Annotated in this window: 104 protein-coding genes and 2 tRNA genes (2 of these 106 running past the window's edge); 54 read left to right on the forward strand and 52 right to left on the reverse strand. The window is 71.1% G+C overall.

The annotated features are described in order from the left end of the window. From AC3ANR_RS09010 to AC3ANR_RS09025, 4 genes are all read left to right on the forward strand, one after another. Positions 1–1,183, forward strand: the 3' portion of a protein-coding gene (locus AC3ANR_RS09010; protein WP_488291536.1) for an efflux transporter outer membrane subunit. Its footprint begins 269 nt before the window's first position; the window shows 1,183 of its 1,452 coding nt (coding positions 270–1,452); its start codon lies beyond the left edge, outside the window; its stop codon occupies positions 1,181–1,183. A gap of 14 nt (positions 1,184–1,197) precedes the next feature. Then, positions 1,198–2,502, forward strand: a complete 1,305-nt coding sequence (locus tag AC3ANR_RS09015) for an EmrA/EmrK family multidrug efflux transporter periplasmic adaptor subunit (protein ID WP_488291537.1) — start codon at positions 1,198–1,200, stop codon at positions 2,500–2,502. Further along, positions 2,502–4,067 carry a DHA2 family efflux MFS transporter permease subunit gene (locus tag AC3ANR_RS09020; RefSeq protein ID WP_488291538.1) on the forward strand — a complete coding sequence of 522 codons (1,566 nt, stop codon included), beginning with the start codon at positions 2,502–2,504 and terminating at the stop codon, positions 4,065–4,067. Before AC3ANR_RS09015 ends, AC3ANR_RS09020 begins: the two co-directional genes overlap by 1 nt. 87 nt (positions 4,068–4,154) lie before the next feature. After that, positions 4,155–4,712 carry a hypothetical protein gene (locus AC3ANR_RS09025; RefSeq protein ID WP_488291539.1) on the forward strand — a complete coding sequence of 186 codons (558 nt, stop codon included), beginning with the start codon at positions 4,155–4,157 and terminating at the stop codon, positions 4,710–4,712. Positions 4,713–4,725: 13 nt separating this feature from the next. Here the strand turns inward: AC3ANR_RS09025 and AC3ANR_RS09030 are convergent, their stop codons facing one another. Both AC3ANR_RS09030 and AC3ANR_RS09035 read right to left on the reverse strand, forming a co-directional pair. Beyond that, a complete protein-coding gene (locus tag AC3ANR_RS09030; RefSeq protein ID WP_488291540.1) occupies positions 4,726–5,778 on the reverse strand; it encodes a lipocalin-like domain-containing protein in 1,053 nt (350 codons plus the stop codon). Then, on the reverse strand, positions 5,775–8,300 hold the full coding sequence (locus tag AC3ANR_RS09035; protein WP_488291541.1) for an FtsX-like permease family protein: 2,526 nt from the start codon (positions 8,298–8,300) through the stop codon (positions 5,775–5,777). The genes AC3ANR_RS09030 and AC3ANR_RS09035 overlap by 4 nt, the downstream gene beginning before the upstream one ends. A gap of 47 nt (positions 8,301–8,347) precedes the next feature. On the opposite strand from AC3ANR_RS09035, the gene AC3ANR_RS09040 reads away from it, so the two are divergent. Then, on the forward strand, positions 8,348–9,088 hold the full coding sequence (locus tag AC3ANR_RS09040) for a GNAT family N-acetyltransferase (protein ID WP_488291542.1): 741 nt from the start codon (positions 8,348–8,350) through the stop codon (positions 9,086–9,088). Between the two features lie 16 nt (positions 9,089–9,104). Here AC3ANR_RS09040 and AC3ANR_RS09045 read toward each other — a convergent pair whose 3' ends face one another. After that, positions 9,105–9,593 carry a hemerythrin domain-containing protein gene (locus AC3ANR_RS09045; protein WP_488291543.1) on the reverse strand — a complete coding sequence of 163 codons (489 nt, stop codon included), beginning with the start codon at positions 9,591–9,593 and terminating at the stop codon, positions 9,105–9,107. Between the two features lie 100 nt (positions 9,594–9,693). Between AC3ANR_RS09045 and AC3ANR_RS09050 the strand changes: the two genes are divergently transcribed. Further along, positions 9,694–10,071 carry a ribbon-helix-helix protein, CopG family gene (locus AC3ANR_RS09050; protein WP_488291544.1) on the forward strand — a complete coding sequence of 126 codons (378 nt, stop codon included), beginning with the start codon at positions 9,694–9,696 and terminating at the stop codon, positions 10,069–10,071. Between the two features lie 120 nt (positions 10,072–10,191). Further along, on the forward strand, positions 10,192–10,377 hold the full coding sequence (locus AC3ANR_RS09055; protein ID WP_488291545.1) for a CopG family transcriptional regulator: 186 nt from the start codon (positions 10,192–10,194) through the stop codon (positions 10,375–10,377). A gap of 7 nt (positions 10,378–10,384) precedes the next feature. On the opposite strand, the gene AC3ANR_RS09060 is transcribed toward AC3ANR_RS09055, so the two are convergent. From AC3ANR_RS09060 to mutL, 4 genes are all read right to left on the reverse strand, one after another. After that, positions 10,385–11,053, reverse strand: coding sequence for an ABC transporter ATP-binding protein (locus AC3ANR_RS09060; RefSeq protein ID WP_488291546.1), 669 nt, complete (start codon positions 11,051–11,053; stop codon positions 10,385–10,387). Continuing rightward, entirely contained in the window at positions 11,050–11,964 is a 915-nt protein-coding gene (gene miaA / locus AC3ANR_RS09065; RefSeq protein WP_488291547.1) for a tRNA (adenosine(37)-N6)-dimethylallyltransferase MiaA, read from the reverse strand. Before miaA ends, AC3ANR_RS09060 begins: the two co-directional genes overlap by 4 nt. Before the next feature lie 74 nt (positions 11,965–12,038). After that, positions 12,039–12,884, reverse strand: a complete 846-nt coding sequence (locus tag AC3ANR_RS09070; protein WP_488291548.1) for an alpha/beta hydrolase — start codon at positions 12,882–12,884, stop codon at positions 12,039–12,041. Between the two features lie 32 nt (positions 12,885–12,916). After that, on the reverse strand, positions 12,917–14,851 hold the full coding sequence (gene mutL / locus AC3ANR_RS09075; RefSeq protein WP_488291549.1) for a DNA mismatch repair endonuclease MutL: 1,935 nt from the start codon (positions 14,849–14,851) through the stop codon (positions 12,917–12,919). Between the two features lie 28 nt (positions 14,852–14,879). Here mutL and AC3ANR_RS09080 point away from each other — a divergent pair, with 28 nt between their 5' ends. Further along, the gene (locus tag AC3ANR_RS09080) at positions 14,880–15,527 is read left to right on the forward strand and encodes a VTT domain-containing protein (protein WP_488291550.1); all 648 of its coding nucleotides are present in this window, start codon (positions 14,880–14,882) and stop codon (positions 15,525–15,527) included. A gap of 166 nt (positions 15,528–15,693) precedes the next feature. Here AC3ANR_RS09080 and AC3ANR_RS09085 read toward each other — a convergent pair whose 3' ends face one another. Next, positions 15,694–16,239, reverse strand: a complete 546-nt coding sequence (locus AC3ANR_RS09085; protein ID WP_488291551.1) for a LuxR C-terminal-related transcriptional regulator — start codon at positions 16,237–16,239, stop codon at positions 15,694–15,696. Positions 16,240–16,337: 98 nt separating this feature from the next. Here AC3ANR_RS09085 and AC3ANR_RS09090 point away from each other — a divergent pair, with 98 nt between their 5' ends. The 4 genes from AC3ANR_RS09090 to AC3ANR_RS09105 all read left to right on the forward strand — a co-directional run bounded on the left by AC3ANR_RS09090 (position 16,338) and on the right by AC3ANR_RS09105 (position 19,446). Then, entirely contained in the window at positions 16,338–17,042 is a 705-nt protein-coding gene (locus tag AC3ANR_RS09090) for a CoA transferase subunit A (RefSeq protein WP_488291552.1), read from the forward strand. Between the two features lie 10 nt (positions 17,043–17,052). Then, positions 17,053–17,694 carry a CoA transferase subunit B gene (locus tag AC3ANR_RS09095; RefSeq protein ID WP_488291553.1) on the forward strand — a complete coding sequence of 214 codons (642 nt, stop codon included), beginning with the start codon at positions 17,053–17,055 and terminating at the stop codon, positions 17,692–17,694. A 290-nt stretch (positions 17,695–17,984) separates the two neighbouring features. Further along, the gene (locus AC3ANR_RS09100; RefSeq protein ID WP_488291554.1) at positions 17,985–18,719 is read left to right on the forward strand and encodes a head GIN domain-containing protein; all 735 of its coding nucleotides are present in this window, start codon (positions 17,985–17,987) and stop codon (positions 18,717–18,719) included. A 187-nt stretch (positions 18,720–18,906) separates the two neighbouring features. Continuing rightward, entirely contained in the window at positions 18,907–19,446 is a 540-nt protein-coding gene (locus AC3ANR_RS09105) for a hypothetical protein (protein ID WP_488291555.1), read from the forward strand. 3 nt (positions 19,447–19,449) lie between these two features. Here the strand turns inward: AC3ANR_RS09105 and AC3ANR_RS09110 are convergent, their stop codons facing one another. Together AC3ANR_RS09110 and AC3ANR_RS09115 are read right to left on the reverse strand one after the other, a co-directional pair. Continuing rightward, positions 19,450–20,016, reverse strand: coding sequence for a DNA-3-methyladenine glycosylase (locus AC3ANR_RS09110; RefSeq protein ID WP_488291556.1), 567 nt, complete (start codon positions 20,014–20,016; stop codon positions 19,450–19,452). Continuing rightward, on the reverse strand, positions 20,009–21,859 hold the full coding sequence (locus tag AC3ANR_RS09115) for an ABC transporter ATP-binding protein (protein WP_488291557.1): 1,851 nt from the start codon (positions 21,857–21,859) through the stop codon (positions 20,009–20,011). Before AC3ANR_RS09115 ends, AC3ANR_RS09110 begins: the two co-directional genes overlap by 8 nt. Before the next feature lie 125 nt (positions 21,860–21,984). On the opposite strand from AC3ANR_RS09115, the gene imuA reads away from it, so the two are divergent. From imuA to AC3ANR_RS09140, 5 genes are all read left to right on the forward strand, one after another. Next, complete coding sequence (imuA, locus tag AC3ANR_RS09120) at positions 21,985–22,704, forward strand: translesion DNA synthesis-associated protein ImuA (protein ID WP_488291558.1); 720 nt, start codon at positions 21,985–21,987, stop codon at positions 22,702–22,704. Then, the gene (locus AC3ANR_RS09125) at positions 22,673–23,956 is read left to right on the forward strand and encodes a DNA polymerase Y subunit UmuC family protein (RefSeq protein ID WP_488291559.1); all 1,284 of its coding nucleotides are present in this window, start codon (positions 22,673–22,675) and stop codon (positions 23,954–23,956) included. The genes imuA and AC3ANR_RS09125 overlap by 32 nt, the downstream gene beginning before the upstream one ends. After that, entirely contained in the window at positions 23,949–27,239 is a 3,291-nt protein-coding gene (locus AC3ANR_RS09130; RefSeq protein ID WP_488291560.1) for an error-prone DNA polymerase, read from the forward strand. Before AC3ANR_RS09125 ends, AC3ANR_RS09130 begins: the two co-directional genes overlap by 8 nt. A 131-nt stretch (positions 27,240–27,370) precedes the next feature. After that, on the forward strand, positions 27,371–28,006 hold the full coding sequence (locus tag AC3ANR_RS09135) for a YbhB/YbcL family Raf kinase inhibitor-like protein (protein WP_488291561.1): 636 nt from the start codon (positions 27,371–27,373) through the stop codon (positions 28,004–28,006). Positions 28,007–28,145: 139 nt separating this feature from the next. Continuing rightward, entirely contained in the window at positions 28,146–29,900 is a 1,755-nt protein-coding gene (locus tag AC3ANR_RS09140; RefSeq protein WP_488291562.1) for a hybrid sensor histidine kinase/response regulator, read from the forward strand. An 82-nt stretch (positions 29,901–29,982) separates the two neighbouring features. On the opposite strand, the gene AC3ANR_RS09145 is transcribed toward AC3ANR_RS09140, so the two are convergent. Beyond that, complete coding sequence (locus tag AC3ANR_RS09145; RefSeq protein WP_488291563.1) at positions 29,983–30,687, reverse strand: succinate dehydrogenase iron-sulfur subunit; 705 nt, start codon at positions 30,685–30,687, stop codon at positions 29,983–29,985. Positions 30,688–30,988: 301 nt separating this feature from the next. Here AC3ANR_RS09145 and rbp (AC3ANR_RS09150) point away from each other — a divergent pair, with 301 nt between their 5' ends. From rbp (AC3ANR_RS09150) to rbp (AC3ANR_RS09160), 3 genes are all read left to right on the forward strand, one after another. Further along, complete coding sequence (gene rbp, locus AC3ANR_RS09150; protein ID WP_488291564.1) at positions 30,989–31,282, forward strand: RNA-binding regulator; 294 nt, start codon at positions 30,989–30,991, stop codon at positions 31,280–31,282. Between the two features lie 249 nt (positions 31,283–31,531). After that, a complete protein-coding gene (locus tag AC3ANR_RS09155; RefSeq protein ID WP_488291565.1) occupies positions 31,532–31,741 on the forward strand; it encodes a hypothetical protein in 210 nt (69 codons plus the stop codon). Between the two features lie 117 nt (positions 31,742–31,858). After that, entirely contained in the window at positions 31,859–32,209 is a 351-nt protein-coding gene (gene rbp / locus AC3ANR_RS09160; protein WP_488291566.1) for an RNA-binding regulator, read from the forward strand. Between the two features lie 159 nt (positions 32,210–32,368). Here the strand turns inward: rbp (AC3ANR_RS09160) and AC3ANR_RS09165 are convergent. From AC3ANR_RS09165 to AC3ANR_RS09180, 4 genes are all read right to left on the reverse strand, one after another. Further along, positions 32,369–32,442 (reverse strand) — tRNA-Gly (locus tag AC3ANR_RS09165). Between the two features lie 83 nt (positions 32,443–32,525). Continuing rightward, a complete protein-coding gene (locus AC3ANR_RS09170; protein WP_488291567.1) occupies positions 32,526–34,703 on the reverse strand; it encodes an amylo-alpha-1,6-glucosidase in 2,178 nt (725 codons plus the stop codon). A 15-nt stretch (positions 34,704–34,718) separates the two neighbouring features. Beyond that, a complete protein-coding gene (locus AC3ANR_RS09175) occupies positions 34,719–35,756 on the reverse strand; it encodes a glycosyltransferase family 4 protein (protein WP_488291568.1) in 1,038 nt (345 codons plus the stop codon). 169 nt (positions 35,757–35,925) lie between these two features. Beyond that, the gene (locus AC3ANR_RS09180) at positions 35,926–36,561 is read right to left on the reverse strand and encodes a helix-turn-helix transcriptional regulator (RefSeq protein WP_488291569.1); all 636 of its coding nucleotides are present in this window, start codon (positions 36,559–36,561) and stop codon (positions 35,926–35,928) included. A gap of 117 nt (positions 36,562–36,678) precedes the next feature. Here AC3ANR_RS09180 and AC3ANR_RS09185 point away from each other — a divergent pair, with 117 nt between their 5' ends. Together AC3ANR_RS09185 and AC3ANR_RS09190 are read left to right on the forward strand one after the other, a co-directional pair. Further along, entirely contained in the window at positions 36,679–37,737 is a 1,059-nt protein-coding gene (locus tag AC3ANR_RS09185; protein WP_488291570.1) for a class I SAM-dependent methyltransferase, read from the forward strand. A gap of 18 nt (positions 37,738–37,755) precedes the next feature. After that, positions 37,756–37,974, forward strand: coding sequence for a DUF1059 domain-containing protein (locus AC3ANR_RS09190; RefSeq protein WP_488291571.1), 219 nt, complete (start codon positions 37,756–37,758; stop codon positions 37,972–37,974). Between the two features lie 113 nt (positions 37,975–38,087). Here the strand turns inward: AC3ANR_RS09190 and AC3ANR_RS09195 are convergent, their stop codons facing one another. The 5 genes from AC3ANR_RS09195 to AC3ANR_RS09215 form a co-directional block, all read right to left on the reverse strand. Then, entirely contained in the window at positions 38,088–39,230 is a 1,143-nt protein-coding gene (locus AC3ANR_RS09195) for a mechanosensitive ion channel family protein (RefSeq protein ID WP_488291572.1), read from the reverse strand. A 366-nt stretch (positions 39,231–39,596) separates the two neighbouring features. After that, positions 39,597–40,574, reverse strand: a complete 978-nt coding sequence (locus AC3ANR_RS09200) for a transporter (protein WP_488291573.1) — start codon at positions 40,572–40,574, stop codon at positions 39,597–39,599. Between the two features lie 61 nt (positions 40,575–40,635). Beyond that, entirely contained in the window at positions 40,636–40,977 is a 342-nt protein-coding gene (locus AC3ANR_RS09205) for a hypothetical protein (protein ID WP_488291574.1), read from the reverse strand. Between the two features lie 64 nt (positions 40,978–41,041). Then, positions 41,042–42,004 carry a DUF2268 domain-containing putative Zn-dependent protease gene (locus AC3ANR_RS09210; RefSeq protein ID WP_488291575.1) on the reverse strand — a complete coding sequence of 321 codons (963 nt, stop codon included), beginning with the start codon at positions 42,002–42,004 and terminating at the stop codon, positions 41,042–41,044. Further along, positions 42,001–43,479 carry an NAD-dependent succinate-semialdehyde dehydrogenase gene (locus AC3ANR_RS09215; protein WP_488291576.1) on the reverse strand — a complete coding sequence of 493 codons (1,479 nt, stop codon included), beginning with the start codon at positions 43,477–43,479 and terminating at the stop codon, positions 42,001–42,003. The genes AC3ANR_RS09210 and AC3ANR_RS09215 overlap by 4 nt, the downstream gene beginning before the upstream one ends. Before the next feature lie 183 nt (positions 43,480–43,662). On the opposite strand from AC3ANR_RS09215, the gene alaS reads away from it, so the two are divergent. Beyond that, the gene (gene alaS, locus AC3ANR_RS09220) at positions 43,663–46,293 is read left to right on the forward strand and encodes an alanine--tRNA ligase (protein ID WP_488291577.1); all 2,631 of its coding nucleotides are present in this window, start codon (positions 43,663–43,665) and stop codon (positions 46,291–46,293) included. 103 nt (positions 46,294–46,396) lie between these two features. On the opposite strand, the gene trmB is transcribed toward alaS, so the two are convergent. Genes trmB through AC3ANR_RS09240 form a run of 4 tightly spaced genes read right to left on the reverse strand, consistent with a single transcriptional unit; the run spans position 46,397 to position 50,021 of the window. Continuing rightward, positions 46,397–47,164 (reverse strand): tRNA (guanosine(46)-N7)-methyltransferase TrmB, encoded by a 768-nt coding sequence (gene trmB, locus AC3ANR_RS09225; protein ID WP_488291578.1) that lies wholly within the window; start codon positions 47,162–47,164, stop codon positions 46,397–46,399. Continuing rightward, a complete protein-coding gene (gene gluQRS / locus AC3ANR_RS09230) occupies positions 47,106–47,993 on the reverse strand; it encodes a tRNA glutamyl-Q(34) synthetase GluQRS (protein WP_488291579.1) in 888 nt (295 codons plus the stop codon). The genes trmB and gluQRS overlap by 59 nt, the downstream gene beginning before the upstream one ends. Next, on the reverse strand, positions 47,990–49,060 hold the full coding sequence (locus AC3ANR_RS09235; protein WP_488291580.1) for an NAD(P)/FAD-dependent oxidoreductase: 1,071 nt from the start codon (positions 49,058–49,060) through the stop codon (positions 47,990–47,992). The genes gluQRS and AC3ANR_RS09235 overlap by 4 nt, the downstream gene beginning before the upstream one ends. 4 nt (positions 49,061–49,064) lie before the next feature. Beyond that, positions 49,065–50,021: a LysR family transcriptional regulator gene (locus AC3ANR_RS09240; RefSeq protein ID WP_488291581.1), complete on the reverse strand. Its 957-nt coding sequence runs from the start codon at positions 50,019–50,021 to the stop codon at positions 49,065–49,067. Between the two features lie 132 nt (positions 50,022–50,153). On the opposite strand from AC3ANR_RS09240, the gene AC3ANR_RS09245 reads away from it, so the two are divergent. From AC3ANR_RS09245 to AC3ANR_RS09260, 4 genes are read left to right on the forward strand one after another with little or no spacing between them, the layout of a single operon-like run. Further along, positions 50,154–50,855 (forward strand): pirin family protein, encoded by a 702-nt coding sequence (locus tag AC3ANR_RS09245; protein WP_488291582.1) that lies wholly within the window; start codon positions 50,154–50,156, stop codon positions 50,853–50,855. A gap of 40 nt (positions 50,856–50,895) precedes the next feature. Further along, the gene (locus tag AC3ANR_RS09250; RefSeq protein ID WP_488291583.1) at positions 50,896–51,354 is read left to right on the forward strand and encodes a DoxX family protein; all 459 of its coding nucleotides are present in this window, start codon (positions 50,896–50,898) and stop codon (positions 51,352–51,354) included. Between the two features lie 37 nt (positions 51,355–51,391). Beyond that, positions 51,392–51,946 carry a flavodoxin family protein gene (locus tag AC3ANR_RS09255; protein ID WP_488291584.1) on the forward strand — a complete coding sequence of 185 codons (555 nt, stop codon included), beginning with the start codon at positions 51,392–51,394 and terminating at the stop codon, positions 51,944–51,946. A 4-nt stretch (positions 51,947–51,950) separates the two neighbouring features. Further along, positions 51,951–52,844: a pirin family protein gene (locus AC3ANR_RS09260; protein WP_488291585.1), complete on the forward strand. Its 894-nt coding sequence runs from the start codon at positions 51,951–51,953 to the stop codon at positions 52,842–52,844. A gap of 517 nt (positions 52,845–53,361) precedes the next feature. Here AC3ANR_RS09260 and AC3ANR_RS09265 read toward each other — a convergent pair. Beyond that, positions 53,362–54,105, reverse strand: a complete 744-nt coding sequence (locus AC3ANR_RS09265) for a sulfurtransferase (protein WP_488291586.1) — start codon at positions 54,103–54,105, stop codon at positions 53,362–53,364. Between the two features lie 100 nt (positions 54,106–54,205). Here AC3ANR_RS09265 and dnaE point away from each other — a divergent pair, with 100 nt between their 5' ends. Further along, complete coding sequence (gene dnaE / locus AC3ANR_RS09270; protein ID WP_488291587.1) at positions 54,206–57,664, forward strand: DNA polymerase III subunit alpha; 3,459 nt, start codon at positions 54,206–54,208, stop codon at positions 57,662–57,664. A 361-nt stretch (positions 57,665–58,025) separates the two neighbouring features. On the opposite strand, the gene tolA is transcribed toward dnaE, so the two are convergent. Genes tolA through ribD form a run of 10 tightly spaced genes read right to left on the reverse strand, consistent with a single transcriptional unit; the run spans position 58,026 to position 65,555 of the window. Then, positions 58,026–58,934 carry a cell envelope integrity protein TolA gene (gene tolA / locus AC3ANR_RS09275; protein ID WP_488291588.1) on the reverse strand — a complete coding sequence of 303 codons (909 nt, stop codon included), beginning with the start codon at positions 58,932–58,934 and terminating at the stop codon, positions 58,026–58,028. 4 nt (positions 58,935–58,938) lie between these two features. Next, positions 58,939–59,364, reverse strand: coding sequence for a biopolymer transporter ExbD (locus AC3ANR_RS09280; RefSeq protein ID WP_488291589.1), 426 nt, complete (start codon positions 59,362–59,364; stop codon positions 58,939–58,941). Then, positions 59,364–60,068, reverse strand: coding sequence for a protein TolQ (gene tolQ / locus AC3ANR_RS09285; protein WP_488291590.1), 705 nt, complete (start codon positions 60,066–60,068; stop codon positions 59,364–59,366). The genes AC3ANR_RS09280 and tolQ overlap by 1 nt, the downstream gene beginning before the upstream one ends. After that, positions 60,065–60,466: a tol-pal system-associated acyl-CoA thioesterase gene (gene ybgC, locus AC3ANR_RS09290; RefSeq protein ID WP_488291591.1), complete on the reverse strand. Its 402-nt coding sequence runs from the start codon at positions 60,464–60,466 to the stop codon at positions 60,065–60,067. The genes tolQ and ybgC overlap by 4 nt, the downstream gene beginning before the upstream one ends. Beyond that, positions 60,466–61,650, reverse strand: coding sequence for a pyridoxal phosphate-dependent aminotransferase (locus tag AC3ANR_RS09295; protein ID WP_488291592.1), 1,185 nt, complete (start codon positions 61,648–61,650; stop codon positions 60,466–60,468). Before AC3ANR_RS09295 ends, ybgC begins: the two co-directional genes overlap by 1 nt. Then, positions 61,650–62,168, reverse strand: coding sequence for a transcription antitermination factor NusB (gene nusB, locus AC3ANR_RS09300; protein ID WP_488291593.1), 519 nt, complete (start codon positions 62,166–62,168; stop codon positions 61,650–61,652). The genes AC3ANR_RS09295 and nusB overlap by 1 nt, the downstream gene beginning before the upstream one ends. Continuing rightward, on the reverse strand, positions 62,165–62,629 hold the full coding sequence (ribH, locus tag AC3ANR_RS09305; protein WP_488291594.1) for a 6,7-dimethyl-8-ribityllumazine synthase: 465 nt from the start codon (positions 62,627–62,629) through the stop codon (positions 62,165–62,167). Before ribH ends, nusB begins: the two co-directional genes overlap by 4 nt. A gap of 15 nt (positions 62,630–62,644) precedes the next feature. Next, positions 62,645–63,772, reverse strand: a complete 1,128-nt coding sequence (gene ribBA, locus AC3ANR_RS09310; RefSeq protein WP_488291595.1) for a bifunctional 3,4-dihydroxy-2-butanone-4-phosphate synthase/GTP cyclohydrolase II — start codon at positions 63,770–63,772, stop codon at positions 62,645–62,647. Then, the gene (locus AC3ANR_RS09315; RefSeq protein WP_488291596.1) at positions 63,769–64,404 is read right to left on the reverse strand and encodes a riboflavin synthase; all 636 of its coding nucleotides are present in this window, start codon (positions 64,402–64,404) and stop codon (positions 63,769–63,771) included. The genes ribBA and AC3ANR_RS09315 overlap by 4 nt, the downstream gene beginning before the upstream one ends. A 32-nt stretch (positions 64,405–64,436) precedes the next feature. Further along, on the reverse strand, positions 64,437–65,555 hold the full coding sequence (gene ribD, locus AC3ANR_RS09320) for a bifunctional diaminohydroxyphosphoribosylaminopyrimidine deaminase/5-amino-6-(5-phosphoribosylamino)uracil reductase RibD (protein WP_488291597.1): 1,119 nt from the start codon (positions 65,553–65,555) through the stop codon (positions 64,437–64,439). 139 nt (positions 65,556–65,694) lie between these two features. Here ribD and AC3ANR_RS09325 point away from each other — a divergent pair, with 139 nt between their 5' ends. The 7 genes from AC3ANR_RS09325 (at position 65,695) to AC3ANR_RS09355 (ending at position 74,277) form a co-directional block, all read left to right on the forward strand. Beyond that, positions 65,695–66,129 carry a type IV pilin protein gene (locus tag AC3ANR_RS09325; protein ID WP_488291598.1) on the forward strand — a complete coding sequence of 145 codons (435 nt, stop codon included), beginning with the start codon at positions 65,695–65,697 and terminating at the stop codon, positions 66,127–66,129. A 5-nt stretch (positions 66,130–66,134) separates the two neighbouring features. Continuing rightward, the gene (locus tag AC3ANR_RS09330) at positions 66,135–66,605 is read left to right on the forward strand and encodes a GspH/FimT family pseudopilin (protein WP_488291599.1); all 471 of its coding nucleotides are present in this window, start codon (positions 66,135–66,137) and stop codon (positions 66,603–66,605) included. Next, entirely contained in the window at positions 66,602–67,183 is a 582-nt protein-coding gene (gene pilV / locus AC3ANR_RS09335; protein ID WP_488291600.1) for a type IV pilus modification protein PilV, read from the forward strand. The genes AC3ANR_RS09330 and pilV overlap by 4 nt, the downstream gene beginning before the upstream one ends. Positions 67,184–67,185: 2 nt before the next feature. After that, positions 67,186–68,259 (forward strand): PilW family protein, encoded by a 1,074-nt coding sequence (locus AC3ANR_RS09340; protein ID WP_488291601.1) that lies wholly within the window; start codon positions 67,186–67,188, stop codon positions 68,257–68,259. Next, a complete protein-coding gene (locus AC3ANR_RS09345) occupies positions 68,256–68,801 on the forward strand; it encodes a pilus assembly PilX family protein (RefSeq protein ID WP_488291602.1) in 546 nt (181 codons plus the stop codon). The genes AC3ANR_RS09340 and AC3ANR_RS09345 overlap by 4 nt, the downstream gene beginning before the upstream one ends. A gap of 18 nt (positions 68,802–68,819) precedes the next feature. Beyond that, complete coding sequence (locus tag AC3ANR_RS09350; RefSeq protein WP_488291603.1) at positions 68,820–73,538, forward strand: pilus assembly protein; 4,719 nt, start codon at positions 68,820–68,822, stop codon at positions 73,536–73,538. 151 nt (positions 73,539–73,689) lie between these two features. Further along, positions 73,690–74,277, forward strand: coding sequence for a GspH/FimT family pseudopilin (locus AC3ANR_RS09355; protein WP_488291604.1), 588 nt, complete (start codon positions 73,690–73,692; stop codon positions 74,275–74,277). Here AC3ANR_RS09355 and nrdR read toward each other — a convergent pair. From nrdR to AC3ANR_RS09370, 3 genes are all read right to left on the reverse strand, one after another. Beyond that, positions 74,274–74,723, reverse strand: a complete 450-nt coding sequence (nrdR, locus tag AC3ANR_RS09360; protein ID WP_488291605.1) for a transcriptional regulator NrdR — start codon at positions 74,721–74,723, stop codon at positions 74,274–74,276. The genes AC3ANR_RS09355 and nrdR overlap by 4 nt on opposite strands. 12 nt (positions 74,724–74,735) lie before the next feature. Beyond that, positions 74,736–75,980 carry a serine hydroxymethyltransferase gene (gene glyA / locus AC3ANR_RS09365; protein WP_488291606.1) on the reverse strand — a complete coding sequence of 415 codons (1,245 nt, stop codon included), beginning with the start codon at positions 75,978–75,980 and terminating at the stop codon, positions 74,736–74,738. Positions 75,981–76,179: 199 nt separating this feature from the next. Next, complete coding sequence (locus AC3ANR_RS09370; protein WP_488291607.1) at positions 76,180–77,010, reverse strand: lytic transglycosylase domain-containing protein; 831 nt, start codon at positions 77,008–77,010, stop codon at positions 76,180–76,182. Between the two features lie 762 nt (positions 77,011–77,772). On the opposite strand from AC3ANR_RS09370, the gene AC3ANR_RS09375 reads away from it, so the two are divergent. Continuing rightward, positions 77,773–80,550 carry a DUF349 domain-containing protein gene (locus AC3ANR_RS09375; protein WP_488291608.1) on the forward strand — a complete coding sequence of 926 codons (2,778 nt, stop codon included), beginning with the start codon at positions 77,773–77,775 and terminating at the stop codon, positions 80,548–80,550. 13 nt (positions 80,551–80,563) lie between these two features. Here the strand turns inward: AC3ANR_RS09375 and AC3ANR_RS09380 are convergent, their stop codons facing one another. The 6 genes from AC3ANR_RS09380 to AC3ANR_RS09405 are packed head-to-tail and all read right to left on the reverse strand — an operon-like array spanning position 80,564 to position 85,585. Beyond that, a complete protein-coding gene (locus AC3ANR_RS09380) occupies positions 80,564–81,307 on the reverse strand; it encodes a M90 family metallopeptidase (RefSeq protein ID WP_488291609.1) in 744 nt (247 codons plus the stop codon). Further along, complete coding sequence (locus AC3ANR_RS09385) at positions 81,307–82,071, reverse strand: UDP-2,3-diacylglucosamine diphosphatase (protein WP_488291610.1); 765 nt, start codon at positions 82,069–82,071, stop codon at positions 81,307–81,309. The genes AC3ANR_RS09380 and AC3ANR_RS09385 overlap by 1 nt, the downstream gene beginning before the upstream one ends. Before the next feature lie 8 nt (positions 82,072–82,079). After that, on the reverse strand, positions 82,080–82,586 hold the full coding sequence (locus AC3ANR_RS09390) for a peptidylprolyl isomerase (protein WP_488291611.1): 507 nt from the start codon (positions 82,584–82,586) through the stop codon (positions 82,080–82,082). 7 nt (positions 82,587–82,593) lie between these two features. After that, entirely contained in the window at positions 82,594–83,199 is a 606-nt protein-coding gene (locus AC3ANR_RS09395; protein ID WP_488291612.1) for a peptidylprolyl isomerase, read from the reverse strand. Next, the gene (locus AC3ANR_RS09400) at positions 83,166–84,434 is read right to left on the reverse strand and encodes a L,D-transpeptidase family protein (RefSeq protein WP_488291613.1); all 1,269 of its coding nucleotides are present in this window, start codon (positions 84,432–84,434) and stop codon (positions 83,166–83,168) included. Before AC3ANR_RS09400 ends, AC3ANR_RS09395 begins: the two co-directional genes overlap by 34 nt. Before the next feature lie 44 nt (positions 84,435–84,478). Further along, the gene (locus AC3ANR_RS09405; protein WP_488291614.1) at positions 84,479–85,585 is read right to left on the reverse strand and encodes a tetratricopeptide repeat protein; all 1,107 of its coding nucleotides are present in this window, start codon (positions 85,583–85,585) and stop codon (positions 84,479–84,481) included. 156 nt (positions 85,586–85,741) lie between these two features. Between AC3ANR_RS09405 and cysS the strand changes: the two genes are divergently transcribed. Genes cysS through AC3ANR_RS09420 form a run of 3 tightly spaced genes read left to right on the forward strand, consistent with a single transcriptional unit; the run spans position 85,742 to position 88,772 of the window. Beyond that, positions 85,742–87,118: a cysteine--tRNA ligase gene (gene cysS / locus AC3ANR_RS09410; RefSeq protein WP_488291615.1), complete on the forward strand. Its 1,377-nt coding sequence runs from the start codon at positions 85,742–85,744 to the stop codon at positions 87,116–87,118. After that, on the forward strand, positions 87,115–87,765 hold the full coding sequence (locus AC3ANR_RS09415) for a DNA-3-methyladenine glycosylase family protein (RefSeq protein WP_488291616.1): 651 nt from the start codon (positions 87,115–87,117) through the stop codon (positions 87,763–87,765). Before cysS ends, AC3ANR_RS09415 begins: the two co-directional genes overlap by 4 nt. A 29-nt stretch (positions 87,766–87,794) precedes the next feature. Further along, positions 87,795–88,772, forward strand: a complete 978-nt coding sequence (locus tag AC3ANR_RS09420) for an acetyl-CoA carboxylase carboxyltransferase subunit alpha (RefSeq protein WP_488291617.1) — start codon at positions 87,795–87,797, stop codon at positions 88,770–88,772. Between the two features lie 42 nt (positions 88,773–88,814). Here AC3ANR_RS09420 and AC3ANR_RS09425 read toward each other — a convergent pair whose 3' ends face one another. Beyond that, positions 88,815–89,330 carry a TonB family protein gene (locus AC3ANR_RS09425; RefSeq protein WP_488291618.1) on the reverse strand — a complete coding sequence of 172 codons (516 nt, stop codon included), beginning with the start codon at positions 89,328–89,330 and terminating at the stop codon, positions 88,815–88,817. Between the two features lie 274 nt (positions 89,331–89,604). Here AC3ANR_RS09425 and tilS point away from each other — a divergent pair, with 274 nt between their 5' ends. From tilS to AC3ANR_RS09440, 3 genes are all read left to right on the forward strand, one after another. Next, a complete protein-coding gene (gene tilS, locus AC3ANR_RS09430; RefSeq protein ID WP_488291619.1) occupies positions 89,605–90,546 on the forward strand; it encodes a tRNA lysidine(34) synthetase TilS in 942 nt (313 codons plus the stop codon). Positions 90,547–90,628: 82 nt separating this feature from the next. Continuing rightward, positions 90,629–91,900, forward strand: coding sequence for an aspartate kinase (locus tag AC3ANR_RS09435; RefSeq protein ID WP_488291620.1), 1,272 nt, complete (start codon positions 90,629–90,631; stop codon positions 91,898–91,900). 88 nt (positions 91,901–91,988) lie between these two features. After that, positions 91,989–92,081 (forward strand) — tRNA-Ser (locus tag AC3ANR_RS09440). A 100-nt stretch (positions 92,082–92,181) separates the two neighbouring features. Here AC3ANR_RS09440 and AC3ANR_RS09445 read toward each other — a convergent pair. The 4 genes from AC3ANR_RS09445 to AC3ANR_RS09460 all read right to left on the reverse strand — a co-directional run bounded on the left by AC3ANR_RS09445 (position 92,182) and on the right by AC3ANR_RS09460 (position 94,994). Further along, positions 92,182–92,361, reverse strand: a complete 180-nt coding sequence (locus tag AC3ANR_RS09445) for a hypothetical protein (protein ID WP_488291621.1) — start codon at positions 92,359–92,361, stop codon at positions 92,182–92,184. 138 nt (positions 92,362–92,499) lie between these two features. Beyond that, positions 92,500–92,919: an RNA-binding S4 domain-containing protein gene (locus tag AC3ANR_RS09450; protein ID WP_488291622.1), complete on the reverse strand. Its 420-nt coding sequence runs from the start codon at positions 92,917–92,919 to the stop codon at positions 92,500–92,502. Positions 92,920–92,925: 6 nt separating this feature from the next. Next, positions 92,926–94,323 (reverse strand): sensor histidine kinase, encoded by a 1,398-nt coding sequence (locus AC3ANR_RS09455; protein ID WP_488291623.1) that lies wholly within the window; start codon positions 94,321–94,323, stop codon positions 92,926–92,928. After that, on the reverse strand, positions 94,320–94,994 hold the full coding sequence (locus AC3ANR_RS09460; RefSeq protein ID WP_488291624.1) for a response regulator: 675 nt from the start codon (positions 94,992–94,994) through the stop codon (positions 94,320–94,322). Before AC3ANR_RS09460 ends, AC3ANR_RS09455 begins: the two co-directional genes overlap by 4 nt. A 132-nt stretch (positions 94,995–95,126) precedes the next feature. On the opposite strand from AC3ANR_RS09460, the gene AC3ANR_RS09465 reads away from it, so the two are divergent. From AC3ANR_RS09465 to AC3ANR_RS09515, 11 genes are all read left to right on the forward strand, one after another. After that, positions 95,127–96,080 (forward strand): Bug family tripartite tricarboxylate transporter substrate binding protein, encoded by a 954-nt coding sequence (locus AC3ANR_RS09465; RefSeq protein WP_488291625.1) that lies wholly within the window; start codon positions 95,127–95,129, stop codon positions 96,078–96,080. Between the two features lie 77 nt (positions 96,081–96,157). Beyond that, positions 96,158–96,676 carry a tripartite tricarboxylate transporter TctB family protein gene (locus tag AC3ANR_RS09470; protein ID WP_488291626.1) on the forward strand — a complete coding sequence of 173 codons (519 nt, stop codon included), beginning with the start codon at positions 96,158–96,160 and terminating at the stop codon, positions 96,674–96,676. Between the two features lies 1 nt (position 96,677). Then, the gene (locus tag AC3ANR_RS09475) at positions 96,678–98,186 is read left to right on the forward strand and encodes a tripartite tricarboxylate transporter permease (protein ID WP_488291627.1); all 1,509 of its coding nucleotides are present in this window, start codon (positions 96,678–96,680) and stop codon (positions 98,184–98,186) included. Positions 98,187–98,216: 30 nt separating this feature from the next. Then, complete coding sequence (locus AC3ANR_RS09480; protein WP_488291628.1) at positions 98,217–99,683, forward strand: sigma-54 interaction domain-containing protein; 1,467 nt, start codon at positions 98,217–98,219, stop codon at positions 99,681–99,683. Between the two features lie 162 nt (positions 99,684–99,845). Then, positions 99,846–101,039 carry a substrate-binding domain-containing protein gene (locus AC3ANR_RS09485; protein WP_488291629.1) on the forward strand — a complete coding sequence of 398 codons (1,194 nt, stop codon included), beginning with the start codon at positions 99,846–99,848 and terminating at the stop codon, positions 101,037–101,039. 160 nt (positions 101,040–101,199) lie between these two features. Further along, positions 101,200–101,970, forward strand: a complete 771-nt coding sequence (locus AC3ANR_RS09490) for an ABC transporter ATP-binding protein (protein ID WP_488291630.1) — start codon at positions 101,200–101,202, stop codon at positions 101,968–101,970. A 31-nt stretch (positions 101,971–102,001) separates the two neighbouring features. Continuing rightward, positions 102,002–102,727 carry an ABC transporter ATP-binding protein gene (locus AC3ANR_RS09495; protein WP_488291631.1) on the forward strand — a complete coding sequence of 242 codons (726 nt, stop codon included), beginning with the start codon at positions 102,002–102,004 and terminating at the stop codon, positions 102,725–102,727. Continuing rightward, complete coding sequence (locus tag AC3ANR_RS09500) at positions 102,724–103,701, forward strand: branched-chain amino acid ABC transporter permease (protein ID WP_488291632.1); 978 nt, start codon at positions 102,724–102,726, stop codon at positions 103,699–103,701. Before AC3ANR_RS09495 ends, AC3ANR_RS09500 begins: the two co-directional genes overlap by 4 nt. A 2-nt stretch (positions 103,702–103,703) precedes the next feature. Beyond that, the gene (locus AC3ANR_RS09505; protein WP_488291633.1) at positions 103,704–104,825 is read left to right on the forward strand and encodes a branched-chain amino acid ABC transporter permease; all 1,122 of its coding nucleotides are present in this window, start codon (positions 103,704–103,706) and stop codon (positions 104,823–104,825) included. Beyond that, entirely contained in the window at positions 104,822–105,964 is a 1,143-nt protein-coding gene (locus tag AC3ANR_RS09510; protein WP_488291634.1) for an ABC transporter substrate-binding protein, read from the forward strand. Before AC3ANR_RS09505 ends, AC3ANR_RS09510 begins: the two co-directional genes overlap by 4 nt. Before the next feature lie 25 nt (positions 105,965–105,989). After that, positions 105,990–106,868, forward strand: a complete 879-nt coding sequence (locus tag AC3ANR_RS09515; RefSeq protein WP_488291635.1) for an alpha/beta fold hydrolase — start codon at positions 105,990–105,992, stop codon at positions 106,866–106,868. On the opposite strand, the gene hemH is transcribed toward AC3ANR_RS09515, so the two are convergent. Next, complete coding sequence (gene hemH, locus AC3ANR_RS09520) at positions 106,865–107,971, reverse strand: ferrochelatase (RefSeq protein ID WP_488291636.1); 1,107 nt, start codon at positions 107,969–107,971, stop codon at positions 106,865–106,867. The two genes, AC3ANR_RS09515 and hemH, sit on opposite strands and share 4 nt — an antisense overlap. Positions 107,972–107,988: 17 nt before the next feature. Here hemH and AC3ANR_RS09525 point away from each other — a divergent pair, with 17 nt between their 5' ends. Beyond that, on the forward strand, positions 107,989–108,681 hold the full coding sequence (locus AC3ANR_RS09525; protein WP_488291637.1) for an HAD family hydrolase: 693 nt from the start codon (positions 107,989–107,991) through the stop codon (positions 108,679–108,681). On the opposite strand, the gene hpnE is transcribed toward AC3ANR_RS09525, so the two are convergent. Then, a complete protein-coding gene (hpnE, locus tag AC3ANR_RS09530; protein ID WP_488291638.1) occupies positions 108,644–109,939 on the reverse strand; it encodes a hydroxysqualene dehydroxylase HpnE in 1,296 nt (431 codons plus the stop codon). The genes AC3ANR_RS09525 and hpnE overlap by 38 nt on opposite strands. Positions 109,940–109,941: 2 nt before the next feature. Then, on the reverse strand, positions 109,942–110,615 hold the 3' portion of the coding sequence (hpnD, locus tag AC3ANR_RS09535; RefSeq protein ID WP_488291639.1) for a presqualene diphosphate synthase HpnD. It continues 166 nt past the right edge of the window; only the last 674 of its 840 coding nucleotides appear in the window; its start codon lies beyond the right edge, outside the window; it ends in the stop codon at positions 109,942–109,944.

Below are 110,615 nucleotides of genomic sequence, written 5' to 3' on the forward strand. Positions count from 1 at the left end.
GCGAGCGCAGTCGGTGATGGAGGTCGCCCGTTCGGCGACGCTGCCGCAGGTACAGGGCTCGCTGGAAGCCCAGCGCCAGCGCTTCACCGAGAACGGCCTGTACCCGCCGCCGATCGCCGGCTCGGTGCGCGAGACCGGCACGCTGCAGCTGGGCGGCAGCTGGGAGCTGGACTTCTTCGGCAAGCACCGCCAGGCGCTCGACGCCGCGCTGGGCGCCTCGCGCGCCGCGCAGGCCGACGTCGAGGCCGCCCGCACGCTGCTGGCTGCCAACGTGGCGCGCAGCTACTTCCAGCTCGCCCGGCTGCAGGACCAGCTGCAGGTGACGCAGCGCACGCTCGCGCAGCGCCAGGAGCAGCTGGGCCTGGTGCGCGAGCGCGTGCGCGCGGGCCTGGACACGACGCTGGAGGAACGCCAGAGCGAAGCGGGCCTGCCCGAGGCGCGCCAGCAGGTCGAGGCGCTGCAGGAGCAGGCGCAGCTCACGCGCAACGCGCTCGCCGCGCTGGTGGGCCAGCCCGACCTGAAGCTCGAGCCGCGCTCGCTCGCCAACGCCAGGCCGCTCGCGGTGCCGGGCGCGATCCCCGCCGACCTGCTGGGCCGCCGCGCGGACATCGCCGCCGCGCGCTGGCGGGTCGAGGCGGCCACGCACGACATGGCCGCCGCGAAGGCGCAGTTCTATCCCAACGTCAACCTCACGGCCTTCGTCGGGCTGTCCAGCTTCGGCCTGGGCCGCCTGCTGGACATCGGCAGCCAGCAGTGGGGCATCGGCCCGGCCGTGCACCTGCCGATCTTCGACGCCGGCCGCCTGCGCGCCAACCTGCGCGGCAAGGCGGCGGACCTGGACCTGGCGGTGGAAAGCTACAACGGCGCGCTGCTCGATGCGGTGCGCGACGTGGCCGACCAGCTGACGTCCTCGCAGTCCATCGGCCGCCAGCAGGCCGAGCAGCGCCAGGCCCAGGCCTCGGCCGAGGCCGCCTACGACATCGCCGTGCAACGCTACAAGGCCGGCCTCGGCACGTATTTGAACGTGCTGACCGCCGAGACGGCGGTGCTGAACCAGCGCCGCCTGGCCGTCGACCTGGCCGGCCGCGCCCTCGACACCCAGGTGCAACTCGCGCGCGCGCTCGGCGGCGGCTTCCAGGCCGACGCCGACACCCTGCGCCTCGCAGCCCAGAACTCCCGCTGAAGGAAACCAAGAACATGACCGACGCACAACAGACCCAGGCCGCGGCGCAGGCGAGCGCCGACCGCAAGGCCAAGCGCAGGAAGGGCCTGACGATCCTGGCGGCCACGGTGGCCGTCGGCGGCATCGCCTGGGGCGCCTACGAGTGGCTGGTGGCCAGCCACTACGAATCCACCGACAACGCCTACGTGCAGGGCAACGTGGTGCAGATCACGCCCCAGATCGGCGGCACGGTGCTGGCCATCTATGCCGACGACACCGACTTCGTGAAGGCGGGCCAGCCGCTGGTCAAGCTGGATCCGGCCGACGTCACCGTCGCCCTGCAGCAGGCCGAGGCGAACCTCGCGCAGGCCGTGCGCCAGGTGCGCACGCTGTTCGCCAACAACGGCTCGCTGGCCGCGCAGGTCGAACTGCGCCAGGCCGACGTGGCCAAGGCCGAGTCCGAGGTCCGGCGCGCCGCCGACGACCTGGCGCGTCGCCAGTCGCTCTCGGGCAACGGCGCCGTGTCGAAGGAAGAACTGAACCACGCGCAGTCGCAGCTGGCCAACGCCAGGAGCGCGCTGGCCGCGGCGCAAGCCGGCGTGTCGGCCGCGCGCGAGCAGCTCGCGAGCAACCAGGCGCAGACCGAGGGCACGTCGGTCGAGCAGCACCCGAGCGTGCTGGCCGCCGCGGCCAAGGTGCGCGAGGCGTGGCTGGCCACCCAGCGCGCCGCGCTGCCGGCGCCGGTGGACGGCTACGTCGCCAAGCGCACCGTGCAGCTCGGCCAGCGCGTGGCCGCCGGCGCGCCGCTGATGTCCATCGTGCCGCTGCAGCAGGTGTGGGTCGACGCGAACTTCAAGGAAGTGCAGCTGCGCAAGATCCGCATCGGCCAGCCGGTCACGCTGACCGCGGACCTGTACGGCAAGCGCGTCGAATACAGGGGCACGGTGCAGGGCCTGGGCGTGGGCACCGGCGCGGCGTTCGCGCTGCTGCCGGCGCAGAACGCCACCGGCAACTGGATCAAGGTGGTGCAGCGCGTGCCCGTGCGCGTCGCGCTCGACCCGCAGCAGGTCGCGCAGAACCCGCTGCGCGTGGGCCTGTCGATGGACGCGACGGTGGACGTGAGCCGCCAGGACGGCAAGATGCTGGCCGACGCGCCGCGTTCCGCGCCGCCCTCGCAGACGCCGGTGTTCGGCAGCCAGGATGCCGCGGCCGACGCCGAGGTGCGCCGCATCATCGTCGCCAACCTGGGCCGCCCGGCCACCGCGGTGGCCGGCGCCGGCCCCGCGGCGCGCACGACCCGCACCGCGTCCACCGCCAACGGCAACGTCGGAGCGCACTGATGGCGACGGCACCCGCGGCCGCGCCGCAGGCACACGCCCCGCTCGAGGGCTCCGCCCGCGTGTGGGGCACGATCGCGCTGTCGGCGGCCACGTTCATGAACGTGCTCGACACCTCGATCGCGAACGTGTCGCTGCCGGCCATCGCGGGGGACCTGGGCGTCAGCCCGAACCAGGGCACCTGGGTCATCACCAGCTTCGCCGTGGCCAACGCGATCGCCGTGCCGCTGACGGGCTGGCTCTCGCAGCGGTTCGGCCAGGTCAAGCTGTTCGTGGGCAGCGTGCTGCTGTTCGTGATCGCGTCCTGGCTGTGCGGGCTGGCGCCCAACATGACCATGCTGATCGCCTTCCGCGCGCTGCAGGGGTTCGTGGCCGGGCCGATGATCCCGCTGTCGCAGTCGCTGCTGCTGGCCAGCTATCCCAAGGCCCTGGCCGGGCTCGCCATGGCCATGTGGGCGATGACGACGCTGGTCGCGCCGGTGATGGGGCCGCTCCTGGGCGGCTGGATCACGGACAACATCAACTGGCCGTGGATCTTCTACATCAACATCCCGGTGGGCATCGTCGCGGCGATCGCGTCCTGGGGCCTGTACCACAAGCGCGAGAGCGCCACGCGCCAGCTGCCGATCGACAAGCTGGGGCTGGCGCTGCTGGTGGTGTGGATCGCCGCGCTGCAGATGATGCTGGACCTGGGCAAGGAGTACGACTGGTTCCACTCGCCGCTGATCGTCGCGCTGGCGGTCGTGGCCGTGGTGGGCTTCGCGTTCTTCCTGGTTTGGGAGCTCACCGACGAGCACCCGGTGGTGGACCTGCGCCTGTTCGCCCGGCGCAACTTCTGGGCCGGCACGCTCACCACCTCGGTCGCCTATGGCCTGTTCTTCGGCAACGTGGTGCTGCTGCCGCTGTGGCTGCAGCAGTTCATGGGCTACACCGCCACGGACGCGGGAATGATCATGGCGCCGGTGGGCGTGATGGCGATGCTGCTGTCGCCCGTGGTGGGCAAGACGGTCGGCCGCATCGACCCGCGCAAGTACGCCACGTTCGCGTTCGTGGTGTTCGGGCTGGTGCTGTGGATGCGATCGAATTTCAACACTTCGGCCGATTTCCGCACCATCATGGTTCCGACCATCATCCAGGGCGTGGCCATGGCGTTCTTCTTCATCCCGCTGATGACGATCACGCTGTCGGGGCTCACGCCGGATCGCATCCCCGCCGCCTCGGGCCTGACGAACTTCGTTCGCATCACCGCCGGCGCCATCGGCACCTCGGTGTCCACCACGCTGTGGGAAAGCCGGGCGGCGCTGCACCACGCGCAGCTGGCCGAAGCCGTCAACCCATCCAGCAGCGCGGCCCAGTCCACGCTGTCCGGGCTGGCCGCCGGCGGGCTGTCGCCGGAGCAGGCGCTGGCGCAGGTGAACCGCCTGGCCGACCAGCAGGCGTTCACGATGGCCGCCACCGACGTGTTCTGGCTGTCGGCGCTGCTGTTCCTGGCGCTGATCCCGCTGGTGTGGTTGAGCCATCCGCAGCGCCAGGGCGGCGGCGCCGATGCGGCGGCAGGCGCGCATTGAGGTCTTTACAAAGCTGACGTCATCGGGTTGCAGGGACATGGAACACTTCCTGCACCGGCGAACGCGGCACGGAAACGGGAGCTGACGATGTTTCGAACGATCTGGACTCCGGTGTTGGGATGGGTGGGCGCCATCGGCGCGGCGTTCGCGCTGGCGGTGGCCGCGCCCAACGAGAGCGGCCTGCTCGGCAAGCTGCCGAACATGGCCGCCAAGCGCCTGCACGACCGCGCCTCGGTCACGCTGCCGCAGGCGCTGCCGTCCGAGCGCACGCTCGCGGTGGTGCTGTTCAAGAACACGCAGCGCGAGGAAGCGCAGAGCTGGATCGAGGGGTTGCGCCTGCACCAGGATCCCAGCATCGCGTGGGTGCGCCTGCCGGTGTTCAAGGACACCATCGACGAGACGGCGCGCCGCAGCAAGGAAGCGCAGCTGCTGGCCCACTACCCGGCCGAGGCGGATCGCGCCCGGCTGGTGACGGTGTTCGCGGACAAGCAGGCCTTCGTGCGCGCGGCCGGCCTGGACAGCGCCGACCATGCGTCGGTGCTGGTGGTCGACCGCCAGGGCAACGTGCTCGCCAAGGCGCAGGGCCCGTTCGACGAAGGCAAGGCGCAGGCGTTGCGCCAGACCGTGCTCGCGCAGGGCGGCTGAGAGGTCCGGCGCCTCACAGGCGCAGGCGCTGCGAATAGCCGGTCATCTCCAGGTAGCCGCGGCCCACGCGGCGGCCATTGCCGTCCAGCAGGTCGGACAGCCCTTCCCAGTAGATGCCGCCCGTGGAGGCGCGGCTGTCCAGTTCCTGGTCGTCCAGGCGCGCGCGCACGGTGTAGATGTCGGCCGCCGTGCGCACCATCCACTCCACCGGATACGAGGCACCCGAGCGCGGGCTGGTCCAGCGGCGCCGCGCGCGGAACTCGGTCTCGCCCTGGCGTGCGATGTGGGTGGCGCCCGCGGCGCTGCGGAACGAGCCGCCGTCCCAGAGCGCGCTGCCGTCGCGCCGGCGCAGCTGGAAGGCGGTGAGCGCGCTGCCGTCGTCCAGGTTCATGCCGATCCAGTCCCAGCCCACCGCATCGGGATGCAGCAGCGCCTCGCTCCACTCGTGGTCCAGCCAGGCCTTGCCCGCGACCCGGAACGCGCGGCCCTGCAGCGACAGCGTGCCGGCGACCGCCAGCTGCGGCAGGCTGTAGTAGTAGCTCGCCTGCGCCGCCGCGGGCCCCTTGCGCGAGAGCCCCTGGTCGCCCTGCAGCAGCACCGGCTGCGTCGGCGTGAGGCGCAGGTCGAGGCCGAACTCCCGCGCGGGCAGCTGCGCGGCATAGGCGCCGTCGGCGCCGCGGGCGAGCTGCCAGTCGCGCAGGCGCACGCGCGTGTCGGCGGTGTCGGCCAGGGCGACGCCGAAGCCCTCGCGGGCGATGCGCTGGTCGTGCCACAGCCGCCGGCCCTGCAGGTCGGTGATCGCGGCGTGCGCGAACACCAGCTGGCGGGCGGCGAAGCGCGAGGCGAGCGGCTGCGCCTGGTCGACGCGGGTGCGGAAGAACGTGAGCTGGAAGCCGAACTCGCGATCGCCGCTCGCGGCCAGGCCGGTGACGTACCACCACTCGGTGCGCAGGTCCGGGTGCGCGCCGTGGTCGCGCGGGAACTGCAGCGCGCGCGCGGGCAGGGCGCCCGCGCCGCCGGCGGCCAGCGCCCACGGAAGGGCCAGCAGGGGGCGGCGGCCGATCACCAGTCCTCCTTCACCGCCAGCACGGCGTCGCGCCCGGCGGCGGCGCGGCCCGACAGCCACGCGGTCAGGGTGCCGGCCACCACCACCGCCGCGCACAGCGCGAGCAGCCGTCCCCAGGGCACCAGCAGGTCCATCGTCCAGTGGAAGCTCTGGGGGTTGACGACGTGGACCAGCACCACCGCCACGCCCAGCCCCAGGGCCAGGCCGGCGATCGCGCCGATCAGCGTCCAGGCGGCGCCTTCGCCGGCCACGACGGCCAGGATCTGCGCCCGGGTCAGGCCCAGGTGCGAGAGCAGGCCGAACTCCTTGCGCCGCGCCAGCACCTGCGCGCTGAAGCTGGCGGCGACGCCGAACAGGCCGATGCCGATCGCCACCGCCTGCAGCCAGTAGGTGACGGCGAAGCTGCGGTCGAAGATGCGCAGCGACGTCGCCCGGATCTCGCCGGCGGAGGCGAACTCCAGCAGCGCCGAGGCCGGCCCCGCGGACTGGCGCAGCGCGCGCTGCACGTCGGTGGCCCGCGCGCCCGGCTGCAGCCACAGCTGCAGGTCGGTCACGCGGCGGTCGCCCGTCAGGCGCTCGTAGTCGCGCCGGTCCAGCAGCACCGCGCCCGTCTGCCGCACGTAGTCGCGCCACACGCCCGCGACCACGAAGCGGCTCGCCTCGCCGGGCTCGGGCGCCAGCCCCAGCGCCGCGTCCAGCAGCGGCAGGGCGGCGCCGGGACGCGCGCCGAACAGGTCGCGCAGCGCCTCGCTCACGTACACGGGCACGCGGCCGGCCGGCACCGGTGCGAGGGTGCCCACCAGGGGCAGGTCGCGGGCCGGGTCGGCGATGGGCCGCGCCAGCAGGGCGATCGCGGGCCGGCCGGGGTCGGGCTGCAGCGGCCGCACGCGCTGCGTGGCCACGCGCGCCACCCCGGGCGTCGTGGCGGCGGCCTGCACGAACGCCGGATCGAGGAACGCCGTGTCGCTCGCCGAGCCGCTGGCCGCCGTGCGCACGTACAGGTCCGCCGGCAGCACCACGTCGAGCCAGCGGTCCACCGAATCGCGGAAGCTCCCCACCATGACCGTGAGCGCGACGGCCAGGCTCAGGGCGGCCACGACGCCGCTCACCGCGACGGCCGCCGTCTCCCGCACGCGGCGCGCGCGCTCGACCGCCAGCATCGGCAGCAGGCGGTGCGCGAGCAGCGGCGCGAGCCGGTCGTACAGCAGGCCGACGGCAGGCGGCAGCGACGCGATGCCGCCCACCAGCAGGAAGCCGACGGCGAAGTAGGCGGCCAGCGGCAGCCCCGCGATGGGCGGCAGCAATGCGAGCGGGACGGCGGCGGCGAGCACGAGCAGGCCCAGCCAGCGTGCGTGCCGGCCCGCCGCGGTGGCGCGCAGTCCCTTGAGGGCCTGGGCGAGCGGCATCTGCTCGGCGCTGCGGGCGGGAAACCACCCGCCCACCATCGCCGCCGCCACGCCCAGCAGTCCATAGCCGGCGGCCGCGGCCGTGTTCCAGTGCAGGGTGGGCGCCACGCCTTCGAAGTAGCCGCCGCCCAGGTCGCCCCCGAGCAGCCGCAGCGCCAGCACGGCGAGGGCGGCGCCCAGCGCCACGCCCAGCAGGCTGCCGATGGCGCCCAGGAAGGCGGATTCAGCGAGCACCAGGCGGCGCCGGTCGCCGGCGTCCAGCCCCAGCACGCCCAGCAGCGCGAACTGCTGCGAGCGGCGCGCCACGCTCAGCGAGAGCACCGAGAAGACGAGGAACGCGCCCGTGAAGAGCGCGACGAGGGCCAGCACCGTGAGGTTCACGCGGTAGGCCCGCGAGAGGTTGTCGATGCGCTGCACGGCGTCGCCCGGCTGCGCGGCGACCACGCCGGGGGGCAGGGCGATGCGGCGCACCCAGGCGGCGCGGTCCGTGCCGCTTCGCAGCCTGACGTCGATGCGCGTGAGCGAGCCCAGCCGCCCGAACAGGTCCTGCGCCGCGCCGATGTCCATCACCGCGAGCGGGGCGCCCGCGGCCGCGACGCTGCCGGCCACCTGCACGTCGCGCAACTGCAGGCCGGCCTGCAGCCGCACGCGCGCCTCGCCCAGGCGCTCGCGCGCCGCCGCGTTGAGGAACACGGTGGCGGGCGCGAAGAGCGACAGCGGGTCCTGCGAGGCGGACTGCGGCGCCAGTGCGGGCGCCAGCGCCGCCGCCGCCAGCGCGTCCAGGCCGAGCACGCGCAGCGGCACCCGCTCGCCCGCGGGGCCGACGGCGTTGGTCGCCAGTTCGAGCACCGGCCCCGCCAGTTCCACCTCGGCGTCGGTGGCGACGCGGCCGAACAGTGCTTCGTCCAGGCTGCCCTGCGTGGCGCGCAATTCGAGATCGGGCTGGCCGCTGACCGTGCGCACGGCGGAGGAGAACTCGCTGAGCGCCGACGCATTGATCAAGTGCACCGCCAGGGCCAGCGCGACCCCGAGCATCACGGCCGCGACGGCGGCGGCGCTGCGCCACGGGTGCCGGCGCAGCTCCTGCCAGGAGAAGGTGCGCAGCAGGGCGAGCATGGGCCGATTGTGCAGGGGCGCGGTCCGCGGCGCGGCTAGGATCCGGCATGACCGACGACGACATCGACGCCCTCGAGCACGCCACGCTGGCCGCCGTGCCGCCGCAGGAAACGCAGCCGCTGGACGGCTGGCTGGTGGGGCTGGACGCCGGCACCGTCGGCCGCGCGCACAGCGCCGTCCCCACGCGCCACGGCCAGGTGCGCGCCGACCTGGTGGGCGACATCCTGGCGCTCTACGCCGGGCGCGGACTGCGGGCCTCGTTCCGGATCCCCGCGGTGCCGGGTTGCGAACCGCTGGCGCAGGCCCTGGCGGCACGCGGCCTCGCGCCGACGCAGCCCACGCTGACGGAAACCGGCACGGCCGCCGCACTGCTGGGCGTGGACACGCGCGTGCCGGTGCGGCTGGCGGCCGAGCCGGACGATGCCTGGGCGGCCGTGTTCCTCGGCCCCGGCTTCGATCCGGTGGACGGCGCGAGCCGCGTCGCCATCTTGCGCCGCAGCCCGTCGACGCTGTTCGCTTCGGTGGAGGTCGATGGTTCGGTGGTGGCGGTCGGCTCGGCCTGCATCAGCCATGGCTGGTGCGGCATCCACGGCATGCGCACGGCCGCCGATCGGCGCGGGCGCGGCCTGGCGAGCGCCATCCTGGCGGCGTTCGGCCGCGCCGCGCTGAAGCGGGGCGTGGGGCGCGTGTTCCTGCAGGTGGAACAGGCCAATGCCGGCGCGCGCGCCCTGTACGCGCGGGCCGGCGTGCGCACGGCCTGGCGCTACGACTACTGGCGCCCGGCCTGAGGCGAGGGGCGGGCGCTCAGGCCATCGCCTCCAGCTCGGCCATCAGTTCCTCCTTGCGCGCCTCGAGCTCGTCGCGCATGCCGACGAGGTCGAGCTTGCGGGAGGCCCGGGCCTTGGGAAAGATCTCGTTGCGCTCTTCCTTGACGTGGTGGTCGATGTACTCGCCCAGCACCTTGACGGTCGCATCGAACTTCTCGTCCGGCTCCATCATCGACTGGATCTGCGCGATCAGGTCCTTGGCGCTCTGGTGCTCGACCTCGGCCTCGTCCAGCGCGTCGGTGTCCTTGAGCGCATCGCGCAGCGCGGGATAGAAGATCTCTTCCTCGATCTGCGCATGCACGGTCAGCTCCATGCAGATCTGGTGGGCCAGGTCCAGCTTCTTCTGGCCGGCGCTGCGCGCGCGCGACTGCGTCAGCTCCTCGAATTCCTTGAACATCTTCTTGACGGCGCGGTGGTCCGCGTCGAGCAGGTCGCAGGCGTCTTTGCCGGCACGGGTGCTTGCCATGGTGGGTCTCCTTGTGGGGTGACCCATCTTGAAAGTGCGCAGCCCCGGCTCCTGTAGGAAAACCTCGCATCCGCCATGGCGATGCAGCGGAGCCTGCAACATGGCGCGCGCGCTCATGCCGCATCCGCCGGCCTACAAGTGGCTCAGCGTCCGCGACGGTCTCCGCATCAATGCGCGCCTGCCTCGACCGCCGCCCTTGCCCTGCGCGCGCGAGCAGCTCCGAGATGCACAGTATTGGCATCCCATTCAACGCAAGGAACCAATGGACGACAGGACCGCCACGGACGACAAGACGGCACGCTTCACGATCCTCATCGACGCCGACAAGAAGCGCGCGTTCGACGAACTGTGCGCATCCAAGGATGTGACCTCGTCCCAGATGATCCGGCACCTGATTCGCGACTACCTGGACCGGCACGGCGTCGACTACGGCGAGGGGCCGCTGCGCACGAAGAAGGAGCGCAGGAAGCGCGCCTGAACGCGCAGGCGCGGCCTTGGGCCGCGGTAGCAGCAAATGCAATTTGAATCCGCGTCCGCCCTCCGGCGGCGAGCACGTGCGATTAGAATCGGTTGCACATCGCTGGCACTGCGTTACCTGATGGAAAACAAGACCGCGAGACTCACCGTTCTGATCGATCCGGCGAAGAAAGAGGCGTTCGAGACCCTCTGCTATTCGCAGGACATGACCCCCTCGCAGGTCATGCGCCGATTGATCCGGGATTTCATGGAGCAGCACGCTCCCGCCTCCGAGCCCCGCAAGCCGGGCATCCGCAAGCGCAGCTGACCGCCGCCTAGGGCGTGTGGACCTGCGGCGCGATGCCGTCCGCGCTCATGCGCAGCACGCGGTCCGCGCGCGCGGCCGCGGCCGCCGAATGCGTCACCAGGACCAGCGCGGCCCGCTGGCGGCGGGTCTGCTCCACCAGCACGTCCATCACCTGGTCCGCCGTGCGCGGATCGAGGTTGCCCGTGGGTTCGTCGGCCAGCAGCAGGCGCGGCTGGTGCACCACGGCGCGCGCGATCGCCACGCGCTGCAACTGCCCGCCACTGAGCTGCTGCGGCAGGCGCTCGCCCAGCCCGCCGAGACCCACCGCCTCGAGCACCTGCTGCACGCGCGCGGCGTCGTGCCGCTGCAGCAGCATCAGCGGCAAGGCCACGTTCTGTGCCACGTCCAGGTGCGGCAGCACGTGGAAGGCCTGGAACACGAAGCCGATGCTCTCGCGCCGCAGCAGCGCGCGCGCCGCCTCGTCCATCGCGCCGAGGTCGTGGCCGTCCACGACGATGCGGCCTTCGTCCCAGTCGTCCAGGCCCGCCAGGCAATTGAGCAGCGTCGACTTGCCCACGCCCGACTCGCCGACGATGGCCACGAACTCGCCGGGCTGGACCTGCAGGTCGATGCCGCGGAACACGTGCGCCGGGCCGTAGCGCTTGGCCAGGCCGCGCACGTCCACCAGCGCCGTCATGCGAGCGCCTCGCGCGCGAGCCGCAGCAGGCGCTCGACGGCGCCGGGCTCGTCGCAGGCCACCGCCTGGCGCTGCGGCATCCCGCGCAGCCACGTCAGCTGGCGCTTGGCGAGCTGGCGCGTGGCGAAGATGCCGCGGTCGCGCAGTTCCGCAAGCGGCCAGCCGGCATCCAGCGCTTCCCAGGCCTGCCGGTAGCCGACGCTGCGCATGCTGGGCAGGCCGGCGTCCAGGTCGCCGCGCGCGCGCAGCTGGCGCACCTCGTCCAGGAAGCCGGCGGCCAGCATGGCGTCGAACCGGCGCGCGATGCGCTCGTGCAGCCAGGCGCGGTCGGTGGGCTCGAGCGACAGCAGGGTCGCGGGCCGCAGGCCGGCCTCGCGCCGCTCGCCATGGAAGTCGCTGAGCGGCCGGCCGGTGCCGCGGAAGACTTCCAGCGCGCGCTGGATGCGCTGCGAGTCGTTGGGCGAGAGCCGCTGCGCGGTGCGGGCGTCCACGCGCGCCAGGTCGGCGTGCAGGGCCGGCCAGCCGCGCTCGGCCGCCTCGCGTTCGATCTGCGCGCGCAGGGCGGGGTCGGCCGCGGGCATCGCGTCCAGGCCCTCGAACAGCGCCTTGAAATACAGCATGGTGCCGCCCACCAGCAGCGGCACCCGGCCGCGCGCCGCGATCGCCGCGATGGCCCGGCGCGCGTCGGCGACGAACTCCGCCGCGCTGTAGGCCTGCGCGGGGTCGCGGATGTCGATGAGGTGATGCGCGACGGCGTCGCGCTCGGCGCGCGAGGGCTTGGCGGTGCCGATGTCCATGCCGCGGTAGACCAGCGCCGAGTCCACGCTGACGATCTCGCCACCGAGCGCCTGCGCCAGCGCCATCGCGGCGTCGCTCTTGCCCGACGCGGTCGGGCCGGCCAGCGCGATCACGCGCGAACGCTCTGCGGGTGCGGGGGAAGGATCGGGGGGCGCCACCGGCGGCGAGCCTAGCAGATGCGCCCGGCTCAGCGCAGGCTGAACAGCTGCTGCACCGCCTCGCGGTACTGGGCGCGGCCGACCGACATCGTGCTGTGGTGCGAGCCGCCTTCCACCAGCAGGAAGCGCTTGCGGCCCGTGGCCGCCTCGTAGAGCCGCTGCGCGAGCTCGCTGCGGATCAGGTTGTCGGCGGCGCCGTGCACCACCAGCAGCGGCGAGCCGATGCGCGCCACCTTGTCGATGGAGGCGAAGCGCTGCGTGATCAGCGGCCCGACCGGCAGCCAGCCCCACTTGAAGCTGCTGGCCACGTCCGGGATCGAGGTGAAGGTGCCCTCGACGATCGTGCCCTGCTCGTCGGGCACCTTGGCGGCCAGGTCGATCGCGATGGCGCCGCCCAGCGAGTGGCCGAAGATGTAGCGCGGCCGGCCGGGCCGGTGCGCGGCCAGCCAGTCCCAGGCGGCGTGCGCATCCTCGTACGCGGTGTCCTCTGAGGGCAGGCCGGGGCTGCTCTTGCCGAAGCCGCGGTAGTCGATGGCCAGCACGGAGAAGCCGAACTCCTGCATGCGCCGGATGCGGCCGGCCGAGCCCTCCACGTTCCAGCGCGCGCCGTGCAGGTACAGCAGCACGGGCGTGTCCGGCCCCGCGTGGTCGGCCTCGAGCCACAGCGCGTGCAGCCGCGCGGGCTGGCCGGTGGTGCGCGAGGCAAAGTCGATCCACACGTGGTCCATCCCCTCGGCCAGGCCCGCGCTGCCGCCCCAGGCGGCATCGCTGGGCTGGAAGATCCAGGCGCGCTGCTTCTCGTCGAGGGTGGCGCAGCCCCAGCCGAAAAGCAGCAGGGACAGGGTGAGGGCGGCGGCGACGAGGCGGCGGGGCATCGCAGCGTGCGACCCCGCGGCGGCCGGGAAGTTCAGCGCCCGCGCAGGAACAGCGCGTCGAGCTCGCGCAGCGTCACCTGCCGCCAGGTCGGGCGGCCGTGGTTGCACTGGTCCGAGCGCTCGGTGACCTCCATCTGGCGCAGCAGCGCGTTCATCTCCTGCAGCGTGAGCTGGCGGTTGGCCCGCACGGCGCCGTGGCAGGCCATGGTGGCGAGCAACTCGTCGCGCGCGCGCTGCACCACGGTGCTGGCCTCGTGCTGCGCCAGTTCGGCCAGCACGCTGCGGGCGAGCTCCACCGCGTCGCCCTGGGCGAGGGTGGTGGGCACGGCGCGCACCGCCAGCGTGCGGGCGGAGAACGGCGTGACCTCCAGACCCAGCGTCAGCAGGGTGTCGGCGCACGCCTCGGCCGTCGCGACTTCCTGCGGCGTGGCGGCGAAGGTGGCCGGGATCAGCAGCGGCTGGCTGGCCAGGCGCTGGCCCGCGCCGCCGGCCAGCTGGGACTTCAGGCGCTCGTACACGATGCGCTCGTGGGCCGCGTGCATGTCCACGACCACCAGGCCCTGGCGGTTCTCGGCCAGGATGTAGACGCCCTGCAGCTGCGCGAGCGCGCGGCCGAGCGGCCAGTCGGCGTCTTCCGTTGGGGTTGGGCCCGACCCCTCCGTTCGGGCTGAGCTTGCCTGTCCTGCGCTCGTCGACGCGGTCGAAGCCGCGCCCAGGCCTTCGACGGGCCCAGGCCGAACGTCGGGGGGAAGGCCTTCGACGGACTCGGGCCGAGCGGTGGGGAGGGAAGCCGATCGATCGGGGCTGCCCCACAGCGCCGCGAGGTCGCTCACGCGCTGGCCGGCGGCCGGGGCGAAGTCCATGCGCGGCTGCGACCAGGGAACGAAGGCGGGCGACTGCGGCGGCGGGGCGGTTTCAGGCTCGCCCGCCGGCGCCGCGGCCGCCTGGCCGGCCCGGGGCGCGGCCAGCGCGGCCTCGACCGCGCGGCGCACGGCCTGGTGCACCTCGCGGCTGTCGCGAAAGCGCACCTCGATCTTGGTCGGGTGCACGTTGACGTCCACGCGCGCCGGATCGATCTCGACGTACAGCGCATAGACCGGCTGGCGCTGGCCGTGCAGCACGTCCTCGTAGGCGCTGCGCGCCGCGTGCGTGAGCACCTTGTCGCGCACGTAGCGGCCGTTGACGTAGGCGAACTGGTGGTCGGCGCGCGAGCGCGCGGCGTCGGGGATGCCGGCGCGCCCGGTGATGCGGATCGGCCCGGCCTGCCAGTCGACCGCCACGCTGTCGGCCAGGAAGTCGTCGCCCAGCACGTCGGCCAGGCGCTGCTCGCGCGTGCCCGGGCGCCACTGCTCGACCAGCTTGCCTTCGTGCCAGACGGCGAAGCCGACGTCGGGGCGGGCGAGCGCGTGGCGGCGCACGGCCTCGATGCAGTGCGCCAGCTCGGTCGCGTCGGTCTTGAGGAACTTGCGCCGCGCCGGGGTGGTGAAGAACAGCTCCTTGACCTCCACCGTCGTGCCCGTCGCGCGGGCGGCCGGGCGCAGCTCGCCGCTGCGGGCATCGAGCAGGAAGGCGCTGGGCTGGCCCGCGCAGCGCGAGAGCAGGGCGAGCTCCGAGACCGACCCGATGGCGGCCAGCGCCTCGCCGCGAAAGCCCATGGTGCCCACGGACTCCAGGTCCTCGAGGCTGCCGATCTTGCTGGTGGCGTGCCGGCGCAACGCGATGGGCAATTCCTCCCGCGGGATGCCGCCGCCGTCGTCCTCGACCGAGACCAGGCGCACGCCGCCGGCCAGCAGCCGCACGGTGACCTGGGAGGCGCCCGCGTCGAGGGCGTTGTCGACCAGCTCGCGCACGACGGAGGCGGGGCGCTCGACGACCTCGCCGGCGGCGATCTGGCTGATCAGTTCGTCGGGCAGCTCGCGGATGGGCCGGCGATGGCCCGGATGGAGCACGGCATTCACCCCATCCATTCTAGGTGGCAGGGATAATCCCTCCGCAATGGAATACGCCGCCTTCCTCATCGACTTCATCCTCCACGTCGACAAGCACCTGCAGACGTTCGTCACCAACTACGGGACCTGGGTCTACGCCTTGCTGTTCCTGATCATCTTCGTCGAGACCGGCGTCGTGGTGATGCCGTTCCTGCCGGGCGACTCGCTGCTGTTCGTGGTGGGCGCCATGTGCGGCGTGGGCCTGATGGACTATGGCCTGTCGGTCGCCCTGCTGTGGGCCGCGGCCGTGCTGGGCAACCAGAGCAACTACACGATCGGCCGCCACTTCGGCCCGCGGGTGTTCCAGTGGGAGCAGTCGCGCTTCTTCAACCGCCAGGCGTTCGACCAGGCGCATGCGTTCTACGAGAAGTACGGCGGCTTCACCATCGTCGCGGCGCGCTTCATGCCGTTCCTGCGCACCTTCGCGCCGTTCGTGGCCGGTGTGGCGCAGATGACCCGCAGCCGCTTCAGCTTCTACGACGTGGCCGGCGGCGGCCTGTGGGTGGGCGGCATCGTCACGGCGGGCTACTTCTTCGGCAACATCCCCTGGGTGCAGCAGCACCTGGACAAGATCATCTGGGCGATGATCCTGATCCCGGGGCTGGTGGTGATCGCGGGCGCGGTGAAGGGGCGGTTGAGGACGAAGGCGGCCTGAGCGCCGGCACCGCGGGCTTGGCCGGCTGCTTGCCCCGGTCCTCGTCATTGCGGGCTTGACCCGCAATCCAGGCCCGCTGCCCGCCTGCGCGCCGCCTGGATCCCGGCCTCCGCCAGAACGACAACGCAGGGACCGACGGATGACCCCGACCCCTTCGCGCCGCGCGCTAGTGGCCGGCCATCAGCTTGTGCACCAGGTCGGCGGTGGTGCTGGCCTTGTACTTGCGCATCAGGCGCGCCCGGTAGATCTCCACCGTGCGGTGGCTGATCGCCAGGGCCTTGCCGATCTCCTTGGACGTCAGGCCGTCCAGCAGCCGCGCGGCGACCTCGCGCTCGCGGGCGGTGAGTTCGGCCTTGACCGGGCGCTGCGCGCTCAGGTCCTCGAACGCCCAGATGCCGGCTTCGTGCGGCGCCGCGCGGTTGAGCGCGCGGCCGGTCACGTGGCACCAGAACACCTCGCCGCTGGCGCGCTTCATGATGCGGTCGTCCGAGTAGTGGCCCCGGGCGTTGAGGATCGGCGCCATCCGGGCGCCCAGCCGTTCGTACTCGTCGGCGCTGGGATAGAGCGTGAGGAACGACTGCCCCACCAGCGCCTCGCGCGTGAAGCCGAACATCTCGCACAGGTGCCGGTTGCAGTCGACGATGGCGCGGTTGCGCGAGACGCACAGCCCGACCGGGGCCAGCTCGAAGGCGAGGCGGTAATCGACGTCCATCGGGCTAACCTTTACGGGGAACTACGTAGCGCATTAGGTAGTATCGTAGCCGGGATTCGGGCGACCCCCGCGAAGCCCGTGCGACTGGAGATCCTCACGTGAACAAGCTCTATCCATCGGCCAAGGCCGCGCTCGAGGGCGTGGTGCGCGACGGCCAGCTGCTGGCCGTCGGCGGCTTCGGCCTGTGCGGCATTCCCGAGGCGCTGATCGACGCCCTGCGCGACAGCGGCGTCAAGAACCTCACCGCCATCTCGAACAACGCCGGCGTCGACGACTTCGGCCTGGGCAAGCTGCTGCAGACACGGCAGATCAGGAAGATGATCTCGTCCTACGTGGGCGAGAACAAGGAGTTCGAGCGCCAGTACCTGGCCGGCGAGCTCGAGCTGGAATTCACGCCGCAGGGCACGCTGGCCGAGAAGCTGCGCGCCGGCGGCGCCGGCATCCCGGCCTTCTTCACCAAGACCGGTGTCGGCACCATCGTGGCCGAGGGCAAGGAGCTGCGCGAGTTCGACGGCGAGACCTACGTGATGGAGCGCTCGCTGGTGCCCGACGTGGCGCTGGTCAAGGCCGACATCGCCGACCGCTCGGGCAACCTGCGCTTCAACCTGACGGCGCGCAACTTCAACCCGGCCGCCGCCATGGCCGGCAAGATCTGCATCGTCGAGGTCGAGCGCGTGGTGGCCACGGGCGAGCTCGCCCCCGACGACATCCACCTGCCGGGCATCTACGTGCACCGCATCGTCCACAACCCGACGCCGGAAAAGCGCATCGAGAAGCGCACCACGCGCGACCGGAAAGTCTGAGGAGAACACCATGCCCTGGACCCAGGACCAGATGGCCGCGCGCGCGGCCCAGGAACTCGAGGACGGCTTCTACGTCAACCTCGGCATCGGCATCCCCACGCTGGTGGCCAACCACGTGCCCGACCACATCGAGGTCTGGCTGCAAAGCGAGAACGGCATGCTGGGCATCGGCCCGTTCCCGTACGACGACGAGGTCGACGCCGACCTGATCAACGCGGGCAAGCAGACCGTCACCACGATCAAGGGCTCGTCGATCTTCGGCAGCCACGACAGCTTCGCCATGATCCGCGGCGGCAAGATCAACCTGTCCATCCTCGGCGCCATGCAGGTGAGCGAGAAGGGCGACCTGGCCAACTGGATGATCCCCGGCAAGATGGTCAAGGGCATGGGCGGCGCCATGGACCTGGTCGCCGGCGTGCCGCGCGTGATCGTGCTGATGGAGCACGTGGCCAAGAAGAAGGACGGCACCGAGGACCTGAAGATCCTGCCGCAGTGCACGCTGCCGCTCACGGGCGTGGGCGTGGTCGACCGCATCATCACGGACCTCGCGGTGATGGACGTGACCGACCAGGGCCTGAAGGTGGTCGAGCTCGCCCCCGGCGTGACCATGGACCAGCTGCAGGCCAAGACCGGCGTCAAGCTGCTGGGCTGACGCGCGCAGCCCGCTTGCCGTGACGGCGGGCTGCCCCGCCATCCGTCCCGGGGCTGTGGTCATGGCGGGCTCGACCCGCCATCCAGCCTTGCGCCGAGCGGGCCGCGGCGTTGGATGCGGGGCCAGGCCCCGCACGACCGACCAGCACCGCTCCGCCTTCCGGCGGATGCGGCCCGTCGGGCCGGCCCGCATCCTGTCGGCTGATCCAGCAGCCCGTCACATGCCGCTCGCCCCGCCCCCCGTCGCGCTCCTAGGATGCCTGCACATCATCAGCATCCCGGAGGCGAGCCTTGACCGAATTCCATCTTTCCCGCCGCGCGGCGTTCCTCTCGCTGGCGGCCGTCGTCGCGGTGCCGGCGCTGGCGGCCTGGAACGTCGTCAAGGGCAACGGCGTGAAGCGCACTGAGACCCGCACCGTGGCGGCCTTCACCGGCGTCGCCTTCTCCGCCCCCGGCCTGCTCGAGCTGCGCCTGGGCCCCACCGAGAGCGTCACCATCGAGGCGGACGAGAACATCCTGCCGTTGATCGAGACCCAGGTCGTGCGGGGCGAACTGCAGGTGCGCCCGCAGCGCGGACAGGACATCGAGCCGCGGACGCTGCGCGTGGTGGTGCAGGCGCGCTCCATCGACAAGCTGGCGCTCGCGGGCTCGGGCTCGATCACCGGCGCCGGCCTGAAGAGCCCGCAACTGAAGATCGACGTCGGCGGCTCCGGCAACGTCGACCTGCAGCGCACCGACTGCGAGGAGGTGGCCGTCTCGCTCGGGGGCAGCGGCAACGTCAGGCTGGCCGGCGCGGTGCAGGAGCTCAAGCTGTCGCTGGCCGGCTCGGGCAGCGTCGACGCCGCCTCGCTGCAGTCGAACGAGGCCAAGGTCAGCATCGCCGGCTCCGGCGTCGCCACCGTCCACGCGCGCAGCCACCTGAAGGTGAGCATCGCCGGCTCGGGCTCGGTGCGCTACCAGGGCGACCCCAAGGTCGAGCGCTCGATCGCCGGCTCGGGCTCGGTGCAGCGCGTCGGCCCGGCCTGACCGGCGGCAAGTCCCCGCTTGCCGGGCCGGCGACGCTCGCGCTGCCGTTGTTCACGGCCATTCACGATTTGCAACCCGCTGGCGGTTTCGGCTGACAGCGCCTCGTCACGTCTGCCTGCCCGCTGGCCCAGCCGCAGCCCGGACCATCGGCCGCAGGTGCCGCTGTGGCACAGGGAGAGGTGACGCGATGAAGCAGCTTTCACGTGCCGGGCTGGCCGCGCTGGCGGCCCTGGCCTGCGGGCAGGCGATGGCCTGCTACACGGTCTACGACCGGGACAACCGCATCGTCTACAACGACGCCAGGCCGCCGGTGGACATGAGCCTGCCGCTGCACGAGGCGCTGTCCAAGCGGTTCCCGGGCGGCCACCTGGTCTTCAACGAGGATCCCAGCTGCCCGAGCGAGGCGCGCCTGAAGGTGCCGGCCCGCAGCGGCAAGTCGCCGCTGCTCACCGACGCCAGGACCGCCGAATCCCTGGGCCTGCCGCACAGGTCGCTGGGCAATGGGGTCGCGGTGATCTCCGAGCGCCCCGACAACATGCGCCCCGGCGTGATGCTGGCCGAGTCGGGCCTGCCGCCCCAGGACAACACCCGGATGATGGGCGCGGGGCCCGGCACGGCGGCGATGGGCGCGGGCCCGGCGCCCGCCCGTGCGCCCGTGCGCAGCGCCTCGCCCGCAACGAACACGCTGCCGCCGCTGCTGCTGCCGCCGGCGCAGCGTAGCCGCTGACCTTCAGCGGAACCGCTGGCTCACGAAGCGCGAGCCGGCCAGCCCGAACCGCCAGGGCACGTCGACCGCCTTGCTGATGCCGATGCGCGGGCCGGTGACGACCTGCGGCTCGCCCTCGGCCGCGAGCACGCGGAACGGCTGGCGGTCCAGGCGATGCCCGTTGAGGTCGTGCGTGATCGCCAGCGCCTGCCCGAGGCGGCCCGGTCCCGCGCACAGCAGGCGCTCGTCGTGCAGGCCGCGGCGCTCGCGCATCACGTCCAGCCCGTGCGTGGGCTCCAGCGCGCGGATCAGCACGCCGGCGCCATGGCCTTCCTCGCGACAGACGAAGTTCAGGCACCAGTGGATGCCGTACGAGCGGTACACGTACGCGCGACCCGGCGGGCCGAACATGGCCTGGTTGCGCGGGGTGGGACCGGTGTGGCTGTGCGACGCCGGGTCCTCGCGGTCGTAGGCCTCGGTCTCGACGATCAGGCCGCCGACGCCGTCGACCAGCAGCGTGGCGCCGATCAGCGCCCGCGCCACCTCGTGGGAGTCGCCGGCGAAGTCGGCCGGGCCCAGCGGCCTAGGCATCGGCGGTCTCGCCGTCGATCGTCTCGCCCAGGAAGCCGCCGCTCTGGTGGGCCCACAGCTTGGCGTACAGGCCGCCCTGCGCGAGCAGGCTGCGGTGGTCGCCTTCCTCGACGATGCGGCCCTGGTCCATCACGACCAGGCGGTCCATCGCCGCGATGGTGGACAGCCGGTGGGCGATGGCGATGACGGTCTTGCCCTCCATCAGCTCGTCGAGGCTGGCCTGGATGGCGGCCTCGACCTCGCTGTCCAGCGCGCTGGTCGCCTCGTCCAGCAGCAGGATGGGCGCGTCCTTGAGCATCACGCGCGCGATGGCGATGCGCTGGCGCTGCCCGCCCGAGAGCTTGACGCCGCGCTCGCCCACGTGGGCGTCGAAGCCCTTGCGCCCGTGCGGATCGGACAGGGCCTGGATGAACTCGTGCGCGTGGGCGCGCCGGGCCGCGGCCACGAGCGACGGCTCGTCGGCGCCGGGGTTGCCGTACGCGATGTTGTCGCGCACCGAGCGGTGCAGCAGCGAGGTGTCCTGCGTGACCATGCCGATGTGGCCGCGCAGGCTGTCCTGGGTGACGCCGGCGATGTCCTGGCCGTCGATCAGGATGCGGCCGCCGTCCAGGTCGTAGAAGCGCAGCAGCAGGTTCACCAGCGTGGACTTGCCCGCGCCGGAGCGGCCGATCAGGCCGATCTTCTCGCCGGGCCGCACGCGCAGGCAGAAGTCGTCGATCACCGGCTCGGGTTTGCCGTAGCCGAAGCGCACGTGGTCGAAGACGACGTCGCCGCGGGTCACCTCGAGCGGCTTGGCGTCCGGGCGGTCGACCACGGCGCGCGGGCGGGTGAGGGTGACCATGCCGTCCTGCACCGTGCCGACGTTCTCGAACAGGGATGCCATCTCCCACATGATCCAGTGCGACATGCCGTTGATGCGCAGGGCCATGGCGGTGATCGCGGCCACCGCGCCGGGGCCGACCTCGCCGCGCGACCACAGCCACAGCGAATAGCCGGTGGCCGCCAGGATCAGGCCGACCACCAGCGTGTGGTTGACGATCTCGAAGGTGCTCACCAGCCGCATCTGGCGGTGGCCGATGGTCTTGAACTCCTGCATCGCCTGGCGGGCGAACCCCGCCTCGCGGTGGGTGTGCGAGAACAGCTTGACGGTGGAGATGTTGGTGTACGCGTCGGTGATGCGGCCGGTGAGCATGGCGCGCGCGTCGGCCTGCGCCTTGCCCACGCGGCCCAGGCGTGGCACGAAGTACCACACCGACAGGCCGTAGCAGGCCAGCCAGGCCAGGAAGGGCAGCATCAGGCGGGCGTCGAAGCCGCCGGCCAGCGCCACGATGGTGAGGAAGTAGACGCCCACGCCGATGATCACCTCGCTGGTGGTGAAGATCATCTCGCGCACGGCCAGCGCGGTCTGCATCACCTTGGTCGTGATGCGGCCGGCGAACTCGTCGGCGTAGAAGGCCATGCTCTGGCCGAGCATCAGCCGGTGGAAGTTCCAGCGCAGGCGCAGCGGGAAGTTGATGGCCAGCGTCTGGTGCTTCAGGATGGTCTGGCCGGCGATCAGCGCGATGCTGCCCACCAGCACCGCGGCCAGGCCCGCCAGCATGTCGCCGTGGTCGCGGAACAGGGTCTGCGGGTGGGCGCTGCCCAGCCAGTCGACGATGCGCCCGAGCATCCAGAACAGCAGGGCTTCGAAGGTGGAGACCGCGGCGCTCAGCAGGGTGAGCCAGCCGATGTAGCCGCGCAGGCCCTCGGTGCAGGTCCAGACGAAGCGGAAGAAACCCGTCGGCGGCAGGACCGGTTCGACGTCGGGATAGGGGTGGAGGAGGGTTTCGAAGCGGCGGAACAAGGGGCGGATTCTCGCTGAATCGCCAAGCCCGGGCGGGCACGCGATTTCTGCACGCGGCGGGCGCAGTTTACTGTATAAATCCACAGTACCGTCCGGCTTTCCTTCCCCGCTTCCCCTCCCATCCCATGCAGTCCGCTGCGGACCTGGCCATCCCCCACGTCTGGCGAGTCACCGACCTCGCCACGGAGGCGTGCGCGCTGCCCACGGGCCATGCGGCCCTGGACGCGCAACTGCCCGGGGGCGGCTGGCCCGTCGGCAGCCTGGTCGAGGTGCTGCAGCCGCGCCCCGAAATGCATGCCTGGCAGTTGCTGCTGCCGGGGCTGGCCGAGTGGGTGGATCGCAAGCCCGGCCCGATCGTGCTGGTGGGGGCGCCCTACCTGCCGTTCACGCCCGCCCTGGCCGCGCAGGGCCTGCCGGCCGAGCGGCTGCTGTCGATCCGGGCCGACCCACCGGCGCAGCGCCTGTGGTCCGCCGAACAGGCGCTGCGCTGCGCCGAAGTCGCCGGCGTGCTCGCCTGGCTGCCGCAATGCCGCTCGGCCGACCTGCGCCGGCTGCAACTGGCCGGGCGCCAGCACGGCAAGCTGCTGTTCGCGTTCCGGCCCGCCGGCGCGCGCGTGCAGGCCAGCCCTTCGCCGCTGCGGCTGCTGGTGGAGGGCATCGACGAGCTGCAGGTCCATGTGCTCAAGCGCAAGGGGCCGCCGCTGCCGGACCCGTTGCTGCTGCCGGCCCATGCGGCGCGCGTGCGGGCCCTGCTGGCCAGCCGCCGCCGCGTGCAGGCGCCGGTGCCCATCCCCCTCGACGAAAGGAGATCGCATGTTCTGGATCGCCTTGTCACCTCGCCTTGACGACCGGCAGGCGTGGATCTGGTGGGCGCTTCGTTTCACGCCGCGCGTGGCGCAGGTGGAGGAGGCGATCCTGCTGGAGGTCTCGGGCAGCGTGCGCCTCTTCGGCGGCCGCAAGGCGCTGCTGAAGTCGCTGCTGCAACCCGACCCCGCGCTCGGTCCCGTCGACTGGGCGGCCTCGCGCACGTCGCTGGTCGCGCTCGCCCTGCTGCGCTGCAAGCTGCGCGGGGAGGACCCGCCGCCGGCCATCCCCGACGACCTGCCGCTGGACCTGCTGACGGCGGCGCTGGCGCATGCCGCGGTGCTCGAGCGCACCGGCACCCTCACCTGGGGCCAGTTGCGCGCGCTGCCGCGCGCCGGCGTGGCCAGGCGCTTCGGCGCCGCCCTGGTGGAGGCGCTCGATGCCGCCTGGGGCGAGCGGCCCGAGCAGTACGGCTGGGAGGTGCTGCCCGACGAATTCGACCTGGCGGCCGAACTCGCGCTGCTGGCCGAGACGGCGCCCGCGCTGATGCAGGGCGCCGGGCAGTTGCTGGCCCGCCTGCAGCTGTGGCTGCAGGCGCGCAACCGCGGCATCCTGGCGCTGGAGCTGGAGTGGACGCTGGACCTGCGGCGCCTCAATGGCGTGCAGCTGCCGCCCAAGGAGCAGCTGCAGGTGCGCACCGCGCAGCCCTCGCAGGACATGGCGCACCTGCAGCGCCTGGTGGCCGAGCACCTCGACCGGGCCCGGCTCTCGGCGCCGGCCAACCACCTGCGCCTGCGCTCGCTGGAGACGGTCCCCTGGGGCGGCATGACCACCAGCCTGCTGCCGCACGAGCGGCTGGAGGGCGAGCGGCTGCACCAGCTGGTCGAACGCCTGTCGGTGCGCCTGGGCGAGGACAACGTGGTGGTGCCGGTGCCGCACGAGGACCACCGGCCCGAATGCAAGCAGGGCTGGGAGCCCGCGCGCGCCGCGCGGCCGGGCCCGACCCGCGAGCCCGACGGCCTGTATCCCTCCTGGGTGCTGCCGCGGCCCCTGCGGCTGCGCATGCAGGGCGAGACGCCGGTCTTCGGCGGCCCGCTGCGCCGGCTGGCGCGCCTGTACCGGCTGGAGACCGCCTGGTGGGACCCGCGGGGCCCCACCTTGCGCGACTACTTCGTCGCCCGCAGCCCGCAGGCCGGGCTGCTGTGGATCTATCGCGAGCGCCCCGCCCACCTGGCGCGGGAGCTGGCGCAGGCGGGCGAGTTCGCCTGGTACCTGCAGGGCCTGTATGCCTGAGATCCCGTTCAAGCCCAAGCCGCTGCTGGACGAGGAGCGGCTGCCGCCGCTGCTGGGCGCGTCGCCCGAGCGGCTGCCGGCCTATGCGGAGCTGCATTGCCTCTCGAACTTCAGCTTCCAGCGCGGCGCCTCGCACCCGCAGGAGCTGGTGCGCCGCGCCTACGACCTCGGCTACGAAGCGCTGGCGATCACCGACGAATGCTCGGTGGCCGGCGTCGTGCGGGCCTGGTCGGGGCTGAAGGCGTACCGCGACTTCATCGGCCGGCTCGAAGCGGCGTACCCGGGACAGAAGCGCCTGCGCGACTTCAAGCTGCTGTGCGGCGCCGAGTTCGACTTCGGCGACGGCCGGCTGGTGGCGATCGCGCGCGACCTGGCCGGCTGGGGCGGCCTGTGCGAGTTCATCACCACGGCCCGGCGCGCGGCGGCCAAGGGCGAGTACGTCGTCGGCTGGGAGGGCAGCGACCTGCGGCAGCTGCAAGGCTGCGAAGTGCTGTTCGCGCCGCACCGGGTGCCGGGGCAGGACCTGGACGTCCAGGCGCTGGCCGCCCGCCTGCGCCAGCTGCGGGCGCTGTACGGCCCCGGCCTGTGGCTGGCCGTCAACCTGCCGCACCTGCTGGACGACGACCTCTGGCTGGCCCGGCTGGAGGAATGCGGGGCCGCCTGCGGCGTGCCCCTGGTCGCCACCGGCGACGTGCACCTGCATGCCCGCTCGCGCAAGCCGCTGCAGGACGTGATCACGGCCGTGCGCCTGGGCAGGCCGGTGGCCGAGTGCGGCCTGGCCCTGCAGGGCAATTCGGAGCGCCACCTGCGCCAGCGCAAGCGCCTGGCCGACGTCTACCCGCCCGCGCTGCTGGCCAACACGCTGGAGGTGGCGCGGCGCTGCCGGTTCGCGCTGGAGGAGATCCGCTACGACTACCCGTTGGAGACGGTCCCCGAAGGGATGACCCCGACCGAGGGCCTGCGCCACCTCACGTACCGCGGCGCCGCGCAGCGCTACCCGGATGGGGTGCCCGAGCGGGTGCGCGAGCTGGTGGAGAAGGAGCTCGCCCTCATCGAGCAATGCCGCTACGAGATGTTCTTCCTCACGGTGCACGACATCGTGGAGTACGCGCGCTCGCAGGGCATCCTGTGCCAGGGCCGGGGCTCGGCGGCCAATTCCTCCGTGTGCTTCTGCCTGGGCATCACGGCGATGGACCCGATGCTCTCGCGCCCGCTGCTCGAGCGCTTCATCAGCGTGGACCGCCGCAACGAGCCGCCCGACATCGACGTCGACTTCGAGCACGAGCGGCGCGAGGAGGTCATCCAGTACATCTACCGCAAGTACGGCCGCGAGCGCGCCGCCATCGCCGCCGTCGTCATCAGCTACCGCACGCGCAGCGCCATCCGCGACGTCGGCAAGGCGCTGGGCGTGGGCGAGCCGCTGGTGGATGCCTTCGCCAAGGACCACTACTGGTTCGACGACCAGCTGGCCGCCGATCGGCTGCAGCAGATGGCCGCGCTCGTCGGCGTGGACCTGCCGGACCACCAGGCCCGGCTGTGGCTGGAGCTCACCCGGCAGCTGATGGGATTTCCGCGCCACCTGAGCCAGCACGTGGGAGGGTTCGTGCTCACGCAGACCCGGCTCACGCGGCTGGTGCCGGTGGAGAACGCCAGCATGAAGGACCGCTCGGTCATCCAGTGGGACAAGGACGACCTGGAGGACATGGGGCTGATGAAGGTGGACGTGCTGGCGCTGGGCATGCTCACGGCGATCCGCCGCTGCATCGACCTGGTGGCCCTGCGCCGCGGCGCGCCCTTCACCCGCTACGACATCCCCGACGAGGACCCCGCCACCTACGAGATGATCCGCCGCGCCGACACGGTGGGCGTGTTCCAGATCGAGAGCCGGGCGCAGATGTCGATGCTGCCGCGGCTGAAACCCACGACGTTCTACGACCTGGTGGTCGAGGTGGCCATCGTGCGGCCGGGCCCGATCACCGGCGGCATGGTGCATCCGTACCTGAGGGCGCGCGAGCGGCGCGAGCGCGGCGAGGCCATCGTCTACGAGCGCTCGCGCTACGACGGCAAGGAGCCGCGCCTGAAGAAGGCGCTGGAGCGCACGCTGGGCATCCCGATCTTCCAGGAGCAGGTGATGGAGATCTCGATGCTGGCCGCGGGCTTCTCGGCCACCGAGGCCGATTCGCTGCGCCGCGCGATGGCCGCGTGGAAGAAGAAGGGCGGCATCGACAAGTTCGAGGCGCGCCTGAAGGGCGGCATGCTGGCCAACGGCTACAGCGAGGAGTTCGCGCACCGCATCTTCGAGCAGGTCAAGGGCTTCGGCGACTACGGCTTTCCGGAAAGCCATGCCTACAGCTTCGCGCTGCTGGCCTATTCGAGCAGCTGGCTCAAGTGCCACGAGCCGGCGTGCTTCCTGGCCGCGATGCTCAATTCGCAGCCCATGGGCTTCTACGGCCCGTCGCAGCTGATCCAGGACGCGCAGCGGCACGGGGTGGCGGTGCTGCCGCCGGACGTGTCGCACAGCGACTGGGACAGCTCGCTCGAAGGCGCGATGGCCGCGCCGTCGGTGCGGCTGGGGCTGCGCCTGGCGGGCGGCCTGAAGGAGGAGGCGGGCCGCCGCATCGCGCAGGCGCGCCGCGAGGGGGCCTTCCTCGACACCGAGGACCTGGCCCTGCGCGCCCGGCTGGACGTGGCCGATTTGTCCGCGCTGGCCGCGGCCGATGCGCTGCAGTCGCTGGCCGGCCACCGCCGCCAGCAGGTGTGGGAGGCGGCGGCCCAGCGCCGCGCGCCCGAGCTGCTGCAGCAGGCGCCGATCCAGGAGCCGGCGATCGCCCTGCCGCAGGCCCCCGAAGGCGAGGAGATCGTGTTCGACTACGCGTCGATGGGGCTCACGCTGCGCCGGCATCCGCTGGCCCTGCTGCGGCCGCGGCTGGCGCGCCGCCGCATCCTCAATGCCGAGCAGCTGCAGCGCCTGCCCGACGGCCGCCGCGTGTCCGCCTGCGGCATGGTCACCGTGCGGCAGCAACCGGCCACGGCCGGCGGCACCATCTTCGTCACCCTGGAGGACGAGACCGGGCCGGTCAACGTGATCGTGTGGCGCAGCGTGCGCGAGGAGCAGCGCGAGCCGCTGATGCATGCGCGCCTGCTGGCCGTGCACGGCACCTGGCAGCGCGACCCGCAAAGCGAGGGCGGCCGCGTGTGCCACCTGGTCGCCGAGCGGCTGGAAGACCTGACCCCGCTGCTCGGCCGCCTGGGGCGCAGCAACCGCAGCCGCGATTTCCACTAGCGCCGTCCGTCGCAGCAACCGCCCGTCATGCCGGGTTCGACCCGGCATCCAGCCCCGTCCTCATCCGTCGCCGCACCACTTGCGCCCCCGTCCGACACCCATCCGGCCGCCGCCGACCTACACCTGCATCCATGCTCGAGAAACTTCCCGAACTCGTCGGCCACGCGCTGCGCGATCGCCGCGCCGGCCTGGACAAGCTCGTCTTCAACCGCTGCGGCATGCGCGCCGGCCTGGGCACCCTGCAGGTCACCAGCCTGGCGTTCGCCGACCACGCGCCGATCCCGCAGCGCTACACCGAGGACGGGGAGGGCCTGTCGCCGCCGCTGGAGTGGCACGGCATTCCCGACGGCGCCGACAGCCTGGTGCTGATCGTCGAGGACGCCGACGCGCCCACGTCCGACCCGCTGGTCCACGCCATCGTGGTCGACATCCCGCCGCACGAGGGCTCGATGCACGACGGCGCGCTCGCCAGCCCCGGCCACGACGGCGAGCCGGTGCACGCCGGGCGCAACTCGTACCTGCGCGCCGGCTGGATCCCGCCCGACCCGCCGCGCGGGCACGGCCAGCACCGCTATGCCTTCCAGCTGTTCGCGCTGAAGGCGGGCGAAGGCTTCAAGGGCAAGCCGGGACGCGAAGACGTGCTCAAGGCGATCCAGCAGCGCGGCATCGCCGGCGGGATGCTGGTGGGAACGTACGAGCGGCCGGACGGCAGCATCAAGGACGACCAGCGGCAGGCGGCGACGGCGCCGGTCGCGCTGCCCGACTGAGATTCAAGCGCCGCCCTGGCCATCGGGCGCAACGGCCCAGTGGCAGAGCAGGCGCGCTCTCCAGGTCCGGTTGTGGTGCTCGCACGCGCCGGCGCGCCGAAAATGTGCGACTTGTGGCTGCAACGCACAAGGAGAAGAAATGCACAACAGGGCGGACGACAGCGACGCGGGCCCATCGCCGGAGAGCGAGTTCACGCGTCGAAGCCTGGGCATCATGCTGTCCCAGACGCGCGCCAGCGCGGTCGCGCTGACCCTGGTCGGGCCTTTGTATGGCTTGATGATCGTGCCCCGGGCGGGCTGGCTTCCCTGGCTCGGTTGGTACCTGACGCTGGTCGCCAGCGTGCTGGTGCGACAGCGCTACTTCATGCACCTGGTGGCGCGCGACGGCTACACCGAGCAGACATTGCGGCGGGTCTCCGTCTGGGCCGGTGTCACGGGGGTGCTCACGGCGGCCTGCGTGCCGTTGTTCGTCCACTGGCTCACGCTGCCCGAGGTGGCCGTCCTGACGATCCTGACGCTGGGCCAGATGCTCGTCGCCGTCATTGGCGTGGAGCCTCGCATGTATGCCGTGTACATGGTCACGTCGCTCTCGATGGTGTATGTCGGCTGGCTGTCGCACGGAAGCGATGTCCAGAAGCTCGTCATCGGGCTCGCGATGCTGCTGGGCGGCACCATGATGCAGCGCGCGGTGTTCACCTACTGGAAGACGTTGCGCGACAACGCCGACATGGGCGCGCGCAACGCGCTGCTGGTCGACCAGTTGCGCACCGCCCTCGACAAGCAGCAGGAGATCCAGTTCGCCCGCTCCCGCTTCCTTGCCGCGGCGAGCCACGACCTGCGGCAGCCGGCGCAGGCGCTGGTGTTCCTCACGGACATTTTCCGGCGCACCGTCGACGCGAGCCGGCGCGAAGCCATCGCGCCGCAGATCGTGCGCACCGGCGAGTCGATCGACACCATGTTCCGGCACCTGGTCGATTTCGCGCAGATCGATGCCGGCACGATGCGGGTCAACCTGCAGCCGGTCCAGCTGGGCTGGCTCGTCCAGGCGGTCGTCCCGGGCTTTCGCGAGCGGTGCGCCGCCAAGGGCCTGCGCTTTCGCGTCGACCTGCAGGCCGATGGGGCCGTCCGGGCCGACCCGGTGCTGCTCGAGCGCGTGCTGCGCAACTTCCTGGACAACGCGGCGAAGTATTCGAAGGCTGGAGAGATCGTCCTTCGGGTGCAGGAATCCGGTGACGACCTGGAGATCAGCGTCGAAGACCAGGGCGTCGGGATGGCGCAGGAGGACCTGGCGGCAGCCTGGAATGCCTTCCAGCGTGGCCGTTCCGCGACCCTGGTGGAAGAGGAGGGCCTGGGCCTCGGGCTGGCGATCTGCCGCCACATGGCCGACATGATGGGCGCCCGCGTGGGGTTGCACTCACGACCGGGCGAGGGCACCCGCGTGACCATCTGTCTTCCGAGGGCCACGGAAGCGGCGCCCGATGCGCGCCTGGGTGACGGATCACGGCGGCTCGACCTGCAGGGCCGGCTGTTCGCGGTCATCGAGAACGATCGTCTCGCCCGCGAGGCGCTCTCGGCGTGGCTGCAGGATGCCGGCGCGGTCGTCGCGGCGGGCGCCGACCTGGCCCAGGCGCAGGAGGCCTTGCGGGCGACGGGGCGGCGCCCCGATTGCATCCTCACGGATTACCGCCTGCCCCAAGGCGACGGCGTCTCCGCCATCGCGGCGCTGCGCGAGCAGCATGGGCCGGTGCCGGCCCTGATCGTGTCCGCCGAGCCCGACCTGCACGAACGCGGATTCGACGTGCCGCACCTGCAGAAGCCGGTGACGCCCGAGGCATTGGCGCAGCATCTGCGGCGGCTGTTGCCTGGCCTGGGTGAGCGGCTCGAATCCACATGAGGTCAGCGCGCACAGCGCCTGAACTCGGCTGCCGGATGGTCGCGGCTCGCGACGATGGTGTTCGGCCCGGCCACTGGTGGTTTCAGACCGCCCGCCGCACCAGCATCTCGCGGATCTTGCCGATCGCGGTGATCGGGCTCAGCCCTTTCGGGCAGACGTCCGAGCAATTCATGATCGAGCGGCAGCGGTACAGGCGGTACGGGTCCTCCAGGTCGTCCAGCCGCTCGCCCGTGGCCTGGTCGCGGCTGTCGGCGATGAAGCGATAGGCCTGGAGCAGCCCTGCGGGGCCGACGTACTTGTCGGGGTTCCACCAGAAGCTCGGGCAGGCCGATGTGCAACACGCGCACAGGATGCATTCATAGACCCCGTCGAGTTCCTCGCGCTCGGCCGGGCTCTGCAGGCGCTCCCGCTCCGGCGGCACGCGGTCATCGGCCACCCACGGCCGGATCGAGTGGTACTGCCTGAAGAAGCCCGTCATGTCCACGATCAGGTCGCGCACGACGGGCAACCCCGGCAGCGGCTTCAGCACGATCGGGTCCTGCAGGGTGCGCATGTTCGTCAGGCACGCCAGGCCGTTCCTGCCGTTGATGTTCATCGCGTCGGAGCCGCAGACGCCCTCGCGGCAGGAGCGCCGGAACGACAGGGTCGGGTCCTGCGCCTTCAGCGTCATCAGGGCGTCGAGCAGCATGCGCTCGTTGCCCTCCAGTTCGGCGACGACGGACCGCAACTCCGGCCGCGTGTGCTGGTCGGGGTCGTAGCGGTAGAGATGAAAGGTCCGGGACGGCATCGCAGCATCGCGCGGCGGGGTGAGCCCAGCACACTGGGCAAGCCTCATGCCACCGCTGCCACCGGCCGCTCGACATCGGGCGCAGCGAGGAGGAAGCGCGATGTTGCATTGCACGATAGTGCTTAACGTGCTAACCTGCGTGTTGCTGGACGTTCAACAGATCGTCGCTCTTCAGGTCTTACTTTCTCCCTCCGGCGGACTTGCAACCCGCCGCGTCGTTGTTTGAATTCCCCTCGATGTTCTCTGGCGTTGTGCACCGCACGGCATGTTGCTGCGCGGCCCCTTCCTCAATGGAGAGATCATGGAAAACAAACTCTACGTGGGCAACCTGCCCTACGCATTCAGCGACAACGACATGCAGCGCACTTTCAGTGAGTTCGGGTCGGTCAACAGCGCCAAGGTCATCATGGACCGCGACAGCGGTCGGTCCAAGGGCTTCGGCTTTGTCGAGATGTCCACCGCCGCTGAAGCCAATGCCGCCGTCGAGGCGCTGCATGGCCACGACCTGGGTGGCCGTGACATGGTCGTGAACATTGCCAAGCCGATGGAGCCGCGTGCCCCCCGCGCTGGCGGTGACGGCGGCAATCGCTACTGATCAACGGAAGCGCAGTCTCCAGGGCGTGCTTCGCACGCTCTGGCAGGTTGCAAAAGGGAGTTCCTGACGGGGCTCTCCATCCGAAACGGATGCTCATCGGCGGCGAGCCGAACGATGCAACCTGCCTCTTTGCGACCTTGGTCGCCCGATTGGTCTGTCGAGCTGCAGCCAACCGAGTCCCTGATGCTCACGCAGGTCGATCCAGGCCTGCGGTCCTGAATGCACTAGATTTCAAAGTCCGCTATTTCCATGGGCCAGTACGTCGTTTCGCCCGCGACACATCCGACCGACTGCGGCCGCTTTCGCGCCTCGTTCTCGATCCATCGGTCACAGGGAAACGGCAGCTACTGCCGCATCTTCCGGTTCGATCGAGCCTTCGCCTCGCGCGAAGCCGCCCGGATGTTTGCAATCACCCAGGGCTGGCTGCAGACGTGCATGGCGCATCCCCCGGCGTGCTGATGGTCTGCTCGATGCAGATCCACGCCAGCCTTCCCCGTTGCGCCGGAATCCCGGTCCGCACACCCGCTTCCCACGGTGCGCCCTGCGTTGCGCGCCATCATTGAGAAAGGCTCTTCCATGAGCAGCAAGATCTACGTGGGCAACTTGCCCTACTCCGTGACCGATTCCACCCTGGAAAGCAACTTTGCCGAGTTCGGCGGCGTTGCTTCCGCCAAGGTCATGATGGACCGCGAAACCGGCCGCTCCAAGGGCTTCGGTTTTGTGGAAATGGCGTCCGCGGACGTCGCCCAGGCCGCCATCAAGGCGCTGGACGGCATGTCCGTGGATGGACGCTCGATCGTCGTGAACCTGGCCCGCCCTCGTGAAGCGAGCCGTGGTTCGGGTGGCTACGGTGCGGACGGTTTCAAGGCAACCACGCGAGCTGACGTCGGCTATGGCAATGGCGGCTACGGCGGTGGCCGTTACTGACCCTGTCGCTTCCGACGAAAAACCGGCCCAGCCGGTTTTTTTTCGTTCGGACCGGGCGCTGACCAGGCGCAGCCGCTGAGCGGATCAGGTCCGCCGGGTCGCTGTGCCAGAGGCGTCAGTGGCGCAAGAAACTGTCGTGGATCGACAGGTGGCGCAATCTGGAGCGGGTGAAGGGAATCGAACCCTCGTATGAAGCTTGGGAAGCTGCCGTTCTACCATTGAACTACACCCGCGTGAGGCCGAAGTTTACGCGATCGGACAACGCCCCCGCGCGTGCGCGGGCCCGGTTCCCGGCCGGACCCTGGCGCGGCGCGGGCTAAGCCACCACGCGCACGTTCACGTCCGGATCGCGCCGCAGCACCTCCACGCCCACGCTGCCGCTGCGCTCGTGCCGCTGCAGCAGCAGGTCGCAGGTGGCGCCGGGCACGCCCAGGCGCTCGACCTTCAGCCAGTCCATGAACGCCGGCAGGCGCGGGTTGCGCAGGCACACGTCCCGGCCGTGGCACTCCAGCTCCAGGCCCAGGCAGGCCTGCAGCACGGCGAAGGGCGCGGCGGCAGCCCACGCCTGCGGCGAGCAGGCGACCGGGTACAGGGTCGGGCCCGCATCGGGGCGGCGCGGGAAGCCGCAGAACAGCTCGGGCAGGCGGTGCAGGTCGAAGTGCAGGCTCGACTCGTACATCGCCGTGAGCAGGCGCATGGCGTCCTCGGTGCGGCCGTAGCGCGCCAGGCCCATGGCCGAGATCGCGTTGTCGTGCGGCCAGATCGACCCGTTGTGGTACGACATCGGGTTGTAGCGCGCCTCGCCATGGGCGATGGTGCGCACGCCCCAGCCGCTGAAGAACGCGGGGCCCAGCAGCGCGTCGGCGATCCGGCGGGCATGGTCGTCCGACGCGATGCCGCTCCACAGGCAGTGCCCGATGTTGGAGGCCAGCACCTCGCAGCGGCGCTTGTCGCCGTCCAGGGCCAGCGCATAGGCGCCGCGCTCCTCCGACCAGAACGCCGACTGGAAGCGCACCTTGAGCGTCTCGGCCTCCTGCTTCAGCCGCTCGGCCAGCGGAATGTCGCCGAAGGCCTCGGCCATCGTGGCCATGGCCAGCTTGCCGTGGTAGACGTAGCCCTGCACCTCGCACAGCGCGATCGGCGCATCGGCCAGCCGGCCGTCGCGGTGGAACACCGAGTCCTGCGAGTCCTTCCAGCCCTGCTGCGTCAGGCCGTCCTTGCTCTTGCGGGCGTATTCCACGAAGCCGTCGCCGTCGGCATCGCCGAAGTTGTCGATCCAGCCCAGCGCGGCCATGAGGTTGGGCCACAGCTTGCGCACCGTCCCCTCGTCACCGGTGCGGGACCAGTAGGCGCCGGCCAGCACCAGGAACAGCGGCGTCGCGTCCACCGTGCCGTAGTAGCGGCCGAACGGGATCTCGCGCGTGCGGGCCATCTCGCTCGAGCGGGCCTCGTGCAGGATCTTGCCGGGCTCGGCGTCGCGCTGCGGATCGGACTCGGTGGCCTGCGTCTCGGCCAGGAACTTCAGCACGCCGCGCGCCAGGCTCGGGTCCAGCCAAAGGTATTCCAGCGCCGTGAGGATGCCGTCGCGCCCGAACGTGGTGGAGTACCAGGGCACGCCGGCGAAGGGGTAGGGGCCGGTGCGCAGCTGGGTGGTGAGCATCGCGAGGTCCGACACCGAGCGGTCCAGCCACAGGTTGGCCAGCGGGTTGGACGAGGTCAGGCGGCAGCCCGCTTCGCTGGACGAGCGGCGCGCCGCGTTGTTGGCCAGGAAGGCCTCGTGGTAGCTCGGCGCCGACACGAGCGGCTCGCCCTCGCGCTCGCACAGCACGGTGACGTAGAAATGGAAGTCCTGCCCGGGCTCCAGCCGCACGTCGTAGGCCGCCCGGTGGTGCTGCAGGTCCTGCGGCATCGGATCGAAGCGCACGTGCGTGCGCCGCTGGGCGCCGTCGAGCCCGCGGTAGGGCAGCACCACCTCGCTGCCGTCCACGTGCGGCGGCAGCCGCTCGCCGCGCTTGGCCCGCTGCATGCCGCGCACTTCGAACAGGTCGACGAAGTCGGCGTCGAAGGCCAGCTCGACGCGCACCTGGGCCGGCTGGGTGCCGTGGTGGCTGATGCGCACGTGCTGGTAGCAGGCGCCCTGCCACAGCAGCTTGGCGCGGAACAGGTGCAGCGTGCCCTTGGGCAGCACGACGTTGCCGCCTTCGGTGAGGTCGGGGTTCATCAGGTCGATGGCCAGCAGGCTGTTGGCCTCCTGCACCGACGAGCCCAGGTACAGCGGCCGCGCGCCGTCGATCGTCAGTTCCTCGTACGAGAGGAACCGGGTGTCCTCGTGGTACAGGCCCTCCTGCCCGGGGGCCAGCGCCGCGATGTCGCCGGTGCGGTCGAACATCGCGAAGGCGAGGTCGCTCTTGAGCGTCTGGGGCTGCTCCTCGGGCCGTGCGAACGTGGCCAGCACGTACCACTTGTCGTCGACCTGGATTTTCCTGTCTGCCATGCGTATTCCTTTCGTTCAGGCAGCCATGCGGCTCTCGGCCAGCACGCGGTACAGCGAGAGGTACGACGCGGCCATCACCGGCGCGGCGAAGCGGCGCTCGAAGGCCTGCCGGCAGGCTGCGCGGTCGATGGTGTGCACGCGCCGCGCGGCATCGATCGCCTGCGCCTGGTCGTGCACGATGAAGCCGGTCACCCCATGCTCGACCAGCTCGGGGATGGAGCCGTGGCCGTAGGCGATCACGGGGGTGCCGCACGCGAAGGCCTCGGTGATGACCAGGCCGAACGGCTCGGGCCAGTCGATCAGCGTCAGCAGCGCCTTGGCGTTGCCCACGAAGTCGTCCTTTTCCTCGTCGCCGATCTCGCCGATGAAGGTGACCAGCGGATGGTCGAGCAGCGGCTCGATCTTCTCCTCGTAGTACTGCCGGTCGGCGGGGTCCACCTTGGCCGCGATGCGCAGCGGCGTGTTGCAGGCGATCGCGATCTCGATCGCGCGGTCGCAGCCCTTCTCGGGCGAGATCCTGCCCAGGAACGCGAAGTAGTCCTGCGGCTCGGGATGGAAGGTGTACAGGTCCGGCGGCAACCCGTGGTGCACGGTGGCGAGCCAGTTGGCCTTGGCGATCGGGGTGCGCTGCGAATTGGAGATCGACACCAGCGGATGCCTGTGGAAATGCCGGTACAGCGGCTGCAGGTCCGGCAGGTCGAGCCGGCCGTGCAGCGTGGTCAGGCTGGGCGTCTTGCACTGCATCGCCACCGGCAGGGGCAGCGTGTCGATGTGGAAATGGATGACGTCGAAGTTGGCGGCCATCTCTCGCACGCGATCGATCATCAGCGTGTGCCAGACCACCGGATCGGGCCGCGCGGGGTGCAGGCGCAGGGCGCGGTCGACCACCGGCACCAGGCGCGCGCGCGTGGTCGAGTCGCCGCTGGCGAACAGGGTGATGTCATGGCCGAGGTCGATCAGGGCTTCGGTGAGGTAGTGGACGACGCGTTCGGTGCCGCCATAGGCGCGAGGCGGGACGCTTTCGATGAGGGGGGCTACTTGGGCAATACGCATGGCTCGGTCGTGGTCGCGCGGCGCGCCTGCGGCCGGCATGGAAATGGGAAGGCACCACGCTAGCCCTGCATCAACGGCCCGTCTGTAGGAAGGTTGCCCGCATGACGGCAACCGGGCCGCGCCCGCGTGCATGAGGCACGCAACGGCCGGGCAGGCCGCGCGAGGCGGCTCAACCCGTTCCCGCATCGCCCGGTGTCGCCATCGACACGCGCCGCCGCAGGGCCATCACCGCGGCCGTTCGCGTTTCCACCCCGAGCTTCTGGTAGATGTGTTCGAGGTGCTTGTGCACGGTGCGCTTGCTGATGGCGAGCAGTGCCGCGATCTCGGCGTCGGTCTTGCCGCAGGACAGCCATCGCATGACGTCGCCCTCGCGCGCCGTGAGGGGCTCGCGCCCGTTGCCGGGCACCAGCGCCGGCGCGGGCGCTGGCCGCGGCACGATCACGGCGCCGCCGCGCAGCCGCGCCTGCCCATACAGGTACGCCAGGTGCGGCTGCAGCAGCGCGAGCCGCTCGCGATCGCGCTCGCTGAAGCCGCCATGCCGGCGGCTGAGCGCGATGGACACGAGTTGCGTGGGGTCCGAGGCGAGCGGCACGGCGGCGATGAACTGGCTGGCACCGGAACCGGTGGCGGCCGCTGCGCCCGAGCCGTTGCGGGTGACCGCCAGCGCCGCCTGGTCACAGGCCACGAACGACCCCAGCGCCTCCAGCGTCGCCTCCAGCAGCCCGGACACGTCGCCGGCGTGCTGCTCCAGCGTCGCGAGCAGCGTGAGCGCGGTCGCGTAGTCGTGGCGGGTCAGGTGCGTCACTCGCTTCCTCCCTGGGCCGGGCGGCGTACGCATTGCTTCGTATGGAGCATCGCACGGGGGCACGCCACGATGGCCGGACGTGGACCCAGTATAGGCAGCCGCCTGAAGGAGCGAACCATGCCGGTGGACGAGTCGAAACTGAATGTGTTCATGGCCGGCTTCGTGCACGACATCGGTGCCGTGCTGCACGCGGCCACGGTCGTGGTGGGCGACCAGCTCGGCCTGTACAAGTCGCTGGCCGAGGGGCCCGCCACCGCACGCGAACTGGCAGCCAGGACGCAGACCGACGAGCGCTACCTGCGCGAGTGGCTGTCGGCGCAGGCGGCCAGCGGCTACGTCACCTACGATCCGCAGGAGCAGCGCTTCTCGCTGTCGGACGAGCAGGCGTTCGCGCTGGCCGAGGAGGGCAGCCCGGCCTTCGTGCCCGGCGCGTTCCAGATCGGCGTGGCGCAGTTCAAGGCGATCCCGAAGATGGTCCAGGCGATGCGCACGGGGCTGGGCATCGGCTGGCACGAGCACGACACGTCGCTGTTCCACGGCACCGAGCGGTTCTTCCGGCCGGGCTACGCGGCCAACCTGGTGAGCCAGTGGCTGCCCGCGCTGCCCGGCGTGGTCGAGCGGCTCGAGCGCGGCGCGCGCGTGGCCGACGTGGGCTGCGGCCACGGCGCCTCGACCCTGATCATGGCGCAGGCCTTCCCGAAGTCCACCTTCACCGGCTTCGACTACCACGCGCCGTCGATCGACCGCGCGTCCCGGGCGGCCGCGGACGCGGGGCTGCCGACCGCGCGCGTGCGGTTCGAGGTCGCGGGCGCGAAGGACTATCCCGGCCGCGACTACGACCTGGTGGCCTTCTTCGACTGCCTGCACGACATGGGCGACCCGGTGGGCGCCGCGCGGCACGTGCGGGAGAGCCTGCAGCCCGACGGCACGTGGATGCTCGTCGAGCCGTACGCCGGGGACGCGCTGGAGGACAACATCAACCCGGTGGGCCGCGTGTTCTATTCGGCCTCCACCTTCATCTGCACACCGGCTTCGCGCTCGCAGGAAGTCGGCCTGTGCCTGGGCGCGCAGGCCGGCGAGAAGCGGCTGCGCGAGGTCGCGGAGCGCGGCGGCTTCAGCGTGTTCCGCCGCGCCACAGAGACACCGTTCAACCTGGTCTTCGAAGCACGTCCCTGAGGGACGAAGGAGCAAGCCATGCCACGCCAATACATCGACTGCCGGGCATTCCCGAGCGAGAGCAACTGCAGCATCGCCATCGCGGCGGACAACGAGAAGGAGCTGGTCGAGGCCGCGGTGCAGCACGCCGTCGCCGTGCACGGCCACGAGGACACGCCGGAGCTGCGCCAGCAGCTGGCCGGCGTGATCCGGACCGGCACGCCGCCGGTCGAGGCGCCGGTCCAGCAGCCTGCATGAGCAGGCGCCGCGGGCCGCGTCCGCCGCGGCCCGCGGGCTGAGGCGGCGCACATGACGAAGGCCCGGGGGAGGCGTCGCCTCCGCCCGGGCCTGTCCGTGTGCGCGCCGGCCGCTCAGCCTTCGGTCGGGTGCCTGGGCGCCGACGGCGTCGGGTACATCTGGTCGCGCTCGTTCTGCGCGGCGCCGCCGCTGCCGGTGCGCGGGCCGCCGTCGGTGGGGTACTGCGGGCCGCCGGCATAGCTGCCGCCGCTGCCGCCGCCGGCGCCCAGGTTCGAGCCGCCGTAGCCACCGCCCGCGCCGCCGCCGGTGCTGCCCCCAGCGGGGCCGACGGCACCCGGGCCCCCGCCCATGCCGCCGCCGCCGGTCGCGCCGCCACCGCCCATGCCGCCACCGCCACCGTAGCCGCCGTAGCCACCGCCCGCGGCGCCCCCGCCGCCACCATAGCTGCCGCCGGAGCCGCCCGAGCTGCGGGCCGACTGCAACGAGGCCTGGGCGCGTTCGCGCATGTCCTGGGCCTGCTCGCGCGCCATGTCGCCGCCGACTTCGGCCGCGTGGGCCAGCTGCGGGCCCTTCTCCTGCGCCGTCGCGTACCAGCTGTTCAGGATGCGGCTGGCCGTCTCGCGCCCGCCGAGGCCGAAGGCCAGGCCCAGGCCCAGCGCGATGGCGCCCACGAAGGCCATGAACAGCGTGTTCACCAGCGTCGTGGCGATGCCGATCTGGTTGACGGCGACCACGATCGCGAACGCCCAGACCATCACCGAGGCCAGCTTGGCGAGCAGGCCGGAGTTGGACAGGCCCGCTTCGGCGGTCGCGCCGCGCACCAGGTTGCTCAGGGCGCGGGCGGCCAGGCCGCCGATCACCAGCACCACCAGCGCCACGACCACGTTGGGCAGCCACATCAGCAGGTCGCGCAGCACGTCCGACACCGCGGGCAGGCCCAGCGCGTCGAAGGCCACCACCAGGCCGATCAGGCGGATGAACCACTTGGCGACCAGCCCCAGCATGCCGGCCGCATCGGTTCCCACGTTCATCTTCGCCACGAAGTCCGCGAATCCGGAGCGGACGGCCAGGTCGTTGAACTTCACGGCGCGCAGCAGGGCGGCCACGCCCCGTTCCACCAGCGACGAGATCAGCCAGGCGACGACGAGGATGACGGCGAAGCCGATGATCTTCGGGATCGCCGAGAGGAACATCGCCATCGCGGCAGCCAGCGACGTCATCATCGCGCTGCCCCAGTCTGTGATTGCTGTCTGCATGGTGGACTCCGGTCGGGGACGAGTGGGGATGCTCAAACTCTCCGGCCCGCCCTCCCGAGGCGAGGTCGGCGCAAGTCCGCGCGCGATGTAGGAAGAACGACCGGTGCCAAATGCCTGAGCCAGCGCCGGCTCAGGCGTTGCCATGGATCAGCAGGGGCGTGCGCGGCCGCTGGGTTCGACCCCCTCCACTGTCATGCCGGGCTTGAGCATCCAGTCCCCGTGTCGGCAGCGGGACTGGATTGCGGGTCGAGCCCGCAATGACGGGCCTTTGGCGCAATGACAGGCGTTCGGGTGGTGCAGTGGCAGGCTCAACCCCACTCCACTGTCATGCCGGGCTCGACCCGGCATCCAGTTCTGCCGTCCCGGTCAGAACCGCGTGCCCAGCCCGACCACCACGGCCCGGCTGGCGGTCAGCTGGACACCGTTGACCGACTGGTGCAGCGGGTGCTGGTAGAACGCGTAGACGCGCAGGCGCTCCGAGGCCTGGTAGGCGACACCGGGGCTGAGGAACAGCGAGCGGCTGCCGCTGTCGGCGGGCTCGGCATCGGCGCCGCTGTCGCGTCCCTTGACCAGCGCGTTGAGCTGCACCAGGCCCGACCAGGCGGCGGCGAACTGCTGCGAGTAGCCGGCGTTGACCGCCAGCTGGCTGCCGGGCTTGTAGCCGCCGCGGGCGTTCAGCGCCTGCTGCAGCTGGGCGTCGGCGAACCAGGCCGCGTCGCGCTGGGGCAGCTGCTGGTGGAAGAACGCACCGACGATCGCGTCCGTCGTGCCCGTGCCCGGCTGCAGGCTGCGCTCGGCCACGTCGCCGTCCGCATTGGCCAGCGTCCTGCGGCCCGTCGGCAGCTTCAGGCCGAACGTCACCCCGGCCGTGCGCGTCGCATCGTCGCCCAGCCGCGCCTGGTAGCGACCCAGGATCCGCATGTCGCCCACTTCGCGGAAGTCCCACTGCTCGGGAACCTGCGCGCCACGGTGGTTGTGGACGTGCAGGTGCGCCCGGTCGACCACCGGCGCCGAGACCGAGTAGCCCCAGCCGGACGCGAAGCTCTGCGACCAGGTGGCCACCAGGTTGCGGTTGGTGGTGCGCACCTCGTCATGGTGGTGCGGGATCTCGCCGACGCGCAGCTTGCGCGTGCCGGTGCGCGGCTGGTCCTGCCGGATGGACTCGTAGCGCAGGTCCAGGACGCTGCCGTCGCCGATCCCCAGGCTGTCGGCCGCGAGGTCGGTGTTGATGGCGCAGAACGCCGAGCCGCAGCTGGCCTGCGCGGGCGCAGTCGCGAGCAGGGCAGCGAGGGAAACGAACGATGCACCGGCACGAAGGCGCGGCGCGGCATGGAAGAGGGCCATGCGGAACTCCTTGGGTCTGATCTGGGATGCCGCGGGGGATGCGGACGGGAGCGAAAGGCGATCAGGCCAGGGGCGGGGCGCGCGCCTGCCAGGGCAGCGCGACCCAGGCGGCGCGGTGCGGCGCGGCGGTCGGCCGCGGCTCGACGCGCGCGGGAGCCACCGGCGCCTGCACGCCGGCGGCCGGCGGCGGCGGCGCGATCGCGGCCAGGCACGCGGGGCACTGGAGCAGGTGCGAGGGGACCTCGCCGGCATCGCCGCCGGGGGCGAAGGTCGTCCCGCTTGCCGAGCAGACCAGCTGCCCAGGGGCGGCGAACGCCGGTGCCACCACCGAGGCGAACAGCATCGCCACGAACCACGCCAGCACCAGCTTGGCGAGGCGGCGGCTGCGAAGCGGCGGGGGCATGGCGCGGATTATCGGCGCGGCCGTTGCGCGCCGCACCACCCGTGGCGCCAGCGGTTGACGAGGCTCAACCGGCGGCCAGCTCGTCCAGCACCTTCGCGATGTCGCCGCGCAGGCTGGAGATCGGCAGGCGCGCCAGTTCGGGCAGCGTGCGCCGCGCGGCCAGCCGCCTGGCGACGAGGAACCCGAGGTAGTAGCCGCTGCGCCCGGGCACGGCCGCGTCGCCGTCACGGTTGCCGTAGAACCAGCGCCGGTAGTCGTCGGGCGCCGTCGAGTCGAGCTCCTGGCGCAGCTGGCGCGCGAGCTCGGGCAGGCGCGCCTGGGCCCGCTCGGGCGTCGTGCGGGGCAGGCCGAAGATCGCCACGCCGGTGGCGGCCGGATTGAGCGCCTGCGCCACGTAGGTCGCCAGTCCCTCGCGCCAGAGCGCGAAATAGACCGGGTCGCGGTCGCGCTCGTCGGTGTCGAACTGCGAGTGGTAGACGTGGAACAGCTCGTGGTGGAAGAACGGCTCCGGGTTCGCGTCGGTGCCGTACACGTACGCGATCATGTCGATGCCGAACAGCAGCGCCATCTGGCCGCCGATGGTGCGGGTGGCGCCGTCGAAGCCGCCCAGCGAATGCATGAAGTACAGGTCGCCCTGGTAGCGCAGGTCGGGGAAGGTGCGGCGGAAGCTCGCCTCGTAGCGCGGCAGGTCGTTGGCGATCGAGGTGCTCAGCTGGCGGATCAGCGCTTCCCGGCCGGCCAGCATGCGCTGCACGCGCTTGAAGCGCTCCAGCAGCTGCGGCTCGTAGGGCTTGTCGCGGTCGAGCCCGATCACCGGCGCGGCGTAGGCGCGTGGGTGCCGGCGCACCACCGTGTCGAGGAACAGGCGCGCCTGGGCATCGTCGTCCAGCCCGCGCGCCGCCTCCACGAACGCCCACCACTCGGGCATGAGGTCGATGACGCGGTAGCCGGCACCCTCCGCGGCGCCGGCGCAGGCAGTGCCCAGCAGGGCGACGGCGCCGGCGGCGAATTCGCGGCGGCCGATCACTTGAGGATGTCGCCCAGGCAGAGGTACTTCATCTCCACGTACTCGTCGATGCCGTGGTGCGAGCCCTCGCGGCCCAGGCCCGACTGCTTGACGCCACCGAAGGGCACGTGCTCGGTGGCGATGATGCCCACGTTGATGCCGACCATGCCGTACTCCAGCGCCTCGCTCACGCGGAAGATGCGGCCGACGTCGCGGCTGTAGAAGTAGCTCGCCAGGCCGAACTCGGTGTTGTTGGCGGCGTCCACCGCCTCCTGTTCGGTGTGGAACCGGAAGATCGGCGCCAGCGGGCCGAAGGTCTCCTCGCGCGCGCACAGCATGTCGGCGCTGGCGCCGGCCAGGACGGTGGGCGCGAAGAACTGGCCTTGCATGCGCTGGCCGCCAACCACGACCTTGGCGCCCTTGGCCAGCGCGTCCTCGATGTGCCGTTGCACCTTGTCCAGCGCCGACGGCTCGATCAGCGGGCCCTGCACGACGCCGTCCTCGAAGCCGTTGCCGACCTTGAAGGCCTTGACCTTGGCCGCGAACTTCTCGACGAAGCGGTCGTACACGCCGTCCTGGACGTAGATGCGGTTGGCGCACACGCAGGTCTGGCCGGCGTTGCGGTACTTGCTGGCGATGGCGCCGTCGACGGCCGAGTCGATGTCGGCGTCGTCGAACACGATGAAGGGCGCGTTGCCGCCCAGCTCCAGGCTCAGCTTCTTGATGCTGGGCGCGCTCTGCGCCATCAGGATGCGGCCGACCTCGGTCGAGCCGGTGAAGCTGATGTGGCGCACGGTGTCGCTGGCGCAGAACACCTTGCCCACGGCGATGCTGTTGGCGCCGTCGGCCGTCAGCACGTTCAGCACGCCGGCCGGGATGCCGGCGCGGACGGCGAGTTCGGCGGCGGCCAGCGCCGTCAGCGGGGTCAGCTCGGCGGGCTTGATCACCACCGGGCAGCCGGCGGCCAGCGCGGGCGCGACCTTGCGGGTGATCATGGCCAGCGGGAAGTTCCACGGCGTGATGGCCGCGCAGACGCCGATCGGCTGGCGGATCACCAGCAGCCGGCGGTTGTTGTCGAACTGCGGCAGCGTCTCGCCGTTGACGCGCTTGGCTTCCTCGGCGAACCACTCGACGAAGCTGGCGCCGTACGCCACCTCGCCCTTGGCCTCGGCGAAGGGCTTGCCCTGCTCGGCGGTCATCAGCCGGCCCAGGTCCTCCTGGTTGGCCATCAGCAGGTCGAACCACTTGCGCAGGAGGATGCTGCGCTCCTTGCCGGTCTTGCCGCGCCAGGCCGGCCAGGCCGCATCGGCGGCGGCGATGGCCTGCTCGGCCTCGGCCGGGCCGAGGTTGGCCACGTCGGCCAGCTTGGCGCCGGTGGCCGGGTCGTGCACGTCGAAGCGGGCGCCGCCCGCGATCCACCGGCCGCCGATCAGGGCGTCGGTCTTGAGCAGCGAGGGGTCGTTCAGCTGGGCGAGCGGGGAGGTCTTCATGTCCATGGCGGGTCTCCTTCGGGGGCGATTTTGCGCCGGGTGGGCGCGGCGGCGCGCGGGGATGCGCGGGAGACCGGACGCCGGGGCGCAGCACCCCCGAAACCTATAATCCCCAGCTTCGCCCGCGCGCGCGTGCGCCGGCCGCGTGATCCGCTTCCGCCACCGTGCCGGGAGCACCAGCCCAACACCATGAGTCCCAACCAGCCTGCCGCCACCGTCGCCGACATCCGCAAGACCTTCCTGGACTTCTGCGCCTCGAAGGGCCACACGGTCGTGGCGTCCAGCCCGCTCGTGCCGGCCAACGACCCGACGCTGATGTTCACCAACTCGGGCATGGTGCAGTTCAAGGACGTGTTCCTGGGCACCGACAAGCGCCCGTACGTGCGCGCCGCGTCGGTGCAGGCGTGCCTGCGCGCCGGCGGCAAGCACAACGACCTGGAGAACGTGGGCTACACCGCGCGCCACCACACCTTCTTCGAGATGCTGGGCAACTGGAGCTTCGGCGACTACTTCAAGCGCGAGAGCCTGAAGTGGGGCTGGGAGCTGCTGACCGAGGTCTACAAGCTGCCCAAGGACCGCCTGTGGGCCACGGTGTACGCCGACGACGACGAGGCCTACGACATCTGGACGCAGGAGATCGGCCTGCCGCCCGAGCGCGTGGTGCGCATCGGCGACAACAAGGGCGCGCGCTACGCCTCGGACAACTTCTGGATGATGGCCGACACCGGCCCGTGCGGCCCGTGCTCGGAGATCTTCTACGACCACGGCCCCGAGGTCGCGGGCGGCCCGCCCGGCTCGCCGGACGCCGACGGCGACCGCTACATCGAGATCTGGAACCACGTGTTCATGCAGTACGACATGCAGCCGGACGGCTCGGTCAGGCCGCTGCCGGCGCCCTGCGTGGACACCGGCATGGGCCTGGAGCGCCTGGCCGCCGTGCTGCAGCACGTGCACAGCAACTACGAGATCGACCTGTTCGAGAAGCTGGTGATCGCCGCGGCGCGCGAGACCGGCACGCAGGACCTGGGCAACCCGTCGCTGCGCGTGATCGCCGACCACGTGCGCGCCACCTCGTTCCTGGTGGCCGACGGCGTGATCCCGAGCAACGAGGGCCGCGGCTACGTGCAGCGCCGCATCATCCGCCGCGCCATCCGCCACGGCTACAAGCTGGGCCGCAAGACGCCGTTCTTCCACAAGCTGGTGCCCGACCTGGTCGCGCTGATGGGCCAGGCCTACCCGCAGCTGGCGCAGGGGCAGCAGCGCATCATGGACGTGCTCAAGGCCGAGGAGGAGCGCTTCTACGAGACGCTCGGCAACGGCATGGAGATCCTGGACGCCGCGCTGCACGGGGGCCAGAAGGTCCTGCCTGGCGACGTGGCCTTCAAGCTGCACGACACCTACGGCTTCCCGCTCGACCTGACGCAGGACGTCTGCCGCGAGCGCGAGGTCAGCGTCGACGTCGCTGGCTTCGACGCCGCGATGGAGCGGCAGAAGGCCGCCGGCCGCGCCGCGGGCAAGTTCAAGATGGACCGCGTGCTGGAGTACGCCGGCCAGGTCAACCGCTTCGTCGGCTACGAGAAGCTCGAGGAGGGCGCCAAGATCGTCGCCCTGTACGTCGACGGCACCTCGGTCGCCGAGCTCAAGTCGGGCCAGGACGGCATCGTGGTGCTCGACACCACGCCGTTCTATGCCGAGAGCGGCGGCCAGGTCGGCGACTCGGGCGTGATCGAGAGCGGCTCGGCGCTGTTCAAGGTCGAGGACACGCTGAAGGTCAAGGCCGACGTGTTCGGCCACCACGGCCGGCTGGCGCACGGCACGCTGAACGTGGGCGACCACGTGGCGGCCAAGGTCGACATGAAGCGCCGCGCCGCCACCATGCGCAACCACAGCGTCACGCACCTGATGCACAAGGCGCTGCGCGAAGTGCTGGGCGACCACGTGCAGCAGAAGGGCTCGCTGGTCGATCCGGACAAGACCCGCTTCGACTTCACGCACAACACGCCGGTCACCGCGGAGCAGCTTCGGGAGATCGAGGCGCGCGTCAACGCCGAGATCCTGGACAACCACGCCACCCAGGCGCGGGTGATGGACATCGAGTCGGCCAAGGCCACCGGCGCCATGATGCTGTTCGGCGAGAAGTACGGCGAGACCGTGCGCGTGCTGGACATCGGCTCCAGCCGCGAGCTGTGCGGCGGCACGCACGTGCAGCGCACCGGCGACATCGGCCTGTTCAAGATCGTCGCCGAGGGCGGCGTGGCCGCGGGCATCCGCCGCGTCGAGGCCGTCACCGGCGCCAACGCGCTGGCCTACCTGCAGCAGCTGGAGTCCACCGTGCACACCGTGGCCGGCTCGCTAAAAGCGGGGCCCACCGAACTGCAGGGCCGCGTCACGCAGGTGCTGGACCAGGTGCGCTCGCTCGAGAAGGAAGTCGCGCAGCTCAAGGGCAAGCTGGCGTCCTCGCAGGGCGACGAGCTGGTGAACCAGGCGGTGGACGTCAAGGGCATCAAGGTGCTGGCGGCCACCCTGAACGGCGCCGACGCCAGGACGCTGCGCGACACCATGGACAAGCTCAAGGACAAGCTCAAGTCGGCGGCGATCGTGCTGGCCGCGGTCGACGGCGGCAAGGTGCAGCTGGCGGCCGGCGTCACGGCCGACCGCATGGCCCAGGTCAAGGCCGGCGAGCTGGTGAACTTCGTCGCCCAGCAGGTGGGCGGCAAGGGCGGCGGCAAGCCCGACCTGGCCATGGCCGGCGGCACCGACCCCAGCAAGCTGGCCGGCGCGCTGCAGTCGGTGCAGGCGTGGGTGGCCGAGCGGGCTTGAACTTCGGACCCTCCCCCTCCGGGGGAGGGCAGGGTGGGGGCGTCCCCGAGTCCGAAACGCCCCCTCCCCAACCCTCCCCCGGAGGGGGAGGGAGCCCAGGCGCCTAGCGCTTTTCGAACACCACGTCCCACACCCCGTGGCCCAGGCGCAGGCCGCGGCGCTCGAACTTGGTCTCGGGCCGGTAGTCCGGGCGCGGCGCGAAGCCCTCGGCGGTGTTGCGCAGCAGCGGCTCGGCGGCCAGCACCTGCAGCATCTGCTCCGCATACGGCTCCCAGTCGGTCGCGCAGTGCAGGTAGCCGCCCGGCCGCAGGCGGCTGGCCAGCAGGGCCACCAGCGGCGGCTGGATCAGGCGGCGCTTGTGGTGGCGCAGCTTGTGCCACGGGTCCGGGAAGAAGATGTGCACGCCGGCCAGCGACGCCGGCGGCACCATCTGCTGCAGCACCTCCACGGCGTCGTGCTGCACGATGCGGATGTTGGCCAGCTCCTGCTCGCCGATGCGCTTGAGCAGCGCCCCGACGCCCGGCTCGTGCACCTCGCAGCACAGGAAATTCTTTTCCGGCATCAGCCCGGCGATGTGCGCCGTGGCGTCGCCCATGCCGAAGCCGATCTCCAGGATGGTGGGCGCCTCGCGCCCGAACGCGGCGGCGTAGTCGAGCGGCCCTGGCTGGAACGGCAGCACGAAGCTCGGACCCAGCGTCTCGAACGCGCGCGCCTGGCCGGTGGTGGTGCGGCCGGCACGGCGCACGAAGGTGCGGATGGTGCGGGGATGGGGCACGCCGTCGGGCGCGCGCGGGGAGGAAGGATCGCCGGGGTCAGTCACCCGGGGATTGTAGGAAGGGCGGCCATGCGCGCACCCACGCGGCCAGGGCATCGGCGATGCCGCCGGACTGCCGCGGCAGCGAGAGCACCGCGGCGGCGGCGTTGAGCGCCACCAGCGGATCGGCCAGCTCGAGCGGCTGGGCGCCGTTCTGCTTGGACAGCTTCTCGCCGTCCGGCGCCAGCACCAGCGGCGTGTGCAGGTAGGCGGGCGTGGGCACGCCCAGCGCGCGTTGCAGCAGGATCTGCCGCGGCGTGTTGTCGGCGAGGTCCTGGCCGCGCACGACGTGGGTGATGCCCTGGTCCGCATCGTCGGCCACCACCGCGAGCTGGTAGGCCCACAGGCCGTCGGCGCGCAGCAGGACGAAATCGCCGACCTCTCGTGCCACGTCCTGCTGCTGCGGGCCGAGCCGGCCGTCGTTCCACGTCACGATGCCGTCGGGCACGCGCAGGCGCCAGGCGCGCGCGGGCCGTCCGTGCAGGCCGCCGCGGCAGGTGCCGGGGTAGGGCGCCTCCTGGCCGCGCACCCGCGGCCGCCCTTGCGCGGCGAGCGCCTGTTCGATGTCCTTGCGCGAGCAGGCGCAGGGATAGGCCTGGCCGGCGGCGACCAGGGTGTCGAGCGTGCTGCGGTACAGGGCCGCGCGGCGCGACTGCCACTGCGGCGGCTCGTCGGGGAGCAGGCCGCAGGCGGCGAGCTGGCCGAGGATGGTGGTGTCGGCGCCGGGCACGCAGCGCGGCGTATCGACGTCCTCGATGCGCACCAGCCACGTGCCGCCGTGAGCGCGGGCATCGAGCCAGCTGGCGAGGGCGGCGACCAGGGAGCCCGCGTGCAGCGGGCCCGTCGGCGAGGGGGCGAAGCGGCCGCGGTAGCCCCGGGGGGTCATCGTGCCAGCGCGGCGAGCGCCAGCTCCAGGCCGGAGACGAACGCGTGCTCGAGCCGGTGGCCCAGGCACCAGTCGCCGCAGGCGCCCAGGCCCAGCCGCGCGTCCCACAGGTGCGGACGGCCCAGGGGCGTGGCCGTCTTGGCGTAGCGCCAGAGCTTGACCTGCGCGTGTCCCGGTTCGGCGCGGATGCCCGTGACCTCGGCGAAGGCCTTGCGCAGCTTGGCCTCCACGCGTTGCGGATCGTCTTCCGCATGCTCGGTGGACCAGGCGGGGCTGGCCTGCACGGTCCAGCGCTCGACGGGGGCGCGGCCGGGCTTGGACGATTCGCGTGCCAGCCAGGCGACGCGGTGGTGCGTGCTCAGCGCCGCATCCCATTGCGGGCCGAGGTGCTGGGCCGCCTGCGGGAACGCGAGCATCAGCGTCCAGCAGGGGGCCACCAGGATCTCGCGCATGCGCTGCACGAAGGCCGGCGCGAGGCGGGACCGCTCCAGCAGGTCGGCTGCCTGCGCCGGCGGCATGGCCAGCAGCACGGCGTCGAAGCCGGCGAACACGCGCACGCTGCCGTCGTCGCCGATGGTGTGCAGCTGCCAGCGGTTGGCATCCAGCGCGTCGCGCTCGATGGCCTGCACCCGCGTGCCCAGCGCCAGCGCCCCGCTGTCCGCCAGCGGCTGCGCCCACTCGCGCGGCAGCACGTCCATGGAGGGGTTGCCCACCCAGTGCGCTTCCTTCGCGGGCAGTGCCGCCTCGGCCACGCGGCCGAGCGGATCGAGCACGCGCACGGCGTTGGCGTTCCAGCGCTGCGTCGCCTGCGGCGTGGTGCCCAGCGCGGCGGCGAAGCGCTGGTCGCGCACGGTGAAGTACTGGGCGCCGTGGTCGAAGCTGCCGAACGGCGTGTGGCGGCTGCCCATCCGGCCGCCCACCTTCAGCGCCTTCTCGAACAGCTGCACCGCGTGGCCGGCCTGCGCCAGCGTGCGGGCGCAGGCGATTCCCGAGAGGCCGGCGCCGACGACGGCGAACTTCCGGGGCGAGGAGGGGGTGGGGGTGGGGGTGGGGGGCATCGGCGGCATTGTGTCAGCCCAGCAGCATTCCGCTGTGGCGATCGAGCAGGGCGCGGCGGGTGGTGGCGCTTTCCAGCTGCGACAGCCACCACTGCAGCGCCCGGCCCGGGCCGAGGGCGCCGCCCTCGCGCCAGGCATAGCTCATGCGCGCCACGCGGGTCGACCGGCGCACCGTCTTGGCGACCAGCCGGCCGCTTTCCAGGAAGGGGCGGGCCATGGGTTCGGGCAGGAAGCCGACGGCGATGCCGCGCAGCTGGGCGTCCAGCTTGGCGCGCATGCTCGGCACGGTGAACACGTCCTGGCCGGCCAGCAGCCCGAGCGTGAGGCTGGTGCCGCGCTGGGTCGAGTCGGCGCAGGCCACCGCGCGGAACTTCTGGATCACGTCGTCGCCCAGCGGCTCGGGCAACGCGGCGATCGGGTGGTGGGGCGCGACGGCGAAGACGAACGCCAGCTCGCCCAGCACGCGGCTTTGCAGGCCCAGCGTGGTGCCCGGCTCCAGCACGACGCCCAGCGCCAGGTCGGCCTCGCCGGCCACGACCGGCTGCAGCGTGCCCGACAGCGCCTCGTCGCGCAGGCGCAGCCGCGTCTGCGGCGCCACCTCGAAGAACGCCTGGGCCAGCTCCATCATGGTGCCGCACGAGACCACGGTGTCGACGGCGATGGTCAGCTGCGACTCCCAGCCGGTGGCCACGCGCCGCACGCGGTTGGCCACGGCATCGACCTCGCCCAGCAGCCGCTCGCCCTCGCGCAGCAGTTCGGCGCCGGCGTCGGTCAGGCGCGCCTGGCGCGAGGCGCGGTCGAACAGCAGCGCGTCCAGGGCGTCCTCCATCTGCCGCACCCGGTAGGTGACGGCGCTGGGGACCAGGCCGAGCTGGCGCGCGGCGGCGGCGAAGCTGCCCGCGCGCGCCACCGTCTGCAGCAGCGCGAGCGCATCGGGGGTGAGGACCTCGCGGGCGGTGGGGGTGGACATCGGGCCAGGGCCATCCCGCGCCAGCGGGTCATTCAAATATTTCGAATGATGCCATCAAAGCCGGGCAGGGCCCGGGCGGGGGCGCGGCACCTACATTGGCTGCATCGCCAACGCACAGACCAGGAGAACGCCATGCTCACCTTGCGACGCTCCAGCGAACGCGGCCATGCCAACCACGGCTGGCTCGATTCGCACCACAGCTTCTCGTTCGCCAACTACTACGACCCCGAGCACATGGGGTGGGGCAACCTGCGCGTGATCAACGAGGACCGCATCGCCCCGGGCACCGGCTTCGGCACGCACGGCCACCGCGACATGGAGATCATCAGCTACGTGCTGGAGGGCAACCTGGCGCACAAGGACAGCATGGGCAACGTCAAGGGCATCCCGCCCGGCGACGTGCAGCGCATGAGCGCGGGCTCGGGCGTGATGCACAGCGAGTTCAACCACGCGCCGCAGCAGGTCACGCACTTCCTGCAGATCTGGATCCAGCCGAACGTCACCGGCATCCCGCCCAGCTACGAGCAAACCACCTTTTCCGACGCCGAGAAACGCGGCAAGCTGCGGCTGGTCGCGTCCCCCGACGCGGCGGAGGGTTCCGTGACGATCCATGCCGATGCCCGCGTCTATGCCGGTCTGTTCGACGGCGGCGAGCATGCCGAGCTGCAACTGGCCAGCGGCCGCAAGGGCTACGTGCACCTGGTGCGCGGCGAGCTCGAGGTCAACGGCCAGCAGCTGCGGGCCGGCGACGCCGCGCTGCTGGCCGACGAGACGACCGTCACCCTGCGCAACGGCCGCCAGGCCGAGGTGCTGGTGTTCGACCTGGAACCCTGATTTCTTTTTCCATCCATTGCAACCACGAGAGGACACCACCATGGCAACCATCACCCAACCCGCGCCGGCCTACGGCTCCGTCGCCGCCCTGAACTCGAGCCAGAGCCTGGCCGCCCTGATCGGCCGCGTGCTGATCGTCATGCTCTACATCCCGGCGGGCTGGGGCAAGCTCGTGGGCTTCGCCGGCACGGTGGGCTACATCGCCTCCAAGGGCGTGCCGCTGCCCGAGGTGTGCGCGGCGATCGCCGTGGCCGCCGAACTGGGGCTGGGGCTGCTGATCCTGGTGGGCTACCAGGCGCGCTGGGCGGCGTTGGGCCTGGCCATCTTCACCGTGGTGATCACGCCGATCTTCCACAACTACTGGGCCGTGCCGGAGGCGCAGGTCATGATGCAGAAGCTGAACTTCTGGAAGAACATGTCCATCGTCGGCGGCCTGCTGATGGTGTTCGCCGCCGGTGCCGGCGCCTACAGCATCGATGCCCGCTCGGCGCGCCGCTGACCGTCCGCCGACACTTGGCCCCAGGCCCCCCACGCACATGGCCGACATCGTCATCGTCTACCACTCCGGCTACGGCCACACGCAACGCCTCGCGCAGGCGGTGGCGGAAGGGGCGGGCGGCCAGCTGCTCGCCATCGACGCCGACGGCAACCTGCCGGCCGGCGGCTGGGAGCTGCTGAAGGCGGCGGACGGGATCATCTTCGGCTCGCCCACCTACATGGGCAGCGTGAGCTGGCAGTTCAAGAAGTTCGCCGATGCCTCGTCCAGGCCCTGGTATGCCCAGGACTGGAAGGACAAGGTGGCCGCGGGCTTCACGAACAGCGCGGGCATGAACGGCGACAAGTTCAACGTGCTGGTGACGCTGTTCACCCTGGCCATGCAGCACGGCATGGTCTGGGTGAGCCAGGGCCTGATGCCCAGCAACACCAAAGGCGCCACGCGCGACGACGTGAACTACCTGGTGTCGTACAGCGGGGCGGTGTCGCAGTCGCCCTCCGACGCCGGGGCCGACGCGATGTCGCCCGGCGACCTGGAGACCGCGCGCCTGTTCGGCCAGCGGGTGGCCGACATCGCCGCGCGCCTGAAGCGCTGACGCCATGGCCGCCGCGCTCGAACTCACGGGCCACGAGAAGGACCTCGGCGGCGGCTTCGTCGTCCGCCGGCTGCTGCCGGCGGCGCGCCGGCGCAGCGTCGGGCCGTTCGTGTTCTTCGACCACTTCGGCCCCGTGACCGAGCGGCCGGCCGACAACCACGACGTGCGGCCGCATCCGCACATCGGCCTGGCGACGGTGACGTACCTGTTCGAGGGCGCGATGATGCATCGCGACAGCCTTGGCAGCGAGCAGCGCATCGAGCCCGGCGCGATCAACTGGATGACCGCCGGGCGCGGCATCGTGCACTCCGAGCGCAAGCCCCAGGACCTGCGCCAGCGCTCGTTCGTCGACCACGGCCTGCAGCTGTGGGTGGCGCTGCCTCAGGACAAGGAGGAGATCGAGCCGTCCTTCGTGCACACGCCCGCCGCCGCGATCCCGCAGGTGCAGTCGGGCGGCGCGCAGGTGCGGGTGCTGGTCGGGCAGGCGTTCGGCGAGCGCTCGCCCGTGCAGCCCGCGTCGCCCACGATGTACCTGGACGTGGCGCTGCCCGCAGGCGGCGTCTTCGAGCTGCCGCCGCTGGCGGCGGAGCTGGCCGTGTATCCGATCGCCGGCACGCTGCGCCTGGACGGTGCCGCGATGGCGCCGCACCGCATGCAGGTGCTCCAACCCGGGGCGGGTGCGCGCATCGAGGCCGACGGGCCGGCGCGGCTGGTGGTGGTCGGCGGCGACAGCGTCGGGCCGCGCTACATCTACTGGAACTTCGTCTCCAGCCGCAAGGAACGCATCCTGCAGGCCAGCGCCGACTGGGAGGCCGGCCGGTTCGCTCCGGTGCCGGGCGAGACGGAGTTCATCCCGCTGCCGGCGACGCGGTTCACGCCGGCGGAGCCGATGTCCTAGGGGCTCGGGGCAGGTCTTGTCATGGACGGCCCTGGTCCGCACGATCACTTTCGGATTTGACCCAGGGGGTGGTTTGGCTGCCGGGGTGCGCGGCAGGCGGCACCTGTCAGGGCCTCATCCCCTTTTGTCGCCGCTTCGCTGTGCTCGCTCCGATGCCCTGCCGGCAAAAGCCAAATCGGCCCTGCCAGGCACCGCCTGCCGCGTGGGCACAGCATGCCTGATCGGGCAGGATCGGCGCCCGTCCTTGGCAGTGCGCCCGTGCCGGCCACGGCGATCGAGGCACCGCTGTCTCGGCCCATCGAGGCACCGCAGCGTGTCCGGCGGCAGGGGGTTGACGGCGGGGGTGATTTTTGTGAACGCCGGCGCGCGCGTAGCGCAAAGCGGTCCTCACAGCATGAACCCCCGCCGGCAGCCCCCTGCCGCCGCGCACGGACGCCCAAACAGCCTTCGACTCTTCGCCCTCGCAGCCAACCGCCCTCGGCAACCAGCCCGCTGATCGCCCAGGAGCCAGTGGGCCCTACGCCCCCGCCTTCACCGGCGCAAGTTCCGCATCCACGGCCTCGCGCTCGTCGAAGACGAAGCACTCGCCGCGGAAATGGGCGCCGCCCGCGTCCTCGAAGTACTTCAGGATGCCGCCTTCGAGCTGCCACACATGCTCGAGCCCGGCCTGCCGCATGTACAGCGCGGCCTTCTCGCAGCGGATGCCGCCGGTGCAGAAGCTCACGACGGTCTTGTCCTGCAGCTGCTGCCGGTGGGCGTCGAGCGCGGCGGGGAAGTCGCTGAACTTCGAGAGGCGCCAGTCGATCGCGCCCTGGAAGGTGCCGCGATCCACCTCGAAGGCATTGCGGGTGTCCAGGGTCACGACGGGCCGGCCTTCGTCGTCGCGCCCCTGCTCGAGCCAGCGGCGCACGGTGCGCGCGTCCACGGCCGGGGCGCGCCCGGCCTGCGGCGCGATGGCGGGGTGGTTCATCCGGATGATCTCGCCCTTGACCTTGACCAGCAGTTTGCGAAACGGCTGCGTGGCCGACCAGCTGCGCTTGGCCTCGAAGTCCGCCAGGCCGGGCTGCCGCCGCACCAGTGCCAGCACGGCCTCGATGTCGGCCTCGGCGCCGGCCAGGAACAGGTTGATGCCTTCGCGCGCCAGCAGCACGGTGCCCTTGAGGCCGCGCGCCGCGGCCTCGGCCAGCAGCGGCTCGCGCAGGCCATGGGGGTCGTCGATGGGGGCGAACCGGTAGCCGGAAATGTTCAGGACCGCGTTCACCCGTCGATTGTAGGTGGGCGTGCGTGAAGGACCGGACATTCCCGCGACCGCGGGGGCCGGGACGGCGGCCGCGACGGCCCGCTTGCCTACAATCGATCGCATGTTCGTCCACCTGCGCCTGCACACCGAGTTTTCCATCGTCGACGGCACCAACCGGATCGACGACGTGGTGAAGGCGGCGGCGGCCGACGGCCAGCCGGCGCTGGCGATCACCGACCTGAACAACCTGTTCGGCGCGATCAAGTTCTACAAGGCCGCGCGCGGCGCCGGCGTCAAGCCGGTGGTGGGCGCGGAGCTGCTCCTGCAGGGCCTCGGGCCCGACCCCGCCGCCATCTCGCGCGTGGCCGTGCTGGTGCAAAGCCGCACCGGCTACCTCAATCTGTGCGAGGTGCTCGCCCGCGCGTGGACGCAGAACGTCGTACGCGCGCAGGGCGTGTGCAAGCTGGAGTGGCTGCGCGAGCTGGGCGAGGGCCTGATCCTGCTGTCGGGCGCGCACGCCGGCCCGGTGGGCCAGGCGCTGCTGCAGGGCGACCAGGCGCGCGCCAGCCAGGTGGCGCTGGAGCTGGCGTCGCTGTTCCCGCACCGCTTCTACGTCGAGCTGCAGCGCGCCGGCCGGCCCGACGACGAGAAGCATGTCGCCGCCGCGGTGCAGCTGGCCGCGGCGCTGAAGCTGCCCGTGGTCGCCACGCATCCCGTGCAGTTCACGAGCCCCGACGACTACGAGGCGCACGAGGCGCGCGTGTGCATCGCCGAGGGCGAGATCCTGGGCAACCAGCGCCGGGTGCGCAAGTTCACGCGCGAGCAGTGGTTCAAGCCCGCGGCCGAGATGGAGCGGCTGTTCGCCGACGTGCCCTCGGCGATCGCGAACACGCTGGAGATCGCGCGCCGCTGCAACCTGGTGCTGGAGCTGGGCAAGCCGCGGCTGCCCAACTTCCCGACGCCCAACGGCATGCCGATCGAGGAGTACTTCCGGCACGCCTCGCACGAGGGCCTGCAGGAGCGCATGCTCCACCTGTACCCGGACGCGGCCGAGCGCGAGAAGCAGATGCCGCGCTACGTGCAGCGGCTGGAGTTCGAGATCGGCACCATCCTGAAGATGGGGTTCCCCGGCTACTTCCTGATCGTGGGCGACTTCATCAACTGGGCCAAGAACAACGGCTGCCCGGTGGGGCCGGGCCGCGGCTCGGGCGCCGGCTCGCTGGTGGCCTATGCGCTCAAGATCACCGACCTCGACCCGCTGCAGTACAACCTGCTGTTCGAGCGCTTCCTGAACCCCGAGCGGGTGTCGATGCCCGACTTCGACATCGACTTCTGCCAGGCCAACCGCGACCGCGTGATCGAGTACGTCAAGCAGAAGTACGGGCGCGAGGCCGTCAGCCAGATCGCCACCTTCGGCACCATGGCCGCGCGGGCGGCCATCCGCGACGTCGGCCGCGTGCTGGACATGAGCTACACCTTCTGCGACGGCATCAGCAAGCTGATCCCGAACAAGCCGGGCCAGCACATCACCATCGCCGGCGCCCTGGAGCAGGAGCCGGTGCTGGCCGAGCGGCTGGAGAAGGAGGACGAGGTCAAGACGCTGCTGCACTTCGCGCAGAAGCTCGAGGGCATGACCCGCAACGTGGGCATGCATGCCGGCGGCGTGCTGATCGCGCCGGGCAAGCTGACCGACTTCACGCCCCTGTACCAGCAGCCGGGCAGCGACTCGGCCGTCAGCCAGTACGACAAGGACGACGTCGAGGCCGCGGGCCTGGTGAAGTTCGACTTCCTGGGCCTGGCCACGCTCACCATCCTGGAGATCGCCAAGGAGTTCATCCGCGCGCGGCACAAGGGACGCGAGGACTTCGCCTTCGAGAAGGTGCCGCTGGGCGACGCGGCGACCTACCGGCTGTTCGCCGACGGCAAGACCGAGGCGGTGTTCCAGTTCGAATCGCGCGGCATGCAGGGCATGCTGCGCGACGCGCGGCCGACGCGGCTGGAGGACCTGATCGCGCTGAACGCGCTGTACCGCCCCGGCCCGATGGACCTGATCCCCAGCTTCGTGGCGCGCAAGCACGGGCGCGAGCAGGTGGAGTACCCGCACCCGCTGGTGGCCGACATGCTCTCCGAGACCTACGGGATCATGGTCTACCAGGAGCAGGTGATGCAGACGGCGCAGATCCTGGGCGGCTACACGCTCGGCGGCGCCGACCTGCTGCGCCGCGCGATGGGCAAGAAGAAGGCCGAGGAGATGGCCCAGCACCGCGAGATCTTCCGCGCGGGGGCGGCCAAGAACGGCATCTCGACCGAGAAGGCCGACGAGATCTTCGACCTGATGGAGAAGTTCGCGGGCTACGGCTTCAACAAGTCGCACGCCGCCGCCTACTCGCTGCTGGCCTACCACACGGGCTGGCTGAAGGTGCACTACACGGCCGAGTTCTTCTGCGCGAACATGACCGTGGAAATGGACAACACCGACAAGCTCAAGGTGTTGTTCGAGGACGCGATCAAGAACTTCGGCCTCACCTTCGAGCCGCCGGACGTCAACCGCGGCAACTACCGCTTCGAGCCGATCTCCGACAAGGTGATCCGCTACGGCCTGGGCGCCGTCAAGGGCACCGGGCAGTCGGCCATCGAGGCCATCGTGCGCGCGCGCGAGGAGGGCGGCCCCTTCAAGAGCCTGTTCGACTTCTGCGTGCGGGTGGACCGCACGCGCATCAACAAGCGCACGGTGGAGGCGCTGATCAAGGCCGGCGCGTTCGACTCGCTGCAGCTCAATCGCGCGTCGCTCGTCGCGTCGATCGACCGTGCTTTCGACTTCGCCAGCGCGCAGGAGGCCAACGCCCACCAGGGCGGGCTGTTCGACATGGGCGACTCGCACGCCGCGAGCACGCAGGAGCCGCCGCTGGTGGACGCGCTGCCTTGGGGCGTGAAGGAACGCCTCACGTTCGAGAAGACGGCCGTGGGCTTCTACCTCTCGGGCCACCTGTTCGACGAGGTGGCGCTGGAGGTGCGGCGGTTCGTGCGCACGAAGATCGACGACCTGATCGACAGCCGCGAGTCGCAGCTGCTGGCGGGCATCGTGAGCGACCTGCGCGTGATCAATGGCCAGCGCGGCAAGCTGGCCCTGTTCAAGCTGGACGACAAGTCCGGCGTGATCGAGGCCACGGCCGACGAGGCGGTGCTCAATGCCAACCGCAACCTGCTCAAGGACGACGAGCTGGTGATCGTGCAGGCGCGCCTGCAGCCCGACCGGTTCTCCGGCGGCGTGCGCGCCTCCGTGCAGCAGGTGTGGGACCTGGCCACGGCGCGCTGCCGGTTCGGCAAGTTCCTGCGCGTGGCCGTCAACGGCCGCGCGCCGGACATCCAGCGCCTGGTGCGCGAGTTCCCGCCGCGGCGCGAGATGAGCGAGCAGGGCGAGCTGGTGCGCGGCCTGCCCGTGCGCCTGACGCTGCGGCGCGAGCAGGCGGTGGCCGAACTGCAGCTGGGCGAGGACGCGCGGTTCTTCCCGACCGACGCGGCGCTGGCCAGCTGGATGGCGCAGGCCGACGCCGGGCAGGCACAGATCGTCTACGAATGAGGCACTGACGCTGCCATGGCGCTGACGCTGGCATCGCGGGCGCCGATTCAGTCATCGCGGGCGCCGCTGCTGTCATCGCGGGCTTGACCCGCAATCCAGTGCCCCTGCCTGTCCCGCGCGCCCCCTGGATTCCGGCCTTCGCCGGAATGACAGCCCTGTCTGCCCGTCATTGCGGGCTCGACCCGCAATCCAGCGCCCATGCCTGTCCTTGCGCCACCTGGATTCCGGCCTTCGCCGGAATGACAGCTCTGTCTGCCTGTCATTGCGGGCTCGACCCGCAATCCAGTGCCCATGCCTGTCCGCGCGCCATGCCCCCTTCGAAGCGCCGCCTGGACTCCGGCCTTCGCCGGAACGACAGGCGTCAGAGGTCCTTCGGCCTGAACACCAGGATCATCGACGACGGCACCCGGCCGTCGACGTCGCGCGGGAAGGCCTCGGTGCGGTCGATCGCGCGCAGCACCGCGTCGTCCCAGCTGCGCACGCCACTGGGCTTGGCCAGCCGACGGCCGACGATGGTGCCGTCCGGGGCGAGCCGCACCTCGACTTCGGCGCTCGGGTTGCCCGGCACGTCGTCGGTGAAGACGATGTTGGGCTTGACGCGCGCGCGCACGCGGCCGGCGTAGCTGTTCGAGGGCCCGGACGACTGCAGCGCGGTGCCGGTGGCGCCGGGCTGGCCGGTGGCGCCGGCCAGACCCTGGATACGCTTGAGGTTCTCCTCGCGCAGCTTGGCCATGCGCTCTTCCTGATGCTGCCTGGCCTTGGCCTTGGCCTGCTCGTCCCGCTTGCGGTCCTCGGCGGCCTTCTTCGCCTGCTGCTGCTCCTCGCGCTTCTTGTCCTCGGCGGCCTTGCGGGCCTGCTCCTGCTTCTGCAGTTCGTCCTGGCGCTTCTTCTCGGCCAGCTTCTTCTGCCGCTCGGCCTCTTCCTGCTCGCGCCGTGCCTGCTCCCGCGCCTGCCGTTCCTTCTCGCGCTCCAGGGCGATGTCGGCGTCGCTCTTTTGCGGCGGCGCCGGCGGCTGCACGACGGGCTTCTCGACCGGCGGCGGTGGTGGTGGGGGCGGCGGGGCTTCCACCGGCTTGGGCGCGGCCTGCTGCACCGTGGGCGACCACAGCTCGGCCTCGACCGAGATGGTGTTGTCGTCGCGCTGCCAGTTCAGGCCGAAGCTCAGCGCCAGCACCAGCAGCAGGTGGGCGACCAGCGCGATCGCCAGCGACCGCAGCAGCCCGCCTTCGGGCGGCGGGGTGAACTCGGGACGATCCGAGACCGCCTGCATCGCTTCAGCGCGCAAGTTGCACCGACAGGCCCACGCGCTGCACGCCGGCGCGCTGCAGGGTGTCCATGACCTTCACGACGATCTCGTACTTCACGCTGCGGTCGGCGCTGATGACCACCGCGGTGGAGCCGGCCGGTTTGCCGGCCTGCGCCGCCAGGACGGCCGCGGCCAGTCCGGCCGCCGTGACCTTGGAGGACTGGTCGCCGTTCTTGAGCTCCAGTGCCTCGTCCTTGCCGATCACCACCTCGATCTTCTGGTCGGGGACGCGGCTGGCCTTGCCGACGCTGGGCAGGTCGATCAGGCTGGGCGTGATCAGCGGCGCCGTGACCATGAAGATGATCAGCAGCACCAGCATGACGTCGATGAACGGGACCATGTTGATCTCGTTGATCGTGCGGCGGCCGCGGCCGCGGGTGGCGACGGACGGCATCAGTGCCCCGCGGTGGACGCGGGCGAGGCGACCGCGCCGATGTTGCGTTGCAGGATGTTGGAGAACTCCTCGATGAAGGTCTCCAGCTTGATGGCCACGCGGTCGATGTCGCGCGCGAAGCGGTTGTAGGCGACGACCGCCGGGATGGCCGAGAACAGGCCGATGGCGGTGGCGACCAGCGCCTCCGCGATGCCGGGCGCCACGGTGGCGAGCGTCACCTGCTGCAGGCTGCCCAGGCCGGTGAAGGCGTGCATGATGCCCCACACGGTGCCGAACAGGCCCACGTAGGGCGAGACGGAGCCGACCGACGCCAGGAACGACAGGTGCGATTCGACGGCGTCGACCTCGCGCTGGTAGCTCGCGCGCATGGCGCGGCGCGCCCCGTCGAGGAGCGTCCCGGCGTCCTGGATGCGGCGTTCGCGCAGCTTCTGGTACTCGCGCATGCCGCTGGCGAAGATGCGTTCCATCGGCCCGGCCAGCTTGGCGTTGGAGGCGGCCGAGGCAAATAGCTCGTTCAGGCTGGTGCCGGACCAGAATTCGCGCTCGAAGTCCTCGTTCAGCGCCTTGACGCGCTTGAGCGCGAACAGCTTGCCGAAGATGGCGGCCCAGCTCGCGATGGACACGCCCACCAGCAGCAGCATGACCGCCTGCACCACCCAGCTGGCTCCCAGCACGAGTTGCAGGATCGACAGGTCGTGGTTCATCGGTTGAGTGTCTCCAGGATCATGGCGGGGATTCTCGCAGGCCGCAGGGTGGCCGCGTCGACCCATCCGATGCGGATGGTGCCTTCGGCCGCCGGCGTGCCCGCGGGCTGCAGCAAGGCCTGCTGGCGGATCACCAGCGAGGCACGGCCTGACTCTTGGAGCTCGGCCGTCACGGAAAGTTCATCGTCCAGGCGCGCCGGCTGCAGGTAGCGCACGGACGTGTCCGAGACCACGAACATGCCGCCCGTGCTGGCGCGCAGCTCGCTTTGCGCGATGCCCAGCGAGCGCAGCCACTCGGTGCGGGCCCGCTCGAAGAACTTGAGGTAGTTGGCGTAGAAGACGATGCCGCCGGCGTCGGTGTCTTCCCAGTAGACGCGGATGGGAAAGCGGAACGCCATCAGGGCGCCATCTCCCGCAGGCGGCGCACGGCCTCCTGCAGCTGCTCCATGCTGCTGGCGGTGGAAAAGCGCACGAAGCGCGCCGTGTCGGCGCTGCCGAAGTCGCGCCCCGGCGTGACCGCCACGTGCGCTCGCTTCATCACCTCGAAGGCGAACTCCCAGCTGCCCGGCAGGCCCAGGCGGCGGCACCAGTCGGAACAGTCGGCCCAGGCGTAGAAGGCGCCGTCCGGCATCACCGGCACCGTGAGCCCGAGCTCGTTCAGCGCCGGGATGAACCAGTCGCGCCGCGCCTTGAATTCGGCACGGCGGCGCTCGTACTCGGCGATGCTGGCCGGCTCGAAGCAGGCGAGGGCGGCGTGCTGCGCGATCGTGCTCGGGCAGATGAACAGGTTCTGCGCCAGGCGCTCGATCACGGGCACCAGCGCCTCGGGCACGACCAGCCAGCCCAGGCGCCAACCGGTCATGTTGAAGTACTTGGAGAAGCTGTTGATGCTCACCACGCTGTCGTCCAGCGCCAGCGCGGAGTGGCCGAAGCGGTCGTCGTGCGACAGCCCCAGGTAGATCTCGTCCACCATCGTGATGCCGTCGCGCGCGCGCACCACCTCGTGGATGCGGCGCAGCTCCTGCGGGTCGATCGAGGTGCCGGTGGGGTTGGACGGCGAAGCGAGCAGCACGCCGCGGGTGCGCGGGCCCCAGTGGGCCTGCACGGCGGCGGCGGACAGCTGGAAGCGCTCGGCCGCCGTGGTGGGCACCAGCACCGCGTTGCCGTCCGCCGCGCTGACGAAATGCCGGTTGCACGGGTAGCTGGGGTCCGGCATCAGGATCTCGTCGCCGGCCTCGACCAGCGCCAGGCAGGCCAGCTGCAGAGCCGCGGAGGCGCCGGCGGTGACGACGATGCGCCGCGCCGGCACCCGCAGGCCGAAGCGCTGCGCGTACCAGTCGCTGATGCGCTCGCGCAGCGGCGCCAGGCCGGTGGCGTCGGTGTACTGCGTGCGGCCGGCCCGCACGGCGCGCTCGGCGGCTTCCTGCACCAGCGGCGGGGCGGTGAAGTCCGGCTCGCCGATGTTGAGGAACACCATCGGCCGGTCGCTGCCCGCCACTTCGCGCGCGAGCTGCGAGGCGGCCTTGGCCACCTCCATCACGTAGAACGGCTCGATGCGCTCGGCGCGGCGGGCGATGCGCATCACGGGCGCGCCTTCCCCGCGGCCTTGTCGGCCTCGACCTCGACGCTGCGCAGCCGGGGCGCCAGGCCGTTGAGCACGGCGTTGACGTACTTGTGGCCGTCGGTGCCGCCGAATTCCTTGGCCAGCTCGATGCACTCGTTGAGCACCACGCGCCACGGCACGTCCGGGGCGTGCATGAATTCGTAGGCGCCGATCCACATCACCGCGTGCTCGATGGGCGAGATCTCCTGCAGCTTGCGGTCCAGCAGCGGCACGATCAGCGCGTCGAGCGCCTCGCCGTCGCGGATGCAGCCGTGCAGCAGCGCGTCGTAGTGGACCGAATCGGCCTTGTGGAAGCCGGCCAGGTCGCGCGTGAAGTGGTCGATGGCCTGCGCGTCGTTGTGGCCCACCAGGTGCTGGTACAGGGCCTGCAGCGCGAATTCGCGGGCGCGGGTGCGGGCCGACTTGGCCGAGGCCTTGCGGGCGCCGGTGGCGGTGCGGCCCGGCTGGCGGGGCGGAAGGTCGGGGCGGTCCGTCATCCGAGCGTTTCCAGCAGGTTGGCCATCTCGACGACCACGCGCGCGGCGTCGACGCCCTTGTCGGTCTGGCGCGCGACCGCCTGCTCGAGGTTCTCGGTGGTGAGGATCACGTTGGCCACCGGCAGCTGGTGGTCCAGCGCCACCCGCGTCACGCCGGCGGCCGACTCGTTGGCCACCAGCTCGAAGTGGTAGGTCTCGCCGCGGATCACGCAGCCCAGGGCGACCAGCGCGTCGTAGCGGTCCTTCTCGGCCATCGCCTGCAGGGCGACCGGGATCTCCAGCGCGCCGGGCACGAGCACGTGGTCGATGTCCTGGTCCTGCACGCCCAGCCGGGCGAGCTCGCCCTTGCACGCCTGCGCGAGCGCATTCGTGATGCTCTCGTTGAAGCGGGCCTGCACGATGCCGATCGTGAGGCCCTTGCCGTCCAGGCGGTCGGCCTTGCCTTTCTCTGCGCCAAACATGGATGTCCTTCTTGATTACTGGGTCGGGGGGGCGAGGTGGGCGGCGATCTCCAGCCCGTAGCCCGCCATGCTGGGCAGGCGGCGCGGCGTGCCCATCAGGGTCATGCGGTGCACGCCGCAGTCGCGCAGGATCTGCGCGCCGATGCCGTAGGTGCGCAGGTCCATGCGGCCGCGCTCGGGCGCTTGCGCCGAGCGGGCGCGGCCCTCGAACTGCGCCAGCAACTGATCGGGCGCCTCGCCGCAGTTGAGCAGCACGCACACGCCCTTGCCGGCCGCCGCGATGTGGCGCAGGCTGGCGTCCAGGCTCCACGAGTGCATGCCGCGGCCGGTCTCCAGCGCGTCGAGCACCGACAGCGGCTCGTGCACGCGCACCGCCACCGCTTCCTGCGGATCCCACTCGCCCAGCACCAGGGCCAGGTGCAGGCCCTGGCTGGGCTTGTCCTTCCAGGCATGGGCGGTGAACGTGCCGTACGCCGTGTGCATCGGCCGGGAGCCGACCTTGTGCACCAGCGACTCGTGGCGGCTGCGGTATTCGATCAGGTCGGCGATGGTGCCGATCTTCAGGCCGTGCTCGGCGGCGAAGCGCTGCAGGTCCGGCAGGCGCGCCATCGTGCCGTCGTCCTTCATCACCTCGCAGATCACCGAGGCGGGCGTCAGGCCCGCCATGCCGGCCAGGTCGCAGCCGGCCTCGGTGTGCCCGGCGCGCATCAGCACGCCGCCGTCCACCGCCTGCAGCGGGAAGATGTGGCCCGGCTGGACCAGGTCCTCGGGGCGGGCGTGGCGCGCCACCGCCGCCTGCACCGTGCGGGCGCGGTCGGCGGCGGAGATGCCGGTGGTCACGCCCTCGGCGGCCTCGATCGACACCGTGAACGCGGTGCCCATCTTGGTGCCGTTGCGCGCCACCATGGGCGGCAGGCGCAGGCGCTCGCAGTGCTCGCGCGTGAGCGTCAGGCAGACCAGGCCGCGGCCGAACCGGGCCATGAAGTTGATCGCCTCGGGCGTGACGTGGTCGGCCGCCAGCACCAGGTCGCCCTCGTTCTCGCGGTCCTCCTCGTCGACCAGGATCACCATGCGCCCGGCGCGCAGCTCGGCGACGATGTCCTCGACGGGGGAGATGCCCACCGGCTCGTTCGGCTTGCTCATGCGGCCACCTTCTGCGCCGCGGCGCCCAGCATGCGCTCGACGTAGCGCGCGATCAGGTCGATCTCGAGATTCACCCGGCTGCCGGCGCGCAGCGCGTGCAGGGCGGTGTTCTCGATCGTGTGGGGAATCAGGTTGATGCTCATCTCGCAGCCCTCGGGCATGTCGCGCACCGTGTTGACGGTGAGGCTGGCGCCGTTGACGGTGACCGAGCCCTTGTAGGCGAGGTACTTGCCGAGCGAGGCGGGCGCCAGGATGCGCAGCTCGTGGCTCTCGCCCACCGGCGCGAAATGGGTGACGGTGCCGATGCCGTCCACGTGCCCCGAGACGATGTGGCCGCCCAGGCGGTCGTGCGCGCGCAGCGCCTTCTCGAGGTTGACGGGGCCGGGCTCGACCAGGCCGCTGGTCTTGTCCAGCGATTCGGCGGAGACGTCGACGGTGAAGGCGCGGCGGGCGTCGTCCAGGCTGGTGACGGTCATGCAGGCGCCGTTGAGCGCGATGCTGTCCCCCAGTGCGACGTCGTCCAGGTAACCCGCGGGTGGCTCGACGGTGATCCGCTTGCCGTGCCGGCTGCTGGCGCCGAGGTCGTGGACGGCGGCGATGCGCCCCACGCCGGTGATGATTCCGGTGAACATCCCGGCATTTTCGCAGGGATTGGACCCGTCCTTCAGGGAGAACCCTGAGAACCGTCCCCACGCGTGGTCGCCCGGGCGACCACGCGCAGGTCGGGGCCGACCCGGTCGACGGCGGTGAACGCCAGCGGCACGGCCTCGTCCAGCCCGGCGAGCGGCCCGAAACTGGCGATGCCCAGGCCCTGCCCGAGCAGCTTGGGCGCCAGGTAGACCAGCCACTCGTCGACCAGCCCCTCGCGCACCAGCGAGCCATTGAGCTTGAAGCCGGCCTCCACGTGCAGCTCGTTGACCTCGCGCCGCGCCAGGTCGCGCAGCATCGCCGCCAGGTCGACCTTGCCGCGCGGATCGGGCAGCACGACCACCTCGGCGCCGCGGGCCTCCAGTTCGGCCCGGCGGGGCGAATCGGGCACGGCGCAATAGATCCGCAGGCGCCTGCCCGGCTGGAACAGGCGCGCCTGCGTGGGCACCTCGAGCCGGCTGTCCACCAGCACGAGGTCGGGCTGGCGCGGCGCGTCCACCAGCCGCGCGTCCAGCCGCGGGTCGTCCTCCAGCACGGTGCCGATGCCGGTGAGCACCGCGGTGGCGCGGGCGCGCCAGGCGTGGCCGTCGGCCCGGGCCGCCTCGGAGGTGATCCACTGGCTGCGCCCGTCGTCCAGGGCCGTCTTGCCGTCCAGCGAGGCGGCCACCTTCAGCCGCACCCACGGCCGCCCGCGCTCCATGCGGCTGAAGAAGCCGGGATTGAGCTCGCGCGTCTGCGCCTCGCCCGGGCCGACCTCCACCTGCACGCCGGCGGCCCGCAGCCGCTCGAAGCCGCGGCCGGCGACCTGCGGGTTGGGATCGGTGCAGCTGGCCACCACGCGGGCGATGCCCGCGGCGGCCAGCGCGTCGCAGCAGGGGCCGGTGCGGCCGTGGTGGGCGCAGGGTTCCAGGGTGACGTAGGCGGTCGCGCCGCGCACCGGGCGGCCGGCGGCGGCGGCGTCCTGCAGGGCGGCGACCTCGGCGTGGGGGCCGCCGGCGCGCTGGGTGTGGCCCTGGCCGAGGACGGCGCCGTCGGGCCCGACGATCACGCAGCCCACGCGGGGATTGGGCTCGGACAGGCCCACGGCGCGCTGGGCGAGGGCCAGGGCCTGGAGCATGGGAGGGGGCAGGTCCATGGGCCGATTGTCCCCGACGGCCGGGCAGGCGCCGCCACTTGGCGCACCGGGGCCACCGATTGTCGGGCTGGGCCGCGGCCCGGGGCGGCGCACCCTTATGGTTCAGCCTGCGAAAAAAGCGGGCAAGGAGCGGGCGACCATGTCGAAGAAGGCAGCAGCGGGATTCACCCTGATCGAGCTGATGATCACGGTGGCCATCATCGCCATCCTCGCGGCGGTGGCCTACCCCTCGTATGCCAAGTACATCGCGCGCGGCAAGCGCTCGGCGGCCCAGTCGTTCATGATGAACGCGCAGGCCAAGGAAGAGCAGTACATGCTCAATGCGCGGTCGTACTTCGACATCGACAACGCCACGGCCGGCAAGCGCTGGACCGACAAGGGCATCACCGTGCCCGCCGACGTCTCCGCCAACTACACCGTCACGGTGGACCTGGTCGCCGGCCCGCCGCCCGGCTACACCATCACCGCCACCCCCAAAGCCGGGCAGGCGACCAACGACGCCGCCTGCGGCACCCTGACCCTGACCAACACCGGGGTCAAGTCGGTCTCCGGCACGAGCGCCAAGTGCTGGTGAGCATGATGCGCGCCACTCCGTCCTGCCCGCGGCGCCAGCGTGGCTTCACGCTGATCGAACTGCTGGTGGTGATGACCGTGGCCGTCGTCATGCTCGGCATCGCCGTGCCGTCGTTCAAGAACTTCGTCGCCAGCCAGCGCGTGAAGTCGGCCGCCTACAACGTCAACACTTCGTTCCTGATGGCCCGCAGCGAGGCCGTCAAGCGCAACCGGGCCGTCACCATCACGCCCAACGGCGGCAACTGGGCGGCCGGCTGGACCGTCAAGGACCTCTCGGCCGGCGTCACGCTGGTGGAGCAGGGCGCCGCCAGCGACCTGACGATGACCGGTCCCGCGACCGTGGTCTTCCAGAACACCGGGCGGGTGGCCGCCAGGAGCCAGGTGGAGCTGACCAGCGCGGTCGCCGCCGGCTACAAGCGATGCGTCACCGTGGACCTCACGGGCGTGCCCGCCACCACCAACGGAGCCTGCACGTGAGCCGCCGCCGTCCTCCGATGCGCCGCCGGCAGGCGGGCGCGACGCTGATCGAGATCCTGGTCTCGCTGGTGATCCTGATGGTCGGCCTGCTGGGCCTGATCGGCGTGATGGTGCAGAGCCAGCGCGCGCAGCTCGAGTCGTACCAGCGCGTGCAGGCGCTGCTGCTGGTGCAGGACATGGCCTCGCGCATCAATGCCAACCGGGGGGCCGCCGACTGCTATTCGCAGCCCGCAGCGCTGGGCACCGGCCATGCGGGCGCGATCGCCACCCCCAACTGCACGCTGCCCAACACGGACTTGCGCCAGCAGCGCGCCGTGGCCGACATGACCGAGTGGCAGAACACCCTGCTGGGCGCCGCCGAGAACAACGGCGCCAACGTGGGCGGCATCCTGTCCGCGCGTGGCTGCATCACCAAGGACGCCGCGACCGGCATCTACCAGGTGGCCGTCGCCTGGCAGGGCGTGCAGGCTGTCGGCGCACCGTCGGCGGGCATCGCCTGCGGCAATGGCCAGTACGGCGCCGACGATGCCCAGCGCCGCGCCGTCAGCATCACTGTCCTGCCCGGGACCACGAGCTGAACATGCGGCGCTTCCCGAACCTCTCCACAGCGCCGCGGCGTGCCCAGCACGGCCTGACGCTGATCGAATTCATGGTCTCGATCACGCTGGGCATGATCATGGTGGCCGCGCTCGCGACCCTGATCGCCGACCAGAGCGCCAACCGCGCCGAGGTCGACCGCAGCGGCCGCATGATCGAGAACGGCCGCTATGCCATCCGCACGCTCGCGGAGGAACTGCAGATGGCCGGCTACTGGGGCGAGCTGACCGCGTCTCCCGCTTCTCCGGCGGCCATGCCCGACCCGTGCACGACCACCGTTGCCAGCCTGACCGATGCGATGGCGCTGCACGTGCAGGGCTACTCGCCGCCGGCCGCAGCCGCGAAGCCCGGCTACAACGCAAACACCAACGCCCCTGTCGCGCTCGCCTGTCTGGCCAATCGCCGCCCTGGCACCGACGTCCTCGTGGTGCGCCGCGTCGATCCGGACAGCAGCGATGTCGAGACCGCCGGCGTGGTCGACGCCGCCAAGGTCAAGGCCAACCAGGTGTACCTGCAGACCGGCATCAACGCCGCCTCGGGCTCGGCGTTCACCTCGGTGCTGGACAAGGGCTCCAACTTCGCCAATTTCGTCCTGAAGAAGAAGGACAAGACGACCACGGCGGCGCTGCGCAAGTTCATCGTCCGCATCTACTACGTGACGGATTGCAGCGTGTGCTCGGGCGCGTCGGCCGACACCATTCCGTCGCTCAAGATGCGCGAGCTGGACGACACCGGCGCGCTGGGCAGCGCAGTCACCCTGGCCGAAGGCGTGGAGAACCTGCAGGTCGACTACGGCGTGGATTCCGACGGCGACGGCGCGCCCGACGGCGGCGATGTCGAGGGCATCGCGCTGGACCAGGCCACCTGGCCGAACGTCATGAGCCTGCGCTTGAACCTCCTGGTGCGCTCGCTGGAGAAATCGCCCGGCTACGCCGACGACAAGACCTACGCGATGGGCACCGCCGGCACCGTGGCCGCCACCGGCGACGGCTACAAGCGGCATGCCTTCACCCAGGCCGTGCGCCTGGTCAACCCGAGCGCCCGGAGGATGCCGTGACCGCCGCCCGCACCGTGTCCCGCCAGCGCGGCATGACCCTGGTGATCGCCCTGGTCATGCTGGCCGTCCTGAGCCTGCTGGTCGTCTCGGCCATCCGCTTCGGCCTGGTGAACCTGAAGATCTCCGGCAACGTGCAGACCGAGGCCGAAGCAGCCGCCGCCGCGCAGGTGGCGGTGGAGAAAAAGGTCCTGGAAATCGCTGCCTCTCCCAACATCAGCGCGATCGCGGCGGCGCCGCAGACCACGGTGTCGACCGGTGGCACCACGTACAAGGTGGATGTCGCCAAGCCGTCGTGCGTGTTCACCAAGAACATCCTGAATGCGGAGCTGGATCCTTCCAAGGCGGCCGACCAGATGTGCTTCGACGGCGCCGACAGCGACGTGCTCGTCGACGCGAGCGGAAACCCGACGTCCAAGCCGACGGCGTGCAAGCAGCAGCAATGGGACATCGCGGCCTCGGTGGCCGACGCCGGCAGCGGCGCGCAGGTGACCGTGCTGCAGGGGGTGGCCGTGCGCGTCAGCGCCGCGGTGTCCTGCCCCTGACCTTTCGGAGTTGACTCCATGATCAACAAGACGATCCTGCGATCCCTGCTGGCCGCGTTCGCGCTGCTGCTGGCGGCGTTCACCTCGCAACTGCATGCCGAGGACATCGACGTCTACGTCGACAACGCGACCTCGACCATCGCGCCGAACGTGCTGTTCGTGATCGACAACAGCTCCAACCTGGCGGCCACGTGGGGCGGCGGGGGCTGCGCGGGCTACGCGGACGGCAGCGGCGCGCCTTCCCTGGGCACCGGCACCGCGGGCGGCATCGTGCAATGCGCGCTCGTGGATGCGATCGCCACCCTGCCGGATGCCGGCATGAACATCGGCATCATGGCTGGCAACGCCAACAACTTCGGCACCGACAAGGGCTGCATCAACAGCGACGGTGGCTGCCTGCTGTACCCGCTGACCAACATGACGCCGGCCGCCAAGACGGCCATGATCGCCTTCATCAAGAGCTGGGTGAAGCAGAACTCGGGCTCCGGCGGCCAGTACCCCTTCACCGTGCAGAGCGTCGGCTCGGCCGGGATGATGCAGGAGGCGTGGGCCTACTACAACGGCGCCCGAGGCGTGTCGGGCCGTTCCTATGCCACCAACTTCCTCAAGCAGGACTGCCAGAAGAACTTCGCCATCTTCATCGGCAACACCGACAAGTCGACGGTCAACACCGATGTCGCCACCAACGTCGAACTCGACAGGGCGCGCCAGTTCGTGGGCGACCCGGACGGCAAGTACGCGTACCTGAGCACCAAGATCGTGTCGCCATCGTCGGTGAAGTTCGATCCGACTCCCATCTGCGGGACGCCCGGCGTTGCGTCCGTGCCGGTGGGCAGCAACGCCAACGACTGGTCGGAGAACTGGGCCGACGAATGGGCGCGGCTGATGCAGACGCTGGACGGCGGCAAGAGCGATATGGCCGGCGCCCAGAACATCACCACGTACACGATCGGCATCCTCGACAACACCAGCAACACCTGCGCCAACAACGCCGGGACGCCGGCGCTCCTGCAGTCGATGGCGAACTACGGGGGCGGCAAGGCCTTCCGCGTGAGCAGCGCAGCCGAGATTGCCGATGCCCTGGGCCGAACCCTCAACGAGGTGCAGGCCGTCAACAGCGTGTTCTCGTCCGCTTCGCTCCCGGTCTCGGTGAACGCCGAGGGCAGTTACCTGAACCAGATTTTCCTGGGCATGTTCCGCCCGGACGGCAGCGGCGTGCCGCGCTGGATGGGCAACCTCAAGCAATACCAACTGGCCCGGATCAACGGCCAACTGGTGATGGCCGACGCGCAGAAGCCGAACCCGCAGGCGGCCATCAGCTCGGCTGGCACCGGCTTCCTGGCGCCCACGGCCGTGAGCTTCTGGACGGCGAAGGACCCTACCACGATGCCCGACTCGATCGGGGGCTTCTTCAAGAACGATCCCAAGGGCACGCCGGTGACGAACTTCGATTCGCCGGATGGTGAAGTGGTGGAAAAGGGCGGGGTCGCGCAGCAGCTGCGGCTGGAGAGCCTCACCAAGAGCTTCACCGGGGCCGGCGGCACGGCCGGCAATCCGCGCCGGCTGTACACGTATTGCCCGGGCGGCGGCAGCTCGTGCAATCCGCTGCTGGCGCACTCGAGCAACGACTTCTCGGACGCCAACACTGCCCTGACTGCGTCGATGTTCGGCGACACCACCAGCATCGCCATCCAGTCCATCACGCGGGACACCACGGGCGGGAACACGGCGACCGTCACGACGTCGGTGAACCACGGGATGGCCGCCGGCACCACGCCGAGCGTCACGATCAGCGGCAACACGCAGAGCGTGTTCAACGTGACGCAGTCCATCACGGTGACCGGCAGCAAGACGTTCAAGATCAGCAACATCCCGCTGAACCCGCCGACGACGAACACCGGCACCTTCTCGTTCTCCGTGACGTCATCGCCGTTGACGGTCACGAAGCTGGTCCGCACCACCGGCAGCGCCGGCGCAACGGAAACCGCGACCGCGACTGCTGCGGCGCACGGTTTCGACATGACGACCAACCTCGTGGTCTCCAACGTGGCCGACTCGGGGTTTGCCTACTCGGGCACGCCCTCGGCCGTGAGCACGAACACGTTCACCTACTCGGTGACGGTCAGCCCCCCGCCGACCAACGCGAACGCCTACCAGGTGGCGTTCGCGCCGGTGATCGCGAAGGGCGTGACGCTCTCGACCAGGAACGGCGTAATCACGGTGGACTACGCCTCCAGTCCCTACTTCACGGGCCAGAGCGTGGTGCTCGCCGGCAACGCGACCGCAGCCTGCAACGGCACCTTCAAGGTCACTGACAGGAAACAGCCGACGTTCACGGTGGCCGCGCCTGCCGGCGTGACCTGCTCCGGCAGTGCGACGGTCACGGTGGACACCACGCCGAAGGCGATCCCGGCAACGTGGCTCGGCCGCACCACTGACGGCATCGCCACGATCAAGAACCTGAGCGCCGCCGACAAGGAATTTTTCGGGATGACGGCGGGCGTCAGCGCGCCGGGCGTGAACATCACCTATGTGTCGGGCGGCGCGCAAGACGAAGCCAACTACCTGGCCAGCGGCGTGTCCCTGACCTGCACGACGAGCGGCTGCACGTATCCGATCACGGTGTCGCCGCCCGCCAGTACCTCGGCGCCTGCGGGCCTGACGATGCAGGTCGCCAAGCAGGGGGCGACGCAGACGGCGTCGGTGGGTGCCGGCCAGCTGAGCCGCGACGCCACCGGCCTCGCCAAGGTGACCGGGCTTCCCGCCAACATGTTCGCGGGGAATCCCAACGTCACCATCACCAGCGTGTCCGCACCTTCCAACGAGGCGGGCTATGCGGGACCGTACAAGCTGACCTGCCTGGACAGCGGCTGCACATCCGCCAACTACGGGCCGGTTCCTCTGACCCCGCAGACGGGCAGCGGCGGTACGGCGTTCTTCCGGGTTCCGGCCAACAAGGACGCCCTGGTGCGCTGGGTGCGCGGCCAGGACAACCAGGGCGATGAGAAGGGCCCGGACAGCACCCAGGTGTTCGTGCGGCCATCCATCCACGGCGACGTGCTGCACTCGCGCCCGCTGGTGATCAACTACGGGGACGACCGGGGCATCGTCGTGTACTACGGTGCGAACGACGGAGTCTTCCGCGCCGTCAATGGCAACCAGACCGCTGCGATCGCCCTCGGCGGAGGGGTGAACGTGCCGGCCGGCGGCGAGATCTGGGGGCTGGTCCTTCCGGAGCACTTCTCGCAGCTCGCGCGCCAGCGCAACAACTCGCCCGAGATCAAGTTCCCCACGACCTTCCTGTCGTCGGCCCTGCCCAAGGATTACTTCGTCGACGGCCCCACGGGCGTCTACCAGAAGCTGAACCCGAACGGCACGATCGCCAAGGCGATCATCTACCTGACGATGCGCCGCGGCGGGCGGTTCCTCTATGCGCTGGACGTCACCACGCCGTCGGCGCCGAAGTTCCTCTGGAAGATCAGCAACGCCTCCACCGGCTTCAGTGAACTGGGCCAGACCTGGTCGCGTCCTCGGTTGACTATCCTGCAGAACCGCCCGGGTCCGGTCCTGGTCTTCGGTGGCGGCTACGACACCGCGCAAGACCCGGAGCCGCCGGTCGCGGGCGATGCCAGCGGTCGAGGCATCTACATCGTCGATGCGGAATCCGGCGGTCTGGTGTGGAGCGCCACGCCGAGTTGCGGGACCTCCACGGACACCTGCCTCAACGTGCCGGGCCTGCTGTACGCCATCCCTTCGGAGGTGACGTTCGTCGACCGTGACAACAATGGGCGGACCGACAAGCTGTATTTCGGCGACCTGGGCGGCAACGTCTGGCGCGCCGACGTCGCGGACGCCGCGAAGCTCAACTGGAAGGTGACCCGCATCGCGGCGCTGGGCTGCGACACCGGCGCGCCCCCCGGCGCGGGACAGATGTGCACGACCGACGTGGACGTGAAGGCGGACGGCACCACGACCAGCAGCACGCAGTCGCGCACGCCCCGCAAGTTCTTCTTCGCGCCGACCGTGCTGACGGTCAAGCCGTCCACCGACAGCGAGTCCTACGACGCGGTGTCGATCGCATCGGGCGATCGCGAGCACCCGCTCAAGAGGACCGGTATCGGTACCTCATACAACGTGCGCGACCGCTTCTTCATGATCAAGGACAGGGGCACCAAGGTGAACCTGTCCGTGACTGCCGCGGATGGAACCGTCACCGTGCCGGCGCCGACGACCACGGTCGACGTCACCATGGCGCAGCTGTACAACGCGAACCCCTACGACGCCACCAGCGGCTACGTCCCCCGCGGGTACGCGGACTCCGCGACGAGCAAGGGCTTCTTCTACACGTTCCCGAACGCGGGCGAGAAGGCGGTGAACGCGCCCCAGGCGGTGAACGGCCTGATCTTCTTCGCGACCAACCGGCCGGTCGAGTCGGACAAGCAGTGCAAATCGAACCTGGGCGAGGCGATCGCGTACGCCGTCAGTCCGTTCACTGGAACAGTCGCAACCAACGTGCTGCAAGGCGGTGGATTGCCGCCCAGCGCGGTGAGCGGCCTGGTGCAGATCCAGAATTCGGACGGATCGACGACCCTGGAGAAGTTCTGCATCGGCTGTGGCTTGCCCAACGACAAGACGGGGGGCAACAACGGGACGACCTGCAACTCCGCGCTGGAGAACTGCAACGTGGGTGGCGACGTCAAGAAGAACCTGCGCCGCACCTACTGGTACAAGAAGTAGCGCGGCAGCGCCGGACGGCACGAAGGGGCGGCACCCGCGAGGGCGCCGCCCCTTCTACTGTCGGGCGCATCCTCCGGAGTGACGGCGTGGCGGCGGCGCTTCTCCTCCGCCTTGGCGTTGGCCGCCCGGCGCGCGTGCCTAGGCTGTCCGCATGGATGCGACAGGCCGGCCAGCGCGATCACCTGCGAAAGCGGGGCGCCGGCGCCTGCGCGGCTTCTCGCTGGTCGAACTGGTGGCGGTGCTCGCCATCGCGGCCATCCTGCTCGGCATCGGCGTGCCGCCGTTGCGCGCGCTGACCGGCTCGATGCGCATCACATCGGCCTCCAACGAACTGCTGGCCGACCTGTTCCTCGCGCGCAGCGAGGCCATCAAGCGCAGGACCCGCGTGACGCTGTGCAAGTCGGGCGACGGGCAGGCCTGCACCGATGCGGGCACGTGGCAGCAGGGCTGGATCGTGTTCGTCGACGGTGACGGCAACGGCGAGCATGGCGCCCACGAGACCGTGCTCCAGCGGCAGGAGGCGCTGGCCGCCGAGGTGCGCCTGTCCGGCAACGCCAGCCTGGCGCGCTACGTCTCGTACGCGCCGAACGGCTCGACACGGCAGGTGGGTGGGGGCTTCCAGGCCGGCACGCTCACCGTGTGCCTGGCGTCCGCGGGACCGGCGGCGGCGCGGCAGATCGTGCTGAACGCGAACGGCCGGCCGCGCGTGCAGAAGGCGCTGCTGGACGGCTGCGCCTAGCGGCGCACCTCGTCCACCAGCGTCTTGAACTCGTCGATGTCCTCGAAGCTGCGGTAGACGCTGGCAAAGCGCACGTACGCCACCTTGTCCAGCTTCTTGAGCTCGCGCATCACCAGCTCGCCGATGCGGTTGCTGGGGATCTCGCGCACGCCCAGGTTGAGCAGCTTCTCCTCGATGCGCTCGACGGCGGCGTCGATCTGCTCGGTGCTGACGGGGCGCTTGCGCAGCGCCAGGTTCATCGAGCCGAGCAGCTTGGCGCGCTCGTACTCGATGCGGCGGCCGTCCTTCTTGACGACCGCCGGGAAGGTGACGTCGGGCCGCTCGTAGGTGGTGAACCGCTTCTCGCAGTCGGCGCACTGGCGGCGGCGCCGGATGCAGTCGCCGTCCTCGGACACGCGCGTTTCCACCACCTGGGTGTCGGCGTTGCCGCAGAACGGGCACTTCATCCTCGCGGCTCCTTATCCGTAGACGGGGAAGCGGCGGGTGAGGGCGTTGACGCGCTCGCGCACCGCGGCGATGTTGGCCGGGTCGCGCGGGTTGTCCAGCACGTCGGCGATCAGGTTGGCGGTCATGCGCGCCTCCTCCTCCTTGAAGCCGCGCGTGGTCATGGCCGGCGTGCCGATGCGCACGCCGCTGGTGACCATCGGCTTCTCGGGGTCGTTGGGGATGGCGTTCTTGTTGATCGTCATGTGTGCCTCGCCCAGCACCGCCTCGGCTTCCTTGCCGGTGATGCCTTTGGCGCGCAGGTCCACCAGCATGACGTGGCTCTCGGTGCGGCCGCTGACGATGCGAAGGCCCCGCTCGGTGAGCGTCTGCGCCACGGCCTGGGCGTTGCGGGCCACCTGCTGCTGGTAGGCCTTGAACTCCGGCGCCAGCGCCTCCTTGAACGCCACGGCCTTGGCGGCGATCACGTGCATCAGCGGGCCGCCCTGCAGGCCGGGGAAGATGGCGCTGTTGATGGCCTTCTCGTGCTCGGCCTTCATCAGGATGATGCCGCCGCGCGGCCCGCGCAGGCTCTTGTGGGTGGTGGAGGTGACGACGTCGGCGTGCGGCACCGGGTTGGGATAGACGCCCGCGGCGATCAGGCCGGCGTAGTGCGCCATGTCCACCATGAAGATCGCGCCGATTTCCCTGGCCACGCGCGCGAAGCGCTCGAAGTCGATGCGCAGCGAATAGGCGGAGGCGCCGGCGATGATCAGCTTGGGCCGCGTCTCGCGCGCCTTGCGCTCCATCGCCTCGTAGTCGATCTCCTCCTTGGCATCCAGGCCGTAGGAGACGACGTTGAACCACTTGCCCGACATGTTCAGGGCCATGCCGTGCGTGAGGTGGCCGCCTTCGGCCAGGCTCATGCCCATGATGGTGTCGCCGGGCTTGAGGAAGGCCAGGAACACGGCCTCGTTGGCCTGCGCGCCGGAGTGCGGCTGCACGTTGGCGGCATCGGCGCCGAACAGCTGCTTGACGCGGGCGATGGCCAGCGACTCGGCCACGTCGACGTTCTCGCAGCCGCCGTAATAGCGCTTGCCGGGGTAGCCCTCGGCGTACTTGTTGGTGAGCTGGGTGCCCTGCGCGGCCATGACGGCCGGGGAGGCGTAGTTCTCGCTGGCGATCAGCTCGATGTGCTCTTCCTGGCGCCGGTTCTCGGCGACGATGGCGACCCAGAGCTCGGGGTCGGTTTGCTCGATCAGGATGTTGCGGTGGTACATGGCGGCAGTCCTTCCAGACGTGGTCCCTGTGATGCACAAGGGCTGCCCAGGCGAACGGCGGATCGCGGCGAAGACGCGGCGCCGTGGCGCCAACCTTCCTCCGCGGCACGCTCCCCAGTGGTTCCCCACGTCAGCGCGGCCTGCCCCCGTGGGGCGCCGCGCCTATCGCCAGTCGCGTACCCGGGCGAGTGTAGCCGCTTCAGGAAGCGAGCGCCGCGACCTTGTCGGGCTCGGCCGGCGTGGCCGGCGAGTCCTGGGCCGTGGGGGCCGGCGCCACGGTGCGCAGGACGGCCGGCGGGTTGACCGGCACGGAGCGGCCGGCGGCCACCTGCTGCAGGCGGGCGTGTTCGGCCATCACCTTGTCGGCATAGCCGCTGTCGTCGGTGTGCAGGGCGGCGCCCACGTAATACTTCAGGCCGCCCTGCAGCGAGCCGGCGCGCTGGATGCATTCCTGCAGCACCTTCACGCCCACGCGCAGGTTGGTCACCGGGTCGAAGGCGGCCAGCTTGCCGCCGAAGATCTCGTACTTGTCGCTGTGCACGCCGGTCATCACCTGCATCAGCCCCTGGGCGCCGACCGGGCTCTGGGCGAACGGGTTGAAGCCCGATTCCACGGCCATGACGGCCAGGATCAGCGTCGGGTCGAGCTTGGTGCGGTGGCCCACCTCGTAGGCCTCGGCCACCAGGGCGCTGACCGGCTCGGGCGCCACGCGGTACTTGCGGCTGATCCAGTAGGCCAGGGCGGCCTGCTGCTTGGGCAGGTCCTTCGGGTTGGCGGCGGTGGCGCGGTCGACGGCGTCGAGCTCGGGCACCATGCCCAGCGCCGCCACCTGGCGGGCCTGCAGCCAGCTCATGAGTTCGGCTTCGCCGGCCTGCCGCAGGTCGGGGCGGGCGGTGAGGGTGGCCAGGGCCAGCACCACCGCCACGCCGACGAGGGCGAGGCCGCTGTGGGAGATCTCGAAGAAGCCCTGGCCCACGTCGGACGCGAACGTCCTCAGGGCATCGGCCACTTTCTGTCCTGACGCTGTCATAGCACTACTCCTTTCTGCGCGCGGGGCCGGATCACGGGGCGCTCGAGAGCGTCCTAGCGGTCCGTCAGGCTCCACGTCGGGATTGGGTCGCCATCGAAAACCAGGGGCCTCTTGGGGGCCTGCAACGGCTCTCGACTTTGCCGGGTTCGGCAGCGGTTCGGTCGTTCACCCGAGCCCGCAAGGCTCAGGGACGGCGCATTCTAGGAGCCGGTCAAATATCGAGTCAAGAATAACAAAGTTACTTCTTATACGGAAATCTCGCTGTCCCATGCAGAGATTGACACCACGGCCGAGCCAGCCGTGTCGGACAACGGCTGAGCCAGGAGTCGGTCAACCGCGAACTCTTGCTGGGGCGCCCTGCATGGCGGGGACGGCGTCCATTGAAAAGTCGAATTGGATTTCCCGGCCGGCTCCCCCTAACGTATCGGCACCCGAGCGATCGGGCCCCAGCCGGAAACGGCGCTTGCGCGCCAACCCTCCGGCCCCTCCTGGGAGCAATCCCTTGCTCCCTGTGCCGCAGGACGATGAAGCTCCAGCGGCACGCCAGACGGCTGGACTTGCGCCGCCGTCCAGCCCGGCAGACCGGCTCCAGGCCGCCTGCCGGGCTTCTCTTTTTCCGCCGTCGACGGCGCCTTCGCTCCCCTGCCCGAGCGCGCCGCGAAGGCCTGCCTGCACACGGCCCGTCAGCCCGAGCCCAATCGCGGCGAGAATACGGGCCGGCCCCCGCGATGCGAGGGCGTGTTTTTTTGCAGACCAGACGACGTGACCCAAGCCTCCCCCAAACCCACGGACACCCAGGCGCTCGACGCGCTCACCGGCGGCGCGTTCTCGGCCGCCACCTCGGGCGAGCGCTCGGCGCGCCTGCGCGAGTGGCTCCAGGGCGACCCCAGCCCGGAGCAGATGCAGGAGGTCTACCGCGAGCTCAGTGGCCGCGACAAGGGCGCCGCGCGCCTGCTGCGCGAGCGCCTCGACGAGATCAAGCGCAGCAAGGGGCAGGAGGCCATCGCCGCCGAATGGGCGCACAAGGCCGAGGGCCTGCTGGCCCAGTCCCGCCTGAACATCGCCGACGCGATGGCCTGGCAGCGCGACGCCGCCAAAGCCGGCGCGCCCCTCAGCCGCGAGCCGCTGGCGGGCCTGAAGGCCCAGCTGGCCGACCGCGTGCGCGGCATCGAGGACCTGCAGCACCGGGTGCAGGTGCAGCGCGAAGCGGCGGTGCTGCTGGCGCAGCGCATCGAGGTCCTGTCCACCAAGTCGTGGCGCGATGCGCAGGCGGCCGCCGAGTCGCTGCGCAGCGACGTGCCCGAGTGGCAGGGCCAGGCGCAGGCGCTGGTCGAGGACACCAACTGGGCCAGCGTCGATGCGCGCTTCCCGCCGCTGCTGGATGCCTCGCGCACCCAGCTGCAGGTGGTCTGGGAAGCCTTCCAGAGCGCGCTGGCGCAGGCCGCCGCGGCGGACGCCGACCCGGCCGCCCCGCTGCCGCCCGTGCCCGTGTGGGCCGATGAACTGCGCGCCGCGCGCGGCCTGCCGGTCGAGGCGCCGCCCAAGGCCGCCAAGCCCAAGGTCGACCCGGAGCTGCGCGGCAAGGCCGGCGAGGCCGTCACGGCGGCCATCCAGCGCCTCGAGCAGGAGATCGCCCAGGGCCACGGCAAGGGAAGCGCCGGCGCCGCGGCCGCACTGCGCTCGGCGCTCAAGGAGCACGGCAAGCTGGTCGACGACAAGCTGGAGAACCAGGCGCACGCGCTGCTCGCGTCGGCCGGTGAACTCGAAGGCTGGCAGCGCTGGCGCGCCGACCAGCTGCGCCAGGAGCTGGTCGCCAAGGCCGAAGGCCTGTTCGAGACGGTGGCGCCTGCCCAGGGCGCGCAAGCCGAGGGCGCGCAAGCCGAGGGGGTGCCCGCCGCGGGCGCACCGGCCGAAGGCGCGCCGGCAGCCCCGGCGCCCGAGCGCAAGCCGCGCCTGGGCGGCCGCAAGATGCAGGAGCAGCTGCGGGCCCTGCGCGAGCAGTGGAAGCAGGTCGACCAGGGCGGCCCGCCCAACCACGCGCTGTGGAAGCGCTTCGACGAGGCTTGCAACGAGGCCTACAAGGTGGTCGAGGCCTGGCTCGACAAGGTCAAGACCGAAGCCGCGGAGCACCGCGCCCACCGGCTCGCCCTCATCGAGGAGGTGAAGGCCTGGGCCGGCGCCAACACCTCGGCGCAGGGCGGCGACTGGAAGGGCTTCAACCGCCACATCCACCAGTTCGAGACGCGCTGGCGCGAGGCGGGCCACCTGAGCGAGAAGGCCTTCGCCGAGCTGCAGCCCCAGTGGAAGCAGGCCATCCAGGCGGCCGAGGCGCCGCTGGCCGCCGAGCAGAAGCACAGCCTCGAGCGCCGCCACGCCATGATCGAGGAGGCCAAGGTGCTGGGTGCCTCGCCGCAGCTGCGCATCGACGCCGTCAAGGCGTTGCAGCAGCGCTGGCAGGCCGAGGCCCAGGCCGTGCCGCTGGACCGCAAGCACGAGCAGAAGCTGTGGGACGCGTTCCGCAAGCCGATCGACGAGGCGTTCCAGCGCAAGACGCAGGACCGCGAGAAGGCCGCCGCGGCACTGAGCGAACGCGATCGCGCCGTGCTCGAGGCCTCCAAGGCGCTCGAAGCCGCCAACGCGAGCGGCGACGCCCATCGCATCCGCCATGCGATGGCCGCCCTCGACGCGGCGCTGAAGGGGCAGGCGCAGGCACAGGCCGACAAGGACCGCGCCGACGCGCAGGCCGAGCAGGCGCCCGCGGCGCCGGCTGCCGCACCCGCCGCCGAAGGCGAGGTGGCGCCGGAAACTGCCGAAGCGGCGCCGGCCGAATCGGCCCCCGCCGAAGGGGCGGAAGCCGCGGCCGCGCCGCCTCCGCCCAAGCCCACCCCCAAGCCGGTCATCGCCATGCGCGGCGACGACCGCCCCGGCATGAAGAAGGCCGAACCTGCGCCCGCCGGGCGCGGCGGCAAGTTCGGCGATCGCCGCGGCGCCCCCGGTGCCGGCCGTCCCGGTGAGCGCGGAGGCGATCGCGGCCGCGACGCACGGGGTCCGCGCTTCGGCGACCGCGCTCCCGAGGACCGCGGGCCGCGCCTGGGCGACGTGGCGTTCCGCGCCCAGCGCGATGCGCTCGAGCACGCGCAGCAAACGCTGCGCAAGCTGGCCGCGCAGGCGCACGGCGAGGCGCTCACCCAGTTGCTGGGCGCCTGGGAGCAGCGGTCGGCGGACCAGGTGCCGAGCCAGAGCGAACTGGGCAAGGCCGTCACGCCGGCCGTGCGCGGCGCCTGGGTCAAGGCCCTGCAGTCGGCGCCGAGCGGCGATGCGGCCGAGGCGCTGCTGCGGCTGGAGATCGCGGCCGAGGCGCCGACCCCGGCCGACCAGATCACGGCACGGCGCGCGCTGCAGCTGCAGCTGCTCACGCGGCGCAACGAGCCTTCCCCGGCACAGACCTGGGGCGAGGACACCGCGCGCGTGCTCGCCTCGGCGCACAACGCCAACGCGGCGCGCCGGCTGCAGAACGTCTTGAAGTCGCTGCTGCGCTGAGGCGCGCGGCGGCTCAGGTCCCGGCCCGGAAGAAGCTGTCGAACAGCTGCAGCAGGGCCGGGAATTCCTGCGTGAAGCGGTCCCGGTTGACGAAGTAGGCTTCGCCCGCGACGGCAAAGAACTCGCCCAGGTTCTCGGCCCCGTAGGGGTCGAGCCAGGTCGGCTCGCCGCCGAAACGCTCGGCGATGACCACCTGCTCGCGAAAGCGCTCGTACTCCGCTCCCATCGTGGCCAGCCACGCCTTGCGACGCTCGCCGGGCAGGGGCGGGCAGCCGTCGGGGGCGCCGTCGCGCATGTCGATCTTGTGGATGAACTCGTGCACGACGACGTTGTAGCCCTGCTCGGACGAGGCGCCCTGCACGTCGGCCCAGCTGAGCATCACCGGGCCTTCGTCCATCGCCTCGCCGGCCAGGACCTCTTCCCACTCGTGCACCACGCCGGCCTCGTCCTGCGCCTTGCGCGGCGCGACGACCTCGTCCGGATGCACGACGATGCCCACGAAGTCGTCGTACCAGCGCAGGCCCAGCGACAGCACGGGCAGCACCGCCTGCGCGGCGATGGCCAGCGCCATCGCATCGGTGATCACCAGCCCCTGCGCGCCGTGGAATTCCTTCTCGGCCAGGAACCTGGACGCCAGCTCGCGCAGCCGGGCCGCGTCGCGCGCCTCGCGCAGGAACGGAAACGATTGCAGCACCTGCTGCCACAGGGCCTCGGGAATCGGCGGCGGCGGGCGCCGCCTGCGCCACCAGCCGAACATCATGCGACGGGCACGCGCACCACGCCGGCGGCCGACACCCGCAGGGCCTCGCCGCGCGGCGGCGCCGCGGCGGCGTCCCAGTCGGTGAGCACGATGCGGCGCAGGCCGCCGCCGAGGGCGTGCTCGCCCGGCCGGTGGGTGTGGCCGTGGATCATCGTGGCGGCGCCGGCGGCGCGCAGCCACGCGACCGCCTGGTCATGGTCCACGTCGGCGTAGGTGGCGCCAGAGCGCTTGCGCTGCTCGCTCTGCGAGCGCAGCGACTGCGCGACCGCGAGCCGCTGCGCGAGCGGCTGGGCGAGGAAGTCGCGGCGCCAGCCCGCGTCGCGCACGCGGGCCCGGAAGGCGAGGTACTCGACGTCACCGAGGCACAGCGCGTCGCCGTGCGTCAGCAGCCAGCGTGTGCCCGCGAACGCCAGCACCGTGGGGTCGGCCAGCAGCCGCACGCCGGTGGCCGACGCGAACGCCTCCCCGACCAGGAAATCGCGGTTGCCGTGCAGGAAGAAGACCGGCCGGCGCGCCGCCGCGTCGCGCAGCACGGCCGCGCAGTCGGCAGCGAAGCCGGGCGTGCCCAGCACGTCGTCGCCGGGCCAGGCCTCGAACAGGTCGCCGAGGATGAAGAGCGCATCGGCCGGCGAGTCCGCCATGAAACGGCGCCAGGCCTGGAACGTGGCCGGCTCGCACGCCTGCAGGTGCAGGTCGGAGATGAAATCCACCTGCCGCCACCCGGGGGCGGCGGCGAGTTCGGCGACGGGTGGGGGCGCCACCGCGGGCGTCAGAGGGCGACGGCCTTCTCGATCACCACGTCCTGGGCGGGCACGTCGTCGTGGAAGCCCTTGCGGCCCGTCTTCACGCCCTTGATGCGGTCGACCACGTCGGTGCCGCCGACGACCTTGCCGAACACGGCATAGCCCCAGCCCTGCGCGCTCGGCGCGGTGTGGTTGAGGAAGCCGTTGTCGGCGATGTTGATGAAGAACTGCGCGCTGGCCGAGTGCGGATCGCTGGTGCGCGCCATCGCCACGGTGTACTTGTCGTTCTTCAGGCCGTTGCGGGCCTCGTTCTCGATCGGGGCGTCGGTGGCCTTTTGCTGCATGCCGGGGGTGAAGCCGCCGCCCTGGATCATGAAGCCGTCGATCACGCGGTGGAAGATGGTGCCGTCGTAGTGGCCCTTCTTCACGTAGGAAAGGAAGTTCTCGACCGTCTTGGGGGCCTTGGTGTCGTCGAGTTCGAGGGTGATGACGCCCTGTCCGGCGATGTGGAGTTCGACTTTGGGATTGCTCATGGAAATGTCACTTCACGAGGGTGGCCGACTGGATGACGACCGGGGTGATGGGAACGTTCTGGTGCATGCCGCGGTTGCCCGTGGGCACCGCGCGGATCTTGTCGACCACGTCCATGCCGGAGACGACCTTGCCGAACACGGCGTAACCGTGGCCGTCCGGGCTGGGCGCGTTCAGGCGCGCGTTGTTCACGACGTTGATGAAGAACTGCGCGGTGGCGGAGTTGGGATCCGGCGTGCGGGCCATGGACACCATGCCGCGGTCGTTCTTCAGGTCGGGCCGCGTCTCCAGCGGGATCGGCGGCCGGGTGGGCTTTTCCTGCATCTCGGCCGAGAAGCCGCCGCCCTGGATCATGAAGCCGGGAATGACACGGTGGAAGATCGTGCCGTCGTACTGCTTGTCCTTGACGTACTGCAGGAAGTTCTCGGCCGTCCTGGGCGCCTTGTCGGGATAGACCTCGATGACGATGTCGCCCGCGGTGGTCGACAGCTTGACGCGCGGCGCGTCGGCGGCGACCGCATGCTGCAGGCCGGCCAGCGCCAGCACGAGGGCCGCGGCGGCGCGGCGGGTGACTTGAGTCCTCAACCGATCACTCCTTCGAAAAAGATCTTCCATTGCTGGCCCTGGCGCATCCAGTACTGCCGCCGCACCGGGCCGGTGCGCGCCCCGGCGGGCACCTCGCCGAAGGTTACCACCATGGTGTCGGCCGAGTCGGTCCAGCGCAGGTACGACAGCTCCTTGAGTTCGAGCTCGCGGCCGCGCAGGCGGCCGAGTTCGGTGCGCAGCTGCGGCAGCCATTCGGCCACGCTCTTGCCGTTGGCGGAGAAGTCCGCCGTGTAGAACGCGAGCAGGCGGTTCACGTCGCCGCTGGAGCGCGCCGCGCGCCAGGCCGCCAGGGTGTCGGCGAAGGAGCGGGCCTCCGCCTGCAGCGCGCCCGGTGCCACCCAGCGCAGCGAAGGCGCGATCACCACCGGCGTGCTTCGGACCTCGACGGTGCGGATGATGCGGTCCAGGTCCGGGTTGGCGAGCACCACGCAGCCGTCGGTGGCCTTGGGCGGGCGCGAGAACTGTCCGGGCGGCGTGCCGTGCAGCCAGATGCCGCCGCCGGTCTTGCCGCGGCGCGCGTCGTAGGGGTTGGGATAGTTGATCGGCAGCGCGCCGGAGCCGTAGAAGTCCTTGAGCGACTTCGGGTCGAGGTTGCTGGTGACGTAGTAGACGCCCAGCGGCGTGCGCAGGTCGCCCTCGAACGACTTGTCGGTGCCCAGGCGTCCCACCGAGATGTAGTAGTCGGCCAGCAGCCTGAGGCCGGCTGGCGTGTTCTCGAACAGGTACAGCCGCGCGCGCGAGGTGTCGACCGCGATGGCGTGCCGGCTGCGCGGCGACAGGTGCAGGAACTGCGCGGGCACCGCGCCGGCGGGTGGCCGCTCGCGCAGCGCGCGGATGCGCAGCTGCGACTCCTCGCGCAGTTCGGCCAGCGCCTGCGACCCGCTGGCCGCGATGCCGGCCGGGATGTCGCCCATGCCGCGCAGGGGCCGCGCCTGGGCCATCAGCAAGTCGCCGTACACCAGCTGCGCCAGCTGGAACGTCGGGTGGTCGCGCACCAGCGCCTCCGCCTTGGCCAGCGCCTGCCGTGCCAGGCCCCCGCCGACCAGGCGGTAGACCTCGATCAGGCGGGCCTCGGCCTGGCCGTCGCGAAGGACGGAAGCGGCCACGGCGCCCGCCGGGCGAGGCTTGGCCGGGGCGTGCAGCGTGGCCGCGGGCGCGCACAGCGGCAGGGCTGCGCACGCGAGCGCGGCTGCCTGCAGCGTGATGCGCCGTGCGGCGCGATGGACATGGGGACGAAGCTTCAAGACTGCAAAACCTGTGCGCCCGGTGCCGCGACCGCGGCGGGCGCTCAGGCCCCGGTGCTCTCGCGCACGATCATCCAGCGGTCGCCGACCTTGTGCAGCTCGAGGGTCTTGCGGCTGGTGACGTTCAGGCTGTCGGCACTGTACGCCTGCTTGAAGCGGGCCGTGGCCTTGGCGCCGTCGACATGGACGGCGATGTCGGACAGGCGCACGCTGATGCGCGACTTGCCCACGATGCGGCTGCGGCGCTCCTCCTCCCAGGCCTTGCGCGACTGCTTGCCGGGCGGATCGAACTCCTTGCCATAGGCGGCGAGGTAGCCGGGGACGTCCTTGGAGGCCCAGGCGGCGGCCCAGGCCTGCACCGCGGACTCGACGTCGCGCGAGGCCGCGCCGCTGGCGGCGGCGGGCGCAGCCGGTGCGGCGGTGACGGGGGCCGGCGCCGGTGCTGGCGCCTTGGCCACCACGGCGGGCGCGGCCGCGGGGGCCGGTGCCTTGGCCGCGACAACCGGTGCGGGCGGCGTGGCGGCAGGAGCCGGCGCAGGAACTGGTGCCTTCGCGACCGCTGCGGGTGCGGGAGCGGGTGCCGGCGCCGCGGCGGCCGGCGCGACGCCGGGACGTCCGCCGCGCGGGACCGGGGCGAACAGCTCGCGGATCAGCGCCAGCTTGGGCTGCACCGCCGTGTTGCCGGCGTCCAGCTGCAGCGCGCGGCTGTAAGCCTGGCTCGCGAGCTTGGCGTACACGTCGCCGAGGTTCTCGTGCGCGGTGGCGTAGCTGGGGTTGGTGCGGATCGCCATCTCGAGCGCGGCGCGCGCCTTGTCGAACTGGCTCTGGCCGGCGTAGAGGACGGCCAGGTTGTTGTACGGCTCGGGCAGCTCCGGGTAGTCCTCGGTGAGCCGGGTGAACGTGGCGATCGCGTCGTTGGCCTTGCCCTGCTCGGTGAGGATCACGCCCTTGAGGAAGCGCATCTGCGGGTCGCGCGGCTTGGCGGCCAGGAACTGGTCGACCTTGGCGAGCGCATCGGCCTGCTTGCCCTGGCGCAGCAATTGCGTCACGTCGCCGTACTCGTCGGCCAGGGCGAACCCCGGCGCCGCCAGGGCCGCGACCACGGCGAGCAGGCGCAGCTTGCGGGGAAGGAATCGGCGGATGGACGACATGAAAGCCTCGAAAATGCGCACGGGCGCTGCCCGACAGGGGCTATATACTGCGGCCGATTGTAGCCGGGCACCTCGACAACAAGCCCGCCGCACGACCCAGGAAACGACCCCTCGCTGCGCCGGCGACAGACCCGGCGCCGGCCCCACACACATCCCATGAGCCTGCGCATCTACAACACGCTGACGCGTGCCCTGGAGGACTTCGCGCCCCTCGAGCCGGGGCGCGTGCGGATGTACGTCTGCGGGGTCACCGTCTACGACCGCCCGCACATCGGCAACATCCGCTCCGCGGTGGCGTTCGACGTCGTGCGGCGCTGGCTGGAAACGAGCGGCTTGCGGGTGGATTTCGTGCGCAACATCACGGACATCGACGACAAGATGATCCGCCGCGCCGTCGAGAACGGTGAACCCGTGCGTGCGCTCGCCGAGCGCATGACCGCGCTCATGTATTCGGACTACGACGCAGTGGGCGTCCTGCGCCCCACGCACGACCCGCGCGCGACGGATTTCATCCCGCAGATGCTCGAGATCGTGCGGTTGCTCGAGAGCAAGAGCCTCGCGTACAGGGCGGACAACGGCGACGTGAACTTCTCCGTGCGCCGCCTGGCGGGGTACGGCAAGCTGTCTGGCAAGCCCCTGGACGAGCTGCGCGCCGGCGAGCGCGTCGCCACCACCGACGCCAAGCACGATCCGCTGGACTTCGTGCTGTGGAAGAGTGCGAAGCCGACGGAGCCGGCGGACGCAAAGTGGGAGAGCCCTTACGGAAGCGGCCGTCCCGGGTGGCACATCGAGTGCTCCGCGATGGCTCGCTCCATCCTCGGCCAGCCGATTGACATCCACGGCGGCGGCACCGACCTCGTGTTCCCCCACCACGAGAACGAGATCGCGCAAAGCGAGGGCGCATTCGGCACGCCGCTGGCGACGTACTGGATGCACAACGGCTTCCTGAACATCGACGGCGAGAAGATGTCCAAGTCGCTGGGCAACTTCTTTTCGCTGCCCGAAGTGCTGGAGCGCTACGACCCGCAGACGGTCCGTTTCTTCCTCATGCGCGGCCACTACCGCAGCGAGCTCGGCTGGAGCGACAAGCACCTCGACGACGCACGGGCCGCCCTGCGGCGGCTCTACACCGCGCTGGACTCCGCCGACGCGCAAGACGCTGCCATCGACTGGGCCGACCCGCACGCGGCACGCTTCAAGGCAGCGATGGACAACGACTTCGGCACGCCGGAGGCCGTCGCCGTCCTCTTCGACCTGGCCGCCGAGGTGAACCGCACCAGGTCGCCGCAGCTCGTCGGCCTGCTGAAGGCGCTGGGCGGCTGCCTGGGCATCCTGCAGGGCGACCCGAAGGCCTTCCTGCGCGCGGGCGCGGGGCTCGACGAGGCCACGATCGCGCAGCGCATCGCCGAGCGCGCCGCGGCCAAGCAGGCCAGGGACTTCGCCGAGGCCGACCGCATCCGCAACGAGTTGCTCGCCCAGGGCATCGTGCTCAAGGATTCGCCCGCGGGCACGACCTGGGAGGCCGCCACATGAGCGATGCCACCGGCTCGCCGGTGGAGCTGGCCCGGCCGGACTACTGGCCGGAGGCCTGCCGCCACCTCGCGCGCAAGGACCGCGTCATGAAGCGGCTGATCCCGCAGTTCGGCGACGCCTGCCTGCAGTCGCGCGGCGACGCGTTCACCACGCTCGCGCGCAGCATCGTGGGCCAGCAGATCTCGGTCAAGGCGGCCCAGAGCGTGTGGGACAAGTTCGCGCGCCTGCCGCGCAAGATGACGCCGGCCAACGTGCTGAAGCTCAAGGTCGACGACATGCGCTCGGCCGGCCTGTCGGCCCGCAAGATCGAGTACCTGGTCGACCTGGCGCTGCACTTCGATTCGGGCGCGATCCATGTCGACGCCTGGCGCGCGATGGACGACGAGGAGATCATCGCCGAGCTGGTGGGCATCCGCGGCATCGGCCGCTGGACCGCCGAGATGTTCCTCATCTTCCACCTGATGCGTCCCAACGTGCTGCCGCTGGACGACGTCGGCCTGATCACCGGCATCAGCCGCAACTACTTCTCGGGCGACCCCGTCAGCCGCAGCGATGCGCGCGAGGTGGCCGCCGCCTGGGAGCCGTATTGCAGCGTGGCCACTTGGTATATTTGGCGGTCGCTCGACCCGCTGCCCGTCGAGTACTGACGGGCCACATGAGACGAGGAGCCTGAGCCTTGGCGAAGAAAACATTCCTGGACTTCGAGCAGCCGATCGCGGAACTCGAGACCAAGATCGACGAGCTGCGCTACGTGCAGACCGAGTCGGCGGTCGACATCTCCGAGGAGATCGACCAGCTCTCCAAGAAGAGCCTGCAGCTGACCAGGGACATCTACAGCCAGCTGACCCCGTGGCAGATCACCAAGATCGCCCGGCATCCCGAACGACCGTACACGCTCGACTACGTCGGCGAGATCTTCACCGACTTCATCGAGCTGCACGGCGACCGGCATTTCTCCGACGACCTGTCCATCGTCGGCGGGCTGGCGCGGTTCAACGGCCATCCGTGCATGGTGCTGGGGCACCAGAAGGGCCGCGACACCAAGGAGCGCGCCGCGCGCAATTTCGGCATGAGCCGCCCCGAGGGCTACCGCAAGGCGCTGCGGCTGATGAAGACGGCCGAGAAGTTCAAGCTGCCGGTGTTCACCTTCGTCGACACGCCCGGTGCCTATCCCGGCATCGACGCCGAGGAGCGCGGCCAGTCCGAGGCGATCGGCCGCAACATCTTCGAGATGGCGCAGCTGGAGGTGCCGATCATCACCACCGTGATCGGCGAGGGCGGCTCCGGCGGCGCGCTGGCGATCTCGGTGGCCGACCAGGTGCTGATGCTGCAGTACTCGGTGTATTCGGTCATCAGCCCCGAGGGCTGCGCCTCCATTCTGTGGAAGACGTCGGAGAAGGCGCAGGACGCCGCCGACGCCATGGGCATCACGGCGCACCGCCTGAAGGCGCTGGGCCTGGTCGACAAGATCGTCAACGAGCCCGTCGGCGGCGCGCATCGCGACCACAAGCAGATGGCCGCGTTCCTCAAGCGCGCGCTCAACGACGCCTGGCGCCAGGTGGCCGACCTGAAGACGCGCGAACTGCTCGACCGGCGCTACGAGCGGCTGCAGAGCTACGGCCGCTTCACCGACACCAAGGCCGAGGCGCGCTGAGCGCCGCTCGGGCGGCGCCCCCGGCGCCGCCTGGGCCGATGGCTACTGGTTGTCCTCGAACACCAGTTCCACTTCCAGCGGCCGCTCCTGCGGGATCGGCTTGAAGCGCCAGCCGGTCACCGCATTGACCGAGGCTGAATTCAGGCTGCGGTTGGTGCTGGACAGCACGTGCACGTCACCCGTGCTGCCGTCGGGCTTGACCGCGAAACCCACCTTGACCACGCCCTGCGGGCGCTCGCGCCGCAAGGCCGCGCTGAGCTGCGGCGGATCCTGGCTGATCGGAACGAGCTCCACCGGCGCGGGGGGCGGCGCCGGTGCGCGCGCCGCCTGCGCGGTGGGGGGCGCCGCGGAGACCTGCTCGGCCTTCGGGGGCTCGGGGACCGGGGCGGGCGCGGCCGTCGTCACCACGGGTGCGGGCGGCGCGGCTGCCTGCGCGGGCGCGGGCGCCGGGGCGGGTGCCGCCGCGGCCGCGGGCTCCGCAGCCGCAGGGCGCTTGGCCTGGGGGGCTGGCGCGGGCGCGTGCGGCTTGCGCGGTGCGTCCGCGTTCTGCAGGATCATCCGGAACGGGCCGAGTGCCTGCCGGCGCGCTGCCTCGCTCGGGGCGCCATCGGCTGCCGCAGCAGCGGACTGAGCCCAGGCGGGTGCGGACAGCACTGCATGCAGCACGATCGCGCCCGCACCCACGCGGCTCGCCCAAGCCGGCTTCCCGTCGACGTTTCGGCACATACCCTCACTCCGTTGTTGTCGTTCGATGGCGCGCAAGTCTACGGGCGAGGGCCCTCGCGCCGGCACTAGGGGAAGCGCGCAGCCCCGTTGTGATAATGCAGGCGCCATGGTGTCCCTGCTCGATGCAGCCCTGTCGGCCTGCGAGCCCGACCTGCCGCTGGGCGTCGCCTTCAGCGGCGGCGCCGATTCGACGGCGTTGCTGGCCGCGGCCGCGCGCCGCTGGCCCGGCCAGGTGCACGCGCTCCATGTGAACCACAACCTCCAGGAGGCGGCGGCCGGCTTCGAGCGGCATTGCATCGCGATGGCGGCGCAGTTGCAGGTTCCATTGCACATCGCCCAGGCCCATGCACGAAACGCGCCCGGCGAGAGTCCCGAGGACGCGGCGCGCCGCGCGCGCTATCGCCAGCTGGCTGAGCTGGCCTCGCGCGAGGGGCTGCGCTGCGTGCTGCTCGCCCAGCATGCGGACGACCAGGCCGAGACGCTGCTGCTCGCCCTGTCGCGCGGCGCCGGCCTGCCCGGGCTGGCGGCGATGCCGGTCCGCTTCACGCGCCACGGCATGGCATTCCGCCGCCCCTTGCTGCAGGTGCCGGGCGAGGCCCTGCGCGGGTGGCTGCGCGGCGAGGGGCTGGACTGCGTCGAGGATCCGAGCAACGCGGACACGCGCTACACGCGCAACCGCATCCGCCACCGCGTGCTGCCCGCGCTGGCCGAGGCCTTCCCGCAGTACCGCGAGACCTTCGCGCGCTCGGCGCGGCACGCGGCGCAGGCGCAGGCGCTGCTGGACGAAGTGGCGGCCGCCGACCTGGCGGCCATGGGCGGCCAGCCCGACATCGCGGCGCTGCAGGCCCTGTCGCGGCCCCGGCAGGCCAACCTGGTGCGGCACTGGCTGCGGGTGGCGCACGATGCGGCGGCCAGCACCGCCCAGCTCGACGAACTGCTCGACCAGGTGCGCGCGTGCACGACCCGCGGGCACCGGCTGCGGCTGCGCGTCGGCACGGGGCTGGTGGAGCGCTCCGGGTCCCGGCTGGCCTGGAGCCCATCGGTATAATCCCTGAGATTCGCGCGAGCTGCCATTCGCCTTCGGCGACCCGGGTCCTCCTGCGCCGCGCGCACCTTCCCTTCTTCTTCCCATGGCATTGATCGTTCACAAGTACGGCGGCACGTCGATGGGCTCGACCGAGCGCATCCGCAACGTCGCCAAGCGGGTGGCCAAGTGGGCCCGCGCCGGCCACCAGATGGTCGTGGTGCCCAGCGCGATGAGCGGCGAGACCAACCGCCTGCTCGGCCTGGCCAAGGAACTGGCGCCCGCCAAGGCGACCGATGCGTACCTGCGCGAGCTGGACATGCTGTCGTCCACGGGCGAGCAGGTCTCCGTCGGCCTGCTGGCCATCGCGCTGCAGGCCGAGGGACTCGAGGCGGTGAGCTACGCGGGCTGGCAGGTGCCGGTGCTCACCAACAGCGCCTACACCAAGGCCCGCATCGAATCGATCGACGACAAGAAGGTGCGCGCCGACCTGGCCGCCGGCAAGGTGGTGGTCATCACCGGCTTCCAGGGCGTCGACGAGGGCGGCAGCATCACCACGCTCGGGCGCGGCGGCAGCGACACGTCGGCCGTGGCCGTGGCGGCGGCGATGAAGGCCGCCGAGTGCCTGATCTACACCGACGTCGACGGCGTCTACACCACCGACCCGCGCGTCGTGCCCGAGGCCCGGCGTCTCTCGACCGTCAGCTTCGAGGAAATGCTCGAGATGGCGTCGATGGGGTCCAAGGTGCTGCAGATCCGCTCGGTGGAATTCGCCGGCAAGTACCGCGTGCCGCTGCGCGTGCTGTCCAGCTTCACCCCCTGGGACATCCCGATCGAGGAAGAGGCCAAGTCCGGCACCCTGATCACTTTCGAGGAAGACGAACAAATGGAACAAGCCGTCGTTTCCGGCATCGCCTTCAACCGCGACGAGGCCAAGGTGTCGATCCTGGGCGTGCCCGACAAGCCCGGCATCGCGTTCAACATCCTGGGCGCGGTGGCCGACGCCAACATCGAGGTCGACGTCATCATCCAGAACCTCTCCAAGGACGGCAAGACCGACTTCAGCTTCACGGTGCACCGCAACGACTACGCGCGCACGGTGGACCTGCTCAAGTCCAAGGTCCTGCCCACGCTGGGCACCGACCGCATCGAGGGCGACACGCGCATCTGCAAGGTGAGCATCGTGGGCATCGGCATGCGCAGCCACGTGGGCATCGCGAGCAAGATGTTCCGCGCACTCGCCGAGGAGGGCATCAACATCCAGATGATCTCCACCAGCGAGATCAAGACCTCGGTGGTGATCGACGAGAAGTACATGGAGCTGGCCGTGCGCGCGCTGCATCGCGCGTTCGACCTGGACCAGCAGCCGGCCGCCTGAAGCGGCGGCAAGGCGCCGCGCATGCTGCAAAAGAGCAGGGCGCGCGGCACTGCAGAGTGCACGCTTGGGGCATAATCCCCCTCGCGCTGGAGACGTGACCGAGAGGCCGAAGGTGCTCCCCTGCTAAGGGAGTATGCGGTGTAGAGCCGCATCGAGGGTTCGAATCCCTCCGTCTCCGCCAGCGCATGACGAACGCCCCCCACGGGGCGTTTGTTGTTTCCGGGCTCCGGAAAAGCAAATGGCCGCCCGCAGGCGGCCATCGGTGCGGCGCGAAGGCGATCTCAGCCGCGCACGGCCTTCGGCGCGGCCGGCTTGGCGACCGGCTGCTGCGTTCCCACCTTGCTCGGCGTTCCGGCCACGCGGCCGGCGTGGGCCGGCAGCTGCAGGCCGTACGAGGCCGCGGTCACGGCCAGGATCACGGGCACGCGCTGGAGGATGGAGCTGGTTCTGGATTCGTTCATGTTCTTGTCCCTGCTGACTGCTTGTCGGAAGACCGGCAGTATCGGGCGCGAACATGGCACGACGGTGACGCACCGCTGGGTTGCACACGACAAATGGATGGGCTCCCACGCGACCGTGGGACTGGTCCGACGCGGCCTTCAGTCCTCGTCGTCGAGCGAGGCGCTCCAGCGGTCGCCCCAGCCGCGCTGGGCGGCGTCCAGCTCGCGCCGGCCGCGCTTGGTCGGTCGGCCGTGCTCGATGGACAGGGCGGGCTCGCGCGCGAGCCGGCGCTGCTGCGCGGCCGCCTCCCGCGCCTGCAGGCTCTCGGCCGTTTCCTCGTACAGCTGCTGGGCCACGGGCGCGGGGCCGCGCATGCTCGACAGGCCCTTGACGACCACCGTGCGCGTGACCGATTCGCGGCGCATGGCGACGGTGTCGCCCACCTTCACCTCGCGCGCGGCCTTGGCCTCCTGGCCGTTGACCTCGATCCGCCCCTTGCCGATCTCCTGCGCCGCCAGCGTGCGGGTCTTGTAGAAGCGGGCACTCCAGAGCCACTTGTCGATGCGCAGCTTGTCCATCGGCCCCTATTGTGCGAGCGGCAGGCGCGCCGTGGCGTCGAGGCCGGTGACACGGCCGTGCAGCTCGCGGTTGCCCAGTTCGATGGTGCCGCCGAGCGCACGCACGATCTCCTGGCAGATCGCCAGGCCCAGGCCGGAGCCGCTGCGCACGTCGCCGGCCGCGAACGGCTGGAACAGCCGCCCGCGCAGCTCGGCGTCGATGCCCGGGCCGCTGTCGGCCACCGTCAGCGCGCACCAGCGCCCGTCGGAGACCAGCCGCACCGACAGGGTGCCGGCCGGCGGGCAGTGGCGGATCGCGTTGTGCAGCAGGTTGCGCGCCAGCTCGCGCAGCATCCACTCGTGGGCGCGCACGCGGGCCGGCTGCGTGCTGAGGTCGAAGTCGAGGTCGCGCTCGGCCAGCAGCGGCGACAGCTCCAGGGCCACCGAGCGGACGATGTCCGCCATGTCGCAGTCCGACGCCTCGGGCTGGTGGCGCAGCTGCTCCACCTTGGCGAGCGACAGCATCTGGTTGGCCAGCGCGGTGGCGCGGTCGACCGTCTCGTTGATCTCGCCCAGCGCCTCGCGCGGGCCGACGTCGCCGCGCAGGGCCGACTGCACCTGCGTCTTGAGCACCGCGAGCGGCGTGCGCAGCTGGTGCGCGGTGTCGCGCACGAAGCGCTTCTGGTTCTCGAGCAGCTGCGCGAGGCGCCCCATCACCGCGTTGGTGGCCTCGACCAGCGGCAGCAGCTCGCGCGGGGCGTCCGGCGCCTCGATCGGCGTCAGGTCGCCCTCGGGCCGGGCCTGCATGCGCGCGGAGAGCTGGCGCACGGGGCGCGTCGCGCGCTGCACGACCGCCACCACCACCAGCGCGATGACGGCCACCAGCAGCGCCTGGCGCCACAGCGTGTCGAGCAGGATCTGCCGGGCGACGGTGCGGCGCAGCTCGAGCGTCTCGGCGACCTGCACCACGGCCATGCCGCGCCCGCTGGCGCCCGCCACGGGCTGCAGCAGCACGGCCACCCGGACGTCGTCGCCGCGGAAGTGGTCGTCGTAGAAGTCCACCAGCGCTGCGTAGGGCGGCCGCGCGGGGATCTCGCCGCGCCAGAAGGGCAGGTCGCCGTAGCCGGAGACGAGCTCGCCTTGCAGGCTCGAGACGCGGTAGAACAGGCGGCTGCGGTTGTCGGCCTCGAACGCCTCCAGCGCCGAGTAGGGCACGGTGGAGCGCAGCCGGGCCTCGGCGTCGTAGCCCTGCACGGCGAGCTCCTCGCCGATCTCCTTGGCCGAGGCGAGCAGCGTGCGGTCGTAGGCCGTGTTGAGCGCGGCCAGGGCGCCCCGGTACAGGCTGACGCCGTTCAGCACGATCAGCGCCAGCACGGGCACCAGGATCCCCAGCAGCAGGTAGCGCCGCAGCGAAACGCTGTTCATCCGGCCTTGATGAGATAGCCCAGGCCGCGCAGCGTCATCAGGGTCGCGCCCGTGCCCGCGAGCTTCTTGCGCAGGCGGTAGACGACCACCTCGACGGCCTCGTACTGCACGTCCTGCTCGCCCGGGAACACGAGCTCGAACAGGCGCTCCTTGGTCACCGCGTGGCCGGGGCGGGCCATCAGGGCCTGCAGCAGCGACGCTTCGCGCGGCGTGAGTTCCAGCACCTCGTCGCCGCGGTAGGCCGCGCCGCTCGCGCGGTCCAGGCGCAGCGAGCCGATGCGCCATTCACCGGCGGCCTCGCCGCCGGCGTCCGCGCGGCGGCGCGCCAGCGCCCGGATGCGCGCCTCCAGTTCGTCCAGGTCGAAGGGCTTGGGCAGGTAGTCGTCCGCGCCGGCGTTCAGGCCCAGCACGCGGTCGCCGACCGTGCCGCGCGCCGTGAGAAGCAGCACCGGCGTCGCCAGCCCGAGCCGCCGGCCTGCCTGCAAGACGTCGAGCCCGTCCAGGCCGGGCAGGCTCAGGTCCAGCACCAGCACCTCCGGCGGCGCGGCCTGCCAGCGGGCCAGGGCCTCGCGCCCGTCGCCGCAGCCTTCCACCGCGAAGCCGCGGCGGCCGAGCGTGCGCTCGAGCGCGGCACGCATGGAGGGGTCGTCCTCGACGAGCAGCAATCGCATGGGAGGGCCGAGCGTAGCGGAACCGGAACTGCCGCGACGGTTCAGTAGTTTCCCCAAGTCCGCGGACAGCCGATTGACAGGCACCCGGCGCATCATCCGGTCCGGCATCCGAACCAACCTGGAGACACTTCCATGCGCCGAGACACCTTCCTCAAGAGCCTGGCCGCGCTGGCCGCCGCCGGGGCGCTGCCGCTCACGGCACGCGCCGCCGCCGCGATCAAGATGATGATCCCCGCCAACCCGGGCGGCGGCTGGGACACCACCGGCCGCGCCCTGGGCAAGGCGCTGCAGGAGTCGGGCGTGGCCTCCAGCGTCACGTACGACAACAAGGGCGGCGCCGCCGGCGCGCTCGGCCTGGCGCAGTTCATCAATTCCAGCAAAGGCGACCCGAACGCGCTGATGGTCATGGGCGCGGTGATGGTGGGCGGCATCATCACCGGCAAGCCGCCGGTCAACCTGTCGCAGGCCACGCCGATCGCGCGCCTGACCAGCGAATACAACGTGTTCGTGCTGCCGGCCAACTCGCCCTTCAAGACCATGGCCGACGTGGTCGCGCAGCTGAAGAAGGACCCCGGCAGCGTCAAGTGGGGCGGCGGCTCGCGCGGCTCCACCGAGCACATCGCCGCGGCCATGATCGCGCAGCGCGTGGGCGTCGACCCGGGCAAGATCAACTATGTCGCCTTCCGCGGGGGCGGCGAGGCCACGGCGGCCATCCTGGGCGGCAACGTCACGGTGGGCGGCAGCGGCTACAGCGAATTCGCCGAGTACATCAAGGCCGGCAAGATGAAGCCCATCGCGGTGACCTCGGCCAAGCGCCTGAACGACGTGCCCACGCTGAAGGAGCAGGGCATCGACGTCGAGATCGGCAACTGGCGCGGCGTGTACGGCGGCCCCGGCCTCACCGATGCGCAGCGCAAGGCGCTGACCGACATGGTGCTGGCCGCGATCAAGACCAAGGCCTGGCGCGAGGCGCTGGAGAAGAACGACTGGACGCCGGCCGTGCTCTCGGGCCCGGCGTTCGAGAAGTTCGTGGACGACGAGTTCGCCAGCCTGCGCGCCGTGATGGTCAAGTCCGGCATGGTCTGACCGCCGGCTCCAGCGACGTTCCCCCCGCGCCCGGCACCCGCCGGGCGCTTCTTGCCGGGTCCAGCCGAGGATCCCCCATGACAGACACCGCTTCCCCCTCGTCCACCAAGGTGCAGACGCTCGTCGGCGCCGCCGTCGTGCTCACCGGCCTCGGCCTCGCGGCCGGCGCCTTGACCATCCCCGCCAATGCCGGCTACGGCGGCGTCGGGCCCAACTTCCTGCCCTGGGTGGTGGCCATCGTGCTGGTGCTGTGCGGCGTGCTGATCGTGCGCGAGGCGCGCACCGGCGGCTTTCGCGAGCTCGAGCCGCCCTCGGGCGCCGAGCGCGCCTGGTGGCCCGGGCTGGTGTGGGTGTCGGCGGGCCTGCTGGCCAACGCGGCGCTGATCACCACCATCGGGTTCATCCTCAGCTGCGCGCTCTGCTACGCCCTGGCAACCCAGGGCCTGCGCCGCGCGGAGGGCCAGCGCAGCGGCACCGCCCGCGTCATCGCGACCGACCTGGCCACCGGCCTGGCCATCGCCGCGCCGGTGTTCTGGATGTTCACGCAGTTCCTGGCGATCAACCTGCCGGGCCTGACGCAGACGGGCTGGTTCTGACATGGACATCTTCAACGCGCTCCTGGGCGGTTTCGCGACCGCCATCACGCCCATCAACCTGCTGTGGGCCTTCGTCGGCTGCGTGCTCGGCACCGCCGTCGGCGTGCTTCCCGGCATCGGCCCGGCCGTGGCCGTCGCGATGCTGCTGCCGATCACGGCCAAGGTGGACATCACCGCCTCGATGATCTTCTTCGCCGGCATCTACTACGGCGCGATGTACGGCGGCTCCACCACCTCCATCCTGCTGAACACGCCCGGCGAGACGGCGAGCATGGTCACGGCGATGGAAGGCAACAAGATGGCCAAGAGCGGCCGCGCCGGCGCCGCGCTGGCCACCGCCGCCATCGGCTCGTTCGTCGCCGGCACCATCGCCACGGTCATCGTCACCGCCTTCGCGCCGACGGTGGCCGACTTCGCGGTCAAGCTCGGCCCGCCCGAGTACTTCCTGCTCATGGTGCTGGCCTTCACCACGGTGAGCGCGGTGCTGGGCAAGAGCACGCTGCGCGGCATGACGGCGCTGTTCATCGGCCTGGCCGTCGGCCTGGTCGGGATGGACCAGATCTCGGGCCAGGCGCGCTACACCGGCGGGATCCCCGAGCTGCTGGACGGCATCGAGATCGTGCTGGTCGCCGTGGGCCTGTTCGCCGTCGGCGAGGTGCTGTACTTCTCGATGTACGAGGGACGCACGGTCGAGACGCGCAACCCGATGAGCAAGGTCTACATGACCGGCCGCGACTGGCGCCGTTCGATCCCGGCCTGGCTGCGCGCCACGGCCATCGGGGCGCCGTTCGGCTGCATCCCGGCGGGCGGCACCGAGATCCCGACCTTCCTCAGCTATGCCGTCGAGAAGAAGCTGGCCAAGGGCAGCGACAGGCAGGAGTTCGGCACCACCGGCGCGATCGAAGGCGTGGCCGGCCCGGAGGCGGCGAACAATGCCACGGTCACCACCGCCCTGATCCCGCTGCTGACGCTGGGGCTGCCGACCTCGAACACCACCGCCATCCTGCTCGGCGCGTTCCAGAACTACGGCATCCAGCCCGGCCCGCAGCTGTTCTCCTCGTCGGCCGCGCTGGTGTGGGCACTGATCGCGTCGCTGTACATCGGCAACGTGATGCTGCTGATCCTGAACCTGCCGCTGGTGAAGGTCTGGGTGCAGCTGCTGAAGATCCCCAAGCCGCAGCTCTATGCCGGCATCCTGATCTTCGCCACCGTGGGCGCCTACGGCATGCGCCAGAGCGCGTTCGACCTGGTGCTGCTGTGGGCGATCGGCCTGGTCGGCGTGCTGATGCGCCGGTTCGACTTCCCGACCGCGCCGGTCGTAGTCGGCATGATCCTGGGCCCGCTCGCCGAGGCGCAGCTGCGCAACGCGGTGTCGATCGGGGAGGGCAGCGCGCGGGTCTTCCTGGAGCGGCCCGTCTCGCTCACCCTGATCGCGATCATCGCCGCCGTGCTGGTGCTGCCGCGGCTCGTGCGCCTGCTCACCGCCCGCCGCGCCCCCATGCCGGCGTGAGCGCCCCGCGCGGCGGCTAACATCGCCGCCATGCCGAGCGACGACAGCCTGCCCCGCGACGGCCAGCGCATCCTGGAGCTGGCCGCGCGGTCGATGTTCGACCTGTTCGCCAACGCCAGCGAGGGCATGCTGCTGGTCGACCGCGACGGCCGCGTCGTCTGGATCAACGACCAGTACAAGCGCTTCCTGCCCGCGCTGGGCTTCGAGCGGGTCGAGGACTTCGTCGGCCATCCGGTCGCCGAGGTGGTCCAGAACACCCAGATGGACCGGGTGATCCGCTCGGGCAAGCCGATCCTGATCGACCTGTTGTCGAACAAGGCCGGCACGTTCGTCGTCAGCCGCATCCCGCTGCGCGACGAGGGCGGCCAGGTGCTCGGCGCGCTGGGCATCGTGCTGTTCGACCATCCCGAGACCACGCTGCAGCCGCTGATCCAGAAGTTCGCGCACCTGCAGCGCGACCTGGAGGACGCCCGGCGCGAGCTGGCGACCCAGCGCCGCAACAAGTACACGCTCGCCAGCTTCGTCGGCTCGAGCCCGGCGGCGGTGGAAGTCAAGCGGCAGGCCCGCCGCGCCGCGCTCTCGGCCAGCCCGGTGCTGCTGCTCGGCGAGACCGGCACCGGCAAGGAGCTGCTGGCGCATGCCATCCATGCCGCCTCGCCGCGCGCCGCGGGGCCCCTGGTCAGCATCAACATCGCGGCCGTCCCGGACACCTTGCTGGAAGCCGAATTCTTCGGCGTGGCGCCCGGCGCCTTCACCGGCGCGGACCGCAAGGGCCGCGACGGCAAGTTCAGGCTGGCCGACGGCGGCACGCTGTTCCTCGACGAGATCGGCGACATGCCGCCGTCGCTGCAGCCCAAGCTGCTGCGGGCGCTGCAGGAAGGCGAGATCGAACCGCTCGGCTCGAACAAGGTGGTGCCGTTCGACGCCCGCGTGATCGCCGCGACATCGCGCGACCTCGGCGCCCTGGTGCGCGAGGGCCGGTTCCGCGAGGACCTGTACTACCGCCTGAACGTGCTGCCGATCCGGGTGCCGGCGCTGCGCGAGCGCCGCGCGGACATTCCGGCGCTGGTGGAGGTGCTGGGCGAGGACATGGCGCTTCGCAACGGCACGCCGCCGCCCGACGTGGCCCCGGACGCCATCGCGCTGCTGAGCGCGCAGGACTGGCGCGGCAACATCCGCGAGTTGCGCAACGTGCTCGAACAGGCGGCGATGCGCAGCGACACCCACCGCATCGACGTGCGGCACCTGGAGGAGGTGCTGCGCGACGCCGGCGTGGAGCGCATCGCACCCGCGCTGGCCGCGCCGGCCGGCGCGGGCGGCGCCGCTGGGGCCGGCGATCGGCTGCGGCCGCTGGCCGAACAGGTGGCGCAGGTCGAGCGCGCCGCCATCGAAGCCGCGATGGCCGCCACCGGCGGCAACAAGGTGGCGGCATCGCGCCTGCTCGGGATCTCGCGCGCCAAGCTGTACGAGCGCCTGGGCGAGCGCGAGAGTGTCTGAAATTCAGTCAACATGACTGAAAACAAGGCATTCGACTTGTCCGGAAATCGGGCATACCCGCTGGTGCTCAGCCGGAAATTCCTTTGAAATCAACGCGCTGCCCGGCTGGCACGGCGCCTGCACTGTGCAGCACAGGTTTGCAGACCAATCAGGAGACAAAGCATGCAACGTCGCACGTGGGTGGCGCTCGCCGCCTTGGCCGCTTCCATCGCGGCCGCCCCGGCCTTCGCCCAGGGCAAGGACCTCAAGATCGCGCACATCTATAGCCGCACCGGCCCGCTGGAGGCCTACGGCAAGCAGACCCAGACCGGCCTGATGATGGGCCTGGAGTACGCGACCGGCGGCACCATGACCGTCAACGGCCGCAAGATCGTGGTGATCGAGAAGGACGACCAGGGCAAGCCTGACCTGGGCAAGTCGCTGCTGGCCACCGCCTACTCCGACGACAAGGTCGACCTGGCCGTCGGCCCGACGTCCTCCGGCGTCGCGCTCGCCATGCTGCCCGTGGCCGAGGAGTACAAGAAGGTCCTGCTGGTGGAGCCGGCGGTGGCCGACTCGATCACCGGCGAGAAGTGGAACAAGTACATCTTCCGCACCGGCCGCAACAGCTCGCAGGACGCGATCTCCAACGCCGTGGCCGTCGACAAGGACGGCGTCTCGATCGCCATGCTGGCGCAGGACTATGCGTTCGGCCGCGACGGCGTCAAGGCGTTCAAGGACGCGCTGAAGAAGGCCAAGATCGTCCACGAGGAATACCTGCCCCCGACGACCACCGACTTCACCGCCGGCATCCAGCGCCTGATCGGCTCGCTCAAGGACAAGCCGGGCCGCAAGATCATCGCCGTGGTGTGGGCCGGCGGCACGCCGCCGTTCAACGCGCTGGCCGACGCCGACCTGAAGAACCGCTTCGGCATCGAGGTGGGCACCGGCGGCAACATCCTGCCGGCCATGACCGCCTACAAGCGCTTCCCGGGCATGGAGGGCGCGACCTACTACTACTTCGGCATCCCGAAGAACCCGGCCAACGAGGCCATGGTCTCCATGCACTACAAGCAGTTCAAGTCGCCGCCGGACTTCTTCACTGCGGGTGGCTTCTCGGCGGCGATGGCGATCGTCAGCGCCCTGAAGAAGACCAACGCCGACACCGCCAGCGACAAGCTGATCGCGGCGATGGAGGGCATGAGCTTCGACACTCCCAAGGGCAAGATGACCTTCCGCAAGGAAGACCACCAGGCGATGCAGAGCATGTACCACTTCAAGATCAAGGTCGACCCGGCCTTCGCCTGGGGCGTGCCCGAGCTGGTGCACGAGATCAAGCCCGAGGAAATGAGCGTTCCGATCCGGAACAAGCGCTAAGCCTTCGCCTTCAAGTCGCTGCGCGATTTGAAGGTGATCTGATCAGCGCATCGAGGACCGGCGAAGCCGGATCCTCGATGCACGAGGGACGGCGCTGCACGTTGTTCCGCGCCGCCCACGAAACTACTCGCGCCAGCGCCTGGCGCCCCGATCGGCTTCCATGTCCCGACTCGTCACCGAGGATCTGACCATCCGCTTCGGCGGCCACGTGGCCGTCAACGCGGTCAGCTGCAGCTTCGAGCCCGGCACGCTGACGGCCATCGTCGGCCCGAACGGCGCGGGCAAGACGACCTACTTCAACCTGATTTCCGGCCAGCTCAAGGCCAGCGCCGGCGGGGTGAGCCTGGGCGGGCGCGACCTCACGCGGCTGTCCGCCTCCGAGCGCACGCGCGCCGGGCTCGGGCGGGCGTTCCAGCTCACCAACCTGTTCCCGCGCCTGACGGTGCTGGAGAACGTGCGCCTGGCGGTGCAGGCCGCCCGCGAGGGTGCGCACCGGCGCGGCTTCAACCTGTGGAGCATCTGGAGCGACCACCGCGCGCTGCTCGAACGCGCGGACGAGATCCTGGCGACCATCGCGCTCAAGGACAAGGAGCACGAGCTGGTGGCGAACCTGCCGCACGGCGACCAGCGCAAGCTCGAGGTCGCGCTGCTGATGGCGCTGGAGCCGCAGGTGTTCATGTTCGACGAGCCCACCGCCGGCATGAACGCGGCCGAGGCGCCGGTGATCCTGGACCTGATCCGCCGGCTCAAGGCCGACCGCACCAAGACCATCCTGCTGGTGGAGCACAAGATGGACGTCGTGCGCGAACTGGCCGACCGCATCATCGTGCTGCACAACGGCACGCTGGTGGCCGACGGCGAGCCGGCCGAGGTGATCGCGTCGCCGGTGGTCCAGGAAGCCTACCTGGGCGTCGCCAGGGAGTCTGCATGAATCCGTCCTGCTCCCGCCCCCTCGAAAACCGATGAGCGACAACCTCCTCACGCTGTCCGAGGTGCACACGCACATCGGGGCGTACCACATCCTGCACGGGGTCGACCTCGCCGTGCCGCGCGGGCAGCTCACGATGCTGCTGGGCCGCAATGGCGCGGGCAAGACGACCACGCTGCGCACGATCATGGGCCTGTGGAAGGCCTCCAGCGGCCGCGTCACGTTCGGTGGCCGCGACATCACGGCCCTGCCGACGCCGCAGGTGGCCGGGCTGGGCATCGCCTACGTGCCCGAGAACATGGGCATCTTCGCCGACCTCACCGTGCGCGAGAACATGCTGCTGGCCGCGCGCGGCGCCAAGCATGCCGGGCAGTTCGACGACACCCGGCTGCAGTGGATCTTCTCGCTGTTCCCGGCGGTGGAGAAGTTCTGGAACCACCCGGCGGGCAAGCTGTCGGGCGGGCAGAAGCAGATGCTGGCGGTCTCGCGCGCGATCATCGAGCCGCGCGAGCTGCTGGTGATCGACGAGCCGAGCAAGGGCCTGGCCCCGGCCATCATCAACAACATGATCGACGCGTTCGCCCAGCTCAAGGCGAGCGGCGTGACCATCCTGCTCGTGGAGCAGAACTTCAACTTCGCCAGGCGGCTCGGCGACACGGTCGCCGTGATGGACAACGGCCGCATCGTGCATGCGGGCTCGATGCGCGCGCTGGCGGACGACGAGGCACTGCAGCATTCGCTGCTGGGACTGGCCCTGTGAAATCCGATTTCGACTGGAAGCCGCTGGCCCTCGTGCCGCTGCTCGCGCTGCTGGTGCTGCCCTTCATCGGGTCGGCCTCGACCTGGGTGACGCTCACCGTCGCGGGCCTGGCGATGGGCATGATCATCTTCGTCATCGCCTCGGGCCTGACGCTGGTGTTCGGCCTGATGGACGTGCTGAACTTCGGCCACGGCGTGTTCATCGCGCTCGGCGCCTTTGTCGCCACCAGCGTGCTGGGCGCGATGGCGGACTACACCGCCTCCGAGAGTCTGTGGCGCAACCTGCTGGCGGTGCTGCCGGCCATGCTGGTGGCGATGGCGGTCTCCGCGGCCATCGGCCTGGCGTTCGAGCGCTTCATCGTGCGCCCGGTGTACGGCAACCACCTCAAGCAGATCCTGATCACCATGGGCGGCATGATCATCGGCGAGGAACTGATCAAGGTCGTCTGGGGGCCGCAGCAGATCCCGCTGCCGCTGCCGCTGGGGATGCAGGGCACGCTGCTGCTCGGCGATGCCGCCGTCGAGAAGTACCGGCTGATCGCCGTCGTGGTGGGCCTGGTGGTGTTCGGCCTGCTGCTGTGGACGCTCACGCGCACCAAGCTGGGCCTGCTGATCCGCGCCGGCGTGCAGGACCGCGAGATGGTCGAGTCGCTCGGCTACCGCATCCACCTGCTGTTCGTGGGCGTGTTCGTCGCCGGCAGCGCGCTGGCCGGCCTGGGCGGCGTGATGTGGGGCCTGTACCAGCAGAACGTGGTGCCGCAGATGGGCGCGCAGGTCAACGTGCTGATCTTCATCGTGCTGATCATCGGCGGGCTGGGCTCGACCACCGGCGCCCTGATCGGCGCGCTGCTGGTGGGCCTGATGGCCAACTACACCGGCTTCCTGGTGCCCAAGGCGGCGCTGTTCTCCAACATCCTGCTGATGATGGCCATCCTGCTGTGGCGGCCGCAGGGCGTCTACGCATTGAGCCGCTGACCATGCTGACCCGACTGCTCTCGGCCGATTTCCCGCGCAGCCGCCTCCTGGCCGTGCTGCTGGTGGCGCTGCTGCTGGCGCTGGCGCTGACCCCGTTCCTGTTTCCGGGCGTGAAGGCGCTCAACGTCGCCGCCAAGGTGCTGGTGTTCACCGTCCTGGTGGCCAGCTTCGACCTGCTGCTGGGCTACACCGGCATCGTCAGCTTCGCCCACACCATGTTCTTCGGCATCGGTGCGTACGGCGTGGCGATCGCCTTCACCCGCCTGGGCCCGTCCTGGGGCGCGCTGGCGACGGGGCTGGCGGCGGCGCTGGGGCTGTCGTTCCTGCTGGCGCTGGCCATCGGCCTGTTCTCGCTGCGGGTGCGCGCGATCTTCTTCTCGATGATCACGCTGGCCTTCGCCGCCGCGTTCCAGACCCTGGCCTCGCAGCTGTCGGAGTTCACGGGCGGGGAGGACGGCCTGACCTTCAAGGTGCCCGAGCTGCTGTCGCCGAGCCACGAGTTCTCCGACGCCCCCTTCCTCGGCGTGTCGCTGGACGGCCGGCTGCTGTGCTACTACCTGCTGTTCGTCGCGGCGGTGGTGCTGGTGCTCGCCATGCTGCGCATCGTGAATTCGCCCTTCGGGCGCGTGCTGCAGGCCATCCGCGAGAACGAGTTCCGCGCCGAAGCCATCGGCTACCGGGTGGTGGTGTACCGCACGGCCTCCAGCATCCTGTCCGCGCTGTTCGCCACGCTCGCCGGCGCCATGCTGGCGCTCTGGCTGCGCTACAACGGCCCCGACACCTCGCTCTCGTTCGAGGTCATGCTCGACGTGCTGCTGATCGTGGTGATCGGCGGCATGGGCACCGTCTATGGCGCCGCCATCGGCTCGGGCCTGTTCATCGTGGCCCAGAGCTACCTGCAGGACCTGCTGCGCATCGCGAGCGAAGCCGCCTCGTCGCTGCCCTGGGTGGCCGCGCTGCTGTCGCCCGACCGCTGGCTGCTCTGGCTGGGCCTGCTGTTCGTGCTCTCGGTCTATTACTTCCCCACCGGCATCGTCGGGCGCCTGCGCGCCATGGCGGTGACGCAGCCGCAGCCGCGGCCCCCACGACGAGCGGCTCCAGCCGCCGCAGGAGACAAGCAGTGAATCTCGCAGTGTCGCGGCGGCTTGCCGCCTCGTTCGGCGCCCTGGCGCTGGCGGCTTTCTCGCTCGCGCCGGCGCGCGCCGACATCGTGATCGGCCAGATCGCGCCGCTGTCGGGGGTGCTGGCCACCACCGGGCAGCAGATGGTGCTGGGCGGCAAGGTCTACTTCGACAGCGTCAACGCGCGCGGCGGCATCAACGGCCAGAAGATCAGGGTGGTCACCGCCGACGACGGCTACAAGGTCGACGAGACGGTGCGGCTCACGCGCGAGATGGTCGCGCAGCCCGAGGTCGTGGCGCTGTTCGGTTTCGCGGGCACGGCCAACATCGGCCAGCTGCTGGCCGACAAGGTGCTCGAAGGCGCGGGCGTCGCGCTCGTGGCGCCGTACACGGGCGGCGAATCGCTGCGCAACCCGTTCAACCCCTGGATCTTCCACCTGCGCGCCGGCTATGCCGACGAAGCCGAGCACATGATCCAGCAGCTGTACACGCTGGGGGCGCGGCGCATCGCGGTCGTGTACCAGAACGACGGCTTCGGCAAGGCGGGGCTGTCCGGCGTGGAGGCCGCGCTGGCCAAGCGCAGCCTGAAGCTCGCGGCGGCGGCGCCCTACGAGCGCAACACGGACAAGGTGGACGACGCGGTGCGCGCCATCAAGGCGGCGGAGCCGCAGGCGGTGATCATGATCGCCGTCAACAAGCCGGCCGCCGCGTTCATCAAGCAGTACCGCGAGGCCGGCGGCGGCGCGCAGCTGTACAACATCTCGGTGGTGGACCCCGCCGAGCTGGTCAAGCTTGCCGGGCTGAAGAACGCGCACGGCCTGGGCATCAGCCAGGTGGTGCCGTATCCGTACACGCCCAACCTGCCCGTGATCCGCGAGTACCAGGAGGCGCTGCGGCGATTCGCGCCGGACCAGGTGCCGAACTACACCAGCTTCGAGGAGTTCCTGGGCGCCAAGGTGCTGGTCGAGGCGCTGCGCAAGACGGGCGCCAACCCGACCCGCGCCCAGGTGATCAAGGCGCTGGAGGGCCTGCGCGACCTGGACCTGGGCGGCATCAAGGTGCACTACGCGCCCGACAACCGGGTCGGCTCGCGTTTCGTCGAAGTCACCGTGATCGGCAGCTCCGGCAAGCTGCTGAAGTAGCCGGCCGCACCCGAAAGGACCCGCCATGTCGCCCAGCTCGCACTACGTCACCTGCGCCGGCCGCGAGATCCATTACGTGCAGTGGGGCGAGGGGCCGTCCACCGTCATCGCCTGGCACGGGCTGGCCCGCACCGGCCGCGACATGGACGAACTGGCCGCGCACCTCGCGGGCCGCTACCGCGTGATCTGCCCCGACACCATCGGGCGCGGCCTGTCGCAGTGGAGCGCCGATCCGCACAATGAGTACACGCTGGCCTTCTATGCCCGCCTGGCCGCCGAGTTGCTCGACCGCCTCGGCATCGAGAGCGCGCACTGGGTCGGCACCTCCATGGGCGGCGCGATCGGCACCGTGTGCGCGGGCGGCCTGGCGCAGCCGGCGCTGAAGGGACGCATCCGCAGCCTGGTGCTGAACGACAACGCGCCCCAGCTCGCCGACGCGGCGCTGGAGCGCATCAAGGCCTATGCCGGCCATCCGCCCGCGTTCGCCACAGTGGCCGAACTGGAGGCGTTCTTCCGCCAGGTCTACAGGCCGTACGGCTGGCTCAGCGACGCGCAATGGCGCCGCCTGACCGAAACCTCGGTGCGCCGGCTGCCCGACGGGCGCGTGACCCCGCACTACGACCCGGCGATGGTGCGGCAGTTCACCGACCACCCGCACGACTACCTGCTGTGGGAGCACTGGGACCGCATCGACATCCCGGTGCTGTGCCTGCGCGGCGCCGACTCCGACCTGGTGCTGCCCGAGACCACGGCCGAGATGATGCGCCGCGGGCCGGGCGCGCGCGGGCTGGCACGCGTGGTCGAGATTCCCGGCTGCGGCCATGCGCCCGCGCTGAACGTGCCGGACCAGCTCGACCTGGTGGCCGGGTTCATCGACGGCTGCGAGCAGGCGCCCCGCGCCTAACGCGCGGCGCCGCGGGCCAGGGCCAGTTCGCGCGAACGCGCCAGCGCCTGCACATCCGGTTGCTCGCGCGTGGGCCAGCCCGCCAGGTGCGTGGCCGCGATGGCCGCCAGCGCGCGGATCCAGGCCGGGTCCGCATTGAGGCAGGGGAGGTAGTGAAACACCTTGCCGCCGGCGGTGAGGAAGGCGTCGCGGCCCTCCTGCGCGATCTCCTCCAGCGTCTCCAGGCAGTCGCTGGTGAAGCCGGGGCAGGCCACGTCCACGCGGGCCACGCCCCGGCGCGCCAGGTCGCGCAAGGTGGGCTCGGTGTACGGCTCGAGCCACCTGGCCTTGCCGAAGCGCGACTGGAACGACAGCGTGTACTGCCCTGGCTCCAGGCCGAGCCGCGCGGCGAGCAGGCGCGCGGTCTTGTGGCATTCGCAGTGGTACGGATCGCCCAGCTGCAGCGTGCGCTCGGGCACGCCGTGGAAGCTCATCACCAGGTGGTCGGGGCGGCCGTTGGCGCGCCAGTGCGACTGGATGCCCGCCGCCAGCGCCTCGATGTAGCCCGCGTCGTCGTGGTAGCGGTTCACGAAGCGCAGCTCGGGCACGTTGCGCACGCGCGAGGCCCAGGCGCCGACGTCGTCGACCAGGCTGGCCGTGGTGGTGCCGGAATACTGCGGATACGCGCTGAGCACGAGGATGCGGGTGGCGCCCTCGGCCTTGAGCGCGTCGAGTTGCGATGCGATGGAGGGATTGCCGTAGCGCATCGCGTAGCGCACCTTCACGCCGCGGTGCCCCGCCTCGCCCAGCGCGCCCTGCAGCAGCTTGGCCTGGCGCTCGGTCCACACCTTCAGCGGCGAGCCGTCCTGCGTCCAGATGCTGGCGTACTTGGCCGCCGACTTGGCCGAGCGCAGCGGCAGGATCACGCCGTGCAGCAGCGGCAGCCACACGGCGCGCGGGATCTCGACGACGCGCGGGTCGCCCAGGAACTGGCGCAGGTAGCGCCGCACCGCCGCGGGCGTGGGCGCGTCCGGCGTTCCCAGGTTGCAAAGCAGGATGCCCGTCGCCGGCGCCTGGCCGTGGGCGAATGGCGGTTCCGTCCGATAGGGCAGTGCGGAAGGCATCCGCTATTCTCGCCTGCATGCTGGACACGACGAAGGTCAGGGCCATCTCCCTCGACCTGGACGACACGCTGTGGCCGATCTGGCCCACCATCGAGCGCGCCGAGCGGGTGCTGCACGACTGGCTGGCCGACCACGCACCCATGGCCGCGGCGCTGTTCGCCAACCCGGGCGCGCTGCGCGAGATCCGCAACCACGTGGGCGAGCACCGGCCCGATCTGAAGCACGACCTGAGCGCGGTGCGGCGCGAATCGATCCGGCTGGCGCTTTACCGCGCCGGCGAGGATCCGCTGCTGGCCGGCCCGGCGTTCGACGTCTTCTTTGCCGCGCGCCAGCAGGTGGACCTGTTCGAGGACGCGCTGGAGGCGCTGCAGTTCCTGGCCAGCCGGTTCCCGCTGGTGAGCCTGTCCAACGGCAATGCCGACCTGCAGCGGGTGGGCATCGCGAGCTATTTCCGCGCCGCGGTGTCGGCGCGCGAATTCGGGGTCGGCAAGCCCGACCCGCGCATCTTCCATGCTGCGGCGGGCGCCGTGGAGGTCGAACCGGCGCAGGTGCTGCACGTCGGCGACGACGCGACGCTGGATGTCGTGGGCGCGCTGAACGCCGGCATGCAGGCGGTCTGGGTGAATCGCGAGGACCACGCCTGGCCGCACGAGCAGCAGCCGCACGTGGCCGTCACCGACCTGCGGCAGCTGTGCGAACTGTTTCGCTGACCGCGGCGACGGCCGCGAGCGCGGAACGCACCGCGCCTTCCAGGGTCGCGGGGTAGGGGCCGGCCACGTAGTCGCCGCAGGCGGCCAGGCCGGGTGCGATGCGGTCCGGCGGCCGGGCCAGGGCCGGCGTGCATGCGAACGTCGCGCGCTTTTCCACGACCGTCTGCACCGGCCGGACCGCCCAGCCCAGCGCGGCGGCCTGCGCGACCACCTGTTCCTGCAGTGCCGCCGCATCGCCCTGGCTCGCGCTGACCACCCATGCGAGCAGTCCGGCAGGCCCGCCCAGCTGGCCGCGGTCGAACACGAACTGCGCCGGCCGCGTGTCGTCGCTGCGCAAGGCGAGCATCGGCAGGGGGAGGGCGGGGCCGGTCGTGTAGACCGTGGCGATCGCCTCGTGGGCGAGGCCCCGCGCGGCGGCCAGCCAGCCGGCCGCGGGGACGCCGGCGCCCGCGACCAGCCGCGCCGCTTCCCAGCTCGGGCAGGCCAGCAGCACGGCGTCGAACGATTCGCCGTCGACGGCCCATCCCTGGGCGGCCGGCGCGATCGACTGCACGCGCGCCGCCTGGCGCAGCACGGCGCCGTGGCCGCGCAGCCAGTCGGCGGCCGCCTGCGGAAACAGCCGGCCGAGATCGGCCTTGGGCAGCAGGAGGTCCGACGCGGCCCAGCCGCCCTGCGCGGGCGCGAATAGCGCGTCGCGCAGCACGCGCAGGAACACCTGCGCGCTCGCCCGCTGCGCGGGGACGTTGAGGGCCGACACGCACAGCGGCTCCAGGAGTTCGTCCATCACCCGCGCCGGCAAGCCGGCGCCCAGCCGCCGCACGCTCCAGTCCGCGTCGCAGGTGAAGTCCTTCAGCCGCCAGCCCGCGGCCGTGCGCAGCAGCGCGAGCCGGTCCGCCCACGACCAGCCCCTGGCGGTGGCGATGCCCCAGGCGACGTTCAGCGGCGCGGGCGCGTCGGGCAGCGCCAGCCCGCCGCCATCGGGAAAGCGCAGCGTGAGGGGCAGCCGCAGCAGGACGTCGCGCGGGTCGATGCCGACCTGCCGCATGAGGGCGAGCGTGTCGGTGTACGCCCCGATGAGGATGTGCTGGCCGTTGTCCAGCGTCGCCGGCGAGCCGTCTGGCAGGCGCACCTCGAGGCTGCGGGCGCGGCCGCCCAGATGGCGCGTGGCCTCGAACACCGTCACCGAATCGCCGCGCGCCGTCGCCGTCACGGCGGCGGCCAGCCCGGCCCAGCCGGCGCCCACGACGGCCAGCCGCATGCTCAGAGGCGGCCCAGCGCCTGGACCTTCCAGGCGAGCCACAGCTTGCGCAGCGGCGTGAGGCTCACGCGCTGGTGCAGCACGCGGAAGTCCTCGTCCTCGATCTCGCGCAGCAGCGTGCGGTAGATGCTGGCCATCATCAGCCCGGGCTTCTGGCTGCGCCGGTCCTGCGCCGGCAGCAGCGCGAGCGCCTCGTCGTACAGCCGGTGCGCCCGCTGCGCCTGGAAGCGCATCAGGGCGGTGAACCGGTCGGAGTACTGGCGCCCCGTGATCTCGTGCGCCTTGACGTCGAACTGCTGCAGCTCGCTGATGGGCAGGTAGATGCGGCCGCGCATCGCGTCCTCGCCGACGTCGCGGATGATGTTGGTGAGCTGGAAGGCCAGCCCGAGCTTGTGTGCGTACGCGGTGGTGTCCGCGTGCGTCTGGCCGAAGATGCGCGCCGACACCTCGCCGACCACGCCGGCCACCAGGTGGCAGTACCGCTCGAGCCCGGCGAAATCGAGGTAACGGGTCTGCTCCAGGTCCATGCGGCAGCCTTCGATCACGGCCTGCAGCTGGCGCTCCTCCAGCCCGAAGGCGGCGGCCGCCGGCATGAAGGCGCGCATGACGGGATGCTGCGGCTGGCCGGCGAATGCGCGCGCGACCTCGGTCTGCCACCAGGCGAGCTTTGTCTGGG

It is taken from the genome of Ramlibacter sp. JJN2-2R (genome assembly GCF_057747835.1).

Excerpts from the sequence above, each read along its gene's own strand:
- AC3ANR_RS09315 (WP_488291596.1), bottom strand. The coding sequence starts at position 64,404 with ATGTTCACCGGAATCATCACCGGCGTGGGGCGCATCGCCGCCGTCCAC.
- tolA (WP_488291588.1), bottom strand. The coding sequence starts at position 58,934 with ATGCAGGCGGTCTCGGATCGTCCCGAGTTCACCCCGCCGCCCGAAGGC.
- AC3ANR_RS09060 (WP_488291546.1), bottom strand. The coding sequence starts at position 11,053 with ATGACGGCGCTGGTGGACGTGCGCGGCCTGGCCAAGCGCTACGGCCCG.
- AC3ANR_RS09040 (WP_488291542.1), top strand. The coding sequence starts at position 8,348 with ATGACCGACGACGACATCGACGCCCTCGAGCACGCCACGCTGGCCGCC.
- alaS (WP_488291577.1), top strand. The coding sequence starts at position 43,663 with ATGAGTCCCAACCAGCCTGCCGCCACCGTCGCCGACATCCGCAAGACC.
- AC3ANR_RS09435 (WP_488291620.1), top strand. The coding sequence starts at position 90,629 with ATGGCATTGATCGTTCACAAGTACGGCGGCACGTCGATGGGCTCGACC.
- AC3ANR_RS09020 (WP_488291538.1), top strand. The coding sequence starts at position 2,502 with ATGGCGACGGCACCCGCGGCCGCGCCGCAGGCACACGCCCCGCTCGAG.
- AC3ANR_RS09295 (WP_488291592.1), bottom strand. The coding sequence starts at position 61,650 with ATGCGCATCGCCCGCCGCGCCGAGCGCATCGAGCCGTTCTACGTGATG.
- AC3ANR_RS09470 (WP_488291626.1), top strand. The coding sequence starts at position 96,158 with ATGACAGACACCGCTTCCCCCTCGTCCACCAAGGTGCAGACGCTCGTC.
- AC3ANR_RS09390 (WP_488291611.1), bottom strand. The coding sequence starts at position 82,586 with ATGAGCAATCCCAAAGTCGAACTCCACATCGCCGGACAGGGCGTCATC.
- ribD (WP_488291597.1), bottom strand. The coding sequence starts at position 65,555 with ATGGACCTGCCCCCTCCCATGCTCCAGGCCCTGGCCCTCGCCCAGCGC.
- AC3ANR_RS09095 (WP_488291553.1), top strand. The coding sequence starts at position 17,053 with ATGCCCTGGACCCAGGACCAGATGGCCGCGCGCGCGGCCCAGGAACTC.
- ybgC (WP_488291591.1), bottom strand. The coding sequence starts at position 60,466 with ATGGCGTTCCGCTTTCCCATCCGCGTCTACTGGGAAGACACCGACGCC.
- AC3ANR_RS09145 (WP_488291563.1), bottom strand. The coding sequence starts at position 30,687 with ATGCCGTCCCGGACCTTTCATCTCTACCGCTACGACCCCGACCAGCAC.
- nrdR (WP_488291605.1), bottom strand. The coding sequence starts at position 74,723 with ATGAAGTGCCCGTTCTGCGGCAACGCCGACACCCAGGTGGTGGAAACG.
- tolQ (WP_488291590.1), bottom strand. The coding sequence starts at position 60,068 with ATGAACCACGACCTGTCGATCCTGCAACTCGTGCTGGGAGCCAGCTGG.
- dnaE (WP_488291587.1), top strand. The coding sequence starts at position 54,206 with ATGTTCGTCCACCTGCGCCTGCACACCGAGTTTTCCATCGTCGACGGC.
- AC3ANR_RS09250 (WP_488291583.1), top strand. The coding sequence starts at position 50,896 with ATGGCAACCATCACCCAACCCGCGCCGGCCTACGGCTCCGTCGCCGCC.
- nusB (WP_488291593.1), bottom strand. The coding sequence starts at position 62,168 with ATGACGGACCGCCCCGACCTTCCGCCCCGCCAGCCGGGCCGCACCGCC.
- AC3ANR_RS09490 (WP_488291630.1), top strand. The coding sequence starts at position 101,200 with ATGTCCCGACTCGTCACCGAGGATCTGACCATCCGCTTCGGCGGCCAC.
- AC3ANR_RS09255 (WP_488291584.1), top strand. The coding sequence starts at position 51,392 with ATGGCCGACATCGTCATCGTCTACCACTCCGGCTACGGCCACACGCAA.
- AC3ANR_RS09215 (WP_488291576.1), bottom strand. The coding sequence starts at position 43,479 with ATGGACATGAAGACCTCCCCGCTCGCCCAGCTGAACGACCCCTCGCTG.
- ribH (WP_488291594.1), bottom strand. The coding sequence starts at position 62,629 with ATGTTTGGCGCAGAGAAAGGCAAGGCCGACCGCCTGGACGGCAAGGGC.
- cysS (WP_488291615.1), top strand. The coding sequence starts at position 85,742 with ATGAGCCTGCGCATCTACAACACGCTGACGCGTGCCCTGGAGGACTTC.
- AC3ANR_RS09190 (WP_488291571.1), top strand. The coding sequence starts at position 37,756 with ATGCCACGCCAATACATCGACTGCCGGGCATTCCCGAGCGAGAGCAAC.
- trmB (WP_488291578.1), bottom strand. The coding sequence starts at position 47,164 with ATGCCCTGGCCGCGTGGGTGCGCGCATGGCCGCCCTTCCTACAATCCC.
- AC3ANR_RS09455 (WP_488291623.1), bottom strand. The coding sequence starts at position 94,323 with ATGAACAGCGTTTCGCTGCGGCGCTACCTGCTGCTGGGGATCCTGGTG.
- AC3ANR_RS09330 (WP_488291599.1), top strand. The coding sequence starts at position 66,135 with ATGCGCGCCACTCCGTCCTGCCCGCGGCGCCAGCGTGGCTTCACGCTG.
- AC3ANR_RS09070 (WP_488291548.1), bottom strand. The coding sequence starts at position 12,884 with ATGCCCCGCCGCCTCGTCGCCGCCGCCCTCACCCTGTCCCTGCTGCTT.
- AC3ANR_RS09045 (WP_488291543.1), bottom strand. The coding sequence starts at position 9,593 with ATGGCAAGCACCCGTGCCGGCAAAGACGCCTGCGACCTGCTCGACGCG.
- AC3ANR_RS09340 (WP_488291601.1), top strand. The coding sequence starts at position 67,186 with ATGCGGCGCTTCCCGAACCTCTCCACAGCGCCGCGGCGTGCCCAGCAC.
- AC3ANR_RS09280 (WP_488291589.1), bottom strand. The coding sequence starts at position 59,364 with ATGCCGTCCGTCGCCACCCGCGGCCGCGGCCGCCGCACGATCAACGAG.
- AC3ANR_RS09525 (WP_488291637.1), top strand. The coding sequence starts at position 107,989 with ATGCTGGACACGACGAAGGTCAGGGCCATCTCCCTCGACCTGGACGAC.
- AC3ANR_RS09350 (WP_488291603.1), top strand. The coding sequence starts at position 68,820 with ATGATCAACAAGACGATCCTGCGATCCCTGCTGGCCGCGTTCGCGCTG.
- AC3ANR_RS09480 (WP_488291628.1), top strand. The coding sequence starts at position 98,217 with ATGCCGAGCGACGACAGCCTGCCCCGCGACGGCCAGCGCATCCTGGAG.
- AC3ANR_RS09380 (WP_488291609.1), bottom strand. The coding sequence starts at position 81,307 with ATGTTCGGCTGGTGGCGCAGGCGGCGCCCGCCGCCGCCGATTCCCGAG.
- AC3ANR_RS09450 (WP_488291622.1), bottom strand. The coding sequence starts at position 92,919 with ATGGACAAGCTGCGCATCGACAAGTGGCTCTGGAGTGCCCGCTTCTAC.
- AC3ANR_RS09175 (WP_488291568.1), bottom strand. The coding sequence starts at position 35,756 with ATGCGTATTGCCCAAGTAGCCCCCCTCATCGAAAGCGTCCCGCCTCGC.
- AC3ANR_RS09355 (WP_488291604.1), top strand. The coding sequence starts at position 73,690 with ATGGATGCGACAGGCCGGCCAGCGCGATCACCTGCGAAAGCGGGGCGC.
- AC3ANR_RS09475 (WP_488291627.1), top strand. The coding sequence starts at position 96,678 with ATGGACATCTTCAACGCGCTCCTGGGCGGTTTCGCGACCGCCATCACG.
- AC3ANR_RS09080 (WP_488291550.1), top strand. The coding sequence starts at position 14,880 with ATGGAATACGCCGCCTTCCTCATCGACTTCATCCTCCACGTCGACAAG.
- AC3ANR_RS09235 (WP_488291580.1), bottom strand. The coding sequence starts at position 49,060 with ATGCCGCCGATGCCCCCCACCCCCACCCCCACCCCCTCCTCGCCCCGG.
- AC3ANR_RS09245 (WP_488291582.1), top strand. The coding sequence starts at position 50,154 with ATGCTCACCTTGCGACGCTCCAGCGAACGCGGCCATGCCAACCACGGC.
- AC3ANR_RS09240 (WP_488291581.1), bottom strand. The coding sequence starts at position 50,021 with ATGTCCACCCCCACCGCCCGCGAGGTCCTCACCCCCGATGCGCTCGCG.
- rbp (WP_488291566.1), top strand. The coding sequence starts at position 31,859 with ATGAGCAGCAAGATCTACGTGGGCAACTTGCCCTACTCCGTGACCGAT.
- AC3ANR_RS09260 (WP_488291585.1), top strand. The coding sequence starts at position 51,951 with ATGGCCGCCGCGCTCGAACTCACGGGCCACGAGAAGGACCTCGGCGGC.
- mutL (WP_488291549.1), bottom strand. The coding sequence starts at position 14,851 with ATGGATGGGGTGAATGCCGTGCTCCATCCGGGCCATCGCCGGCCCATC.
- AC3ANR_RS09515 (WP_488291635.1), top strand. The coding sequence starts at position 105,990 with ATGTCGCCCAGCTCGCACTACGTCACCTGCGCCGGCCGCGAGATCCAT.
- gluQRS (WP_488291579.1), bottom strand. The coding sequence starts at position 47,993 with ATGACCCCCCGGGGCTACCGCGGCCGCTTCGCCCCCTCGCCGACGGGC.
- AC3ANR_RS09205 (WP_488291574.1), bottom strand. The coding sequence starts at position 40,977 with ATGCCCCCGCCGCTTCGCAGCCGCCGCCTCGCCAAGCTGGTGCTGGCG.
- AC3ANR_RS09135 (WP_488291561.1), top strand. The coding sequence starts at position 27,371 with ATGCTCGAGAAACTTCCCGAACTCGTCGGCCACGCGCTGCGCGATCGC.
- AC3ANR_RS09460 (WP_488291624.1), bottom strand. The coding sequence starts at position 94,994 with ATGCGATTGCTGCTCGTCGAGGACGACCCCTCCATGCGTGCCGCGCTC.
- AC3ANR_RS09025 (WP_488291539.1), top strand. The coding sequence starts at position 4,155 with ATGTTTCGAACGATCTGGACTCCGGTGTTGGGATGGGTGGGCGCCATC.
- AC3ANR_RS09035 (WP_488291541.1), bottom strand. The coding sequence starts at position 8,300 with ATGCTCGCCCTGCTGCGCACCTTCTCCTGGCAGGAGCTGCGCCGGCAC.
- imuA (WP_488291558.1), top strand. The coding sequence starts at position 21,985 with ATGCAGTCCGCTGCGGACCTGGCCATCCCCCACGTCTGGCGAGTCACC.
- AC3ANR_RS09185 (WP_488291570.1), top strand. The coding sequence starts at position 36,679 with ATGCCGGTGGACGAGTCGAAACTGAATGTGTTCATGGCCGGCTTCGTG.
- AC3ANR_RS09445 (WP_488291621.1), bottom strand. The coding sequence starts at position 92,361 with ATGAACGAATCCAGAACCAGCTCCATCCTCCAGCGCGTGCCCGTGATC.
- AC3ANR_RS09155 (WP_488291565.1), top strand. The coding sequence starts at position 31,532 with ATGGGCCAGTACGTCGTTTCGCCCGCGACACATCCGACCGACTGCGGC.
- AC3ANR_RS09195 (WP_488291572.1), bottom strand. The coding sequence starts at position 39,230 with ATGCAGACAGCAATCACAGACTGGGGCAGCGCGATGATGACGTCGCTG.
- ribBA (WP_488291595.1), bottom strand. The coding sequence starts at position 63,772 with ATGAGCAAGCCGAACGAGCCGGTGGGCATCTCCCCCGTCGAGGACATC.
- AC3ANR_RS09140 (WP_488291562.1), top strand. The coding sequence starts at position 28,146 with ATGCACAACAGGGCGGACGACAGCGACGCGGGCCCATCGCCGGAGAGC.
- AC3ANR_RS09415 (WP_488291616.1), top strand. The coding sequence starts at position 87,115 with ATGAGCGATGCCACCGGCTCGCCGGTGGAGCTGGCCCGGCCGGACTAC.
- AC3ANR_RS09125 (WP_488291559.1), top strand. The coding sequence starts at position 22,673 with ATGTTCTGGATCGCCTTGTCACCTCGCCTTGACGACCGGCAGGCGTGG.
- rbp (WP_488291564.1), top strand. The coding sequence starts at position 30,989 with ATGGAAAACAAACTCTACGTGGGCAACCTGCCCTACGCATTCAGCGAC.
- AC3ANR_RS09325 (WP_488291598.1), top strand. The coding sequence starts at position 65,695 with ATGTCGAAGAAGGCAGCAGCGGGATTCACCCTGATCGAGCTGATGATC.
- AC3ANR_RS09495 (WP_488291631.1), top strand. The coding sequence starts at position 102,002 with ATGAGCGACAACCTCCTCACGCTGTCCGAGGTGCACACGCACATCGGG.
- glyA (WP_488291606.1), bottom strand. The coding sequence starts at position 75,980 with ATGTACCACCGCAACATCCTGATCGAGCAAACCGACCCCGAGCTCTGG.
- AC3ANR_RS09085 (WP_488291551.1), bottom strand. The coding sequence starts at position 16,239 with ATGGACGTCGATTACCGCCTCGCCTTCGAGCTGGCCCCGGTCGGGCTG.
- AC3ANR_RS09405 (WP_488291614.1), bottom strand. The coding sequence starts at position 85,585 with ATGTCGTCCATCCGCCGATTCCTTCCCCGCAAGCTGCGCCTGCTCGCC.
- AC3ANR_RS09170 (WP_488291567.1), bottom strand. The coding sequence starts at position 34,703 with ATGGCAGACAGGAAAATCCAGGTCGACGACAAGTGGTACGTGCTGGCC.
- AC3ANR_RS09485 (WP_488291629.1), top strand. The coding sequence starts at position 99,846 with ATGCAACGTCGCACGTGGGTGGCGCTCGCCGCCTTGGCCGCTTCCATC.
- AC3ANR_RS09105 (WP_488291555.1), top strand. The coding sequence starts at position 18,907 with ATGAAGCAGCTTTCACGTGCCGGGCTGGCCGCGCTGGCGGCCCTGGCC.
- AC3ANR_RS09200 (WP_488291573.1), bottom strand. The coding sequence starts at position 40,574 with ATGGCCCTCTTCCATGCCGCGCCGCGCCTTCGTGCCGGTGCATCGTTC.
- AC3ANR_RS09050 (WP_488291544.1), top strand. The coding sequence starts at position 9,694 with ATGGCGCGCGCGCTCATGCCGCATCCGCCGGCCTACAAGTGGCTCAGC.
- hpnE (WP_488291638.1), bottom strand. The coding sequence starts at position 109,939 with ATGCGGCTGGCCGTCGTGGGCGCCGGCTGGGCCGGGCTGGCCGCCGCC.
- hemH (WP_488291636.1), bottom strand. The coding sequence starts at position 107,971 with ATGCCTTCCGCACTGCCCTATCGGACGGAACCGCCATTCGCCCACGGC.
- AC3ANR_RS09370 (WP_488291607.1), bottom strand. The coding sequence starts at position 77,010 with ATGACAGCGTCAGGACAGAAAGTGGCCGATGCCCTGAGGACGTTCGCG.
- AC3ANR_RS09425 (WP_488291618.1), bottom strand. The coding sequence starts at position 89,330 with ATGATCCTGCAGAACGCGGACGCACCGCGCAAGCCGCACGCGCCCGCG.
- AC3ANR_RS09505 (WP_488291633.1), top strand. The coding sequence starts at position 103,704 with ATGCTGACCCGACTGCTCTCGGCCGATTTCCCGCGCAGCCGCCTCCTG.
- AC3ANR_RS09465 (WP_488291625.1), top strand. The coding sequence starts at position 95,127 with ATGCGCCGAGACACCTTCCTCAAGAGCCTGGCCGCGCTGGCCGCCGCC.
- AC3ANR_RS09110 (WP_488291556.1), bottom strand. The coding sequence starts at position 20,016 with ATGCCTAGGCCGCTGGGCCCGGCCGACTTCGCCGGCGACTCCCACGAG.
- AC3ANR_RS09395 (WP_488291612.1), bottom strand. The coding sequence starts at position 83,199 with ATGGAAGATCTTTTTCGAAGGAGTGATCGGTTGAGGACTCAAGTCACC.
- AC3ANR_RS09015 (WP_488291537.1), top strand. The coding sequence starts at position 1,198 with ATGACCGACGCACAACAGACCCAGGCCGCGGCGCAGGCGAGCGCCGAC.
- AC3ANR_RS09055 (WP_488291545.1), top strand. The coding sequence starts at position 10,192 with ATGGAAAACAAGACCGCGAGACTCACCGTTCTGATCGATCCGGCGAAG.
- tilS (WP_488291619.1), top strand. The coding sequence starts at position 89,605 with ATGGTGTCCCTGCTCGATGCAGCCCTGTCGGCCTGCGAGCCCGACCTG.
- AC3ANR_RS09130 (WP_488291560.1), top strand. The coding sequence starts at position 23,949 with ATGCCTGAGATCCCGTTCAAGCCCAAGCCGCTGCTGGACGAGGAGCGG.